Genomic DNA, 115343 nt, shown 5'->3' on the forward strand with positions numbered 1-115343 from the left:
CTTGCGTGGCCGGCGGGATCTCCATTGGCGAAAAGGGCGACGATTCCCGTATGACCTGATCAACAGAGAGACATCCTCATGTCCAAGGACCAACCCGCCTCCGTGCAACCGGCGCGCCGGGCGTTCCTGCGCCAATCCCTGACCCTGATCCCGGTGGCGACCCTCGCCAGCACCGGACTGGGCGGTGCAGTGCTCGCCGACAGCGCCACCCCGACACCCGCTGAACCGGCCCGGCCGGTTACCGCGCGCGCCTACCAGCCGACCTTCTTCACCCAGGAGGAGTGGGCCTTCGTCAGCGCCGCCGTGGCCGTGCTCATCCCCACTGATGCCCTGGGCGCGGGTGCGGCCGATGCCGGCGTGCCCGAGTTCATCGACCGCCAGCTCAACACCCGCTACGGCAGTGGCGGGCTGTGGTACATGCAGGGGCCATTCCACCCCGACGCCCCCAGCGAGCTGGGCTACCAGCTCAAGCTCAACCCCCAGGAAATCTACCGGCTGGGCATCGCCGAGACCGACGCCTGGTGCAAGGCGCAGTTCGGCAAGGCGTTCGCCCAGCTCGATCTTGCGCGCCAGCAGCAGGTACTGGAGGCCCTGGACGGCGGTACGGCGACATTTGCCTCGCTGCCGGCGGCCACCTTCTTCAACATGCTCTGGCTCAACACCCGCGAAGGCTTTTTCAGTGATCCGCTGCACGGCGGCAACCAGGGGTTGGTCGGCTGGAAGCTGGTGGGCTTCCCCGGCGCTCGCGCCGATTTCATGGACTGGGTGGAGCGCGACGAGCGTTATCCGTTCCCGTCGGTCTCCATCAGCGGCGAGCGGGGGTAAGCATGAGCCAGATGAAAAAAGTCGATGTAGTCATCGTCGGGTTCGGCTGGGCCGGGGCGATCATGGCCAAGGAGCTGACAGAGGCCGGCCTGCAGGTGGTTGCCCTGGAGCGAGGCCCGGCCCGGGACACCTACCCGGATGGCGTCTACCCGCAGACCATGGACGAGCTGACCTACAACTCGCGCAAGAAGCTGTTCATGGACATCTCCCGCGAGACCGTGACCCTGCGCCACAGCGTCAACGACGTGGCCGTGCCGTATCGCCAGTTCGGCGCCTTCCTGCCCGGCACCGGCACGGGTGGGGCGGGGCTGCACTGGTCCGGCGTGCATTTTCGCGTCGACCCGGTGGAGCTGCGCCTGCGCAGCCACTACGAGGAGCGCTACGGCAAGGCCTTCATCCCCGAAGGCATGACCATCCAGGACTTCGGCGTGAGCTACGAAGAGCTCGAGCCGTACTTCGATTTCGCCGAGAAGGTGTTCGGCACCTCCGGCACGGCCTGGTCGATCAAGGGCCAGGTGGTGGGCCGCGACAAGGGCGGCAACCCGTTTGCCGCCGACCGCTCCAGCGACTTCCCGCTGGTGGCGCAGAAGAACACCGTGTCGGCGCAACTGTTCGAGAAGGCCGCCCGTGAAGTCGGCTATCACCCCTACAACCTGCCGTCGGCCAACACCTCCGGGCCTTACACCAACCCGTACGGCGCGCAGATGGGACCGTGCAACTTCTGTGGTTACTGCAGCGGCTATGCCTGCTACATGTACTCCAAGGCCTCGCCCAACGTGAACATCCTGCCGGCCCTGCGCCAGGTGCCCAACTTCGAGTTGCGCAACAATGCCCATGTGCTGCGGGTCAACCTGACCGAGGACAAACGCCTGGCCACCGGCGTGACCTATGTCGACAGCCAGGGGCGCGAGGTCGAGCAACCGGCCGACCTGGTGATCCTCGGCGCCTTCCAGTACAACAACGTGCGCCTGATGCTGCTCTCGGGCATCGGCAAGCCTTACGATCCGGTCAGCAACCAAGGCGTGGTGGGGCGCAACTTCGCCTACCAGAACATCTCCACCGTGACCGCGTTCTTCGACCGCGACAGCCACCACACCAACCCCTTCATCGGTGCCGGCGGCAACGGTGTGGCGGTAGACGATTTCAATGCCGATAACTTCGACCATGGCCCCCACGGTTTCGTCGGCGGCTCGCCGTTCTGGGTCAACCAGGCGGGCGCCAAGCCGATCTCCGGCACCAAGGTGCCGCCGGGCACGCCGAAATGGGGCAGTGGCTGGAAGGCCGCGGTGGCCGACAGCTACCGGCACATGCTGTCGATGGACGCCCACGGCGCGCACCAGTCCTACCGCGACAACTACCTCGACCTGGACCCGGTGTACAAGGACGCCTACGGCCAGCCGTTGCTGCGCATGACCTTCGACTGGAAAGACAACGACGTGAAGATGAACCGCTTCATGGTCGAGCGCATGGGCAAGATCGCCGAGGCCATGGGGCCCAAGGCGATCAGCGCGGGCAAAAAGGCCTTCGGCCAGCACTTCGATGCCTCCACCTACCAGACCACTCACCTCAATGGCGGCGCAATCATGGGCACCGACCCGAAGACCAGCGCGCTCAACCGCTACCTGCAATGCTGGGACGTGCACAACGTGTTCGTGCCTGGCGCCTCGGCCTTCCCCCAGGGCCTGGGCTACAACCCCACCGGGCTGGTGGCGGCGTTGACCTACTGGTCGGCGCGGGCGATCCGCGAACGCTATCTTAAGAACCCCGGCCCACTGGTGCAGGCATGAGGAGGCCGGTCATGAAACTCAAGACACTGTTCATCGCCATGCTCGGCCTGGGTGCGAGCACCTTGCTGCACGCCGCCGACGGCGTCGATCCAGCCTTGGTCAAGCAGGGCGAGTACCTGGCCCGTGCCGGCGACTGCGTGGCCTGCCACACCGCCAAGGGCGGCAAGCCGTTCGCCGGCGGGCTGCCGATGGAAACACCCATCGGCACCCTGTACTCGACCAATATCACCCCGCACGCCAGCGGCATCGGCCAGTACCGCTACGAAGACTTCGAGCGCGCCGTGCGCCAGGGCATCGGCAAGGATGGCAGCACGCTGTATCCGGCCATGCCATACCCGTCCTATGCCCGGGTCAGCGATCAGGACATGCAGGCGCTGTATGCCTACTTCATGCACGGCGTGCAGCCGGTGGCGCAGCAGAACAAGGCCAGCGACATCCCTTGGCCATTGAGCATGCGCTGGCCGCTGGCGTTCTGGCGTGGGTTGTTCGCGCCCGAGGTCAAGCCGTTCGAGGCTGCAGGGCGTGATCCGGTGGTGGCGCGAGGTGCCTACCTGGTCGAAGGGCTGGGCCATTGCGGGGCCTGTCATACGCCACGGGCGATCACCATGCAGGAAAAGGCGTTGGATACCACCGACGGCGATGCCTTCCTGGCCGGCAGCGCACCGCTGGAGGGCTGGATCGCCAAGAGCCTGCGCGGCGACCACAAGGACGGCCTGGGCAGTTGGAACGAGGCGCAGATCGTCGCCTTCCTCAAGACCGGCCGCAACGAGCGCACCGCGGTGTTCGGCGGCATGAGCGACGTGGTCGAGCACAGCATGCAGTACATGAGCGATGCCGACCTGACGGCCATTGCCCGCTACCTGAAGACCTTGCCGCCGAGCAACCCGGACGACCAGCCGTTCCAGGCGGACCCCAGCGTGGCCCAGGCGCTGTGGCAAGGCAATGACCGCAAGACGGGCGCGGCGTTGTACGTGGACAACTGCGGGGCTTGCCACCGTACCGACGGCCAGGGCTATGCCCGGGTGTTCCCGGCGCTGGCGGGCAATCCGGTGGTGCAGGGGCAGGATGCCACCTCGCTGATCCACATCGTGCTGGAAGGCGCGACCCTGCCGGCCACGGCGAGCGCGCCGTCGACGTTCAGCATGCCCGGCTTCGGCTGGCGGCTGTCGGACCAGCAGGTGGCCGATGTGGTCAACTTCATTCGCAGCAGCTGGGGCAACCAGGCCGCGGCGGTGACCGCGGGGCAGGTGGCGGCGCTGCGCAAGGCGGCACCGGTGCCGCTCAAGGCGCAGACGCTGATCGGCGATACCACGGGGATTACCGAGCCTTGATCGACAGGCCCGATTGACCGGGAGGTGTTGTGGGAGGGGGCTTGCCCCGCGATGGCCGCTTGGCCAGATCGCGGGGCAAGCCCGCTCCCACCGGTTGCCGATTACGCCGCTGAATACCTCGAAATCACTTCAACATGTTCTAATAAATTACATTTCATATAGCTCATAACCATTTGAATTATATGAATTATTTTTTAGAAACTGCGTGCTGGGTACATTGCTCGTAATACGTCTGCTTGATCGCCGCCGGCTTCAGCCGCGAGCGGCTGTTGTACGTCTGCTCGGTGATCCCGAACGCCGTCATGCGCATCCATGGCTTGGCGAACTTGCGTACCTGCAGCTTCTTGCGCGTGGCGTACAGGGTCACCCCGGAAAGCTTGGCCTGTTGCGCCTCGGCGGCGATCTGCGCGCCCCAGCCGCACACCTGGCGATCGTTCTGGCTCAGGGCCCGGGCCTGGGCGCCGAAGGCGGTCGTGGCCAGCAGGCAGCCAGCCACGGTTGCTAGAATTACGCGCATGTTGCTGTCCTAAGCATCTGAAGGAAAACGAAGTTTGCCCGCGCTTTCGACGCCTGGGGGCCAGCAGTTTGCCGTCAGGCGATGGCCATTTGCAGACCATCGCGGCTGTGCGCGCGCAGCGATTGCAGGGCCAGGGCTGCAACCCACAACACGCTGATGCCGTAGTTGAGGCGCTGGTACAGGCCGAACAGTTCACCGCCTTGCGCGGCCTTGGCCATCAGCACCACGGTGATCATCGCCAGCACCGAGCACAGCAGTGACCACCTTCCCAGCCACGGGGAGCCTGCCACACGTTTGCCCAGCCAGATCCACAACACGCTGGCCAGGGTCAGCGAGAGGAACATCAGCAGGCCGCTGAGGTTGTGCATCTGTTGCGAGAACGACGGCTCCAGCGGCGCGCAGCCCTGGTCGCAGGGGAACCAGCCGGTACCCAGGCTGCCGACAGCGTGCAACAGCACCAGCCCCGCGCTCGACTGAGCCAGCCCCGAGTAGCGCCAGCGCCGCGCCAGGCCCCAGGCGAACAGGCCGAAGAGCAACGCCAGCGGGAAGTTGTTGACCCAGGGCGAGAGGCCATGGGTCGGCGCGCCGACCGCGCCGAGCTGGCTCATGGCCTGCTGCAGATGGTCGTAGCCGGGATAGGCCAGGGCGGTCAGGCCAACGCCCGACAGCAGCCAGAGCGGAATGAGCAGGCCTGTGGCGAGCAGCAGGCGATCGAACGTCTTCATGCGGTTTCCTTCCTTGGAGAGAGCAGGTCGCAGCCTACAGCGCGGGCATGACCGATGGCCAGGCTCAATCGCCAACGAGCAGCATCACCAACAGTACGCAGGCCAGCAGCGCCAGGTAGGCCCGGGCATGCACATGGTCGGGGATGCGCCCCAGCAAGGGCGCGGCCAGGTGCATGCCCAACCAGGCGCCGACCGTCATCACCAGCGCGGCGCGCAGGTCGATCAGCCCGAGCAGGCCGGCGCCAAGGTCAGCCTGACTACTTGGCACCAGGGCATAGACCAGCGTGGCCGCCAGGGCCATGGGCAGCGACAACGGATTGGCCATGGCGGTGGCGGTGCGCATGCTGGCGCCGCGGCGGCGCATCAGTGGCACGGTCATCACGCTGCCACCCACGCCCAGCAGCGCCGCCAGCGCGCCGATGGGCAGGCCGGCCAGGGTCGCGCCGGCACGGCTCATTCCAGCCAGTGCCTGCCCGCCTGTGCGGACGAAGCCCGGGCGCAGCCAGGCATCGAGCAGGCTGAGCAGGAGATAGGCGATGAACAACCCGCGCAGCCAGGCGCTGGTCACGTACAGGGCGGCCCAGGCGCCGAGCAGGGCGCCGACGGCAATGGCCGGCGCCAGGGGGCGTACCAGGTCCCAGCGCAGGCTGCCTGCGCGGTGGTGGCGCCAGGTGGCCAGGGCGCTGCTGAAGATCATCAGCGTGGCCGAGGTGGCCACGGCGATCTGCATGGCATGCTCCGCCACGGCCGTGCCGGCGCCGTGGCTGGTGAGCAGCAGGGCATAGAGCAGCGGCACGGCGAAGAACCCGCCGCCGAAGCCGAACAGCAAGGTGGTGACGCCGGCACACAGGCCGAACAGGCCAAGCAGGGGGTAGAGCATGGGAACAGCCTCAGGGCCAGGACAGGGGCTCTCAGCGTAGGTGCCTGCCCCTTGGCTGGCTTGCGCCAGTTGGCCAATAATCATCGCATCACGGCCAGAGCCTGCTGTCATGCGCAATGTTCCCCTGTCCCAGATCGATGCCACCCCCCGTGCGGTACTGGCCATCGCTACCGATTACCCGCCCGACACCCTGTTGCCCAGGCATGTCCATCGCCGGGCGCAATTTCTTTATGGGATGAGCGGGCTGATGGAGGTGCTGACCGACGATGGCGCCTGGGTCATTCCACCCGGCAGCGGCGTGTGGATTCCTCCCGGCAAGCCGCACCAGGTACGCATGCGCGGCGTGAGTACCCGCAGCCTGTACATCGAGCCGACAGCGCTGCCCCGCTCAGGGCCGCTATGCGAGGCATTGCGCGTCGAACCGCTGCTGCACCAGCTGTTGCTTGCCAGCGCCGAAGTGCCGGCCCTGCATGACGAGGCGGGGCGCGACGGCCTGCTGCTGGGGCTGCTGTTGCACGAGCTGGGCCAGGCCGAGCGCCTGCCGCTGTTCGCGCCGATGCCGAGGGAGCCACGTTTGGCGGCCCTGTGCCAGGCGTTCCTGGCGCAGCCGTTGATCCATGCCCGCGCCGAGGCCTGGGCCCGTCAACTCAACTGCAGCCCGCGCACCTTCAGCCGGCGTTTTCGCGAGCAGACCGGACTGTCGTTTGGCCAATGGCGCCAGCAGGCCTGCCTGATGGCAGCGGTGACCCGCCTGGCGGCGGGCGAGGCGGTGACGGCCATCGCCCTGGACTTGGGCTACGAGAGCCCCAGCGCATTTTCCAGTTTGTACCGCAAGGTCATGGGTCACACGCCCTCGGCGGCGCGCCAGGGCGCATGAAAACCCGCCCGGACGTATGTGATCGTACAACTGCTTGCGCTATCATCGCGCCTGTCTTCCACAACCAGACAGACAGGGCATGACAGAGCAGCAGGTACAGGCACGGGCCCGGCGCAAGCCACGCAGTCTGGCCCAGGAACTGGTCACGGTGCTGACCGAGCGCATTCGCAGCGGCCAGCTCAAGCGCGGCGACAAGCTGCCCACCGAATCGCAGATCATGGCCGAGGAGGGGGTCAGCCGCACCGTGGTGCGTGAGGCCATTTCGCGGCTGCAGGCCGCAGGCCAGGTAGAGACCCGCCACGGTATCGGCACCTTCGTGCTGGACACCCCAAGCACCGGGGGTTTTCGTATCGACCCGGCGACCATCGTCACCCTGCGCGAGGTGCTGGCGGTGCTGGAGTTGCGCATTGCCCTGGAGATCGAGTCGGCGGGCCTGGCGGCCGAGCGTCGCAGCGACGAGCAACTGGCCGGCATGCGCGCCGCGCTGGACGAGCTCAACGAGGGCGCGGCCCATGCCTCGGATGCGGTGTCGGCGGACTTCCAGTTCCACCTGCGCATCGCCCAGGCCAGCGGCAATCACTACTTCGCCGACATCATCAATCACCTGGGCACCAGCATCATCCCGCGTACCCGGCTCAACTCGGCGCGCCTGGCCCATGACGACCAGGCGCATTACATGAGCCGGTTGATGCACGAGCACGAGGCGATCTACGAGGCTATCGCCCGGCGCGACAGCGAAGGCGCCAAGATGGCCATGCGCATGCACCTGAGCAACAGCCGCGAACGCCTGCGCCAGGCCCATGAAGAGGCCGAGGCGCAGCGGGGCTGATCACGTTGGTAGGGGCCGAAAAGCGGCCCCCTATGACGCTTTCAGGGCGCTCAAATCGCCCTGTCGGACCACTGCCCATTAACCAGGCGCCGCACGCCCAGTGGGTTACCGTCGCGCAACGCCTCCGGCAGCAAAGCCTGCGGGTAGTTCTGGTAGCACACCGGCCGCAGGAAGCGATCGATCGCCAGCGTTCCCACCGAAGTGCCACGGGCATCCGAGGTCGCCGGGTAAGGCCCGCCATGGACCATGGCGTCGCACACCTCGACGCCGGTCGGGTAGCCATTGACCAGGATGCGCCCGACCTTCTCTTCGAGCAGCGGCACCAGCCAGGCAAAGGCCTCGAGGTCGTCCGGCTCGCCGATCAGCGTGGCGGTGAGCTGGCCGCGCAGGCCGAGCAGGGCGGCGCGCAACTGCGCCTCGTCGGCGACCTCCACGGCCACCGTGGCCGGGCCGAACACCTCCTCCTGCAGCAGCGGGTCGGCCTCTGCCAGCAGGCGGGCATCGGCCTTGAACAGCTGGGCGCGGGCCTGATCGCCTTGCTGCGGCTGCCCCGCCAGATGCTGGATGCCGGCGTGGGCCTGCAGATGCTCCAGGCCGCCGACATAACTGCGCAGGCCGCCGGCATTGAGCAACGTCTGGCCGGCCTGCTGATCCAGGTGTCGGCCCAACTCGCCCAGCAGTTGGCTGAAACCTGGGGACTGCAAGCCGATCACCATCCCGGGATTGGTGCAGAACTGGCCGGCGCCCAGGCACACCGAGCCTGCCAGTTCGCGGGCGATGGCCTCGCCGCGCTTGGCCAGGGCGCCGGGCAGGACGATCACCGGGTTGATGCTGGACATTTCGGCGAACACCGGAATTGGTTGCGGCCGCTCGGCGGCCATGCGGCACAGCGCGTCGCCGCCCTTCAGCGAGCCGGTGAAACCGACGGCCTGGATGGCCGGGTGCTTGACCAGCCATTCGCCGACACCACCGCCGAACACCATGTTGAACACGCCCTTGGGCATGCCGGTGCGGTCGGCGGCGCGCAGGATGGCGCAGGCCACCAGGTCGGCGGTGGCCATATGGCCGCTGTGGGCCTTGAACACCACCGGGCAGCCGGCGGCCAGGGCCGCGGCGGTGTCGCCACCGGCGGTGGAGAACGCCAGCGGGAAGTTACTGGCACCGAACACCGCCACCGGGCCGACCCCGATGCGCATCTGGCGGATGTCCACCCGTGGCAGCGGCTGGCGCTCGGGCAGCGCCAGGTCGATGCGCGCACCGAGGTAGTCACCGCGACGCAGCACCTGGGCGAACAGGCGCATCTGGCCGCTGGTGCGGCCGCGCTCGCCCTGGATGCGCGCGGCGGGCAGGGCGGTTTCACGGCAGACAATGGCGACGAAGTGGTCGTCGAGTTCGTCCAGTTCGGCGGCGATGGCTTCGAGGAACTCGGCGCGGCGGGCCGGGGGCAGTTGGCGGAACGCGCTGAAGGCGTCGGCGGCGGCGCGGGCGGCGCGGTCGACTTCGCCCTCGGTGGCCTGGGCGAAGCTGTAGGGCAGGGCTTCGCCGCTGGTGGCGTCGAGGCTGTGCAGGCGTTGCGGGCCAAGGGCGCTGCGCTGGCCGGCGATGAAGTTGTGGCCGAGGATTTCGGGCATGGAATGCTCCTGTAGATGAATGGCTGGGTTCAGGGCCTGGGCGAGTGCTACGCACTCGTTTCGCCGGCAAGCCGGCTCCCACAGGGGGCGTGTTGTCGGCGAAGGGCCCAGGCACGCTTCGTCAGGTGATGGGGGCCGGATTGAACAGGGTGATGTCGTTGTGCAGCCGGTGTTGTTCGGCCCAGGTCTGCCTGCGGCCGCTGGCCACGTCCAGGTAGTAATGGAACAGCTCCCAGCCCAGCTCCTCGATGCTCGCCCGGCCGCTGGCGATGCGCCCGGCGTCGATGTCGATGAGGTCCGGCCAGCGCTGGGCCAGCTCGCTGCGGGTGCACACCTTGACCACCGGCGCCATGGCCAGGCCATAGGGCGTGCCGCGACCAGTGGTGAACACATGCAGGTTCATCCCGGCCGCCAGTTGCAAGGTGCCGCAGACGAAGTCGCTGGCCGGGGTGGCGCAGAAGATCAGGCCCTTGCGCGTTACCCGCTCGCCGGGCCCGAGCACGCCCTGGATCGCGCCGCTGCCGGACTTGACGATCGAGCCCAGGGCTTTTTCTACGATGTTGGACAAACCGCCTTTCTTGTTGCCCGGCGTGGTGTTGGCGCTGCGATCGGCGGCGCCCTGCTGCAGGTAGCGGTCGTACCAGTCCATTTCGCGCACCAATGCTTCGGCGACCTCCGGCGTTTCGGCCCGGGAGGTGAGCATGTAGATGGCGTCGCGCACCTCGGTAACTTCCGAGAACAGCACCGTCGCGCCCGCGCGCACCAACAGGTCGGCGGCATAGCCCAGCGCCGGGTTGGCGGTGATGCCGGAGAAGGCGTCGCTGCCGCCGCACTGCATGCCGAGGATCAGTTCGCTGGCCGGCACGCTCTCGCGGCGGCGCTGGTCGAGCTTTTTCAGGCGGGTCTCGGCCAGGGCCATGATCTGCTCGATCATCTCGCCGAAGCCCAGCGTCGCATCCTGCAGGCGGTACAGCCACGGCTCGCTGAGGTCCACGGACGGATCGCCGTCGTGCATCACCTGGCCGGCCTGGAGCTTTTCGCAGCCCAGGCTGATGACCAGCGCCTCCCCGCCTAGGTTGGGGTTGCGCGCCAGGTTGCGTACGGTGCGGATCGGGATGTAGGCGTCGCGGGCGTTGATCGCCACGCCGCAGCCGTAGCTGTGGGTGAGGGCGACCACATCGTCGACATTGGGGTAGCGGGGCAGCAATTCGGCGCGTATACGCTTGACCGCGTGGTCGAGCACGCCGGTCACGCACTGCACGGTGGTGGTGATGCCGAGGATGTTGCGGGTGCCGACGCTGCCGTCGGCGTTGCGGTAGCCCTCGAAGCTGAAGCCGTCGAGTGGCGGCAGGGCGGCGGGCACGGCGTCGCAGCGTGGCAGGCTGGCAAGCTCGGGCGCGGCCGGCATCGCCAGTTGATCTTCCTTGACCCAACTGCCCTGGCGCAGGTCTGCCAGGGCATGGCCGATGACCTGGCCATAGCGGCGCACCGCCTCGCCCTTGCGGATGTCCACGGTGGCGACCTTGTGGCTCTGCGGCACGCCCTCGACCAGGGTCAGGCCATCGGCAAAGCGCGCGCCTTCGCCCAGGCCGCCGTCGTTGACCACCACCACGACGTTGTCGTCGGGGTGCAGGCGCACGTAGCGGGGCGACTCGGAATGTTCGATCAACTGCATGGTCAGGCCCTTCTTGTCTTGTCTCTCAGGCGTGGTGCTGTCGCCGGCGCCGTTGGGCGCCGACGTGTCCGGCTTACTGGCGGGCCAGTTCGGCGTCGGGCGCAGGTTCGCGCTTGGGCGGCTCCTTGAGCTCGATGCGCTTGATCGGGCCGACGATCACCAGGTAGCTGAACACCGCCACCAGGGCGTTGGCGCCCACATATACCAGGGCCCATTTGAACGAACCGGTGGCGCTGATGATGTAGCCGATGACGATCGGCGTGGTGATCGAGGCGATGTTGCCGAAGGTGTTGAACAGCCCGCCCGACAGGCCGGCGATCTGCTTGGGCGAGGTGTCGGCGACCACCGCCCAGCCCAGGGCGCCGATGCCCTTGCCGAAGAACGCCAGGGTCATGAAGCCGACCACCATCCACTCGGCCTCGACGTAGTTGCAGAACACCATGGTGGTCGACAGCAGCAGGCCGCAGACGATTGGCAGCTTGCGCGCGAAGGTCAACGAGTTGCCGCGACGCAGCAGCCAGTCCGACAGCACCCCGCCCAGCACCCCGCCGATGAAGCCGCATACCGCCGGCAGTGAGGCGATGAAGCCGGCCTTGAGGATGGTCATGCCGCGCTCCTGCACCAGGTACACCGGGAACCAGGTGAGGAAGAAGTAGGTGATGGCGTTGATGCAGTACTGGCCGAGGTAGACGCCCAGCAGCATGCGGCTGGTCAGCAGCTGCTTGATGTAGCCCCATTTCGGGCCGTCGCCGCCGCGTTTCTGGTCCATGTCCACCAGGCCGCCGTTCTGCTCGATATGCTCGAGTTCGGCCTGGCCGATGCGTGGGTGCTGGCGCGGGTTGTAGATGGTCTTCAGCCACACCGCCGAGAACACGATACCCAGCGCGCCCATGACCACGAACACATGTTCCCAGCCGAAGGTGAAGACGATCCAGCCCATGATCGGGGCGAACAGCGCGGTGGCGAAGTACTGCGCCGAGTTGAAAATCGCCGAGGCGGTGCCGCGCTCCTGGGTGGGGAACCAGGCCGCGACGATCCGCGCGTTGCCGGGAAACGACGGCGCTTCGGCGAAGCCTACCAGGAAGCGCAGGGTGAACAGCGTGACCACCGCCCAGGCCACCGGCAGCCCGCCGACGAAGCCCTGCAGCAGGGTGAACAGCGACCAGGTGAAGATGCTGAAGGCGTAGACGTTCTTCGAGCCGAAGCGGTCGAGCAGCCAGCCGCCGGGGATCTGCCCGGCCACGTAGGCCCAGCCGAAGGCGGAGAAGATGTAGCCGAGGGTGACCGCGTCGATGCCCAGGTCTTTCTGCAGGCTGGAGCCGGCGATGGCGATGGTGGCGCGGTCGGCGTAGTTGATGGTGGTCACCAGGAACAGCATCAACAGGATCAGGTAGCGTACATGCGTCTTTGGCGTCGCTTGCATGCTGGTTACTCCCACTCGTTATTTTTATACGGGGATTGGTTGTAGGCCGGAGCGGGGCGTCCCTGCTCCGGCGGCGGCTTTGGCAGGCCGCGGGGTGCTCGCTTATTGCGGGCCCATCTTGTCCATCAGCGCGGCGAGCATCTCGTACTCCTGCGCGGTGAGGTCGGTCAGCGGCGTGCGCACGGGGCCCGCGTCATGACCGGCGAGCTTCGCCCCGGCCTTGACGATGCTCACTGCGTAACCAGCCTTGCGGTTGCGGATGTCCAGGTACGGCAGGAAGAAGTCGTCGATCAGCTTGGCCACGGTGGCGTGATCGTCGCGGGCGATGGCGTGGTAGAAGTCCATCGCAGTCTTGGGCACGAAGTTGAACACCGCCGACGAATACACCGGCACTCCGAGCGCCTTGTACGCCGCAGCATACACCTCGGCGGTGGGCAGGCCACCCAGGTAGCTGAAACGATCGCCCAGGCGGCGACGAATCGACACCATCAGCTCGATGTCGCCCAGGCCGTCCTTGTAGCCGATCAGGTTCGGGCAGCGCTCGGCCAGGCGTTCCAGCAGGTCGGCGTTCAGCCGGCAGACGTTGCGGTTGTAGACCACCACGCCGATGTTCACCGCCTTGCACACCGCCTCGACATGGGCGGCGACGCCGTCCTGGCTGGCTTCGGTGAGGTAGTGGGGCAGCAGCAGCAGGCCCTTGGCGCCCAGGCGTTCAGCCTCCTTGGCGTATTCGATGGCCTGGCGGGTCGAGCCGCCGACGCCGGCGAGGATCGGTACCGAAGTGGCGCAGGTGTCGACGGCGGTCTTGATCACCTGGCTGTACTCGCTGGCGGCCAGGGAGAAGAACTCGCCGGTGCCACCGGCGGCGAACAGTGCGCTGGCGCCATACGGGGCGAGCCATTCCAGGCGTTTGACATAGCCTGCGGGGTTGAAGTCGCCGGCCGCGTCGAAGTCGGTGACGGGGAACGACAGCAGGCCGTGGGAGAGGATGGATTGCAGTTCTTGTGGATTCATTGTTGTAGGCATCCTGTGGCGCTTGGAAGGAGGAGGTACCAAGGTGAGAGGTAAGTTATCGTACAACTTGTTCTGTGACTAGCCCTGTCCATGGATTTTCTGCGGGGTAGTGATCAGATCTGGCCTCAGCGCGCGGCCAGCCCGCGCCTATAGTCATGACGTGACAGCTCTGCCGGGCTGCGGGAGCGGGCTTGCGCTGCGATAGGGGCGGCAAGACGACACGAGATCTTATGAGTCATCGTATCTCTATGAGGGGAGAGGAAAAAAGATCGCGGAGACAGGCACAAGCCCGCCGCCCGCTTCCACGGGAGGTGTTCTGGGACCAGCAGAGGGTGACCGTGGGAAACGGGGGCGACCTTGCGCCGCCCCGCGATCAAAGCTAACGAAGCTTCAGAGGGTCAGGCGGCCTGGTTGCGCTTGACCTGGGACTTGCGGACCTGGGCGCGGCAGGCGTCGCCGAAGGCCTGGAACATCTTGATCGAGTCGGGGTTCTTCGCCGCCTGCCACTCCGGGTGCCACTGCACCGCGAACAGGAAGGGCGAGATGCTCGGGGCGTGGATCGCCTCGACCAGGCCATCCTCGGCATGGGCGATCGGCTCGATGCCCGCGCCCAGGTTGCGCAGGCCCTGGCCGTGCAGCGAGTTGACGCGAATTTCGTCGCTGCCGAGGGTGTCGCGCAGCCAGCTGCCCGGCTTGATCTTCACGCCGTGCACCTGGGCGTACTGGACCTCGACCGGATCTTCCGGGTTTTCCCGGTGGTCGTTGAAGCCTGGCTCGGCGTAGACCTTCTGGTAGATGTCGCCACCGAGGGCCACGTTGATTTCCTGCATGCCGCGGCAGATGCCGAAGATCGGCAGGCCACGCTTGATCGCCGCCTTGACCAGCGGGATGTCGAACAGGTCGCGGTTCTGGTCCTGGCCTTTGCCGGGCGTCTGGTTGTCCTGGCCGTAGAGGGCCGGGTCGATGTTGCTGCCGGCACCGGTCAGGTACACGCCGTCGGCCATGTCCAGGTAGGTCTCGAGGTCTTCGACGCCGCAGCAGGTGGGCACCAGGACCGGGACACAACCGGAGAACTCGACCAGCGGGGAGATGTATTTGTGGGTCATGACCTGATAGTCATGGCCTTTGCGCTCTTGGCTGCCCATGGTCATAAGGACGACGGGTTTGCGCAGGGAAGGTTGCTTGTTGCCAATGTTGCTGTTGGACATATGTCACCTTGGGACAGGTCATGCCTGTCGTTGTTGTGCAGGCGCACGGCCGGGGCCTTGAGTGCTGCCTGAAGCCCCGAGCACTGCCGGCTCGCCATGCAGGCGATGTCGGTCGGGGCCTGACTCATAGCTTGCCAGAGCCGTTCGATATGTCAAACGAGTGGCGGGGTGCTAGGGCGGCGGTTTTCGGGGGCTTGGGGCTGGCGGGGCCTTTGCCGGCAAGGGTTTGGCAGGGGATTGGGTCAATAATATTTAACGATGCAGTCGGGTCTTTGCGTCGCTGCAATGATCGTGTCGGCAGAGGTACGGTTGGCCGAACAGCAGCCTTGGAACTGCTTAAACCATCTCCAGAAACGTAGCCACCACCCGCCGCATCCGTTGCTCTCTCAGGCAAACCAGGGTTTCGGTCAAATGCCGCTGGCAATCGACAATCGGCAACGCGCACACCCGCGCATCGGCGCCGAACTCCGCCGCCGAAACCACCCCGACGCCGATCCCCACCACCACCGCCTCACGCGCGGCCTCACGGCCTTCGACCTGGATCGCCGGGCGAATCCGCAACCCCGCTCGCTGCATCTCCTCTTCCAGGGTCTGGCGCGTCACCGACCCCGGCTCGCGCAGCACCAACGGCGTGTCGTCCAGGTCCGCCAGGTTGATTGAACCGCGGCTGGCCCAGGGGTGCTGATGCGAGACGAATGCCACCATCGGGTCACGGCGGATGGGCACGCAGTGCAGCCGTTCATCATCGACATCACGCCCGAGCAACGCCAGGTCGGCCTGGTAGCTGAACAACCGCGCCAGCGATTCATCGGTATTGCCCGTCTCGATCTTCACCTGGATCCCTGGATAACGCTGGCAGAACCGCGCCACCTGCGGCAGCACATGCACCGGCGCGTCCACCGCCAAGGTCAGGCTGCCGGTGTGCAAGGCCCGGGAGTCCTGCAGCAACTCCACAGCCTCGGCCTCGCAGGCGAACAGGCGCTGGGTCACACCCAGCAGGCGCTCGCCCAGGTCGGTCAGTTGCACCGAACGCTTGTTGCGCTGGAACAGCAACACCCCGAAGCGTTCCTCGAGCTTGCGCACCTGGTCGGACACCGCCGGCTGGGTGAGGAACAGCTTTTGTGCCGCACGGGTGAAGCTGCCCTGTTCGGCAACGGCGTGGAAGGCCTTGAGTTGAGCATGGGAAACCGACATCGAACACTCCGCTTACAAGCTGGGCTTATGTGTGAAATACGATAAATCGATTTTATTTATCAGTCAGCAGCTGTTTCCATGTGTTTCAACCCGACGCCTCTGCCACGAGCAGCGGCATGTCGCCCATGGCGGCACCACCGCCATCTGACCAAGTGACGTCCCTCCGTCACGCAGTGCGCAACACAACAACAAGACAGGCGTTTCTTCACATTCTGCCGGCACACTCAAACAAGAGGTCAGAGTCAAATGAATCAATCCCTGGGCGCCATCAAACGCTGGCGCGTGCAGATTTTCGCGATCACCTGGCTGGCCTACGCCGCCTTCTACTTCACTCGCAAGGCCTTTTCGGTGGCCAAGCTTGGCATCGGCGAAGACCCATCGTTCATGCTCGACAAGGCGGCCATGGCCAACCTCGACGCCATCTACCTGGCCGCCTACGCCGTGGGCCAGTTCACCTGGGGCATGCTTGCCGACCGCTTCGGGCCACGGGTGGTGGTGCTGGGCGGGTTGCTGATTTCGGCCGCCGCCGCCGTGGCGATGGGCAGCTACGCGACTTTCCCGATCTTCGCCACCTGCATGCTGATCCAGGGCCTGGCCCAGTCCACCGGCTGGGCCGGGCTGTGCAAGAACATCGGCAGTTTCTTCCCGGCGTCCCAGCGCGGACGGGTGCTGGGGCTGTGGAGCTCGTGCTACGCCTTCGGCGGCCTGGTCGCCTCGCCGTTCGCCGGCTGGTGGGCCTACACCCTGGTCGGCAGCTGGCACGCGGCATTCTTCTCCAGTGCCGTGGTGGTGGCCGCGGTGGCGGTGCTGTTCTTCATCTTCCAGCGCAACAAACCCGAGGACGTCGGCCTGCCGGCGGTGGAGCCCGAACCGCAGAGCATGGCCCCGGGGGCGAACCTGTGCAGCGTCTGGGCACCGCTGCGCGAGATCCTGCGCAACCGCACGGTGCTGACCCTGGGCCTGGCCTACTTCATGCTCAAGCCGGCGCGCTACGCCATTCTGCTATGGGGGCCGGTGATCGTCTTCGAACAGATGCCCTCGGTGGGCAAGGTTGGCGCGGCGATCATCCCCACTGCCTTCGAGCTGGCCGGGCTGCTCGGGCCGATCCTCATCGGCCTGGCCTCGGACAAGCTGTTCGGCGCCCGGCGCATGCCGGCCTGCGTGATCAGCCTGGTATTGCTGACTTTGACCCTGGCCGGTTTCATGGCGGCGATGCACAGCGGCAGCGTGGTGCTGGTAGTGGCCTTGCTGTTCGTCATGGGCCTGACCCTGTACGGCCCGGACTCGATGATCAGCGGCGCCGCCGCCATCGACTTCGGCACGGCCAAGGCCGGCGCCACCGCGGCCGGCTTCGTCAACGGCTGCGGCTCGGTGGGCGCGGTGCTTGGCGGCTTGCTGCCGGGCTACTTCGACAGCGTCACGGTATTCATCGTCTTCGCCGGCACCGCGCTGTTCTCCGCCCTGGTGCTGCTGCCGCACTGGAACAGCCGTCCGGCAACGGCACCCCAGGCCACCGACGTGGCGCCCAATACCGGCATGGCGATCAAGCCACTGCGTACCTAGAGGAAAACGAGCAGATGAGACCCTTCTGGCTGCAACAGGCCCTGGACCAGGAACAGGCGTCCCCATGCCCACCGCTGGTCGGCGACGCCCGCTGCGATGTGTGCATCGTCGGCGGCGGCTACACCGGGCTATGGACGGCCTTGATGCTCAAGGAACAGGCACCGCAGCTGGATGTGTTGTTGATCGAGGCGGATATCTGCGGCGCCGGGGCCAGCGGGCGCAATGGCGGCTGCGCGCTGTCCTGGTCGGCCAAGTACTTCACCCTCGCACGGCTGTTCGGGGAGCAGGAGGCGCTGCGCCTGGTGCGCGAGTCGGAGCAGAGCGTCGCGGCCATTGGCGCGTTCTGCGCCAGCAACGACATTGACTGCGACTACCGCATGGACGGTACCTTGTATACCGCCACCAACCGCGCACAGCTCGGCGCTACCGACGCGGTGATCGCGGCGCTGGAGCAACAGGGGATCAATTCCTTCCAGCGCTTGCCCCTGGAGCAGTTGCAGCGTCGGGCCGGTTCCGCGCGCCATCTCGAAGGCTGGTACTCGCCGGCAGCCGCCACGGTGCAGCCGGGGCGCCTGGTGCGTGGCCTGCGGCGGGTGGCGCTGGAGCGTGGGGTGCGTATTCACGAGGGCACGGCAATGACCGGCCTGGAGCATGGCGTGCCGGTGCAGGTGCGCACCCGCGCCGGCACTGTTCGCGCCGACCGCGTGGTGCTCGGCCTCAATGCCTGGATGGCGCGGGCCTTCCCACAGTTCGAGCGTAGCGTGGCGATCGTCTCCAGCGACATGGTGATCACCGAGCCGTGCCCCGAACTGCTGCGCCAGATCGGCCTGGACAGCGGCGTCAGCGTGCTCGACTCGCGGATCTTCGTGCACTACTACCACAACACCTCCGATGGCCGGCTGATGCTCGGCAAGGGCGGCAATACCTTCGCCTACGGCGGGCGCATGCTGCCGGTGTTCGACCAGCCGTCGCCGTATCAGCCGTTGCTGCGTGACAGCCTGGCGGAGTTCTTCCCGGCGTTGGCCGAGGTACCGCTGGCGGCGAGCTGGAACGGACCGTCGGATCGCTCGGTGACCGGCTTGCCATTCTTTGGCCGGCTCGATGGCCAGGGCAACGTGTTCTACGGCTTCGGCTATTCGGGCAGCGGGGTGGGGCCGTGCCACATGGGCGGGCAGATCCTCGCGTCGCTGGCCTTGGGGCAGTCCAATGCCTGGACCCGCTCGCCGCTGGTCAAGGGCCCGCTGGGGCGTTTCCCGCCGGAGCCGGTGCGCTACCTGGGGTCGCTGATGGTGCGCAACGCCATCCGCCGCAAGGAGCGCGCCGAAGACCGCGGCGTGCGTCCGCGCGGGCTGGATGTGCGCCTGGCGAAGTTCGCGGCGGCGGCGGGGAAGGCCGACAAGGGCTGAAGCTGATGCGATTTCTTGTCGAACCCGGTGCGCAGGGCGTATAAACTCTCCCCACTTTTTGGCCGGTCGCTTCCTGAACCGGCCGCTGAAACAAAGAGAGTCGATATGGGCGCACAGTGGAAAGCCAAGCATAGAGAAACGGCGGCCAACGCCAAGGGCAAGATCATGGGCAAGCTGGCCAAGGAGATCCAGATCGCCGCCAAGTCTGGCGCCGACCCGGACATGAACCCGCGCCTGCGCCTGGCCATTGTCCAGGCCAAGAAAGCCTCGATGACCCGAGAGACCCTGGAGCGCGCCATCAAGAAAGGCGCCGGCCTGGACGGCGAGGCCGTGCAGTACCATGCGGTCAGCTACGAAGGCTTCGCTCCGCACCAGGTGCCGCTGATCGTCGAGTGCCTGACCGATAACGTCAACCGTACCGTGGCGCAGATCCGTGTACTGTTCCGCAAGGGCCAGTTGGGTGCCAGCGGCTCGGTGGCCTGGGACTTCAACCATGTCGGCCTGATCGAGGCCACCCCGGAAGGCGACGCCGACCCGGAAATGGCAGCCATTGAAGCCGGTGCCCAGGACTTCGAGGACGGTGAGGAAGAGGGTTCGACCTTGTTCATCACCGACACCACCGACCTGGACGCCGTGCAGAAAGCCCTGCCGGAGCATGGTTTCACCGTGACTTCGGCGAAGATCGGCTACACCCCGAAGAACCCCGTGAGCGCTGCCAGCCTGAGCGCTGAAGCGCTGGCCGAAGTCGAGGCCTTCCTCGAAGCCATCGACGAGAACGAAGACGTACAGAACGTCTATGTCGGCCTGACTGACTGAGCCGCGCGTTATCCTCGCGGGGCAAGCCCTCTCCCAGCGCGTCTGTGGGAGGGGGCTTGCCCCGCGAACATTTGCGGACCTGCGCCATGCACCCCACCTTCGCCTCCCTCAGCCTTGCCCACCTGCGCTCCCTCGACTGCCTCCTGCAGTTGAAGAACCTCAGCCACGCCGCCGAGCGCCTGGGTTGCAGCCAACCGGCGCTGAGCCGCCAGCTGGCCAGCCTGCGCGATGCCTTCGACGACCCGCTGCTGGTGCGCCAGGGGCGTGGCTACGTGCTCAGCGAACACGCCGAAACGCTGGTCGAGCCATTGCGCCAAGTGCTGGACGAGCTCAACGCCCTGCGCCAGCCTGCGGCGTTCGACCCAGCGCGCTGCGAGCGGCGTTTCTGCCTGGCGGCCTCGGACTACGTGGCCGAACACATGCTGCCGCAGCTGGTGAAAGCGTTGGAGCAGGAAGCGCCGGGGGTGTCGCTGGAGTACCGCACCTGGCAGGCCGGGCAGTACGCCTTGCTCGCCAGCGGCGAGATCGACCTGGCCACCACGCTGTTCGACGAGTCGCCACCCAACCTGCACGGCCGGCTGCTGGGCGAGGACCGGGCGGTGTGCCTGATGCGCCATGACCATCCATTGAGTATTCGCGCCGAACTGAGCCAGGAAGACTACCTGGCCTTCAAGCACGTGCGGGTGTCCGGTGGCGGCGACAAGGACAGCTTCATCGACCGCCATCTGCGCGCCCAGGGGCTGCAGCGCCGCGTCACGCTGGAGGTGCCGTTCTTCAGCGCGATGGTCCAGGTGGTCGGCAACGGCCAGGCATTGGCCACGGTGCCCGAGCATATCGCCCGGCAACTGGCGCGGTTGCATGGCCTGAGCTGGCGGCCGATGGGCTTTGTCGAGCATACCCAGCGCTACTGGGTGGTGTGGCACCAGCGCCTGCAGGCCTCGGCAGAGCATCGTTGGCTGCGCAATCGGGTGTTCGAGGTGTGGCGCCAGTCGCACTTCGGCGTACAGGGCGGGCATGCGCCTTTGCCATAGCAGCTATGCGCGAAGCGGGGTTCTTTAGCCTGTGAGGGGCACCTAGACTGCGAGGCAATTGTGCAGCCAGGAGACCGCCCATGACCCCCGAACAATTCCGCCAATACGGCCACCAACTGATCGACCTGATCGCCGACTACCGCCAGAGCGTCGGCGAGCGCCCGGTCATGGCCCAGGTCGAGCCCGGCTACCTCAAGGCTGCGCTGCCCCAGGGCGCGCCTCGGCAAGGCGAGCCGTTCGAGGCCATCCTCGCCGACGTCGACAAGCTGGTCATGCCCGGCCTATCGCACTGGCAGCACCCGGATTTCTATGGCTACTTCCCCTCCAACGGCACCTTGTCCTCGGTGCTGGGCGACTTCCTCAGCACCGGCCTGGGCGTGCTCGGCCTGTCGTGGCAGTCCAGCCCGGCCCTGAGCGAGCTGGAGGAGACCACCCTCGACTGGCTGCGCCAGTTGCTGGGCCTCAGTGACCAGTGGAGCGGAGTGATTCAGGACACCGCCTCGACCAGCACTCTGGTGGCGCTGATCTGCGCCCGCGAGCGTGCCACCGACCATGCCCAGGTGCGTGGCGGCCTGCAGGGCCAGGCCAAGCCGTTGATCGTCTACGTCAGCGCCCACGCCCACAGCTCGGTGGACAAGGCCGCGCTGCTGGCGGGCTTTGGTCGTGACAACATCCGCCTGATCCCTACCGATGAGCAGTTCGCCATGCGTCCCGAGGCGCTGGAGGCGGCCATCGCCAAGGACCTGGTCGCCGGCAACCAACCCTGCGCGGTGGTCGCCACCACCGGTACCACCACTACCACGGCATTGGACCCGCTGCGCGCGATCGGTGAAATCGCCCAGGCCAACCAGCTGTGGCTGCATGTAGACTCGGCCATGGCCGGCTCGGCGATGATCCTCCCGGAATGCCGCTGGATGTGGGACGGCATCGAGCTGGCCGACTCGGTGGTGGTCAATGCCCATAAATGGCTGGGCGTGGCTTTCGATTGCTCGATCTACTACGTGCGCGATCCACAGCACCTGATCCGGGTGATGAGCACCAACCCCAGCTACCTGCAATCGGCGGTCGACGGCGAGGTGAAGAACCTGCGTGACTGGGGCATCCCGCTGGGGCGTCGGTTCCGAGCGTTGAAACTGTGGTTCATGCTGCGCAGCGAGGGTGTCGAAGCCTTGCAGCAGCGTCTGCGCCGCGACCTGGACAATGCCCGCTGGCTGGCCGAGCAGGTCGCGGCGAGTGGCGACTGGGAGTTGCTGGCGCCGGTGCAGTTGCAGACCTTGTGCGTTCGCCATCGCCCAGCCGGGGTTGAGGGTGAGGCGCTGGATCGTCATACCCGCGCCTGGGCCGAACGCTTGAATGCCTCGGGTGAGGCCTATGTCACCCCTGCAACCTTGAACGGGGGCTGGATGGTGCGGGTGTCGGTCGGGGCGCTGCCGACCGAGCGCGAGCATGTGCAACGGTTGTGGCAGCGCCTGCAAGCTGTGGTGGCTTGAGCGACTGTTCGCCAGCAGGCTGGCTGCCACGGCAAGCCTTGCTGGCGAACAGCACCATAGTGGCTATCGGCCTGGTTGATGATTGTCTGTTCGCCGCCTGGGTGAAAGAGCCAGGCTATCGCTGTGCAACAGCGCCTCTATTAGACCTCTGGGCAGGCTCGACTAGTCTTTGTGCTGGTCCCGCGAAAAGCCGCTGCGCTCAAGCGCCTGGCGCCGCCGGCCAACCCTGATGAGGAGCAGGCTCACGCCTTGGCCGTGGCCGCTCCAAGACCTGGCAGCGCAACGACAACAACGCCCGGAAATCTGGACAGACCCGACCCAAAGGTAGACACAGATGGCCAACGAATCGAAATGCCCATTCCATCAAACCGCCGGTGGCGGCACCAGCAACCGTGACTGGTGGCCTGACCAGCTCAACCTGAAGATCCTTCACCAGCATTCGTCCAAGTCCGACCCCATGGACCCGGACTTCGACTATGCCAAGGCGTTCAAGAGCCTCGACTTCCAGGCCCTGAAGCAAGACCTGACCGCCTTGATGACCGATTCCCAGGACTGGTGGCCCGCCGACTTTGGCCACTACGGCCCTTTGTTCATTCGCATGGCCTGGCACAGTGCCGGCACCTACCGTATCGGCGATGGGCGCGGCGGCGCCGGTTCCGGCCAGCAACGCTTCGCCCCGCTCAACAGCTGGCCCGACAACGTCAGCCTGGACAAGGCCCGGCGCCTGCTGTGGCCGATCAAGCAGAAGTATGGCAACAAGATCTCCTGGGCCGACCTGATCGTGCTCACCGGCAACGTGGCCCTGGAGTCGATGGGCTTCAAGACCTTCGGTTTCTCTGGCGGGCGCTCCGATGTGTGGGAGCCGGACGAGGATGTCTACTGGGGCTCGGAGAAGGTTTGGCTGGGCGGCGATACCCGCTACGGCAAGGCCGAGCCGGCGGGCAAGGGCGACCTGGTGGCCGAGCCTGCCAAGCGCCCCGAGGAGCAGAGCCGCAACTTGGCGGGCGAGCGCAACCTGGAAAATCCCCTGGCCGCAGTGCAGATGGGGCTGATCTACGTCAACCCAGAGGGGCCGGACGGCACGCCGGACCCGGTCGCATCGGGCAAGGACATCCGCGACACCTTTGGCCGCATGGCCATGAACGATGAAGAGACCGTGGCGCTGATCGCCGGCGGCCACGCCTTCGGCAAGACCCATGGCGCAGGCCCTGCCGACAACGTCGGTGCCGAACCGGAGGCCGCGGGGCTGGAGCAGCAGGGGCTGGGCTGGGCCAACAAGTTCGGCACCGGCAAAGGCGGTGACACCATCACCAGCGGCCTGGAAGTAATCTGGACCTCGACGCCCACGCGCTGGAGCAACGAGTACCTGAACAACCTGTTCAACTTCGAATGGGAACTGACCAAGAGCCCGGCGGGTGCCCATCAGTGGCGGCCCAAGGATGGCAAGGGCGCAGGTACGGTGCCGGATGCCCACGATGCGTCGAAACGGCATGCGCCCTCGATGCTCACCTCTGACCTGGCGCTGCGCTTCGACCCGATCTACGAACCCATCGCCCGCCGCTTCAAGGACAACCCCGAGCAGTTGGCCGATGCCTTCGCCCGCGCCTGGTACAAACTGATCCACCGCGACATGGGCCCGCTGGCGCGTTACCTCGGCCCGGAAATGCCCAACGAGGAACTGCTCTGGCAAGACCCACTGCCCAAGGCCGGCGCGCAGCCCAGCGGGGCTGATATCGCCGCGTTGAAAGCCAAGGTCCTGGCCTCGGGCCTGAGCGTGGCCGAGCTGGTTTCCACTGCCTGGGCCTCGGCTTCGACCTTCCGCGGTTCCGACAAGCGCGGCGGGGCCAATGGCGCGCGTCTGCGCCTGGCGCCGCAAAAGGGCTGGGCCGCGAACCAGGGCGTGGACAAGGTACTCACGGCGTTGGAAAAAATCCGCGCCGAGGGTGGCAACAAGATATCGCTGGCCGACCTGATCGTCCTGGCCGGTAGCGCGGCGGTGGAAAAAGCCGCCAAGGACGCCGGGCATGACCTTAGCGTGCCGTTCCGCCCGGGGCGGGTGGATGCTTCGCAGGCGCAAACCGACGTCGAGTCGTTCGCCGTGCTCGAACCCCTGGCTGACGGTTTCCGTAATTTCAGCAAGGCGCGCTACAGCGTCAAGGCCGAAAAACTGCTGCTGGACAAAGCCCAGTTGCTGACCCTGACCGCGCCTGAGCTGGCGGTGTTGGTTGGCGGCCTGCGGGTGCTGGGCGCCAACCATGGCGCCAGCAAGGAGGGCGTGTTCACCGACAAGGTCGGGGTGCTCAGCAACGATTTCTTCCGCAACCTGTTGGACATGGGCGTGGAGTGGAAGCCGACCACGGCGGACAACGAAACCTTCGAGGGCCGCGAGCGCAAGACCGGGCAAGTGAAGTGGATTGCCAGCCGGGTCGATCTGGTGTTCGGCTCCCACGCCCAGTTGCGGGCCATCAGCGAGGTCTACGGCAGCGGTGACGGCGGGCAGAAATTTGCCAAGGACTTTATCGCCGCCTGGGTGAAAGTCATGGAACTGGATAGGTTCGATCTGTAGCCGGTTCCACGCACCGCGTTGCCTGCTTCGCCAGCAAGGCTGGCTCCTACAGGACGTAGGAGCCGGCTTGCCGGCGAACACCGGCGCAGCCGGTGCCATCCACCGCGGGCTGAAATGCCTAGTGAACCGCTTCGCTCGCCACCTCACCTTGCGCTGTATCGCCGGGCTCGTCATGCAGCGATATCCGCGACGTCTCCGGCAACGCCAACCCCCCTAGCAATGCCAGCAAGGCGATTGCCACCAGGTAGAACGCCGGCGCCAGGCGGCTGCCGCTTTGCTCGATCAACCAGGTCGCCAGCAACGGTGCAGTGCCGCCGAACAGGGTGTAGGCCAGGTTGTAGGTGATCGCCGAGGCGGTATAACGGCTGCGGGTCGGGAAGCACTCCGACAGCAGGGCCGCCGTGACCACACCACTCATCAGCGCGCCAACGGCCAGCAGGATCACCCCCAGCAAGGCCCCGGCCAGCGAACCGGAGCTGGCCAGCCAGTAGGCAGGCAATACCGCGAACATCACCCACAGGCAGGTAAAGCCAATGGTCCGTCGACGCCCGACCCGGTCGGAGAATGCCCCGGCCAGCGGGCAGCCAACGGCGGCGAACAGTAGCGCCGCGGTGGACACCAGCAAGGCTTGGGCCCGGCTGAGCTGGCCGACGGTTTGCAGGTAGGTGGCGAAGTAGGTGGTGAACATGTAGAACGACAGCGCCGTCAGCGAGATGAACGCGCCCAGGTTGCGGATCGTGCGGCCATGGTGACGCAGGGTGTCGCCCAGCGGCGAGTGCGCATGGCGCTTGCCCTCGGCCATGGCCTGGCGGAAGGCCGGGGTTTCCTCCATACGCCAGCGCAGATACAAGCCGACCAGTCCCAGGGGCGCGGCGATCAGGAACGGGATGCGCCAGCCCCAGGCGCTCATCGCCTCGGGCGTCAGGCTCGCCTCCAGGGCGTAGGCGATCACTGCCGCGCAGGCGAAGGCGCTGAAGGTCGAGACCGGCACGAAGCTGCCATAGAACGCACGCCGCTGTTGCGGCGCATGTTCCATCAGGTAGGCGCAGGCCCCGGCGTACTCGCCGCCGGCGCTGAACCCCTGCAGGCAGCGAGCCAGGGTCAGCAGCAGCGGGGCCAGCACCCCGATGCTGGCGTAGGTGGGCAGCAGGCCGATCAAGGTGGTGGAGCCGGCCATCAGCAGGATGGTCAACGACAGAATACGCTTGCGCCCAAGGCGGTCGCCCAGGGCGCCGAACACGATGCCGCCCAAGGGGCGCAGGGCGAAGGCCACGGCGAACACGGCGAAGGTCTTGAGCAGGGCGACGCTGGCGTTTTCACCGGTGAAGAACTGGCTGGCGATCAGCGTGGCGAGGAAACCGTAGACGGCGAAGTCGAACCATTCGACGAAGTTGCCGATGGCCGAGGCGGCGATCACCCGTCGCAGGGTCGCGGGCGGAACCTCATGGGGGATGGACATGGACGTGCTCTCCGGTGGTCTGGCAGCCTGGACGAACGCACCGCGCTCATGGCGCGCCGTCGTTGTTGTCAAGGCAGTAGACAGGCCAGCGGCAGAGGGTGTTGTGTCGAGGGCGACACCGGGATGCCTATTAGGGCCTGGAGGGGCAGGGCACAAGCCCGTGCCCATGCATCATTCCCGATCACACCCCGCCGTTACCGGCCAGGTATGCATCGGCCGCAAGTCCTTGACCAGGTCGGGCACATCGATCGGCGCCTCGCCCGCCCCAAGCAGCGCCTCTATCTCATGCACGCTGCGCAGGTATGGGTCCAGGTTGGTGCCCAGCCCAGCCTCGTGGGGAATCCACCAGCCGATGACCTGGGGCTGGCCCTGGTCATCCTCGGTCAGCAGCACTTTCCAGAATGCCTCCGGGGTCGCGATGCCGTGGGAAGCGACGAAGTGATCGTTATCCGGCGCCTGGCCCGAGTGCCCGAACACCACGCCGCCGATCACCGTCACCGGGTGCCGGTCGCGGTAGCACTCGGTCAGCAGCTCGGTCTGGTACCAGGTGCGGCTGTTGTGCGCGGCCAACTGCGGGACGATGTTGCTCATCAGGTTGGAGGCGTCCATCGCCGCGCGATCGTCGTCGAAATGGTTGTTCGCCGCCAGGTGACCACGGTGATAACCCTTGGGCGATGAATAGGCCTTGGCTGAGTGTTGGCCCTTGCAGCCCGCGGGCAGGCCGCGGTCGATGCGGAAGTTGTCGATACGCGGCAGATGGCCTTCGTCCCGGCCCAGGGTAAAGGCGAAGCGGTGCGGCTCGCCGCGCTGGCAGTCGTACCAGAGCTGGAAGCGACCCTGGTCGAGCAGGGTGAGCGCTGTGAAGGCGGGCGTTGGCGCCGGAGGCGATGGCAGGCGCGGTGCGCAGGATGTGAGGCTGAGCAGGAACAGCAGGAACAGCAAACGCATGCCGCGTCATCCATGAGAAAAGCGGCGAATCCTACAGCATGGCCGGGGCGATCTGTAGCCTGGGGCGCGACCAGGCCTAGGCCGCCCGTTCAAGCACATCCAGCAGCTCGACGAACTCCCGCGTCAAGCGATGCCGGGGAGCCAGGTGCACCAGGGGCACCGCCGCCTCGTGGGACTCGCGCATCTTGATCGAGCTGCTCAGGTATATCGGCAGTACCGGCAGGCCCTCGCCGCGCAATTGTTCGACCAGGGTCTGGTGCATCGCCGTGCGCCCGGCGAACTGGTTGACCACCACGCCCTCGACCGCCAGCCCGGCATTGTGCGCCTGGCGCAGTTCCTCGACCTCGGCCATCACCTTGTGCAGGGCCTGGCGCGAAAAACTGTCGCAATCGTAGGGGATCAGCAACCGTTCGGCCGCGATCAGGGCACTGAAGGTATAGAAGTTGAGCGCAGGCGGGGTGTCGATGTAAATGCGTTCATAGTCGCCCGACAGCGCCACCAGCAACTTGCGCAGCTTGTTGATCTTGAACTTGCTTTGCAGCTTGCCTTGCAGGTCGGCCAGGTCGGGGCTGGCGGTGACCAGGTGCAGGTTGGCGTAGCGGGTTTCGGTAATGGCCACCCGATGGCGCTTGCCGCTGGCCGGGTTGGGCGCCAGGGTCTGGCGGAAGAAGTCGGTGATGCCCGCCGGGATCGCGCCGGCACTGAGACCGGTGAGGTAATAGGTAGCATTGGCTTGCGGGTCAAGGTCCACCAGCAAGGTCCGGTAGCCTTCTGCGGCGCTGGCAGCGGCCAGGTTGCAGGCGATGCTGGACTTGCCGACCCCACCTTTCTGGTTGAACACGACACGACGCATGGCAGTCATCCTTGAATGGAAAATGTCAGAGCGCGGTCAATCCTATGACTGTAACGTGACAGTTTTAAGACAGTGCTTGTTACATTGCCCCCCGAGTATCAGGATGGCGGCTCACATCAGCGCCAGGAGGCAACCATGGGCATGCGCGGCAACGACCGGCAGATCGACAACATCGAGTTCAACGTGGCCGATATCGCCCGCAGCAAGGCGTTCTATGGCCAGGTGTTCGGCTGGACCTTCACCGACTTCGGGCCAAGCTACACCGAGTTCAGCGATGGCCGCTTGACAGGCGGTTTCACTACCGGGGAGCCGGTACGCCCCGGCGGGCCGCTGGTGATTCTTTATGCCGATGACCTGGCCGAGGCACAGCGCCGCGTCGAGGCGGCGCAAGGGCGGATCAGCCGGGCGGTGTTCGCCTTTCCAGGTGGGCGGCGCTTTCACTTCATCGACCCGGATGGCTACGAACTGGCGGTGTGGTCGAGCAGTTGAGCTTTACTCGCCGGATGCTTCGGGGCCTGCACTGCCGACTTGATTGCGACCGTTCTGCTTGGCCATGTAGAGGGCATCGTCCGCACGCTTGAGCACGGCTGATGGCACTTCATGTTCGGTGGCGAGCCAATGGGCCACGCCCAGGGATATGGTCAAGCGTCCGACTGGTGCGAAAAACGTTTGCTCCACTGACAGGCGAAGACGTTCGGCCACGTTGCCGGCTGCTGTCAGGCTGGCGCCGGGCAACAGCATCAGAAACTCCTCGCCGCCGGTGCGGCACAGCACATCGCCTTCCCGGCAGGCGCCGCGCATCAGCTCGGCCAGGCGTCGCAGCACGGCGTCGCCAACATCGTGCCCGTGGGTGTCATTGACCTGTTTGAAATGGTCCACGTCCAGCACGATGGCGGCGAACGGCTGCGCCTCGGCTTGCCAGTGGCTCAAGGTGGTGGCCAGCCCGCGGCGGTTGACCAGCCCGGTCAGCGGATCGGTCTGGGCGTCGCGGTTCAGGCGGCCGATGCGCTCCTGCAGCAGGTTCAGGCCGAACAGCAGGGCGCGCTTGAGCTCGGCGGCTTCGAAGTACCAGGCGCGGACCCGGTGGATGCGCTCGGCGGTGCTGGCGCGGTCCAGGCTGCGTGCGGCCGCGGCCAACTGCCACAGCGGGCGGACGATGATCAGCGCCAGCCACCACAACAGCAGACAGCCGAGCAGCGCCAGCGGCGCGGAAATACCGATCACGTTGAGAATCAGGTGGTGCATCGGTGCGACGGTCGCCGCCAGCGGCTGCTGCGCCACCACGCTCCAGCCGCTACTCGGCACGCTGGCGAAGCCGGCCAGCATCTCCACGCCCTGGCTGTTGATCACCCGCCGGGTGCCACTGCCCAGGGTGGCCAGTTCATCCACCAGGCTGTTACCGGCCACCAGCGTGCCGACACGGTCGCTGTCGGGGTGGTACAACAGGCGGTGGTTGCGGTCGACCACGTAGAGGTATGAGCCGTCCTGGTAGAAGTGCTCACCCAACAAGCCCTTGAGGATATTGCGCTCACGCAGGTACAGGCTGCCGCCGACATAGCCCAGGTAGTGCCCTTGGGCGTCATAGATTGGTTGCGACAGGGCCACCACCAGGTTGTTGGCCGCTGAAAGGTACGCCGGGGACACCAGCGTGCGCTGTTCGCGCAGGGCTTGCAGGGCGCCGGGGGAGGTGGAAGGGGTACCGATGAGGTGGCGCAACGAGGCGGGTGAAATTGCCCGCAGGGTGCCCCGGGCATCGACCATGAAGGTGGAGTTGAAGGCGCTGCTTTGGCGCAGCACGCGTTCGGTCTCGGCCTGCAAGGCCGCGTCGTCGTTCAGTTGGCGGCCTTGTACCTCGGCGCTGAACGCAAGCTGTTGCAAGGCATTGCCCAGGGACGTCTCGGTGATGGCGGCCAGCTTGGCGGCATACACGCGGTTGGCCTCCAGCGCGTGATCGATCAGCAACTGGCGCTGCACCCGGTAGCTGGCGAAATAGCTGCTCAGCAGCATCACCACGGCGGTCAGCGCGCAGAGAACGAGGATAAGCGTGCGCAGGTCCAGGCGCAGGCCATGCTTGGCGTGTGGCAATCCAGGTCTCACCGACGGTAAAAGGGGATCAACCTTACTCGTTTACCTCTTGGGGAACCATGGGCGACCCGCGCTTTTTCTGCAGGAAAACGCCTCAGCCCAAGCTGCGCTCTATAGCGCCTTGTACCAGGCTTTGCATCAGGCTCAACCCTTCGACCTCGCTCAGGGCCCGTGCGCGCAGCATGCCCGGCAGCTGGTTGAGCAAGGTCGCCAGCACATGCCCGGTGGCCGCCAGCGCTTCACCGCTGCGGCGCGCTTGCGGTGCGACCAGGCGTAGCAGGCCAGCCTCGTAGCGTTCGCGCAAGGCGCCCAGGCGTGCCTGTTGCTCGATGCTCAGGCAGCAGAAGTCGCGTTCGGCCAGGCGGAACTGCATCGGTCGTTCGGCCTGCAACTGCCAGTGTGCGCCGATCAGGCAGGGCAGTACCGGACTGCCCTGGGCCCGGGCCCGGCGGCCTTGCTCCAGGGTGGCCTGCAGTTCCTCGTAGAGCTCCTCGATCAGGTCGTAGAGCAGGTCCTGCTTGCTGGGGAAGTGGTGATACAGCGAGCCCGCGGTCAGGCCCACGTGCGCTGCCAGCTCACGCATGCTGACCTGGCCGAAACCCTTCTCGGCGAACAGGGCCATGGCCCGGTCGCGCCGTTCCTCGAAATTGGCGCAGCGCAGCGCCGCGTTGACCGGGGGCATGGCCTGCGCTCCTCAGTAGCTGAAGAAGCCGCGGCCGCTCTTGCGCCCGAGGTAGCCGGCGGCGACCATCTCCTTGAGCAGCGGGGCGGGGCGGTACTTGCTGTCGTTGAAGCCCTCATGGAAGGCCTCCATGATCGCCAGCAGGGTGTCCAGGCCCACCAGGTCGGCCAGGGCCAGCGGGCCGATCGGCTGGTTGCAGCCCAGGCGCATGCCGGTGTCGATGTCCTCGGCGCTGGCCAGGCCTTCCTGGCGCACGAAGATCGCCTCGTTGATCATCGGCACCAGGATGCGGTTGACCACAAAGCCTGGGCGGTTGCCGGCGGTGATCGGCGTCTTGCCGAGCTTTTCGGTCACCAGCAGCGCCTGGGCGTAGGTGCTGTCGCTGGTCTGCAGGCCGCGGATGATCTCGACCAGGGCCATCATCGGCACTGGGTTGAAGAAGTGCACGCCGATGAAGCGCTGCGGGTTGTCGATGCTGGCGGCCAGTTGGGTCACAGACAGCGACGAGGTGTTGGTGGCGATCAGACAGTCGGCGCTCACGTTGGCCGCCACCTGCTGGAGAATGCGTTGCTTGAGGGCCAGGTTCTCGGTGGCCGCCTCGATCACCAGTTGTGCATCGGCCAGCTTCGCGTAATCGGTGCTGGTGCGGATACGCGCCTTGGCCGCATCGGCCTTGTCGGCCTCGACGGTGCCTTTGCTGACCTGGCGCTCGAGGTTCTTGCCCAGGGTGGCCAGGCCCCGCTCCAGGGCCGCCTCGGCCACGTCCACCAGCAAAACCTGGTAACCGGCCAGGGCGCAGACCTGGGCGATACCGTTGCCCATGGTGCCGGCGCCAATCACGGCGATCTGTTCGATAGTCATCCTGCTGGCTCCTTAAACGCGTTCGAAGACGATGGCGATGCCCTGGCCGCCGCCGATGCACATGGTCGCCAGGGCGTAGCGGCCTTGGGTGCGGTGCAGTTCGTGAATGGCCTTGGTGGCGATGATTGCGCCCGTGGCGCCGACCGGGTGGCCGAGGGAGATGCCCGAGCCGTTGGGGTTGACCTTTTCCGGGTCGAAGCCCAGCGTGCGGGCCACGGCGCAGGCCTGGGAGGCGAAGGCCTCGTTGGACTCGATCACGTCCAGGTCGGCCACCTTCAGGCCAGCTTTTTCCAGCACCTTCTGGGTCGCTGGAATCGGCCCCAGGCCCATCAGCGCCGGCTCGACACCGGCATGGGCGTAGGCCACCAGGCGCGCCAGTGGTTTAAGGCCCAGGCGCTGCACCGCATCGCCCGTGGCCAGCACCAGGGCGGCGGCGCCGTCGTTGATGCTGCTGGCGTTGCCGGCGGTGACGGTGCCGTCCTTCTTGAACACCGCCTTCATGGCGGCGAGTTGTTCGGCGCTGGCGTCGGCGCGCACGTTCTCGTCCACGGCGAACTGCACGGTGCCTTTGCGGGTTTTCAGCTCGATGGGCACGATCTGGCTGTCGAAGCGGCCTTCGGCGATGGCGCGGGCGGCCCGACGCTGGCTGGTCAGGGCCAGTTCATCCTGCATTTCGCGGGTGATGCCATGGGCCGCGGCGACGTTCTCGGCGGTGATGCCCATGTGGAAGTGTTCGAACGGGTCGTGGAGGATGCCGACCATGTAGTCGATGCCTTGCAGGTCGCCCATGCGTGCGCCCCAGCGGGCTTGCGGCAGCAGGTACGGGCCGCGGCTCATGGATTCGGCGCCGGCGGCCAGGGCGATGTCGCTGTCGCCCAGCAGCAGGCCCTGGGCGGCCGAAACGATCGCCTGCAGGCCCGAGCCGCACAGGCGGTTGACACTGAACGCCGGGGTTTCCTTGGGGATGCCGGCGTTCATCGCCGCCACCCGGCCCAGGTAGGCGTCGCGCGGTTCGGTGGGGATCACGTTGCCCATCACCACATGGCCGATCTGCTCGGCGGGCACGCCTGAGCGTTCGATGGCGGCACGGCTCACCTGGGTGGCCAGGTCGGCCAGGGGCAGGTCCTTGAGCGAACCGCCGAAGCTGCCGATGGCCGAGCGTACCGCGCTGACGACGTAGATTTCTGTGCTGCTCATGAAGGGCTCCGTGTGCGAAGGCATGGCGAGGTGGGGCGAGGCTCTGCGACAATGCGCGCCAGCTTCTTGCAACCCCGTGGGTGGGTCGAGTCTAGGCAATGGCCCGCCAGTGGCCTATGCCGGATCTGCTCAGCCAGCCTGGCATTTTTTGCCACTCAGTCCAGACAGCGAGCTACTTGGCGATGCGCGATAGCGATACGGTCGCGGTGTACTTTCTCAATGCCATGCTGCATGCCCTGCGCGAGCGCCCGGCGGCGCGCGACGCGCACCTGCGCGCGGTGGGTATCGACCCGGCGGTGCTGGCCCAGCCCCAGGCGCGGGTGCCGGCCAAGGCTTTCGCCCAGCTGTGGCTGGCGCTGATCGACCAATTACACGACGAGTTCTTCCACCTCGACCGCCACGGCATGCCGCTGGGCAGTTTCGCCCTGATTTGCCGCGGGCTGATCCAGGAGCCGGACCTGGGCAAGGCCTTGCGCCAGTGTCTGGGCAACTTCGGCCTGTTCCTGCGCGACCTGCGTGGCAGTGTCAGCGTGCGCGGCGCCCGGGCGGTGATCAGCGTGACCTCGAGCATCGACGATCCCTTGACCCGGGTGTATGCCGAGGAAACCTACCTGGTGCTGGTGGTTGGCCTGCTGTGCTGGCTGGCCGGGCGGCGTATCGCCATCGACCGTACTGAACTTGCGTTGGCGCGCCCGGCCCAGGAGGACGACGCCCTGCTCTGGGGGCCGGACCTGCGCCTGGGCAGCGGGCGTACCGAGGTGGAGTTCGACAGCGCCTGGTTGCGCCTGCCGGTGGTACAGGACCTGGCAGCGCTGAAGACCTTCTTGCGCAGCGCGCCGCAGGGGCTGGTGATCCGCTTTCGCAACCAGAACGGCCTGGTGGCGGAGGTCTACCGGCACCTGCGCGCCCGCCACTACGGGCAGTGGCCGACCCTCAACGCCATGGCCGAGCGCCAGCGGCTCAGCGCCAGCAGCTTTCGCCGGCAACTGGAGCGCGAAGGGCGCTCGTACCAGCAGATCAAGGACGAGGTGCGCCGGGCCATGGCCTTCGAGCTGCTTCGCGAAGGGCGCCTGAGTATTGCCGAGATCGCCGGGCAGACTGGCTTCCAGGAGCCGAGCGCGTTTCACCGGGCGTTCAAGAAGTGGACCGGGCAGAGCCCAGGCAGCTACCGGGCACGGGTGTCAGCCGGCGGCCAGACGCCTTGACGGCTGGCCGTGTCAGGCCGGCACCATGGCAAAGCCCACGCCGAAGCGGTTCCAGGCATTGATGGTGGCGATGGCCAGGGTCAGGTTGGCGATTTCAGTGGCATCGAAGTGCTCCAGCAACGCCGAGTACTCCGCCTGCGGCGCGCCGCGTTCGGGCAGGCGGGTCAGGCTTTCGACCCAGGCCAGGGCGGCCCGTTCACGCGGGCTGAAATAGCGGGTTTCGCGCCAGACGCTCAAGGTCTGCAGGCGCGCCTCGGTTTCGCCGGCCTTGCGCGCATCGTTGGCATGCATGTTCACGCAGTAGGCGCAGCCGTTGATCTGCGAGGCGCGCAGGCGCACCAGCTCCAGCAGCGAGTGCTCCAGGCCCGAGCTGACCAGCGCTTGCTCGAGGCCGACCATGGCCTTGTAGGCCAGCGGCGAGTGTTTGGCCCATTCGATTCGGTCGTGCATGTCCAGGCTCCAGTGATTGAGGGTAAGTGGCGTTACCTTAGCGCCAGCGCGGGCGACGCCGAATAGCCAATGCAGCGCTTTATCGGGAGGCCAATGCCGCCATTCAGGTGGCCACTGACAGGCATCCAATCTCTTCATTTCTGCCCGGGCGGTGGAGCCGGGATAATGGCCAGGTCTTCACTGGAGTAACGCTGTATGCCCACCGAACACTTCATGCGCGAAGCCATCGACCTGGCCCGCGCCAATATCCAGGCCGGCGGCCGCCCATTCGGCGCGGTGCTGGTGTACCAGGGCCAGGTCGTCGCCCGGGCCGTCAACGAAATCCACAGCACCCAGGACCCGACCAGCCACGCCGAAATGCAGGCCATTCGCAAGGCCGCCCAGGCCCTGGGCCGCGCGCGCCTGGGCGGCGCCGAAATCTATGCCAGCGGCCATCCGTGCCCAATGTGCCTGGCAGCCATGCACCTGTGCGGCATCGAGCGCGCCTGGTTCGCCTACGACAACGACGAGGGCGAGCCCTATGGCTTGTCCACCGCCGCGGTGTACGCGCAGATGGCCAGGCCTGCGCAACAGCAAAGCCTGGCGTTGCGCCCACTCAAGCCTGTCGGCGAAGCGGGCCTGTACGCCGAATGGCAGCAGGCCCGCCAGGCATGAGAAACGCACTGAACCTGCTGTTGGTCATACTGCTGGCACTGAACCTGCGGCCGATGCTCACCAGCATCGGACCGTTGCTCGAACCCATGCGCCAGAGCACCGGGTTGGGCTACCAGCAAGCGGCGTTGCTGACCGCGCTGCCGGTGCTGTGCATGGGCCTGGTGCCATTGCTGCAGCCCTGGCTGCGGCGCTGGTTGAGCGAACATGGCGGCATGCTCGCGGGCCTTGCGGCCATCGCCGCGGCCTGCCTGTGGCGGTTGCAGCTGGACAGCGCCTGGGCGCTGATCGCCAGCGCGGTGATCGCCGGCTTGGGCGTGGCGCTGGTGCAGGGCATGATGCCGGGGCTGGTCAACCGCTGGTTCCCGACCCGCCTGGCTGCGACCATGGGCCTGTATTCGGCGGCGTTGATGAGCGGTGGTGGCCTGGCAGCGGTCTTGGGACCATCGATCACCGCCTACAGCGGCCAGTGGCAGGTGGGGCTGGGGGTATGGGCGTTGCCCGCGCTGCTGGCCCTGCTGGCCTGGCTTACCCTGCGCCCGCGACATGACCTGCCGACGTTGGGCGGCACCACTGGCGGCCACTGGTTCGGCAACCGCCGCGCCTGGCTGCTGGCGCTGTACTTCGGCTTGATCAACGGCGGTTATACCAGCATGGTCGCCTGGCTGCCGGCTTATCACCTGGAGCACGGCGGCACGGCCCAAGGCGGCGGCGAGCTGGTCGGGCTGATGACCCTGTTCCAGGTTAGCGGTGCCCTGGGGCTGCCCTTGCTGTTGCGCCGCCTGGCCGATCGCCGCCCGGGGTTGTGGCTGGCGCTGGCGATCCAGCTGGGTGGTTTCCTCGGCCTGTTGCTGGCGCCGGCCATGGCCATGGGGCTGTGGGTGGCGATGATCGGCCTGGGCCTGGGGGCCTGCTTCAGCCTCAGCCTGACCTTGACCCTGGAGCACCTGCGCACGCCGGCCGAGGCCGGCAGCCTGGCGGGGTTCGTGCAGGGGGTGGGCTTCATCATCACCGGGACCGTGCCCTACATCACTGGCTGGCTGCGTGATGTCAGCGGCGACTTCCAGGCCTCGTGGACAGTGCTGACCTGCACCGTGCTGGCCATGTTGCTGGTGACCCTGCGTTTCGCCCCGCGCGGCTACGCCAAGGCCATCGCCCGGCCCGGCCCGGCCGGCGCGCCAGCGGCGCTCAACTGAGGCGCTGCAGGGTATCGCAAACCCGATCCAGGGCCGGGTCGATATCCAGCAGCTCGATGGCGCCGAAGCCCAGTAGCAGCCCTGGCCTGACCGGGGCCTCGCTGAAGAACGGCGCCAGCGAGTACAACCCCACCTCGACCTTGCGCGCCAGGGTGATCAGCAGCTCCACATCCACCCCCGGTTTGGCCAGCGCGCTCAGGTGAAACCCGGCACTGGCCGGTACCGCGTCGAACCAGGGCGCCAGGTCGCCGTTCAGGCGCGCCAGGATGCGTGCGCGACGGGCGCTGTACACCTCATGGCTGCGGCGGATGTGCTTGTTCAGGTGGCCTTCGCCGATGAACCTTGCCAGTGCCCATTGCTGCAGGGTCGGGCTGTGCCAGTCGCTCAGGTGCTTGGCCACGCAGGCTGCCTGCAACACGGCCGGCGGCAGCACCGCGTATCCCAGGCGCAACTCCGGCAACAGGGTCTTGGAGAAGGTGCCGACATAGGCCACCAGCCCGTGGCGGTCCAGGCGTTGCAGGGCCTCGGCGGCGGGGCCCTGGTAGCGAAACTCGCAGTCGTAGTCATCCTCGATGACCAGCGCGCCCAGCTCGGCGGCCCGGGCCAGCAGCGCCTGGCGTCGTGCGTCGGCCATGGGCATGCCCAGCGGGAACTGGTGTGACGGGGTGACGTAGATCAGCCGGGTGCCATCCTCGATCTGCGCCACGCACAGCCCTTGCTCATCCACCGGCACCGCTTGCAAGCGGGCGCCCAGGGCCAGGAACAATTGCCGAGCCGGTGGGTAGCCGGGGTCTTCCATGGCCACCTTGCAACCTGGCTCGATCAACACCCGGGCGATCAGGTCCAAGGCCTGCTGGGCACCGTTGCACACCAGCACCTCGGCAGGGCTGCATTGCACGCCGCGGGCGAAGGCGATGTGATGGGCGATGGCCTCGCGCAGTTCGGGCAGGCCCTGGGCCGGGAATTGCCGTTCGTTGTGGCGCTGGCTACGGCGCAGGGCATGGTTCAGGCAACTGCGCCACTGGTCGTAGGGGAACTGCGCCTTGTTCGAGGCACCGCCGACGAAGTCGTAGCGCGAGGGCGCATCCAGTGCCCGTTGGCCGAGGATCGTCGCCCGTTGGCGCCAGCGCTCCAGGGTGGCAGCAGCTGCCAGTGGCGCGGCATCGGCGTTATCGGCGCGCAATGGCAGGCGCGGGGTGATGAAGGTGCCACGGCCGACCACGCCGCTGAGCAGGTTGTCGTAGGTCAACCGTGAATAGGCCTCGGCCACGGTCTTGCGCGACACGCCCAGTTGCTCGGCGAGCAAGCGGGTAGGCGGCAGTTGGGTGCCGGCGGCCAGGTGACCGCTGTCGATACCGGCGCGCAGTTGCTGGTAGAGCTGGTCGGCGAGGCCTTTGCGGCCATCGAGGCGGATGTGCAGTTCCATGGGGGTGTGTCCGAAGCGCGGGGATGGTCAAGCTTCGGGGGTTGCGCGGGAAGGTGCAAGAGGGGCAGGTTTATTGGCGGGCCGGGTAGGGCTTGCAGGTGTTCATCGCAAGGCCATCGGCGAATCCCCTCAAAGCCGCGCCGCACTGATGGTGATATACCCCTTGTCAGGCAGCGCGATGCGTATCACCGTTTCGTCCTCGGCCACCTTGCGCTTTTGCTTGATGCACACGCCATCGATGGCGGCATCGCGCATGCGCGCCACGATAGCGCGCCCATTGGCATCGAAGAACGCCTCGCTGGCGAGCAGCTCGACCTGCTCGATCAACTGCCGGGTATGTTCGTCGGTCGCACAGAAGAACCGCACGCCCGACAGGTGCGGGTTGTCATCGGGGTTGCTGACCTCATGGGCCAGCAGCTGGCGCAAGGTATGGCGCAGTTCACGGGTAGGGTGGTTGTCGTTGGGCATGGCATGGCCTCGTCTGGCAGGGCTGCCGCGGTGGGCGGTGGTGGCGTCTCCAGGCCGGATGATGGTTTGCCGAAGGTGGGGCAACAATCACGAAGCGTCCGTACTTGTGGTAGGAGGTTTCCGAAAATAAAGGTAGCGGCCTGAACTGTGCCTTGATCCCCGTCAGCCACGCGCCAGGTACGCCGCACTTTTTCGCTCAGGCTGGCGTGCAAGGCCGGTGCCTACAGGGCGGCTTCGACAATCTCGATCCAGTGCCGCACCGGGGTGCGCCCAGCGCCGCCGAGGTGCAGTTGGCAGCCGATGTTGGCGGTGGCGATAAGGTTCGGGCTGCCACTCTCCAGCGCGGCAAGACGGTTGTCGCGCAATTGCCGCGACAGGACCGGCTGGGTCAGCGAGTAGGTGCCGGCCGAACCGCAGCACAGGTGGCCGTCGGGCACATCGGTGAGGTGAAAGCCCAAGCGCGTCAGCAGGCGTTCGACCGCGCCGCCGAGCTTGAGCGCGTGTTGCAAGGTACAGGGGCAGTGCACGGCCAGGCGTTGCTCGGCGCACAAGCCTAGCTGTTCAACCGGCTCGGCTTCGAGCACCTGCACCAGGTCACGCGACAGCGCACTGACACGGGCGGCCTTGGCGGCATAGCCGGGGTCGTGCGCCAGCAGGTGAGCATAGTCGCGCACGAACGCGCCACAGCCGCTGGCCGTTTGCACGATGGCCTCGGCGCCGCCCTCGATGGCCGGCCACCAGGCGTCGATATTGCGCCGTGCCCGCGCCAGCCCCTGGGCCTGGGCGTCCAGGTGGTAGTCTACGGCGCCACAGCAGCCGGCCTCGGTAATCGGCTCGACACTGATGCCCAGGCGATCGAGCAAACGGCTGGCGGCGGCATTGGTGCTGGGCGCCAGCACCTGTTGCACGCAGCCTTCAAGCAATAGGACGCGCCGGGGGTGACGGGGCGCGGGGCGTCGCCCGCCAGCGTTGGCCGGTAGCTTGGCCTTGAGGCTGCTAGGCAGCAGCGGCCTCAGCGCTTGGCCGGCGCGGACCAGTGCCTTGAACAGCGCCGGCCGCGGCACCACGGCGCGCAGGCTGTGGCGCAGCAGGCGCTGGGCCAGTGGTCGGGCAACCTGCTGGTCGACCACGGCGCGGCCTATGTCCAGCAGGTTGTGGTACTCCACCCCCGACGGGCAGGTGGTCTCGCAGCTGCGACAACTCAGGCAGCGGTCCAGGTGACGTTGGCTGCTGGCCGTGACCGTCGCGCCTTCGAGCGCCTGCTTGATCAGGTAGATGCGCCCGCGCGGCCCATCCAGCTCGTCGCCGAGCAGTTGGTAGGTGGGGCAGGTGGCGGTGCAAAAACCGCAGTGCACGCATGTGCGCAGGATGCGCTCGGCTTCCTCGGCGCGGGGCAGTTGGCGGGCGGCGTCGCTCATGTGGGTTTGCATGGTGGGGCCTCACAGGTCGGCATACAGGCGGCCCGGGTTGAACAGGCCCTGGGGGTCCAGTCGCGCCTTGAGTGCCTGGTGATAGCGCAGCAGGGCCGGGGCCAGTGGCGCGCTGCTGTGGTCGCCTGGGGTATAGGCGGTGGCATGGCCACCGACCTTGGCTAGCCGCTGGCGGATCAGCGCGGCCGGCGCGGCGGACTTGAGCCAGCGCTGGGCGCCGGCCCAATCGAGCAGTTGTTGTCCGGGCAGGTCCAGCAGCCCGGTACCTATCGGCAGCGACAGGCGCCACAGGGGGGCCGGGTCGTCGAAAAACGCCAGGCGCTGTTCGCGCAAGTGTTGCCAGAAGTTATTATCGATCACTTCACCGCCCAGCCGCTCATGGGCCGAGCGGACCGACCCCGGCCCGCCTTCGAGGCGCAGGTGCAACGCCTCGCCGGCATGGCAGGCGGCGCTGATCGGCAGTGGCTGCTGGCCCCACTGCGCCAACGCGGCCAAGGCCTGCTGCGCCGGCATCGGTAGGCGCAGGCTCAGGCACCGGCGTGGCTTGGGCAGTACCTTGAACGAGACTTCGGTCAGCAGCCCCAGGCAGCCGAAGCTGCCGGCCATCAGCCGCGAGACGTCGTAGCCGGCAACGTTCTTCATCACTTCGCCGCCCACACGCAGCAACTTGCCGTGGCCACTGATCAAGCGTATACCCAGCACCAGGTCGCGGACCGCGCCGGCCCAGGGCCGACGCGGCCCCGACAGCCCGGCGGCGACCATGCCACCGAGGGTGGCGTGCGGTCCAAGATGCGGTGGCTCGCAGCTCAGCATCTGCCCGGCCTGCTCCAGCGCCGCCTCGATTTCCCGCAGCGGCGTGCCCGCGCGGGCGGTCAGCACCAGTTCGCTCGGATGGTAGCTGAGGATACCGCGATGGTCGCGCAAGTCGACGATTTCGCCGGCCACCGGTCGGCCCAGCATGGCCTTGCTGTTGCCGCCCTGGATGCGCAGTGGCGTGCTCAGGTTCAGCGCCTGGTTGACTTGCTCCAGCAGGTGTCTGCTGTGGTCGGCATCCATTAGAAACGCTCCAGGTCAGGGAAGGGCAATTGCCCCTGATGCACGTGCAGGGCGCCGAATTCGGCGCAACGCTGCAGGGTCGGGATGTGCTTGCCGGGGTTGAGCAGCCCCTTGGGGTCGAAGGCGGCTTTTACCGCGTGGAACAGGCTGATCTCGTCGTGGTTGAACTGGACGCACATCTGGTTGATCTTCTCGCGGCCCACGCCGTGTTCGCCGGTGATGCTGCCGCCCACTGCCACGCACAACTCGAGAATCTTGCCGCCGATGGCCTCGGCGCGCGCCAGCTCGCCCGGCTGGTTGGCGTCGAACAGGATCAGTGGGTGCATGTTGCCGTCGCCGGCGTGGAACACATTGGCCACCCGCAGCCGATACTGCTCGGCCAGCGCGGCGATGCCGCGCAGTACCCTTGGCAGTTCCCGGCGCGGGATGGTGCCGTCCATGCAGTAGTAATCCGGCGAGATCCGCCCGACGGCCGGGAAGGCATTCTTGCGCCCGGCCCAGAAGCGCGCGCGCTCGCTTTCGTCGCAGGCCAGCCGTACTTCGCGGGCGCCTGCCCGGCGCAGCACGGCATCGACCCGCGTGCAATCGTCGTGCACATCGGTCTCGACGCCGTCCAGCTCGCACAGCAGGATCGCCGCGGCGTCCAGCGGGTAGCCGGCCTGGATGAACGCCTCGGCGGCACGGATCGCCAGGTTGTCCATCATCTCCAGCCCTGCGGGGATGATGCCGGCGGCGATGATCTCGGCCACCGCGCGGCCGGCGTCCTCGACACTGGCGAAACTGGCCAGCAGCACCCGCGCCAGCGGTGGACGGGGCAGCAGCTTGACGGTCACTTCGGTGACGATGCCAAGCAGGCCCTCGGAACCGGTGAACAGCGCCAGCAGGTCGAAGCCGGGGCTGTCCAGGGCGTCGCTGCCCAGCTCCAGGCGTTCGCCCTCGATGGTGAGGATCTGCACTTTGAGCAGGTTGTGCACGGTCAGGCCGTATTTCAGGCAATGCACGCCACCGGCGTTCTCGGCGACATTGCCGCCGATCGAGCAGGCGATCTGCGACGAGGGGTCCGGCGCGTAGTACAGCCCATGGGGCGCCGCTGCCTGGGAGATCGCCAGGTTGCGCACCCCAGGCTGGACCCGGGCGAAGCGCCCTTGTGGGTTGATTTCGAGGATGCGGTTGAAGCGTGCCATCACCAGCAGGATGCCCTGGCTCAGGGGCAGCGCGCCGCCGGACAGGCCAGTGCCGGCGCCGCGGGCAACCACCGGCACGCCGCGCTGGTGGCACAGTTGCAGCAGCGCTTGCACCTGCTCCAGGCGTTCGGGCAGCACCACCAGCAGCGGTAGCGTGCGGTAGGCTGAGAGACCGTCGCATTCATAGGGCTTGAGCTCCTCGTCGCGGTGGAGGATTTCCAGGTCGGGCAGGGCCGCGCGCAGGGCCGCCAGCAACGCGGGCTTGTCGACCACCGGCAGCGCGCCGTCGATGCGCTGGTCGTGGAGGATGCTCATGCTGTTGGCGTGGCTCACTGCCCCAGCGCCCGAATCAGTGCCACGCTCAAGTACAAGCGCGGCGCCACGCTGTCGACTTCGATGTACTCGTCGTCGCCGTGCAGCCCGGCCCCTACCACGCCCAGGGTTTCCAGCACCGCCGGCTTGTCGCTGCCCGGCACGTAGGCGTAGCCGGCATCGGTGCCGAAGCGCATGGCGATGGGCTCGAGGCTGCGGTCGATCTTGCGGTAGAGCTGGTGCGCCGTGGCTGCCAATTGTGTCGACGCTGGGTTCTGCGCCAGCGGCGGCCGGCCTTTTTCCAGCACCAGGCTGACCTGGGTGTCGGCAATCCGCCGTTGCCCGATGATCCGTTGGGCATCGGCTTGCACCCGCGCGGTCTCGGCCAGGTCGGTGTAGCGCATGTCCGCTTCGGCGCTGGCCAGGGCCGGGATGATGTTGGCTTTTTCACCGGCCTTGGCCAGGGTCCAGTTGACCGTGGTGCCCTTGGCCTGGTCGCCCAGCGCATCGAGTTGCAGCAGCTGGTTCGCCAGTTCCAGCAGCGCATTGCGCCCCTCTTCGGGGGCTGAACCGGCATGTGAGGCGCGCCCCTTGACCTCGAGTTTCAGACGGTTGATGCCGTTGGTGGCCACGGTCACGGCGTCCTTGTCGGGTGGCTCGTAGGAAAAGACGAAATCATGCTGGCGCGCCAGTTCGCCGATCAGTGCCTTCGAGCCCGCCGAGCCCATTTCCTCGTCGGGGTTGAACAGCACGGTCAGGGTGCGGTAGCCCTTGAACTGTTGGGTCTGCAACAGATTCAGCGCATGCAGGATCATCGCCACGCCCCCCTTGGCGTCGGCCACGCCGGGGCCATAGGCGCGCGCGCCGTCCAGGCGCAACGGGCGCTTGGCCGCAGTGCCGGGGGCGAACACCGTGTCGTAGTGGACCATCAGCAGAAAGTCCTTGCTGCCGCTGCCCTTGAAGGTGCCGACGATGTTGTCGCCCACCGAGGGCGTGGCCGCTGTGGCTTTCACCTCGGCGCCCAGGGCCTCGAGGCGTTTGGCCAATTCGGCGCCGACCTGCTTGAGGCCGGCTTCGGTACCGGTGCCGGTGTCTACCGCGACCAGGTTCTTGAGGGTTTCCAGGTAGTGGGATTGTTCGGCCTGGGCCTGCTTGAACAGGTCTTGTGGCGTGATGTCGGCGGCCTGGGCGCTGGCCAGGGCAAGGCTGAGGGTGGTGGCTAGCAAACGCATGGGCAAGGCCTCGGTCCATGATGAATGGCGTGGTCATGAACCGTTCAGCGTAGACCCTGAACGCCCGGTGGGGGCCAGTTTGCAGGCGAGTCAGTGGCCGCAACGGCTACGAGGGCGTCCAGGGCAATACCGAAAAAGCCGGGCCAGCAAGCTCGGCGGGACGCATCAATCCTGCGAGAGCAGGGCGCGGGCCAGGTCTTCGTCGCTGATCTGCATGCCCGGGTGCGCCTGGCGCGCCTGATCCAGCGCCGACTCCAGGTAGGCCCCACGAATGGCACCGCCGCTGGCGACGAAGGCCGCTAGCTCGTCGCGGGCGGGGATGATGCGTTTGTCGTCCTTGAAGGTCGAGTACAACGAGGCGGAGACCCCGGCCGAGGTGGCGACGTCACCGGCATCGACGCGGGCCAGCGCGGCGCCGGCAGGGAGCAGCAACAGCGAAGCAACGAGCAGTAAACGGCGCATGGTGAGTCCTCCAGCAGGGTGAAGCCCAAGGGAATTACTGCATGTTGTTAAGAACCTTAGCCTTGCCCGGGAGTTCCCGGGCCCCTCGCGGGGCGCCCCACCTAGTATTTTTACCAGTAGGTTTGCCGCGCTCCAGGCACTAATTTGTACCCAAAGCATTTGGATGCCTGCCCTGTGTAGGCCTGTGCACATTGGTGGAGGCACGGTGGTGGAAAAAGCTGACAACAATCGCAAGGAATCGGTGGTGGGGCGTGTGCTGAATACGCTGCCTGGCCTGCCGGACACGTTGGATAGCCAGGTCCTCGTCCAGGACTCGATGTTCAATTGGCAGCGGGCAGACCTGAGATACTTGATGGCTCGCCTGCCAGGGCTCGACGCCAAGCAGGCCAAGCAACTGAGCGAGCGCTTGAATGTGACGTTCTTCGCCCTGATGCGCAGGTTCAGGGAGGCGCGCCTGAGCGCAGGCAGCGGCCAGGCAGGGGACCAGCGCAAAGGTCTCTTGGCGCAGCCAGGCGCGCCGGTCCTGGAACAGTTGCTTGGCTACGGGTGGAACGGTCAGGTCAAGCCTAGTGCTATGGAAAGTACCGATTCGCCGACGGCCTGGCTGGTCGATCTGCAGTTGCTCATGCGTGAGCTCGAGAAGCGCGCCAACCCGCGCACCGCTGTGACGTTCGCCCAGCGTCGGCCTGATGTGCTCAGCCTGGTGCTCGATGAGCGCGCAGTCAATCGTGTGGTCACCCAGGTCGAGGTGGTCATCAACATGCTCAAGTATGCCATCGCCGGCAACTCGGATACCGGCACCTACGACCCCATCGCGGTACAGGACAAACTGCTCGCGGTGCGCCACCCCTACCAGCGGTTTCCCTATGAGTTCTATACCGAACAGGTCAAAACCGTACTGGCGCACAACCAGTTGCATATCAGCGACCTGGAGGCAGTGGGGGACATCGACTTCCCTTATTTCATTCACTCCGGCGTGCATGCGCGGTGGTCGGATACGGCGTTGCAGCAATATTCGGGCCTGGGGCCGATCCTGCGAGGCATGCTGCTTGACGATCCGTACTTCGGTGAAGGTGTGGCGCTTCATGAAGATCAGGCGCAGGCGCAGGCCGATGGCAGATTTTTCAAGGAAAATTTTGGCATCCAGAGCTATGCGGACCTTCAGACAACGCAGGGCTTCTGCCAAGTGCTGAACATGGACGAAGACCAGATGAACGCCGTGTTCGCGCTGGCCGAGCATACGCCCATAGTCTCTGGCAATCTGCGGCCGCCGCCCACGGTGAAGGCCTCGATGCAGTTTGGCGCACGCTTCATCAACAGCGATGGTGCAGATCCTGTCGCGGTGGCACGCCCCATCAAGAAGGAGGAGGACAGCAATGACAACGACAACCACTTCCTCGGCTTGACCCCAGCACGTTGCGATCGTCTCAACCGCCTGATACGGGTGGCCAATGCCATGCAGCTGTCACCCGCGCAGGCGGACCAGGTGCTCTGCGCGGTCATCGATGCGCAACGACGTGGCGAACCCACGAGGCGCCGAGCCCGGGTCGAGGCCACGCCGTTGCGCATTGGCACCGCTAGCCTTCGTGCCTTGGGGCTGTTCCAGTACCTGCGGGAACAGTTCGCTTGCACGGCAGAGGACTTCGCCACCTTGCTTGGCGATATCGCGGTGTACGGCCCAGGCGAAACACCCAGCCATTTCGATCGGGTCTTCAATTTCGACGACAGCGTACCGCTGGTGCTGGACGACGAGCCGTTCAGCCTGGCGGGCAGCGACGACGACAGCATGCGGACTGTGCAGCAATTGTGCCGGGGCCTGCGCTTGAACATGGAGGCGTTCCGCTACCTGGCGCGGGCGATCATGCAGTTCCATGAGGGATCGGTGTTGAAACGCTCCGTGCAAACGGTGAGCACCTTCTACCGGGTGACCTTGCTGGCCCGCTTGCTCGGTATCAGCGTGATCGAGCTGCTGGCCTTGCTAGAAGTGCTTAGCCCTGATGGTCGGGTCCTCAAGCAGTTGACCGGCCAGGTGCATAACACCCCGTACCAGTCTTCCTCGCACACCGACACGGTCAGTGTCATTCATGCAGTCAGCCAATGCGTGCTGTGGTGTCGCGAGGAAGGGTTGCAGGTTAGCTGGCTGGTGCAGCAGCTCATGCCGCTGGAAACATTGGATGTCATTCCGGTTGAGGTCAGCGAGTTGCTCATCGAGTTGGCCAACCAGGTGTCGCCGTTCACGGATATTGACAAGCTGTTGTTGGAGGCTGGCGTTCCAGCACTGGAGGGCAAGCGTTGGCAAGCCCAGCTGGAAAGGGTCGTCGATGCCCTCGGCCTGGTTATCAGAAGCGGTCCTGGGACGCAGGATTTCGACCCGGTCCTGTACGAGAACTTTGCCAAGCGGGAAATCCAGGTGGTGGTCGAGCTCGAGCTGGGTGACGAAGATAGCGAGCGGGTCGTCGAGCTGATCCTGGGCGTTGTGTTGCGTGTTCGCACGCAGCAGTGGGGTTTGGTACAGCAGAGTGTTTCCCAGTTGCTTGGCGTTGACCCGACCTTGGCGGTGCCGATCCTGTATTGGGCCGCTGGTACGGTGCATGAGCTGTTGGCCTTTGCGGTCGAATTCGTCCCCACGCGCCGCATTTCCGAGACGATGAAGGACATTTTACCGTTGGTGCGACGGATGCAACGGCTGGCACAGGTCGTTGTGCAGTTCGACTTGAGTCCGGCAATGCTCACCAGCCTGCTGACACGCCAACAGCGTACGCACTTCAGCCTTCTCTCCCTCGACCTGACCCTGCACACCCTGTACTTCCTGTCACGCTATACCCGCTGTGTGCGTCAGGCACGCAAAAGCGAAGACGCTGTGCTGGACTACTTCAGGTTGATCGAGGAGCTGGGCCCGCTGAGTGGAAACGAACTGCGCTTGGTGCGCGAGGCTGCCGCCGAGGAAGTGGCTGCCTTGCTGGGCTGGGGTATCAACGAAGTGTTCGACGTTGCCAAGCAGGCCAGCGACGATGGCATCGTGCGCAATGTGGCGCAGTTGTGGATGGTGGCGCGTATCCAGCAGTTTTGCGCAAAGACCGGCCTGAGCGCCGCGTCGGTGATGAAACTGAGCCGGCTCGGCATGCATGACAACCACCAGTTTTACCGTGAGGCTGCGCAAGAAATGCTGGTGAGCCTGGAACGCCCGGTCAGCGCAGCGGTTAACGACGCAGAGTTGCGTCAAAGCCAATTGCCGTCCTGCAAGCCCTGGCAAGATTATCTCATCGCCAACCCTAAGGTGACTGCCGCCACGCAAATCACTTTCAGCTTGCTCGACAGGGATGGGGTTCCGGTCTCGGGTGTTCGTGTGAACTGGGCTACCAACCTGGGGATCTTGAAGGACGACTTCAGCTACACCGACAGCGATGGCGTAGCCAAAGTCCTGTTTGAGGCCGGTAGCAGGATGGGTGTAGCCACCATCACCGCGACGTACCTGCTGGGTCGGCAGGTGAGCACTGCGGTGACCGTTGGCTACGATGCTGACAACCTGGTGCTGGATGATCTTGAGAGTCGTCCCCGTGAGCCCTGGCCACTGGCAGGCAACCGGGGCACTCACTTGCTGCGTGTAAGAGTGATGGACATACACGCAAACCCGGCGGCTGACCAGGAAGTCATCTGGACCACGCAAAGGGATGACTGGACGTTCCGCGATAGCACCGGGCGCACGCTTACGGATCATGAGGGCTTCAGTACGGTCAGGGTGAGGGGCCTTGGCAAAGGGACAGGGGGCGTTCTCTACCATTGCCCGGCTATCGAAAACTCATTGCAGGAAGTCACCGTGGGTTTTGCCGACCAGCCGTATGTAAGCGTGTTCAAGCTGAACACCCATGCCGTTGTTGGCGAAGACATAATGGTTCGGGCCATGCTCTCTAGCCTGGATGGTGAACCGGCCGTGGGAATAGTCGTCTCCTGGGATGTGCCGGCGGGTATGACTATCAAAGACGCGCGCAGTGAAAGCGATGCCTCGGGATGGGTTAGCGCAACGCTGGTCGCCAGCGTTGCCAGTACATTGACGGTCACCGTAAAACCTGAAGGGGGCCACGCGGATTCGGAGGGCAGTCTGGCGATAGACGTCTTGAAAGACGTCGCGCAGATCGATTGGGTTGATCCGACAACATGGCCGGTACGCGAAGGCGATGATGTTGTCAGGTATGCCGTGAAGGTGTTCAGCTCTGATGGCCGGCCAGTGGTCAATTTCCCCGTGATCTTTTCTACTCGTGGCGTAGGTGCTGTCAATGCCGTGGTTGGCCCCGATGGTTATGCCCACGCACAGTTCATTGCACGTCGAGAACCGGAATTAACGCAGGAGATGGGTGGACACCTGCGTGAGTGGGGTTCGAGGCCCGATTATAGTTTCCCGTCAATTCCGATCGTGCCTGCCCTGGATGATCAGATCGAATGGTTCAAAGGAGAAGAGCCGGCCGGCGAAGGCCCGTCGTTCACCCTCCATGAGCCGGAAGGGGGCATCCAAACCTACTACCTGGACTTTATCATGCCCCATAGGCATCGGTTGCTGGAGCTCGGGGAGCGCGTGCGCCTTGCATCCGGAGAAGGCCCCTCCGCCGGGTCGTTGGGTCTGGAATTCGACAAGGGCTTTGGCGAATGGCTTGAGCTCGAGAAGGGCAAGCCCGGGCTACGCTGGAAAATCGAAAGCAAAAACGTGGATTTGGAATTCACCACCACGACGCGCTTCGCCATCCGCTTCGAACATGCCCAGAAGAGCATCCCGTGCCAGATCACGGTGATACCCGCTGCCGAGGCGCCTGCAACGGCGCGCCCCCGCTAAGCCAACGTTGCAGCATCTTGCGAGGTCACAAATGGACACAGCACTGCGCAATCTACTGAACGAGCAAGAGCGGGATGCCTTGTGCGATCTGTTTATGCACCATTACATGCCGGACATTCTGGGCGTATCGGGGTTGAATATGATCACGCCCGATCATCTGGACCGTTATTTCAAGACCGACACCCAAGCCACGTCGGCGGTCACCACCAGTTTCGTGGCCGAGGCACAGGCCTGCACGGTCAGCCATATCCACTCGATCTTCGACAATATCGAGCCCGGTTACGACGCGGACTTCCCTGCGGAACTGAAAGTGTTCTGGGAACAGGCCATGTCGAATTACTCGATGTGGGCGGCGTATCAGAAACTGGAAGATTACCCAGAAAACTACATTCGCTACGACCTGCGTCTGGATGCCACGGAGTTGTTCAAGCAGTTGACGGTCGATCTAGGCCAGGGACGCCTCAAGGACGAGACGATCTACACTGCCGTGCGCACCTACCTTAAAGGGTATGAACAGCAAAACAGTATCCGTGCCCAGTCCGGTTTCATCGACTATCGGGGGGGCTACCAGGATGGCGACCACTATACCGGCTATACCTTTGCCAACTCGGACTATTACTTGCTGGGCAGCGACAACGCCAGCCCGCCTCGTTACTACTGGCGCAAGGTCAAGGTACGCTTGGATCGGAGCTCCACGCATATCCTGCCGGATGCCTGGAGCGAATGGCAGGAGATCAAGGTGGCCACGGGTGGCACGCTGCTCGAGGCACGGCTGCTGTGGTTTGCTGGACGGTTGCAGTTGGTTTGGCTACAGCATGATGCGCGTGTCGAGGTGCCGGTGGAGCCGCCTGAAGATCCGCCAAAGGATCCGCCAAAGGATCCGGACAAGCTCTGGCGTTACCCGCTGAAGCTGCAGCTTATCTATGTGGGCCTGGACAAGCAGTGGTCCGCGCCGGAGGTGCTGTGGGCGCGTGATGAGTTTGTGACGGTAAAGCAGAAGGACGGCGAAGAGCTGGCGCCCACGTTCGTCACGCAACTCGTGGCCACGGCGGTGGAGCGCGTTCGTGGCAGTGATGACCAGATGTTCGTTGCCCTCAAGTTCGGTGTTAACGTCGAGATGGCTAACGCCACGGAAGTGTTCAGCCTTCAGCGTGATGTGCTCAAGCGTGTCATATCAGGCGACGCGTTCGGGGTTGGTGCCAGGAACAAGTTGTTTGACTACTTCTTTCCCTCGAGTAAAACGCACGCCGGCAAGCGCTACCTGCAGCGTCGTTTTGCGGACGCCGACTATGAGCTTACGTCCCTCAAGCGCGATCCTCCAATTGATCCATTGAAACCTAGAAACCCCTACCTGAGCCTGGAGGCTTACCTCGAACAGCGCGGCGCGAAGCACTGGCTGTCCTTGCGTGGCCGCAGCAGTGAAGTACGGACAGTTCAGCAGCCGGCATGGGTGTACCTGTCTCACGTCACAACCCTTGAGGACGGCAATCAGGTGCGCGTTGAAGTCAGCACCGGTCCGAACAATGAGCTGCGGTTCAGTTGCGCCCTTGCCAAGGAAACAGAGGGGTTGGCGGTGGTGCTCAAGCACGCCGAGTTGGCAACCGAGCTGATCCTGGACGAATTCAATGGCACCGCTTATGGCTGGTCGCAGTCCCAGAAGCCGGTCAAGCTGAAGAACCCGCGTCAGCTTGCCACCTATACCTTGCAGCAAATCAAAGACGGTGCGGGTTTCACGTTCAAGGTCGGCGGCGGCGACTGGACACCGCTGGTCAACGGCAACAACTTCATCACGGTGCACCCGCAAAACGATTCATCCGAAAAAATGAAGCTGAGCATAGGCTCCAGGCAGTGGGAAAATGAGCTGAAGCTCAACGGTGCCGCGGCCACGGACTGGTTGGAATATGAAGTCTCGCAATTCGGGTCACTCAATGTCACCTGGAGGCCCAGCGCAGACAACAGCCCGGATAACGACTTCAGCGTGACCGTGGCCGTCTATACAGACCCCACAGGCGCCTGGGTGCCCTATCTCGAATCGCAGGGCAGCGGCGTTGATTTCCTGGTCTTCGACAATCTAGGCAGTTCGGCAAACAAACTGACCGTTCGCCTCAACTCGCAGCAAGTCACGGACTTGATCAATCGAGCCGAAGTCTCGCCCCAGGCAGTGTTTGCCTGGGAAGCGCAACACCTGCGTGAGCCTGTCTACAAGCCAACGCTCCGGGGGGATACCTACTTGGGCTGGCAGCGTAGCGACGAGGATCCTGCCCTGGGTTATTTCGATGCCTACGGTCTTTACCTGCGCGAGCTGTTTTTCTATGTCCCCCATGCCATCGCCTCGCGTTTGCAGGAAGAACAGCGCTTCGCCGAGGCCCGTGACTGGCTGGGGCTGATCTTCAATCCGCAGCGCCGGCAGCCACCAACCGAAGTGGTGGGCGTCGACTACTGGGGGTGTGCCTGGTTGTTGCACGACGATACCGACGCCCCCGGCCTCGAGCATCAGCTGGTCGATCCCCACGTCATTGCCTTGCACGCGCCCTCTCATTACCGCAAGGCAGTATTCATCCAGTACGTGCAGTTGCTGATCGATGAAGCGGACCTGGAATACCGTCAGCAGACGCGCGCCAGCCTGGCCAGGGCCTGGGACCTGTATCGCCGAGCCTCGGACTTGATGGGCGAGACCCCTGATGCCCGAACGATCAGCACCTGGGAACCGCAAACGCTCGCGCAACTGCTCAAGGCCGGGCTCGATGAGCACGCGCTGTTGCGCCACGAACAGGCGGTGCAGCCCGCGGACCTGCCCAAGCGCCTGGACACCTTCCTTTGGGTTGGCGCAGCGGCGCATCCTGCGTTTCGGCTACCCATCAACCAGCAATTGCTGGATGTATGGCAAGTGCTCGACCATCGTCAATACAACCTGCGGCATTTCCTCAGTATCGACGGCAACCTGATGCAACTGCCGTTGTACGACCCGGTGGCCAATCCCTTCGACCTGTTGTTGGCGCGCATGGGTGGTGCTGGTGGCCCCTCGCACCTGCAAGGTCATCGCATGCTGGTGCCGCCGTACCGCTTCCGCGTGGTGGTTGCCAAAGCCCAGGAGACCGTGACGGCGCTGATGCAGTTCGGCGAGCAACTGCGCGGTTTCATGGAGATGGAGGAGCGCACCCAGCTCGAAGCCTTGCAGTTCGAGCATGCTGCGCAGATCGCCGGTTATGTCATCGGTATTCAGGAGCAGCTCTACGAACAGCAAGCGAAAACCCTGGAGGCCCTGGAAGCACAGCGCAGTGTTGTTACAGTGCAACGCGATCATTACCAGGCCCTGCTCGAAAAAGGCTTGAGTGCCCAGGAAATCGCGGCGATGGTCCTGACTGGCCACGCCCGGTGGACGTCTACGGGTGCTGGTGTGTTGCAGTCGGCCGGGCAAATGCTGACCATGGCGCCCAATGTATTCGGGCTGGCCAATGGCGGGATGAATTTCGGCGCCGCCTTGATGGCCTTGGGTTATGGCGGGCAGATCTTGGCGGGCGCCGCGGACGTTGCGGCGGGCATACTGCGCGAAACGGCAGGCTACCAGCGTCGTGAGCAGGATTGGCGCTTGCAACTGCGCCTGGCGGAAAAGAACCTGCAGGCCATCGACAAGCAACTGCAGGTGCAGAAACACGCCGCCTTGGCTGCCAACCGCGCGCTGTTGCATAGCCGTCAGTTACTGGCACAGGCCCAGCAGCTTCACGAGTTCTATCAGAACAAGTCGACCAGCGCGTCGCTTTACAGTTGGCTACGGGCGCAGGCCTCTGGTTGGTATGCGACCTGTTTCGATGTGGCCGTCAGCCTGTGCAATGCCGCCGAGGCCTGTTGGCAATTCGAAACCGGTCGCTATGACACGCGGATCCTGCGTCCGGTGGTGTGGCGCGCCGACCGCTACGGCCTGAATGCCTTCGGCGACCTGAAGATGGACCTGGAGCGCTTGCTGCAAGAGTGGTTGATGCGTAATGAGCGGCAACTGGAGATCCGCAAGGACGTGTCGCTGCAAGCATTGCTCCAGGAGGGCTTGGTGTGCGATGAGAACGGTACGGCGTATGACCCGGCAAAGGACACCGTGCAATCGATCCTCACCGGCAAAGGCGAGTTGTGGTTCACGCTGTCCGAAGACCTCTACAACCAAGACTACCCCGGTCATTACCAACGCCGATTGCACAGTGTGGCCTTGAGCATGCCGGCATTGCTGGGCCCCTACGAGAATGTACGCGTCGAGTTGCGCCAAAGCCAAAGTCGGTTGTTGATCGAGGCGGATATCGACGGCGTGAAGCACCTTTCGGCAAAAACTCCAGACCCGGGTGACGATCGCTACGTGAGGCTGAGCCTGCGTCCGGGGCAGCGTACCTGTCACTCCATGGCAGACCGTGACACCGGAATGTTCAACTTCGACCCGTCCGATGAACGCTACCTACCGTACGAGGGCTGCGGGGCAGTGTCGACATGGCATCTGCACTTGCCGCTGCATGACCGTCAAGGCGGCATGCTCGCGAGTCTGAGCGACGTCATCGTCCATGTCGCCTATTACGCTTTGCGTGGAGATAGACAATTTGAACAGGACGTTAAACAGTTGCTCGAGACCGTGTCGCCGAGGGTAGCGAGTGATTCTGCGGCTTATTGAAAAGTACCAGGTTCGGCGCTCCAGTTGGCGCGAACAAACCGGCGATGACGGATTGGGAACAAGGGAACGGACATGTCCAACATTAATGAACTGCAAGGCGCCAACAACGTCGATGATGCTGCGAAAACACCGGGTCACAATATTGTCCTGGCGCCTAACTTCCCACCGGACAGCATTGACTGGCTGGGCGCATGGTTCATGCGCGTGTTGCGCTTACTCCTGGACTTGGGGTCGTTCCGCTCACAACGGCAAACGGCCGCGAACAAACCCTGGTTATGCAAGAGCTCGAGTTTCTCGACCGGGCCAGCCGACGATCCCTACATCAGAATTGGCGCGGATACCTGGGTTCGACAGGATATCGATCTGCCCATTGCCTATGAGCCCGGGGCCCAGGCTCAACCTGTGTACTACTTTGGCTGCAAGTACGATGTCGAGCGTTTCGACACCTGCTACGTGACCGTCTGGGCGCTAAGGGGCGATGCAGTCGGCGAGCAATTGTTGCGTCAGCCCTTGCAAGGCCTTGGCACGGCAGGAGAGCGGGAACAGGCACGTGATTGGCAAAGGCTGACGCCATCAGCCTTGGATACGAGCAAGGTAACGGAAAAGCTAGAACGTGTCCGGGTACAGTTCGAAACACCCCGTCAAAACGGTGCGCCTTATCTGTACCTCACCGATGTGCAATTGCATGCGCACCTTGGCGAGCTCCGCCTGGAGAAACTGACGCTGCGCACCGATGACCCTGACGCGGCCGTGCCTGATCAGACCAAGGCACCTTATCTGCTGTGTCATGGTACCTCGTCGATCTTGAGCGTACAGGTTGCCAAGGATGATGCCTGGGAAGAACAGGGCTGCAGTTTGCAATGGCTGGGTGAGAGCAGCTTGCCACCTGAGCGCTATGGCGTGACGACGAGCCCATTACTCAATGTCAACGACGCCGATAAGCTCGACTCCTACCAGCCGTTGTCCGCTGGCGCGGATACAGATTGGCAACTCGAGCTGAGCGACGGATCTTGGCTGCAGTCCGGTGCGACCACCCTTGGCTTTGGCAGTTATTGGGTGGCCCCCAAGCATTCGTTTGCGGTGCAGATCGGCCACTTCCGACATGCCATCGGCAAGCTGGATGCCAGCAATGCCGCGCTGGTAATCGACCAGGGCGATAAAGCACAAGTGACCGCTAGGGTGAAGTCGCCATTTTCCGACGCTGGCCTGGCAGGTATCGAGGTGCACTGGAAAATCAATGGCAGTGACTACACAACGATCGTCACAGACGACAAGGGACAGTCGCTATTTGAGTACCCGCCGACCCGCGAGGATATCGATAGCAACGGCCAGATGGTGATCGAAGCCGAGTGTACCGATGTCTTCGGCCTGCCAAGCAGAGCCACTCATGTATTCAATGTTTTCGAGACCAGTCCATGGCCTGCGCAAATGGAGTTCCTGCTCGATGGCGAGCGGATCGAAGCGTTCGAATGGGGGAAATTGCAGTTGATCTGCGGGGAGCAATACACGCTGACGCTGCGCCCCAAAGATAAAGAAAAGGACTTCCTTGGGAAGAAGGTGTGGCTGGACTGGGCGGAGGGTGAGAACCTGGGGATCGACCTGGGCTCCAATGAGCCACGGGAGATGCTTACGACCGGGTTGGAGTGGACGATTACGGCTGGCTCGACTGAGCGTGGCATCTTTACGCTGCAAGCGCTGGTTGAAGATCTGAAAGTAGGCTTCGGGCTCAAGGGCGTGCAGATGCGTCCGTTGGCGGAGGAGCTCGAAGCTTTCGCCGCGCCGGTCTGTCGCAGAGGTGTTGCTTATACCCTGACGTTGCATGCCTTGGCTGATAGCCCGTTGACCCAGTTGCCACTCGAGGCGCGCCTGGTGTTCGAAAAGGATGGTGCGTTGGATGCCGGGGATATCAAGCCCGATTCCGCATTTACCACGTGGGCTCCGTTCGTGGCTGGGACTGCCGAGTGGGCGCTTACCGGCGAACCGAAAAGCGGTTGGTTCAAGTTGCACATCGAGACCATGGGCCTAGGTTCGGTCACCTTGCCGCGTTGCGCGATGATCTCGCCGCGTCTGGAGGATGAGTTCGTGATCACGCTGGGCGAATCGTCCGCCACGAAACCGTTCATCCTCTGGTATGGCGACACGGCAAGTGCGCAGACCTTGAGCATTACGGCCAGGAGCGACAGCCCGGTGGCAGGGCTGGGTTTCGATTACCACCTGCAATTCGACGAACAAACCGATACGACGCGCAAAGAACATGTCGAAGCGATCCCCAGCTATGAAGTACCGCAAAGGTTGACGGAGGATGCCGAGCAATGGCGCGCGCAATGGCAATTGACGGGTAAACGGGGAGCTGGAGTACTGCCGAGCGGTAAGTATAACTTAATCCTGGGCAGTGACGGGTTTGTGCAGCCCTGTGTGGTGCGCGATGCGATCCTGATGTCTGAAGATCTGGCGGACGAGGCCGGCTTGACATCGGCTGGTGACAACATCAATGGCATCGATATTTACTGGAGCAAGGAAGCCAGTGTGCTGACATTGAAGGCCCGTCCTGAAAGCCCATTGGCTGTGGCGGGGTTGGAGGTGGCGCTCGAGTTTGTCAAGAGCGGCGACCTTGTTGCGGCAGACGTGAGCGCGGATCCTGATTATACCATTGGTAGAACGCTAGGCAACGACGAGCTGGCCTGGAAAATTACCGGGAAAGAAAAGGGCGGAAAGTTTGGGCTGTCGGTCACGATACCGCAGTTTAAAAAACCACTGCTGTGGGAAAAATGTGCGGTGGTGGCCAAAAACCTGGGGGAGGAAGGTCAGCTGCTGGTGACCGGCTTTGAGGCCTTGGCAGGCGGATGTTTCTGGCTGGAAGAAATGGGCGAGATTAAGTATATCCCCCGCAAAGGTAGTGCGCTTTATGAGTTGGGCCTCAAAGCGAAACTACATTTTGTCAGCGTAGCGAATGGTGGGGTGCGCAGCGGCGATATAAAGCCCACGCCAGGCTATGGCAGCGACAATGCGATTGAATTAAATGGCGTGACATGGAAAATGCAACCCATGACACAAACGGGTGGAATTTTTAACTTGGAACTCGAACTGGAGAAGTTTTCGCAGCGGCTCAGGTTACCCGTGGCGGTATTGATGTCGAATGACTTGGCGAAAGAAATAGAATGGGTGCCTGATTATGAACCTCTTATCAGCCATCTGCCTCGCGATCTGCTCGTCAAGCATAAGAAGAATTCGCCTTTGGCAGCGCTTAAGTTGAGCCTGGTGCTGACAATCAAAGATGACAAGTACCCGACGAGTTGGAAGGCGGTGCCAGAGCTTGGCGGGAACAATGCAGTGGATGCGACAAAGGATTCTACCCTGTGGCGTGTGACTGGCACGGCACATGGCGGGAAGGGGGAGTTGAGCTTTAGTTGTTCACTGTTCAAAACACCGATCAAGGCTGGGACTCTTCATGTGCTTTGAGGCGCGATTGTATCTCCTTGGCGCATGCCTGCGCTAAACGCTGTTCATTACCTTGCCTGTGCTGGAGTCGAACATGCTGGAACCAGTGAGCGCCGTAGCCCCTGTCGCGGATGAGCGTGGATTTTCAGGTTCATCCACACTTGCCTTGCCCAAAGGCGGCGGCACCGTCTCCATCGGTGGCGGCATGTTGTCCGCCGGTGGCCCCGACGGTGCCGTCAGCTGGCAATTGCCGCTGCCATCGCCCAAGGGGCGGGCCTTGTCCGCCGAGCTGACGCTGCAGTATTCCTCCGGGGGCGGCAATGGGGCCTTCGGTGCGGGTTGGAACTGCCCGTTGCCCGCGGTCCTGCACATGACCCGCTTCGGTTTCCCGAAGTACGACGGCAACGATCGAATGTTCGGGCCCAATGGCGAGGAGATCCTGCGCGCAGGTGACGGCAAAACGAGGCAGTTACCGTTCTGGCCGGACTCACCGGACTTCACTGTCACCCCTTGGCGGGCGCGTACCGGCGGCCCAGCACAGTGCTTGGAGCATTGGGTGGCGAAAGACGTGGCTCAGGATCCGGGCTTCTGGTTGCAAAGATCGCCGGACGGCAGCCTGTCGCTGTATGGCTGGTCGGACACCGCGCGCCTGCGTGACCCGCAGGCGGCTGCACGTGTGGCCGGCTGGTACCTGGAGGAGGCCGTCTCGGCTGTCGGCGAGCACGTGGTGTATCGCTACCGCCTGGAGGACGAAGAGGGCTGCGACGCCGACGAGCGTGCCGCCCATCCACAGGTTCGCCATGTCTACCTCGATGCAGTGTATGCCAAGCCAATTTCCCCGTCGGACGCCTTGTTGCTGCCACAGAACGCCTTCGACCCAGGTCAGTTCAAGGAATTCACGCTGTTCGATTACGGCGAGCGCGGCGCCGATACCAGTGCGCCACCCTTGCTGGAAACCGACCAGAAGTGGCCGGTGCGCCAGGACCTGCATTCGTTCTGGCGCTATGGCTTCGAGGTGCGGATCCGCCGCCTGTGCCGCGACGTGCTGTTGTGGCGGCGCATGGGCACGACGCCGTATGAGGAAGGGAACACCCCGGTACTGGTTGAACGGCTGCACCTGAAATACGCCGAAGGCAGTGTGACCAGCTTGCTGGAATCTGCGCAGCAGGTCACCTACGACGCCCATACCCGGATGCCGCCGATGGAGTTCCAGATGATCCTCCCAGGCCGGGGGGCGCCTCGCTGGGAGGCCATGCCGGCCCTGGAGGGGTTCTGGGAGCAGGCCTGGCAACTGGTGGACTTGTTTGGTGACGGTGTACCGGGTCTGCTGTACAAAGGCAGCGGTGCCTGGATGTATCGTCGGCCGCAACGCCTGAGCACGCCAATCTGGCGTGGATTGACACCCGTGCGCGACGTTCCGTGGCGCTATGCGACCTTTCAGCGTTTGGAGGCGCGTGCGTTTGCTCGGTGGTTGGCCTCCAAGCCTGGCAGGGTGGAGCCCAAGGACGCGATCACTTGGGGCCCACCACAGCTGTTGCCGCTGCACCCCAGCATGAACGGCACCTTGACCGATCTGGATGGCGATGGTCGGCCGGAGTGGCTGGTCACCGGTAGCGTCCGTGGCAGCATCACCTTCAATCCGGACGGGCAGTGGAGCGCGCTGACCTCGCTGAAGGTGCCCGCGGAACTCGGCCACCCCCAGGCGCGGCTGGCCGACCTGACCGGCAACGGCCTGCAAGATGTCGTGCTGCTGCCGTTAGGCCCCCGGACGGTGCGGGTTTACCCCGCCAATGGCAAGGCTGGCTGGTCTGCCGCAGTCACCCAGCAGTACCAGGGCAAACAGCGCTTGCCGTCGCTGGCCGCATCCGAACTGCAACTGGTGGCGTTCGCCGACCCGTGCGGCAGCGGCCAGCAGCATTTGCTGCGGATCACCGGCGAGGGGGTGACCCTGTGGCCGTCGCTGGGCCACGGCAAGTTCGCCGAAGCCGTGGCGATTCCTGGTTTCGCCGTGGCCAAGTTCAATGCCTCGCGGGTATGGCTGGCTGACACCGACGGCGCCGGTACCACGGATATCCTGTATCTGGAGCCAGACCGCATCCGGGTGTTCGTCAGCCAATGTGGCAACCGCTATATCGAAGGTAACAGTATCCCGGCCCCGGCCGGGGTGAGGTTCGATGCGACGTGCCAGTTGCAAGTTGCCGATATCCGCGGGCAGGGCACCGCCGACCTGCTGCTGACCGTGCCCCATGGCGGACCTGGCCTGCGGCCACGCAGCTGGTTGTTCCGCTTCAACGACCGGCGACCCTGGCTGCTCGAGCAGGTCGTGGACAATGCCGGTTCGCGCACCTTGCTCGAGTACCGCAGCTCGGCACAGGCCTGGCTGGACGAAAAGGCAGCGGCCGGCACGGGCACGCCTGCGGTCAGCTACCTGCCGTTCCCTGTTCACACCGTCCGCCGCGTGACCACGGTCAACGACATCACCGGGCTGTGCCTGGGCAGCGAGACCACCTACCTGGGCGGTGTCTGGGATGCCGAGGAGCGCGAGTTCGCCGGCTTCAGCCGGCTGGTGCAGGTCGACAGTCATGACCGGGCAAGCACCACTGCCGCCGAGCTGTCGCCGCCGATGCGCACCTGCACCTGGTTCTACACCGGCCTGGAGGCGCACGACGGCAGCGCACAGGGGGCTTTCACCGACATGGAGAAAGACTTCGCCCCTGACACCGTGCGTTTCACAAGCTGGACCCTGGAGGGCGAGCAGGATGATGTACCTGTCCCGAATTCGGCCTTGCGGGCCTGGCTGTACCGGGCCGTGCGCGGCCAGGTGATGCGCACCGAGGTGTATGGGCAAGATGGCGCTGAACGCGCCGACCGGCCCTACAGTGTCACCCGCCAGCGCCTGCAGATCCGCGCCTACGCGATGCCCGACACGCAACGTCCTGCGGCGCTGGTCAGCACCGTGCAAGCGCTGTCGTTCGCCTGTGAGCGTATCACCGAGGATCCGCAGATTACCCAAACCCTCACGCTGAAGGCGGATGAATACGGCAACCCGCTGCAGAGTGTCGTCATTCATTACCCACGGCGGTTGACCGAGAAGGACCTGGCAGACGAGGAGCGTGACCGCAAGATCTATCCGAAAGACCTACCGCAAGGGCTGATCGTCGACAGCATCGATCCCCAGCAATACATCTGTTGGCTCAACATGACCCGGGCCACGGTGCACAATCTGGTGTCGAGCGACGACTTCGTCATCGGCCTGCCGGGGGCGACGCGTCGAGATGTGGTTCGACTGGAAGTGGCTGAGGTGCCCAAGGCAGGCTTCACCGTGGAAGGGTTGGCTGATTTCAAGTGGGATGATCCCAGTCGCACCAGCTTCGCCGGTTATGAAAAGGTCATCTGGCGCAAGGCCGATGGCACGGGCGTGAGCAGTACGCCATCGCGCCAGGCGCTCAAGGCCTACACCCGTACCGCGATGCTCGACAAGGCCGCGCTCGACGTGCTGCGGCCCACCTTTACCCAGACCTTGCGACAACTGGTCAAGGATGGGCTGGACAGGTCGGACACTGCCATGGACATGCTCGAGCGGATGCGCCTGCGTGTGCCCCGCCCACAGCCTGATGTGTTGTACGCGCTGGTGGCCGCCTATGCGCCAGTAGGGGCGCAGGATGAAGCGGCTTGTCGGGCGCTGCGCGGCGCACTGAAATCAGCCATTTCAGTGCAATCCTTGCAGCAACTGTTGCTCGAGACCGAAGCGCAAGAGCTGCCACAAGGGCTACAAGCGCGCCTGCGCGGGACTAGTCGCGTGCCGGATGATGCGCTATGGGCAGTAGTGACCTGGTACCTCGACCAGGAAGCTGGTGTGCGAGCGGGAATCGAAGCCCACCTCGATCTATTGGCTGGCGAACCGGACGAGGCAGAGCACCTGCAAACGTTGCGCGCCACGCTGTCCAATCGGCTGGCGCAGAGTTACGCCAGCCAAGAAGGTTTTCTTGCTCAATTGGACAACGCGCTCCAAGCGCCAGAGGTATTCTGGCCGATCGTGCTCTGGGTGTCGGAACGGGCGGATGCCGACCTGCAAGCGCAGGCCAGAAGCTGGCTGGACGACGTTGCGCAGGTGCTGGATAGCCGAGTGCAGGAGGAGTCGCTGGAGGCGTTGCTCAAGCGTGGCGGCTATGTCGCCATGAACCGCCCGCCCGAGGATGGGGAACTGGAAGATCCCCATGACCCAGACGATCGCGGCGCACCGGGCATCCCCTGGGGGCCTGCGATCGAGGAGGCTTATTGCGGCCATCACGATATTACCGGATACCTGCCTGCTGAGCGCTTCTGGTTGCCAGCGCGCACCCAGGGCAGCACCCAGGTCGGCCCCAGCGAGTTGCGCTACAGCACCCACGATATAGCCGTGCAGGCAGTGATCGATGCGGCAGGCCTGACGACCAGCGTCGAGGCGTACGACTGGCGCTTCGTCGCCCCGGTGCGGATCAAGGATCCCAACGACAATACCCATGAGGTTGAGCTGGACGCATTGGGTCGGGTCATGTCGACACGGTTCTACGGCACTGAAACCCCAGCGGGTAGTGATAAGCCTGTCGAGGTAGGTTACAGCAAAGATGTTGTGTTCCTGGCGCCGCTCACCGTCGACGCCGCGGTCGCGTTGAACGACAGCAAGCAGGTCCCGGTGGCCGAGGCGTTTACCTATGTCGCCGATACCTGGATGCCATGGGCGCTACGCGCAGATGGCAGTATCGACCGTGAGCGGCGCTATGGTGCACTGGCCTGGCAACGCGATGCACAGCGCCTGCGCAAGGATCGCATCGTGCCACAGATGAGCGGGCAAGCACCGCCTCATGTGATCCATGTCCAGACCGATCGCTACGACCCCGACCCCGAGCAACAGGTGCGTGTGGCGGTGCTGCTCAATGGTGGCGGGCAATTGTTGCAGACCGCTCGGCTCAACCCACCCGGCGAGGCCTATGTGCGCACCGAGACAGGCGGCCTGCAACAGGATGCTCAGGGCCGCGCGGTGCTGGCGAATACGCCTGTGCGTTGGGCCGTCAGCGGCAAGACCGAGTACGACAACAAGGGCCAGGCGGTGCGCCAGTGGCTGCCGTTTTACCTGGATGACTGGCGTTGGCTGCGTGATGACAGCGCGCGTGAGGGGATCTACGCCGACACCCATGTGTATGACGCCCTGGGGCGCGAGACCAGGGTCGTGCGCGCCAACGGCGAACAGGTTGGCGAAACCTGGGTGAACTACGAGTACCGCACGCGGCTGTATCCCTGGTTCACCGTGGTGTACGACGAAAACGACACCTGGGCCGAGGTCATCGAGCGAGCGGGAAACATATGATCACCGCCAAGGGCCGGTAACAACGGTCGAGTACCTGGTGGCCGGGAGCTGGGCACCTTGGACGTTGCGTGGCGCATGCTGGGCAAGGGTTCCCTCTGCTCAGAAGGTTTGCGCGGTAATGCAATGCAAGCTCCCTTTGACGGAGATTTGCAAATGTACCCGTACCAACGCCTTACCCCATGGGCACGGGGCCTGCTTGGCCTGACGTGGGTGTGCATAAGCGCCGTTTCCCAGGCTGGCGCTCTATCAGCAGCGGATCCTTTTGACCAGGCGCTGCAGGCGCGCATGGACCAATGTCAGCAACGCTTGGCCATCCTCGAGCGATCGATGATCGAGTTCCTCGAGGATATCGAGCAGCGCTTTGGCGCCGAACTACGCCGCAAGGCGCAGTTGCAACATTTGGAACGTGACATGCTGGAAAAAATCAAAGCGGCGAAGGCCCTGTATGGAAATCCACCCAACCGACCCGAGCATCGTCTGTATATTCAAGGCCTTGAAAGCGAGCACAGTCAGATCCAACGTAGCTTGCGCGCGGCGCTGGATGCCGAGAAACGGGTGGCGGCAGTCAAGCCCTGGCAAAGCTTGGCGCGGGTGCGCAGCCATGGCAATGGTACGGTACTGGACGATTGGGGCTTCGCCGTCCAGCAATGCGCCCGTCAGCCGAGCAATCAAGCGCGCTGCCGCGTCCAGGAAGTCCAGCCGTTGCAACAGCAGCTCAGCCGTGCATTGAGCGAAAGTTACCAGCTGCTCTATGACGCCGAACCGCCGCTGCGCCGCGTGGCTTTCCAGTTCTCCTCGAGCTGGCCCAACGATTGCGGTGCCGTCACGCCTTGAGCTCAGCGCCCGCCGTGGATCCTGCGGCGGGCCCTCCTATCGCCGCACAGTCTTTCCCGCTGGCCGGGGCACCGGTTATTTGAGGGCCGCCTGCTGATACCGCAGCTTGGGGCCTGATGTCGTTTCGTCTGTGTTTTTCGCCGCCTTCCTACGCCATGCGATCGGCACCACCTACGCTTGATGGGATTCATTCCCGCTTAATCAAAAGGTTAGCCAGCGCGCACAGTGGCGCTGCCAAGGGGCAGTCAGCAAACACGAACTGCATAGCCTGGCAAGCTGGCCGATGCTTGGGCTATCGCCTGAAGCACGCTCGATACCCTACTTAAAAGGAATGATCTTATGTCCGAAATTGTCTCTTACGCCAACCGCAACATCCTGCTGGAAAGCCAGATTGATGAGCAGGTCGAGGCCCTCGCCCGCGCCAAGCCACTGCAGTTGCCAGCGGCCAACGCACCGTTGGTTGCTACCTTCAAGAAAAAGCTGGAGGGCAACTACGAGATTGCCCGTGCCAAGACCGATACCGATCACGCAATCGAACTGCTGTATATCGCTTATAACACCACTCCTCAGGAACAAGGCGCCATCCGTGTCAGAATCGCGAGGATCATGAATGAGCTGATCCGCGCACAGCAGGACAGCGAGCGCACCATCAAGGGCGCCGCACGCATCGCCGCACGCATCGGTCGATTGCTCAACGATCAGTTGCCGGACTGGCTGGATGTGCGCGAAGAGGCTGACGCGGCAGAAATCCGTGCCTTTGTCAGCGGCGATCTGCTCGAGCTGGCCAAGGGGATCGTCGATGATGCGGCGACCGTGCAGTCCAGCCTGGGTACCATTGTCGACCGCTACGAGCAAATTCTGCGTGATGTAGAGGCGGTGATGGCCGATAGCGAGCTGGCCCTGAGCGAGACCATCGAAGCCAACCAGCGGATCAAGAAGGAGATCGTCGAATCGACGGCCAAGCGTGAACAACTGGACAAGCTGGTCAGCGAGCTCAAACAGCAGGTCGACAGATTCGAAAAGCTGGCCAGCCAATATGGCGCGCAAGCCGACAGCGCCGAGAAGAAAGCATTCTGGGCCTCGCTGCTGAAAAACCTGACCCAGGTATTGGCTGCCGTGGTACCGCTGGCTGCCATTGGCGCCTCGGGCGGAGCGGGCGCGCTGATGGGGGCCGCCACGGTCGGCTCGTTGGGCCGTCAGTCCAATGGCAGTGTCGACCCCGGCAAACTGGTGGAAAAGGCCAGGCTGGAAGGCCTGCGTGATAGTCAGGCTGATATCGTCGAGGCGTTGTCGCGTAAAGTCGACGAGCTGAATGCGCAGCGCGAGGCAGCCACCAGCGAGTTGGAGAGGGAAACGTTGGACAAGAGCCTGGCGCAAGCACGTGCCGAGCTGGAGGCGGCCAAGAAGAAACTGGGTGGCCTCGAGCAGCAAGTGGCCGGACTGTTGCGTGAGCTGTCGGACGCCGCCGCCGATTTTGGCGAGCAGATGAAAGAGCAGGCCATGACACTGCGTGAGCTGGAGCGGCAAATGCTCGACAACGTGGAGAAATACGAAAACGCGAGGCGCGAGCAGGCCGCCGAGCTGGTTCGTATCACCATTCTGCTCAATGGCCAGCGCGACGAGCAGCAGAGCATCGAGTTGGCGGTGAAGTCGCTGAACCTCAGTGTTGCGGCGCTCAAGCGCAGCAAGGAAATCGTCGAGGAAATCGCCTTCTTCTTCAAATCCTTCGCGGACTTCATGCAACTGATCATCGATGACGCGCAGGAGCGTGTGGACGATTATGATCGGGCGGGCAGCAGTGAATCGCTGCGTCGCAACCGCCTCAATCAGCTGATTGCCACCACCGATCGTTTCTTCGTCACCCAGGCAGGCCAATGGCATGCGGTCGGCGCCGTGTCTGCCGAGTTCGCGCAAATCTTCAACGACGGCTGGAGCAAGTTGAACAAGCTGTCGGGCAGTTACATCACGGGCGACGAACTGAAGGCTTATCTGGTTCAGGCCTCTCACCAGCTCAAGGTGATTGCCGAGGATCGAGAGGCGGCCAGCAACCAACGTATCGCCTCGCTCAACGACTACCGTGCTGAGTTGGAACGCAGGGCTTCCCAGGGTTGAGGGCCTGTGGGTCATCGAGAAACCGCCTTCGAGGCGGTTTCTGTTTTTTCACGTCGGGCTTGCGCAGGCCTGTTTCAATAACGCAGTTCCACGCCTACATACGCCCCGATCCCATCCCCGGGCCAGAACGATGCAGTGTCTTGCCCCTGGGCGTTGTACACCGGCGTCACCGCCGTGACGTAGGCCTTGTTCGCCAGGTTCTTCAGGTCCAGCGAGACTTTCCAATTGCCCTTGGGCGCTTCATAGCCCAGGTTCGCCCCCCAGATTGTGTAGGACGGCGCATACAGGCTGTTGGCATAGTCCACCGCCGTGCGTGACGCCGACTGCACATTGATGCCGGTGTACCAGCCGCTGTGGTCCTGGTACTGCAACTCGCCCTGGTAGATGTGCTTGGGCACGCCAGGCAACTGGTTGTCGCCGAAGGTGGTGTCGTGCCGGTAGTAGAAGTCGTTGTAGGTGTAGGCCTGGCGCCAGCGCAGCAGGTCGCCCTGGTCGTTTTCCCACAGTCGTGTGTTGAGCCCGGCCTCGATGCCCTGGTGAATGGTCGGCGAGGCGTTGAACGCGCCGGTGACCGCGGCCGAGGTGGCGCTGGCGGGGATGATCTGCACGTTCAGCAGTTCGTCGTGGATCCACGAACGGTACAGCGCCAGGCTGCCGTCGAAGATGCCATGAGAGCCCTTGATGCCGACCTCGAAGGTGTTGGCCTTCTGCTCCACCAGCGGGCGCACGTAGGGCAGGGTCGGGCCGGAGCCGGAGTACTCCCAGGTGGCGGGCGGATCGATGCTGCGGCTGAAGTTGCTGAACACCTGCAGGTTCGGCGCGAATTCGTAGCGCAGGCCGATGCGCGGGGCGACGCTCCAGTTGTCGTAGTCGACGTGCTGCGGGAAGTCGGTGCGGTTGGCGTTCACCGCGTAGTCGATGTCGATCTTGCGCCGCACATTGATGAACGACACGCCGCTGGTCAGCCACAGGCCGTCGACCAGGTTGAGGTCGTTGCCCAGGGCGATGACCCGGTCGAACGAGTCGGTGTAGTCGACTTTCTTCAGCGGCACTTTGTCGCCGGTGGCCGAGTTGACCCCGCCGCGCAGGTGCTGGGTGGAGGTGAAGGCGATATTGCTGCGGCTTTCATGGCCGAACAGGTAGTCGGTGCGGTCGTAGCCCAGCAGCAGGCCGAGGTCGTGCCAGTCCCAGTAGCTGGGGTTGCTCGGGCTGCGCGGGCTGTTGGCGTGGCGGTAGTCGTGGTAGGACAGGCCGACGGTCAGGCGGGCGTCGTCGTCGAAGGTGTAGGTGGTCTTGCTGCCCAGCCAGATGCTGCCGGGGCGGCGGGCGCCGTTGCCGCTGCTTTCGGCGGTGGCGCTGGCACGGCGCGGGTGATGCAGGGCGGCATCCAGGGTGGTGGCGCTGGGGTCGTTGTGCACTTCGTCGCGATAGCGCAGCAGCACGCGGGTCTCGAGTTTCGGGCTGAAGCGGTAGCCGGCGTTGGCGACGATGCCAGAGCTTTGCGACAGGCTGTAGTCGCGGTAGCCGTCGTTGCGGTAGTTGTCGGCCTGCAGGTAATAGTCGAGGTCGCCCTCGACGCCGCCGTAGCTGATGCTCTGCTTCTGGTAGCGGTAGCTGCCGGCCTCGGCGCGCAGGCGCAGGCCGGGGGCGGTGTAGCCGCTGTGGTTGACGAAGTTGACCGCGCCGCCGAGGGTCAGGGCGCCGTACTGGAAGGCGTTGGCGCCGCGCAGGATTTCGGTGTAGTTGACGCCGCTGGCGTTGAGGAACTCATAGGGGGTGCCGCCGGGGCCGGTCAGCGGCAGGCCATCGAAGAGGAACTTGAGCCCTTCGCGAAAGTAGCCCGGGGAGGTGTTGGCGCCCGAGCCGCGCACCGAGATCTTCGCCGCGTCGTTGCCGCCGGTGGATTGCACGAACACACCGGGCTGGTAGGCGAGGGTGTCCTGCAGGGTGGCGGTACGGCCTTTGCCCACTTCTTCGCTGTCGGCCACGCTGGTACCGCCGGGTACCTCGGCCAGGACGCTGCTGGCTTTTTGTACTTCAGTCTGCTTGGCGCCTTGCACCGTCACCGTGCCGAGGGTCGGGTCGGCGGCCAGCACCGGGAGCGGTGCCAGCAGCGCGGTGGTGGCCAGGGCGGCGCGGCGGATCGCCAGGCGCAAGGGGAGGGGATGGATCGCACGCATCGTTGTATTCCTTGTAAAACATCGTAGGTCCTCGGCGTTCTATGGGAATAGTCAGGCCAGTCGGAGAAGGTACAGAGCAGTTTCTGTGCCAGATGAGTGGCTGCCCTGAAGTTATGGGCAGTCACCCTGTTGTCGAACAATAAGCCTGAACAGTCAGCGACGAATTGTTGAACGAATGTTGTTTGGCGAACAGCCGCGGTTATATATAAATGCCCAAATCGTTCGCGGTCTTTTTTTGCCATTTCTGGTTTTCTGTCGTGCCATGAAAGTATTGCCATAGAGCGGTCTGTGCGGGTGATTTGGATGTTGGCCAGGCAACACCGACTGAACAGTTTGTCGTGTTTAAAGATGGTGTGCGCATCGCCTGATCAATAAATAAGGCTTTTTAACCCTGGCACGACTAGTGCAATACCCCAGCTGTCGATCAGCGAAAGTGTGGGTATTACATGAGGCACTTTATTCATCGAGCCACATTGGCCAGTCTGTTCTGCCTGGCCACTTGCTCCCCCGCCACGCCAGCGGACACCGCCGGCGGCCTGAAGGGCGAGGCGGTCAGCGAGGCGAGCGGCGTGCTGCGCTATCCCGCCAGCGACTTCGTCGAACAGCGCCCCGGTGTGCGTGGCGGCACCTTGCGCGTTTCCGCCGCCAGTGATGCCGGCAGCTTCGATATCCATGCCTTGTCCAACGGTAATATCCAGTGGCTGGGCCGCATCCTGTTCGACTGCCTGGTATACCAGGCCGAGGACGGCAGCCTCACGCCGTGGCTGGCGAAAAGCTGGGACATCAGCGCCGATGGCCTGACCTACACCTTCCAACTGCGCGACGACGTCACCTTCAGCGACGGCGAGCGCTTCAATGCCGAGGCGGTGCGGGTCAACCTCGAGCACATGCGCGACCCACGCACCAAATCGCCCCTGACCGCCGCCTACATCGCGCCCTACCTGAGCGGCCGGGTGATCGATGAATACACCTTCGAAGCGACCTTGCGCGCGCCTTATGCGCCGTTCCTCGATGTGCTGGCCCAGGCCTGGCTGGGGATGATCTCGCCGCGGCAGATCCTCGAGGCGCCAAAGACCATCGCCAGCCAGCCGATCGGCACCGGGCCGTTCGTGCTCGGCGCCTGGACCCGCGACCAGGGTGCGCGCTTCGAGCGGCGTGAGGGTTATCGCTGGGCGCCCGCGGCGATCAACCACCCTGGCGAGGCTTACCTGGACCGCATCGAGCTGAGCTACGTGCCCGAAGCGATGATCCGCTATACCGCGCTGGAGGCCGCCGACAGCGACATGGCCCTGGACGCCCCGGCACAGAACGCCGCCGCGATACGCGCCAACCCGGCGCTGACCCTGCGCAACCGTATCCGCAAGGGCAATCCGTCGCGCAGCATCACCTTCAACGTCGAGCGACCACCGTTCGACGATGTACGGGTACGCCAGGCGGTGGCCAAGGCCATCGACCGCGACGGGCTGGCGTGGATCTCGGGCTTTGGCGAATACCTGGCCAAGGGCGACTTCCTCGCCGTCAACACCCCGGGCTACGACCCGGTGGCCCGCGATGCGCTGGCCTACGATCCGCTGGCCGCCGGCCGCCTGCTTGATGCCGCAGGCTGGACCGGACGTGACCGTGAGGGCTTTCGTACCCGTGACGGCCAACGCTTGCGCGCCACCTTGCTGACCTATGACAACCCGGCGTTCCCGGCCAATGTCCCGGTCGCCGCCCAGGCTGATTTGCGCAAGATCGGCTTTGACCTGCAAATCGAGCTCCTGCCCATCTCCAAGGTCATGGAACTGCGCTATGCAGGCCAGTTCGACGCCTTTGGCGGCGGCTACTGGCATACCAACACTGCCGATGGGCTGTTCATTCTCTACCACAGCGATTCGATTCCCTCGGCACGGATGCTGGGCCAGAACGTCGGCCATTTCCGCGACGCCAGCCTCGACCGCCTGCTCGGCGAGGCTCGTCGCAGCACCGATCCGGCGCAACGTCGCGCGCTGTATCGCCAGGCCCAGCAGCGCCTGGGCGAGACCGTGCCGGCGGTGCCCTCGGTGGAAAGCCAGATGCTGGTGGCCTACCGCAACGCGGTGGGTGGCGTGCTGTTCGACGGTTCGCACAACGTTCCCCTGTTCACCAGCGTGTGGCTGGCCAAGGAGCAACCATGAACGTGCTGATGATGTTGCTACGCCGCCTGCGCGACGGCGTGATCGTGCTGTGGGCGGCGGCCAGCCTGACCTTCCTCGGCGTGCAGCACAGTGGTGGCGACACCGCGCTGGCCATCCTCGGCGGCCCGGATGCCATGCCCACCCCAGAAATGCTCGCCCAGGTGCGCGCCGAGTACGGCCTCGACCAACCGCTGTGGGTGCAATACGGCCGCTACGTGGCGCGCCTGGCCCAGGGCGATCTGGGCGAGTCGTACCGCTTGCGGGTACCGGTGGGCCAGGCCATCGGCGAGCAGGTCGGCGCGACCCTGGCCCTGGCCAGCAGCGCGGCATTGCTCGCGGTCTTGCTGGCGCTGTGCTCGGCGCTGCTCACCGCCAACCGCGGGCGACGTCTGCGCGCGCTGGTCTCGGGTATCGAGCTGGTGCTGTCGTCGGCGCCCAACTTCGTCATCGGCACGCTGCTGTTGCTGGCGTTTGCCTTCCACTTCCACCTGTTGCCGCCGTCCGGCTCGCGCGGTTGGCGCTCGCTGGTGCTACCCAGCGTGGCCCTGGCGCTGCCGATCGCGGCGGTGCTGGCCCAGGTGCTGCGCCAGTCCCTGGAACAGGTGCTCGAGCAGCCCTTCATCACCCAGGCCCGCGCCCGTGGCATGGGCGACACCGCCGTGCGCCTGCGCCATGCCCTGCGCCACGCCCTGGTGCCGCTGGTGACCTTGGCCGGTTTCGTCTTCGCCAGCCTGCTCGGCGGCGCGGTGGTGCTGGAGCTGCTGTTCGGCCGGCAGGGCATTGGTCGGCTGATGCTCGACGCCACCACCAACAAGGACGTGCCACTGGTGCTTGGCGTGACCCTGCTGGCGGCGACCCTCTACGTGCTGGTCAACCTGCTGGTGGACTTGGCGACCCAGGCCATCGACCCGCGCACCGCGCGCCACTGATTTCAGACAAAGGAACCCCCATGAGCCAACTTGCCATTACCGACGTCGAGCTGGATGCCCGCTTCGCGCCGATCTACCAACGTATCGCCGAGGGCGCGGTGGCCCGCGAGCAGCAACGCAGCCTGGCCCACGAACCCGTGGCCTGGCTGCGCCAAGCCGGTCTCGGCGCGATCCGCGTGCCGCGCAGCCACGGCGGCCTGGGCGCGAGCCTGCCCCAACTGCTGCGCCAACTGGTGCGCCTGGGCCAGGCCGATTCCAACCTGCCACAGATCTTCCGCGCCCATTTCGGCTTCGTCGAAGGGCGTCTGGCCGCCAACGACGCCGCCTCCCAGGACTACTGGTTCGCCCGGGTGGTGGCCGGCGAGCTGTGGGGCGCGGCGATGGCCGAGCGTACCGACAGCACCGGCAATAGCGTGCAACTGAGTGATGACGGTGACGGCTACCGGCTCGATGGCGAGAAGTTCTACTGCACTGGCACGCTGTATGCCGACTGGGTGGCGGCGGTGGCCAACCACGGCGATGAGTTGGTCAGCCTGGCGGTGTCGACCCGGGCGCCCGGGGTGGAGGTGCTCGACGACTGGGACGGCTTCGGCCAACGCCTGACCGGCAGCGGCACGACGCGCTTCAAGCAGGTCCGCGTGCCGCGCGAGCATGTGCTGCGGCGCTTCGCCAAGGGCGAGCTGCGTGCCGAGTCTTACCTCACCGCCTTCTACCAGGCCGTGCACCTGGCCACCCTGGCGGGCATTGCCCGGGCCGTGCTGGCCGATGCCGTGGCCTTTGTCCAGGGCCGCAGCCGTGCCTTCGGCGTGCCGGGCCAGTCGCGACCGGCCGCCGATCCCCTGGTGCAAGCCGTGGTCGGCAACCTGTCGAGCCTGGCCTTCGCCGCCGAGGCCCAGGTTGCGGCCGTGGGCCAGGGCCTGCAAGTGGTGTACGAGGCCGGGCAGCAGGGCGCGGTGCCCGAACAGTTGTATACCGATGCTGAAATCCAGGCGTTCCAGGCGCAGCAGATCGTCCTGCCGCAAGTGCTCGAAGCCAGCACTTTGCTGTTCGAAGTGGGCGGCGCCTCGGCCATCAGCAACAGCCGTCGCCTCGATCGCCACTGGCGCAACGCCCGCACCCTGGCCTCGCACAACCCGACGATCTACCGCGAACAGGCGCTGGGCGACTATTACCTCAACGGCATCAGCCCGGCCCAGGCCTGGCGTGCCCGGCATGCCGCGGCCAGCGAAGGGCAGGGCGCGGGCGACGAAGCCAGCGCGGTCTGAACAGGAGAATCTGAATGTCTGACCAACAGATGAGCCTGGGCATGAACATCCTTGGCTTCGGTGCTCACTCCGGTGCCTGGCGCCAGGGCGAGGCAGCCTTGGATGCCTATATCGATGTCGGCTATTACCGCGATATCGCCCGGTTTTCCGAACGTGGTTGCCTGGACGCGATCTTCCTCGCCGATGGCCCGGCGCTGCCACCGGACGTCGCCAGCCAGCCGGGCGGGCGCCTGGAACCGACCGTGTTGCTGACCGCGGTGGCCGCGGCCACCGAGCGCATCGGCGTGATCGCCACCTGCTCGAGCACCTACAACGAACCCTTCAACCTGGCGCGGCGCATCGCCTCGCTGGACCATGTCAGCGGCGGGCGCGCGGCCTGGAACGTGGTCACCAATGCCGGCGACGCGGCGGCGCAGAACTTTGGCCTGAGCGGCGCGCCGTTGCATGTGGATCGCTATGGCCGCGCCGAGGAATTCGTCGATGTGACCCTCAAGCTGTGGGACAGCTGGGAGGACGACGCGATCATCGGCGATCGCGCCGCTGGCCGCTTCGCCGACCCGCGCAAGATCCACACCCTGGACTTCCAGGGCAAGCACTTTCAGGTCAAGGGACCGCTGAACCTGCCGCGCTCGCCCCAGGGGCGGCCAGTGCTGGTGCAGGCCGGTTCGTCCGAAGGTGGCAAGGCGCTGGGCTCGCGCTACGCCGATGCGATCTTCACCACCCAGACCACCCTGGCCGATGGCCTGGCGTTCTACCGCGAGATGAAAGCCCGGGCCAAGGCCTGGGGGCGCGACCCCCAGCACCTGAAGATCATGCCGGGCCTGTCGACCGTGATCGGCAGCAGCGAGGCTGAGGCCCACGCGCGTTTCGACGCGCTCAATGCCTGGCATGGCGAGCATGGCTTGCTGCAGCAGGTGGCCGGGCGCATCGGTATCGACGCCAGCGAGCTGGACCCGGACGCGCCGTTGCCCTGGGCGCGGATTGGCGCGGTGGCGGAGTTCGAGCGGGGCTCGCATGGCTTTCTCGAGGCGCAGCTGAACCTGGCGCGCCGCGAGAACCTGAGCATTCGCCAGCTGTCGCGGCGCATCCTGGTCGGTCATCGCCTGGCCGTGGGCACCCCGGAGCAGGTCGCCGACACCTTGGCCGAGTGGTTCCTGGCTGGCGCCGGGGATGGCTTCAACATCATGCCCGACATGTTTCCCTCCGGGGCGCGGGTGTTCGTCGAGGAGGTGGTGCCGTTGTTGCAGAAGCGCGGGCTGTTCCGCACCGAATACACCGGCACCACCCTGCGTGAGCACCTGGGATTGCCCAAGGCGCAGAACCAGTTCGCTGCCCAGCAGGCGCCGCTGCGCGAGCCCTTGTAGGAGCGGCCTGGTGCCGCGAAAGGGCTGCGCAGCAGCCCCAGGGCCTCAAGCCCAACCCCCATTCATCAGGAGGCCTCCATGCACTACCGCTCACTCGGCCACACCAACCTCCAGGTCAGCCTGCTCAGCCTGGGCAGCATGACCTGGGGCCACCAGAACACCGAGCAGGATGCCCACCAGCAACTGGATGCCGCCCTCGATGCCGGCATCAACCTGATCGACACCGCTGAGATGTACCCCACGCCCACCCGCGCCGACACCTGGACCACCACCGAGCGCTACATCGGCACTTGGCTGGCCAGTCGTGGCCGGCGTGACAGGCTGGTCCTGGCCAGCAAGATCGCCGGCCCGTCCCGCGAGCCCGGGGCCCAGGCACATATTCGCGATGGCCTGTCGCACCACGACCGCAAGAACATCGTCGCGGCCCTGGACGGCAGCCTGCGCAGGCTGCGCACCGACTATCTGGACCTCTACCAGTTGCACTGGCCCGACCGCAGCAGCAACTTCTTCGGCATCCGCGAATACCCCTATGTCGATGACCACCCGCAAACCGCCGCCATTGAAGAAACCCTGGCGGTGCTGGATGAGCAGGTCAAGGCCGGCAAGGTGCGCCATATCGGTGTGTCCAACGAGACGCCCTGGGGCGTGGCGCAGTTTCTGCGGCACAGCGAAGAGAGGCACCTGGCGCGTATCGCCAGCATCCAGAACCCGTACAGCCTGCTCAACCGCCTGTACGAAAACGGCCTGTCGGAGTTCAGCCATCGCGAGGGGGTCAGCCTGCTGGCCTATTCGCCACTGGCCTTCGGCGCGTTGACCGGCAAGTACCTCGATGGGGCCAGGCCGGAGGGTTCACGGTTGTCATCGGTGTACCGCACGTTCAACCGCTATGGCAGCGACGAGGCCAACAGCGCCATTAGCGGCTATGTGCAGATTGCCCGCGCGCATGGGCTGACCCCGGCGCAACTGGCGCTGGCCTTCGTCATTCGCCAGCCGTTCGTGGCCAGCGCGATTACCGGGCAGACCAGCTTGGCGCAGTTGCAGGAAAACATCAGTGCACTGGATGTGCAGCTCAGTGACGAGGTGCTGGCCGAGATCCAGGCCGTGCACCAGCGCATTCCAAACCCGGCTCCGTAGCCCGCTGCCACAGGGATCTCACCGGCTCCGGGCTGGTGGTGATCCTGTGGGAGCGGGTTTGCCCGCGAAGAGGCCGGAACAGACAACCCAGAAGGACCGTCATGAACGCGATCATATCGACACCCAGCACCTTGTTCAGCAGGCAGGGTTTGCAATTGCGCCCGGGCCTGTTATTGGCCTGGACCACTCTGGGCCTACTGCTGCTGGCAGTAGCCTTCCCCAACTGGCTATCGCCCGTCGACCCCCTGGCCGCCGACGCGCGCCTGGCCTACCAGCCCCCAAGCCCGGCGTTTTGGCTGGGCACCGATGAAAATGGCCGCGATGTCCTCAGCCGCCTGATCCATGGCGCCCGGCCATCGCTGTTCATCGGCCTGGCCGCCACCCTGGTCGGCCTGGGCGCAGGCACGTTGCTGGGGTTGCTTGCCGGTCTCGCGCCGGCCTGGCTGGACAACCTGCTGATGCGCGCCGTCGATGTGCTGCTGGCGTTCCCCGACCTGCTGCTGGCGCTGGTGATCATCACCCTGTTCGGCCAGGGCACCAGCAACCTGATCCTGGCCGTGGGCATCGCCTCGGTGCCGCGCTATGCCCGGCTGGTCCGCGCCCAGACCCTGAGCATCCGTCACGCCGGCTTCGTCGAGGCCGCGGTGACCCTGGGCCGGCGGCCACTGGCGGTGGTTGCCTGGCATGTGCTGCCCAATGCCGTGCAACCGGTGCTGATCCTCGCTTGCCTGGGCCTGGGTGGCGCGATCACCGCCGCCGCGGTGCTCAGTTTCCTTGGTTTCGGCGCGCCGCCACCGGCGCCGGAATGGGGCGCGATGATGGCCGTGGCACGCAACTTCATGGCCAACGCGCCCTGGCTGATGGCCTGGCCTGCGTTGGCGATCACCCTGACCGTCATTGCCATCAGCGTCATTGGCCGTGACTGGCTGCGCCGTAGCGAGGGCAGAAGCCTATGAGCATCTTCGAGAACATCCCGGCACCGCTGGTGGATATCCAGGACCTGCGGGTGAGTTTCCACGGCGTGCCGGTGGTGCATGGCGTCGACCTGCAAGTGCAGGCCGGCCAATGCCTGGCCCTGGTCGGTGAGTCGGGTTCGGGCAAGAGCGTGACCGCCCGGACCCTGGTGGGGCTGACCGGGGCCGGCGCCCAGGTTCGGGCCCGCCACCTGGCGTTTGCCGGCCAGGATTTGCAGGGGCTGTCCGAAGCCGCCTGGCAGCGGCTCAGGGGGGGGCGTATCGGCTTCGTCATGCAGGACGCCCTCGGCTCGCTCGACCCGTTGCGCCGAGTCGGCGCCGAAGTCGAGGAGCCCCTGCGGCTGCATACTCCGCTGGGGGCCGAACAGCGGCACCAGCGGGTCCTGGCGCTGTTGCGCGAGGTGGGGGTGCCCGAGCCCGAGGTTCGCGCGCGACAGTATCCGTGGCAGTTGTCTGGTGGCCTGCGCCAGCGCGCGCTGATCGCCTCGGCGATCGCCTGCCAGCCGCGCCTGCTGATCGCCGACGAGCCGACCACCGCGCTCGACGCCACGGTGCAGGCGCAGATTCTCGACCTGCTGGAGCAGCTGCGCGAGCGCGACAACAGCCTGTTGATGGTCAGCCATGACCTGGCGGTGGTCGCGCGCCTGGCCGACCGGGTGCTGGTGATGCGCCATGGCCGAGTGGTGGAGCAGGGCAGTGCCGAACAGATCCTGCTGGACCCGCAGGACCCCTATACCCAACGCCTGCTGAGCGCGGCGCGGGTGGTGCATTTCCAGCGCCCGGCGGCGCCTGTGCTGGCGCTGGTGGAGGACGCTGTGGAGGAACGACCGGTGGTGCTGGAAGCGCAAGGCCTGAACAAGGCGTTTGTCGGGCCCGATGGCCAACCGCGACCTGTGCTGCAGGATGTGTCGCTGCAGCTGCGGGCCGGGCAGACCCTGGGCGTGGTGGGCGAATCCGGGTCCGGCAAGAGCACCCTGGGCCGCATCCTGCTCGGCCTTGAGCGTCCAGAGCAAGGCCAGGTGCGCTTGGCCGGGCAAGACTGGCTGGCGCTCTCGGCGGCGCAGCGCCGGCAGGCTCGGCAAGGTATCCAGGTAGTGTTCCAGGATCCACTGGCCTCGTTCGACCCGCGTTACACCGTGCTCAGGGTGCTGGCCGAGGCCCTGGCCCAGGTCGGCGTGCCTCGCGGGTTGCGGCGGACCGAGGCGGCCGCGCTGCTGGAACGGGTGCAGTTGCCGGTGGCCTTGCTCGACCGCCGGCCGCTGGAGTTGTCCGGTGGCCAGCGGCAACGCATTGCCATTGCCCGCGCCTTGGCCATGAAGCCCAAGGTACTGGTGCTGGACGAGCCAGTGTCGGCGCTGGATGTGTCGGTGCAGGCGCGGATCCTGGCGTTGCTCGCCGAACTCAAGGCCGAACTGAACCTGGCCTGCCTGTTCATTTCCCATGACCTTGGCGTGGTCGAGCAGGTCAGTGACCAGGTGCTGGTGATGCAGGGCGGACGGGTGGTGGAGCAGGGCGCGGCGCGCCAGGTGCTGAGCCAGCCGCGGCATGCCTATACCCGCGCGCTGCTGGAGGCGGTGCCGCACCTGCCCGCGGCGCGACCGGCCTGGGCCAGCAGGATCGCGGTATGACCACCAAGCGCGATCCCTGTGGGAGATTGCCCAGCCCTTTGGGCTGCGTTGGCGCACAGGGAGCAGTCCCGCTGTAGGAGCGGCCTTGCGTCGCGAAAGGGCTGCGCAGCAGCCCCCTGCAATTTCGAGGGTGGCTCGGAATCTGGGGCCGCTGGGCGCCTCTTTCCGACCGGCCCGCCCTCCCTACCAGCCTCAGCGCTTTCACCAACTCCAGCCAATGGACAGAACATGACCACCTTCCAACGTTTCCCCAGCCAACCGCCAGCCCCCGACATCAATGCGCTCAAGGCGCGCATCGTGGCATTGCTGCCCGACATCGGCGCGGGCGCCGCCCAGCGCGAACGTGAACGCCAGCTGCCTCACGAAGCCATCGCCCGACTCGCCGCCGCCGGGCTTTACACCGTGCGCATTCCCAAGCGGTACGGCGGCCCTGGCGGCAGTGTCAGCGATGTGATCGAGCTGCTGCTGCAGATTGCCGCGGTCGATTCCAACATCGCCCAGGCCCTGCGCCCGGGTTTCGCTTTCGTCGAAGGGCTGCTGGTGGCGCAGGACGAGGGCGCCGAACAGGAACGCGAGCGCTGGTTCGCGCGTTACCTCGACGGCGTGGTGATCGGCAACGCCGGCTGGGAGCTGGGCGGTGCCAACGGTGTCATCGCTGCGCGCCTGGTGCGCGAAGGCCGGCACTATCGCGCCAACGGCAGCAAGTTCTACAGTACCGGCGCGCTGTTTGCCGACTATGTCAGTGCCGTGGCCCTGGACGAGGACGAGCAGCCGGTGTCGTTCGTGCTGCCGCGTGATCGCGAAGGCCTGGAGCTGGTCGACGACTTCGATGCCATGGGCCAGCGCCTTACCGCCAGTGGCACCACCCACTTGCGTGATGTGCGGGTCGAGGCCAGCGAGATTCGCACGCGCACCGTGGAGGAGGGCAAGCGCACCCTTGTCACGCCATTCCTGCAACTGTTCCTCGCCACCGTGCTGGCCGGTATCGCCCGCAATGCGCTGGACGACGCCACGCGATTCGCCCGCGAACATGCCCGGCCCATCAAGCACAGCACGGCCAGTCGCTCGGTGGATGACCCGTACGTGGCGCTGGCGGTGGGCGATATTGCCGCCCGTGCCTATGGCGCCGAGGCGCTGGTGCTCAAGGCCGCGGCCAGTATCGACCGGGCCTGGGCCGCGCAATTGGCCGAACCTGCGGTGGAGCAGGCCGCCATCGAAGTGGCCCAGGCGCAGTACCTGGTCGCCGAGTTGGCGCTCAAGGCCGCCGAGACCTTGTTCGAGGTCGGTGGCGCCTCCACCACCGGCCGCCAGCACAACCTCGATCGCCATTGGCGCAACGCCCGCACCGTGGCCAATCACAACCCGCGCCAGTGGAAGGCGGCGGTAGTCGGTGCCTGGCAACTCAAGGGCATCCGACCACCTGTCTCGGGGCTGTTTTGACCGCCCAGCCGGCGCCCTTCGCCGGCCAGGCGCAAAGCCCCAAGGTGCCGGTGATCGTCGGCGCGGCATTGTTCATGGAGCTGGTCGACGGCACGGCGGTATTGACCGCCTTGCCGCAGATGGCCCGCGATTTCGGCGAGCCCGGGCTGCGCATGAACCTGGTAGTGTCGCTGTACATGCTCGCCCTGGCGTTGTGCGTGCCGCTCAGTGGCTGGGCCGCCGAGCGTTTTCGGCCACGTCGGGTGATGCTCGTGGCCATGGCACTGTTCACCCTGGCGTCGCTGGCCTGCGCCCTGGCCGGATCGCTCTGGCAACTGTGCCTGGGGCGCATGCTGCAAGGGGCGGCGGGGGCGCTGATGACCCCGGTGGGCCAGGTGATCATCCTGCGCTGGTCGAGCCGACAGCAACTGCTGCAGGCCATGTCCTGGCTGGCCTTGCCGGCGCTGCTCGGGCCCTTGGTCGGGCCCTTGCTGGGCGGGCTGCTGGTGACGGTGTTGTCATGGCACTGGATCTTCCTGATCAACCTGCCGATCTGCCTGCTGGGCAGCTGGCTGATCCTGCGCCATGTGCCGGACTACCCGGCACGCCCAGTACCGCCATTGGACCTGCGTGGCCTGTTGCTCAGCGGCGGCGCCCTGGCGCTGCTGGTGTTCGGCCTGGAATCGTTGGGCCTGGGCCAACTGCCTTGGCCCTGGGCGCTGGCGCTGGTGGCCGGCGGCGTGGCCTGTGCGCTGGGCTACCTGCTGCATGCCCGCGGCCATCCCGCGCCGTTGCTCGACCTGACGCTGTTGCGCCTGCGCAGCTTTGGCGTGGCCCAGGCCGGTGGCGGGTTGTTTCGCCTGGGGTCCGCCGCGCAGCCCTTCCTGCTGGTGCTGTTGCTGCAGAATTGCCTGGGCATGAGCCCGCTGGCGGCCGGCTGGCTGGTGGTCAGCGGCGGTGTCGGCGCGTTGCTGATGAAACTGTTGGCGGTGCCACTGGTGCGCCGTTACGGCTATCGCCGGGTGCTGAGCTGCAACGCGCTGTTGAGCGGCCTGGGGATCGCCGCCTGCGCGGCCTTCGACCAGGACACCGCGCCCTGGCTGATGGCGCTGGTGCTGTTCGGCGCGGGGCTGGTGCGCTCGTTGCAGTTTTCCACCTTGGGCGCTGCCAGCTACCAGGACGTGCCCGGCGAGCGCTCGGCGGCGGCCAGTTCGTTGTCGGCCATGTCGGTGCAGTTGACCATGGCCATGGCGGTAAGCCTGGCGGGGGTGCTGCTCAGTGTCCTCGCCGGCCTGGACGGGCGCGGTGAAACCTCGGTGGGCGACATCACCACGGTGATGCTGCTGTGTGCGTTGCTGTGCGGGGCCTCGGGGCTGGTGTTTCGGCGCCTGGCGGGCTGATTACCGCCGGGCTGCGCAGGCACGGATTCAAATCGACAAGCGCACCACCCGGCTATCGAGGGCGGGTGGTACTTCTGCCCGGCGCTTGTTCACCACCAGCTCGCCAATGGCGATCAGCCGGGTGCGCGTGACATTGCGTGACAGCCCGAGCAGCTGCGCGGTGTGCACCTGGTTGTAATGGCAGAACTGATACGCTGAACGCAGCAGCGCCTGCTCGACCTTTTCGTATAGATCGCCCGGTTGTTCCTCGTACAGCCGGCTGAAAGCTTGTTGCAGCAGGTCTTCGACGGTGTTGCCGGTACCGGCGGGAGTGTGCTGGCGTTCCAGGCGCAGGTTGGACAGGCGCAGGTCCTGGGCGTGGATCACGCCAGCGGCGCAGGTCAGCAGGCTGTGGTGGATCACGTTCTCCAGTTCGCGGATATTGCCCGGCCAAGCGTAGTCGACCAGCTTGGCCTGGGCGCCGGCGCTGAGCTCCACGGCCCCATAGCCCAGGCGCTCGCTGTAGCTGCGAATGAAATGCCGGGCCAGTGGCAGGATGTCGCCGGGGCGATCGCGCAGCGGGTGCAGGCGCAGGCTCACCACATTCAGCCGGTAGTAGAGGTCCTCGCGGAAGTGCCCGGCGTTGATGGCTTTCTCCAGTTGCACGTTGGTCGCCGCCAGCACCCGCACATTGATCGGCAGGCTTTTGCGCGAGCCCAGGCGTACCACCTCGCGCTCTTGCAGTACGCGCAGCAGCTTGACCTGGATGGGCAGTGGCAGGTCGCCGATCTCGTCGAGGAACAGCGTGCCGCCGTTGGCCTCCTCGAACCAGCCGGCCTTGGCCGCCAGGGCGCCGGTGAAGGCGCCTTTCTCATGGCCGAACAGCTCGGCCTCGACCAGCGACTCGGAGAACGCGCCGCAATTGACCGCGACGAACGGGCCGTTACGCCGACCGCTGAGGTTGTGGATGTGGCGCGCGACCAGCTCCTTGCCCGTGCCGGTTTCGCCGATGATCAGCACGCTGGCCTCGCTGGGCGCGACCTGCTGCAGGTGGGCGAGCAGTGCCTGCGACCTGGGGTCTTCGAAGACCTGCGCGGTGGCCCTGATCGAGGTGGCCAATGACGGCGACGGGGGGAGGGTCAGCAGTTGCATGGGCAGTCCTTAGGAATAGAAAGAGGGGACGGGGCGCTTGCCGCCGAGGGCCCATTCACCGAGCTCGTGGATGCGGTAGTCCACCGGGTCGTGCAGGGTTTGCGTCCTCAGGTTGCGCCAGTGGCGATCGAAGCGCAGCGAAGCATGGGTGGCGCGGGCGCCGGTCACCTCGAACAGGCGGTTGCAGATATCCAGGCCGTGACGGGTGGCCGCGACCTTGGCGGCGCCGATGGCCAGGGCCAGGTCGCCGCGGGCCTCGGCACCCAGGGCATGCTCATGGGCCCAGGCGGCGTCCAGTTGCTCGAGGGCGCGCTCGAGCAACAGGCGCACGCTCTCCAGGCCGACCCAGAACTCGCCATAGTGGCGCAGCACATAAGGGTCCTCGGCGCTGCTGGCGGCGTTGGAGCGGAACCACGGCCGGCTTTCCTTGAGCGTGTATTGGCGGGCTTCGTCGAAGGCGCCCTCGGCGATGCCGAGGAACAGGTTGGCGAAGTGCAACTGGGCGATCAGCGGGCGCAGGGCGGCGAATGGCGTGCTCAGCGGGCCAGGGTCGAGCAGCAACTCGTCGTGTTCGACCCGGACCCGTTCGAAGCTGGCGCTGCCGCTGTCGGTCTGGCGCTGGCCGATGTTGCGCCAGTCGTCGTGCAGGGTGATGCCGGTGCGTCCGCTGGGGATGGCGGCGATCAGCAGCTTGCCGCCGGCGCGCTCGTCCACCGCCGAGGCGATCAGCATTTCCGAATCGCTGGCGCCGGAGCAGAAGCTTTTCTTGCCGGAGAACTCGCACCAGCCGTCGAAATGCTTGACCAGGGTGCGGGTGTCCAGCGGGTTGAGGGCGTTGCCCCAGAACCATTGCTTGCGGGCAGTCTGCTCGAACCAGGGTTGCCACTGTTCGGGGCGGGAGAACAGGCGCACGGTGGCCAGCATCAGGTGGTGAAAGCCGAACACATGGGCGATGGAGCTGTCGACGCGGGCGAAGGTACGCACCACTTCGAAGGTGTCGCGCCAGCTGGCGCCCTGGCCACCCTGGGCCTGGGGAATGGCCAACGACAGCAGGCCGCTGGCGCGCAAGGCGTCGCGCTCGGCCTTGGGGGTGCCGCCGCGTTCGTCGCGTTCCACGGCGCTGGCGGCGAACTGCCCGGCCAGTTCACGGGCAACGACCAGTGGCGGGCGTCGGGTTGCGGTCACAGGTGCGTTCATGATCGCTCCTCAGGCGCTCTTGCGCAGCGCATGGTGGGCGGCGAAAAACGGCACGGCGCGTTCGGCGGCCAGGCGCAGTTGCTGCTCCACGGTATCGGGCAGCTCGCCACGCCACAGCGCGGCACCCAGCGCTCGGGCGATATCGCCCAGTTCGATCAGCTGCGGCTTGATGTGCAGGTGCTGGCCCAACTCGGCGAGGAAAGCTTCGGTGTGGGCCAGGGTGCGCGAGGGGCGGGCAGTGCCGCCGGACAGGGCGACGACGTTCAACGGGGTGCTCATGGGGCAGGTCTCCGGTTCTTGGTGAGCGGGGGACTTTGCTTGAGCAATCGTCGTGCCGGGTTGTTATTGCTTTATGGATCAAAAGGTTGCGGTCTTCGGCTGGCGACCGCTGTAGCCGGGTGGGCGTTGCCTGTTGAACAAGTGTTGCGCTGCGAACAGTTGACCGGGTGTTGGCGGCTGTACAGTTACAGACGTTATAGAGGGTTTGTTGATCGATAAAAAAGAATAAGAATTTATATTCTTATATGTTTTGATTTAGGTGTGCGGCACGGCATGGGCCTGCGCCGCACCGGCATACTGCGCTTTCAGGCGCCCTTGCTCATCCAGCAGGTAGGCATCCATCACCTCGCGCACCACCGGCCCGGCCACCCGGCCACCGGCCTCGCCGTTCTCGATCATCACCGCCACCACCAGCGCCGGATGCTCGGCCGGGGCGAAGCCGACGAACAGGGCGTTGTCGCGATGCCGCTCGAGGGTCTTGTCGCGGTTGTAGCGTTCACCCTGCTTGATGGCCACCACCTGCGCCGTGCCGCTCTTGCCGGCGATGCGGTACTGGGCGCCGGCGGCGGCGGCGCGGGCAATGCCGCGCGGGTCGTGCATGACCATCTGCATGCCCTGGCTGACCTGGTCCCAGGCGTGCCTGTCGTGCAGCACGATGTCCGGCATCGGGTTGGGGTCGACCGGCTTGGCGCCGCCGACGGTCATGGCCAGGTGCGGACGGTGCCAGGCGCCCTTGCTGGCCAGCAGGCTGGTGGCTTGGGCCAGTTGCAGCGGGGTGACCTGCATGTAGCCCTGGCCGATGCCGAGGATCAGCGTCTCGCCGGGGAACCAGGCTTGGCGCCGGGTGGCGCGCTTCCAGGCCTGGGACGGCATCAACCCGGGGGCTTCCTCGAACATGTCCAACGACACTTTCTGGCCCAGGCCGAACTCGGCCATGTAGTCGTGCAGGCGGTCGATGCCCAGCTTGTGCGCCAGGTCGTAGAAGTAGGTGTCGTTGGAGCGCATGATCGCGCTGTACAGGTCGACCCAGCCATCGCCGCTGCGGTTCCAGTTGCGGTACTTGTGGTCGTAGTTGGGCAGCTCGTAGTAGCCGGGGTCGAACACCCGGCTGCCGGGGGTGATCACGCCGCTGTCCAGGCCGGCGATGGCCACCTCCGGCTTGACCGTCGAACCCGGCGCGTACAGGCCGCGCAGCACGCGGTTGAACAGCGGTCGGTCGATGGAGTCGCGCAACGCCGCGTATTGTTTGTAGCTGATGCCCTTGACGAACAGGTTGGGGTCGAAGCTGGGGTTGCTGACCATCGCCAGTACGTCGCCGTTAGCCGGGTCGAGCACCACCACCGCGCCACGGCGCTCGCCCAGGGCCTTTTCGGCGGCCTGTTGCAAGTGGGCGTCGAGGCTCAGCACGATATCCTTGCCCGGCACTGGGGCGTGATGGCGCAGCACGCGCATCACCCGGCCCTGGGCGTTGGTCTCGACCTCCTCGTAGCCCACCTGGCCATGCAACTGTTGTTCGTAGAAACGTTCGATGCCGGTCTTGCCGACCGACTGGGTGCCCCGATATTCAGTGCTGTCGAGGGTCTTGGCTTCTTTCTCGTTGATGCGCCCAACGTAACCCACCGAGTGGGCGAAATGCTCGGCCAGCGGGTATTCACGGATGAACTGCGGCTCGACCTCCAACCCAGGCAGGCGGAACTGGTTGACCGCGATCAGGGCGATCTGCTCCTCGCTCAGGCCCACCAGCAGGGTGACTGGTTCGAAGGGCTTGCGGCCTCGGCGCAAGTCTTTGTCGAACTGCTGACGATCGTCCTCGGACAAGCCGAGAACCTGTCTCAGACTGTCCAGCACCTTGGCCGAGTCGCCGGCGCGTTCGCGGGTCATGGTGAGGTTGAAACTGGGCTTGTTGTCGGCCAGCACCACGCCGTTGCGGTCGTAGATCAGCCCGCGTTCGGGCGGGATAGGCAGCACGTGCACGCGGTTGTTTTCCGACACCGCGCTCTGCTGGTCGTGTTGCAGCACCTGCAGCACATAGAGACGCCCCACCAGCACCGCGCACAGGGAGATCACCAGGATGGCGCAGGCCAGTAGCCGGCGGTTGACCAGGTGCTTTTCCGTTTCGTGGTCCTTGAGGGGGATGGGTTGGGGCATGGGGGCTCGTGAGGTCGCGCCTGCCCGCTCCAGAAGAGGCACGGGCGTTGTTCGGGGCGGCGATGCTACGCAAGCCGGTGCGCCGGCTCAAGGCAAGCCGCCCTGGGGGACGGTGGCTTGCCCTGCTTGCGCCCCGGCTGACCGGGGGCTTTGGCCAACATGAAAGTTCCTTCACCTTCCCGGCGGTCATTATTCTTGCGGTTCTGCCGGCAGGTCCCGCGCCACTTCGTCATGCTTGCCGAACCAGACCTCGATCACGCCTTTGGAACCTTTGAAGGCGCTGGAAAGTGGCTCCAGGCGCCAGCTGACGCCTGACTCCTGGTTCACCCGCTTGACGATGGCGTCCGCGCAGGCGGCCCCTTGCGAATCGTGGTAACGCACGGTCGTGGTCTGGACCTGCGCCGGTGCGGGCCGCGCGGCACGGTAGGCCGTGGCGGTCACGTCCTCGATGGGGGGCACACTGGCTTTCCACTTGCCATGCCACCATGGCCTGAATGCGCGTACCTCATCGCGCATTTCAGGTCCGTAGATCTGCATGTAGATGGTCGTGTCCTTGCAGATGTCGCTGGCCTCGATCTGATAGCGAGGCGCAGGCGCAGGCGCAGGCGCAGGCGCAGGCGCAGGTGCAGGTGCAGATGCAGGTGCCGCCGGTTCGGCTTCGCTGCTGCTTGCCATGGTGATGGTGCCAGGTAGGGTAGCATCGTCGGATCTTTCTCTTTCCGGATCACGGCATCCCGCCTGTAGCTCAGCCAACTCCTTCGCTGAATGCGAGTCATCTGCCACGATCCAGTAGGTTTCGCTGAAGCTCTGGTTACGTTCTACCATCTCATTGCGCCGAAATGCGCAGGGGTGCAACCTTTCCCAAAGGCCCTGCACGCTGTAATCGTGCCCCCAGTACACCGCAGGTGAACGCGGTGGCGCCTGGACCAGGCAAGCTCCCGCATCCAACGATTCCAGCCCCGCTCGGGCCTCGACCAGTGCCTGACAGGCGCGTCCCATGTTCTGCTTCAGTGCCGAGCAGGTCGCGACCACATCCTGGATTACCCGCTTGCCCAACTCGGACTGGATGAGCCAGCCAGCCTCGCCCTTCATGCAATACGCGTCCGCGTTGCGCAGCAGCTCGACGGCAAGCCGGTTGGCCGTGCTGGCGCTGTCCGCATGCTGTTCACCGCGAGGCAGTTGGCCCCAAAGTCGCGAGATTTCCTGCAGCGCCTGGCGCTCGCCGGCGAGACGTGCGTTCAGCGATGCGCGGTAACCGTCATAGGCTTGCCAGCCAGCGACTGCCAGCGACAGCACGACACCGGCGCCGACGGTCGCGCCGACAGTGCCGACCTGACGTCCCCAGATGCTTCGGGAGGCTTGGTCGGCCAGTGACTTGCCGGGTACGCTTGGATGCGAGGTGATCTTGCTGGGGTCCAGGTCGAACAGCAATTTCAGGTGCAGCTTGAGCAGTGTGAACAGTTCGCTCGAGAGGTGCTTGCCCAGGTCGCTTCCCAAGGCGAAATAGGACTCCCACTGGCTTTCGCTGAAGAACTGGTCGCCCGTGGTTTCTTGCGGGAACACCGGGTTCTGGCGCTTGTAGTTGGCCACATCCATTGGCACGGAGCGGCAGATGTTCGGTTTGACCAGGATGAGAATGGCCGGCCGGGGGGAGGTATCGTCCGGGTAGTCGATGGTGGCCAGCGCCAGGCAGGTTTCGTTGTCGTCCTTGGCCAGATCCTGCAGCGTGCCGAAGTACTTCCTGCACTCGCGCCATTTATCCATGAGTTCACGGGGAATGCTCGAACCCCAGAACGCGGCGTCATGGGGACGGCGGAACGTGATGCTGACACCCATGTCGATGCGTGCCTTGCGTACCAGGTTCTCGACGTCCTCGAACGAGAAACCTGGATCAGCGCCGCAATCGGCGAGAACGATGACACGTGCCCGTTCGAGCAACAGCGGGTAGACCCCGGTATTTTCGAAGTGCCCGCCATCGGTGATGAACCAGTTGTCCTTGGGGCCCGCGTCGAACGTTGCGGACAACTCCGACAGCAGCGCGTTGGACTTTGCGAACCTTCGGCCAATGATGCTACCCGCGATCTCGGCGCCGCCCCGTTCATGTTGCGTCAGCCAATAGCCTAGCCGCACACCTGCGAAAGTGAGCAGCGCCGCCAGGCCGCGTTGAGTGCGATAACCAAGCCCAGGCGCCGCCGCCGCGCCCGAGATCGCCATCCAGGCACCCAGGCTGAGCCGGCCGATACCGGTGAATTCCTGGCGCCAGCCTTCCTGGCTCAAGCGCGAGCCTCCGCCGGCACGCACGCTCAGCAGCAGCCCCTTGCGGTCGCGATTGAACAACCGGCCTTTCGGGTCCGCGGTCTGGTTCACGCAGGTGTTGATGATGTGGACCGGCCCGCCGGCTTCATGCGGCGCGTAATCCGCAAGGGCGACATCGTCGTTGGGGGCTACCCGGCCGACATTGCGTATCTTGCTGGTGGTCTGATCGTGCGGGTCGATGGGGTCGAGGGCCGAGACGCTGCGCTCCTCGCTGAAACGCCAGTCGTTGGCCGCGCCGAGGTAGCTGCGCACCAGTCGCGCCTTGTAGAAGGTATGCAGGGACGAAAGGTTGAGAAACCCCAGGTTGGTTCCGGTCGCGGCCACGTAGAGTGCTGGAGGCATGCACAGGTACAGCAGCGCCAACCAGCCTGCGGCAAACTGCGGCGCAATGAGGTCCGGCGACGAGCCGTCGGATCTGATCAGTTCCGGAAAGACCGGGGTGAAGATGATTTTCAGGACCAGCGACAGCCACCAGACGAGCAACGCGGCGGTGAGCAGGTAGCCCACCAGCTGTAGCACGAGCGGCAGCAGGCGACTGGGTGCCTTGCCGTCTTGCTGCTGTCCTTTGGCCGTCCTGAGGTTGAGCATCAGCGCCTGGGCGACGGCCGATACGACCGCCAATGTGATCCCCAGGTCGACTGTCTCGAAGCTCCGGGTCTGGAAAGCCAGCAGCCAGGCCAGGCGTTCGGCGATGCCCAGTACCAGGACCAGCAGACTGAACCTCAGGCAGTACATCAAGTACAAGGTCAAACGGTTGCGCAGCTCGGCCATCGCATCCATTTCCGGTTTGCCGCTGCCAAGCCGTTGTTCATTCTTTTCGAGCAAGGCCTTCAAGGCCAGGCAGCAGTGCGACAACGAGGTGAAGGACAGTACGACGACTACCCCGGCAAGCGTGGGCAGCAAGATGTCCAGGCCTTCGGTGCCAGGGCCTGGGTCGAAGTGCCGCAATGTCTGGCCGAGTTGCCAGGCTGCGGCCAGCAGTACCCCGGCGCCTGCGACTTTCGCGGCGCAATAGCAGCCAAGTCGCCGCTGTATCCACTGTGAGTCCCAGTAGGTGAACACCAGGTGCAGTGCCACTGGAATCACCAGTACCAGTATCAGCCAGGCGGTCGGGAGCCAGGGTCGCAGGAGGCTCAATCCGTCGAACAGGGCGGGGGTGGCCGCCCGAGTGCCCAATTCGCTGAGGGACCCCCACACAAGCAGGTCGAATGCTGCCAGCACGCCACCGAGCAGGACGGCCAGCAGACCGAACTCGAAGTGCAACGCCAACAGGTTGCGCAGGTAGAGCGTGATGGCAAACAGTCGGTCGACGAACCCTGCTGGCGCAAGGTAGCGGCCGTTGGTGCGCATCCACCAGCCGAACCAGCGACGATCGGCCTGCGCCACAGCTTCCTGCACCCGGTCGGCGGCCGCCGTGCCGCTGTGCTGGGACGGTTGTTGGCGGGTGCGGTCGTAGAGGCGTCCCAGCATGCTGCCCACGTAGCTCCCGCCCGAGACCGTCGAGAGCACGTCGAAGCGATTGAGTAGCTTGCGTTTGGCAAGCCCGCGCAACAAACCCAGGCTGAACGTCGCGCTGCGAATGCCGCCGCCGGACAACGCCAGTCCCCAGACGTCCGCCCCATTACCCCGTAGTTTGTCGGCGATGCAGGCACCGTCCTGATCCAGCTTCGTGCGCCGAATCTTGATCAGGTCGGCGCAGTGATTGGGCGGCGACGGGTTGGCAGGGGGCGTCGGGTTTGCAGGTGGAGGGACGCTGTCATTCATGGCTGACTCCTTCGCCAGTGTGCCGGGAACGCCAGTCGGGTCTGCTCGAATGCCATGGCAGCTACCGGTCGGCGGGGAGGGTTAGCGGTGCAGGCAGGGCCATGCGCGTGAACGGGCTGGGTAGATACACCGTGGCCGGTGGTGTCTGCTGGCGTGCAAGGTCTTCGACGGTGGCTTGCATCTCGGCGACTTCCTGCCCTTTCATCGGCTCAGGGGCGTCGGGGTCGTTGCCTAGGAAGTTTTCCCAGTGACCGAGCAGCACCATCCGTGGCCGGGTCGCGGCCAGTACCCGTTGCGGGTAGAGCCTGGCATGGCGCCAGGAGCCCACGCCTAGCACCAGCACATCGACCGGCGTGGCGTCCGGCGGCGTTGGCAGAATGCCGCATGGGGCAGAGGCGGCACTGTCCTGGTATTGAATACGGTAGGCCGGCTTGCCGTCCTCATTGAGCAGGTCGATCAACCAGGCCATGGATTGGCCTTGCTTCCAGCCGAACACGCTGCTGGGCGGCGTGCGCAAGTCGGCGTGGTAGTCGCCCTGGGCGAAGGTATGACGCAGTAGGTGCGGAGCGTGCATGCTCTCGATCGGCATGACGCGGATATGCCCGCCCCTGGAGGTGATCCAGTAACCGGGTCGGGCAGGCGGTTTACGGCCCGCGCAGCCGGGCACGGTTGCCATGTAGCCGCGGGCGCTCCTGACCCGGGCAGGGTCGAGCCAATTGTGTTGGCCGACTTGGCGGGGGTCCTTGAACGCACGCAGCATATGGACCACGGTATCCGAGCCGTAGACTTCGGCGTTGCGCGCGTACCAGTGCATCACCCAAGGCACGTCGAGCAGGTGGTCGTAATGACCGTGGCCGACCAGCAGCAGGGTGACGTCGTCCGCGGGGGCGCGGCGCATGTAGGTATTGATGCGCTGCTTGTCGGCCTTGACCCACAGCGGCGGCACACCCTCGAACAGCGTTGCCGGGTTGCTGAAGGAGGGGGCGAGCATCACGCCTTCACCGCGCCAGTGCATGAGCCAGCCACCCACGCCCAGGTACTGGATGCTCGGTTCGCTGGCGCTGGTGGCCGACCAGACCTGCGGCGGAGCCTCCCGCGCAGCGGCGACGCAGCAAGCACAGAGAAAAAGCAGGGCAAACCCTTTGCCTGCGTGCATGGACGCTACCCCGCAGAGGCGTTTTCAGGTACGGCTAAAGCTCCAGCGTAGGGCAGGCAGGGGCGGGTGGCAAAATGATAGCCGGGGTGGCTGACCGTTTCCGATATATGGTTGTCGGCAAGGTGCTGGAGTGAATTGTGGCGCTATGCCATTATCCGGCGTGGCCTGGCTGCCGACGACGCATTTCGGCCAGCACGATCGCATTGGCTGATTACACTGTTGAAACCGCCACACAGAGAGTACCTGGGATGGGTTGCGTGTTTATTGATCGTGCAGCCTGGCTGGCACCTCGGTGCGCCGTGCTGCAGGCGTGGGGCGAACAGCCATGAACAACCGAGGGCGCAGCATCTCGCTGCAACTGTTGGTGGCATTGGCGATCATGCTGGGCATGCTGGTGCTCGGCGCGGCTCTGGCCTGGCAAGGCTATCTGGGCGTGCGCCAGACCTTGGTGGCAGCTGCGGGCGACGCTGCCCAGCAGGTCGGCAAGACCATCGAGGAGCGCGCTCGCCGCCTGGTCGATCCGGCGCAGAGCAGCCTGCGCCTGCTGGCCGTCGATCCGGTTGCCGGCAACCTTGCGCAACGCCTGGAGCAGTTGCCGCAGCTGGTCGAATGCCTTAACGCCAACCGCATGCTCAGCGCTACCTATGTGGGCTACCCCAACGGTGACTTCCTGCTGGTGCGGCGCTTGCGCGACCCGCAGTTGCTGCAGCGTCTCGAAGCACCGCCGGACACGGCCTTCCTCGTGCAAAGTGTCAGCCACGACGCCGCCGGCGCTCCGCTTGGCGAGTGGCGCTTCTATGACCGAGCCCAGGTCTTGCTCAAGACCCAGGTCAAGCCGGACTACCGCTACGATCCGCGCTTGCGCCCGTGGTTCGTCGAGGCCTCGCGGCAAGCGAGCACCGTGCTTACCCGTCCCTACGTGTTTTTCACCACCCGTGAGATCGGCCTGACCATGGCCCTGCGTAGTGCCGATGGCGCGGCGGTGATCGGCATGGATGTCTCGGTCAACGACCTGGCCAGTGAAAGTCGCGACCTGCGTATCACCCCCGGCACCGAGATCGCCGTGGTCGATGACCAGGGTAGCGTGGTGGCGTATCCGGACCTGCAACGGGTGGTGGTGCGCGAGGGCGAGGCGGTGCGCCTGACGCATATCGCCGAGCTTGGGGTGCCGAGCCTGCAGCAGATCCAGGCCGTGCTGCCTGCGGGCGGGCGACCCCAGCCGTACCAGGTGGATGGGCAGACCTGGTACGGCATGCGGGTGCCGCTGGCCTTGGCCGGGCAGAACCTGCAGGTGTTGATTGCGGTGCCGGCCCGCGAGCTGCTGGCCGGTGCGCGCAAGGTACTGTTCGACCAGTTGCTGTGGACAGCGGCGCTGATGGCGCTGCTGTTGTTGCTTGGCGGGCTGCTCGGGCAACGCATCGGTCGCCCGCTGCGGATGCTGGCTGAACAGGTGCGAGGCCTGGCCGATTTCGATTTCAGCCGCGAGGTGGGCGTGACCTCGCGGGTCAGCGAGGTACGCGAACTGAGCCGCGTGCTCAGCCGCATGTCCGGCACGATCCGCAGCTTCCAGGCGATCACTCTCACGCTCAGCCGCGAGACCCAGCTCGAGCGCATGCTCGACGGTGTGCTGCGTCACCTGGTGGACGCCGCCGGCGTCAGTGCGGGGGCGGTGTACCTGTTCGATGCCGAGCGGGGTGACTTGCACCTGGCCGCAGGTTGTCGAGGCGAAGCCTACCCCAGGCAACTGCGGGTCGAGGCCAACGAGGACCTGGCGGCCAGCGTGACCCAGGCCCTGGCCTTGCAAGGGCAGAGCCTGGCCGTGGTGCTCAACGACCGCAGCGAGCAGTTGCTCGGCATTCTGGCCTTGCAGCTTGAAAACACCCAGGGTGATCCAGGTGAGTTGAGCCAGCCGTTCCGCCGTTTCGTCGAGGAGCTGTCCGGTGCCGCTGCGGTGGCTATCGAGACCCGCCAACTGGTGGAGGCGCAGCAGCGCCTGCTGGACGGCATGATCAAGTTGCTGGCCGACGCCATTGACGCCAAGAGCCCTTACACCGGTGGCCATTGCGAGCGCGTGCCGCAATTGGCGCAGATGCTGCTGGACAAGGCGGTGGAGGCCGAGCGTGGCCCCTATGCCGACTTCACCATGAGCGAGGCCGAGCGCTACGAGTTCCGCGTGGCGGCCTGGTTGCATGACTGCGGCAAGGTCACCAGCCCCGAGTACGTGGTGGACAAGGCCACCAAGCTTGAGACCCTGTACAACCGTATCCATGAAGTGCGCATGCGCTTCGAGGTGCTCTGGCGCGACGCCGAGATCGCCTACTGGCAAGGGCTGGCCAATGGCGAGGCGCAGCCTGCGCTGCAGCAGACGCTGGCGCAATGCCGCGCCGAGCTGCACGAGGAATTCGCCTTCGTCGCCAAGGCCAATATCGGTGGCGAGTTCATGGCCGACGACGATGTCGCCCGCTTGCAGCGTATTGGTCAGCGCCGTTGGTGGCGGCACTTCGATAACCGCCTGGGGATCTCCCGTGACGAGGAAAGCCGCTTTGCTGGCCAGGCAAGCGCGCCGCTGCCTGTCGAGGAGCACCTGCTCGCGGACCGCCCTGAGCACCTCGTGCCCTGGGGTGAGCGCAAGCCGCCGGTGGCCAGGGACGACCCGCGCAACACCTGGGGCTTCGACATGCGCCTGCCGGCCAATGCCAGCAACCATGGCGAGCTGTACAACCTGGCGATTCGCCGGGGCACCCTCAATGACGAGGAGCGCTTCAAGGTCAACGAACACATCGTACAGACCATCATCATGCTCACCTCGCTGCCGTTTCCGCGGCAGTTGCGTCGAGTGCCAGCGATCGCTGGCAACCACCACGAGAAGATGGATGGCAACGGCTATCCGCGGCGGCTGGGCGAGGCGCAGTTGGGTATTGCCGAACGGGTGATGGCGATTGCCGATATCTTCGAGGCACTGACTGCAGCGGACCGGCCCTACAAAGCACCGAAGACCTTGTCCGAATCGGTGAAGATCCTGGTGTTCATGGCCCGCGACAATCATATCGACGCCCAGCTACTGCGGCTGTTCCTCAGCAGTGGCGTGTACCGCGAGTATGCCGAGCGGTTCCTGCGACCCGAGCAGATCGATGAGGTGGATGTGGGCTACTGGCTGGGGCAGATCTAGCCAGTAGCGCCAGGTTCGTCCTGGCCGTTCAGGACGGTTCGGCCACCAGGCGATTGCTGACATTGCGCCCCAGCACCAGCACCGTGACCAGGCCACAGCCCACCAGGGCGGTGGCCAGGCTGAACAGCACCGCGCTGCCCAGTTGGTCGACGATCTGCCCGCCGAAGAACGAGCCCAGGGCGATGATCACCTGGAACATGGCGACGAACAGCGGCATGCCGCGTTCGACATCCTTGGGCGCGACGACGAACATCCAGATGCTGGCGCAGGCCGGGAAGGCGCCGAAGGCGAAGCCCCACAACGCGATCAGCATGGCGGCGCCGGTGAGGCTGGTGGCGAAGTAGGGGAACAGCGCGGTGCCGACGCCGATCATCAGCGCCACCAGCATCAGGGTGTGGCGCACGCTCTGGTTGGCGGCGAAGCCGGCGAACAGGTTGCCGATCACCCCTGCCACGCCATACAGCAACAGCAGCGAGCCAATGGTCGGCCCATCGAAGCTGGCGTTGTGCTTGAAGAAGGGCGCGACATAGGTATACGCGGCAAAGTGGGCCAAGCCGATCAGCAACACGGCGATCAGGCCGACCCGGGCCAGGGGGTTGACGAACAGCGCCGGCAGGTCCCTGACCTGGATGGCCTTGTCCGGGGTCAGCCGTGGCAGCAACAGGACCTGGGCCAGCAGCACCGGTATACCCAGCAGTGCGGTGACCAGGAAGGTCATGCGCCAGCCCATCAGGCCGCTGAGCCAGGTGCCCACGGGCACACCCAGCACGGTGGCCAGGGTGACACCGACCATGATGATCGAGGTGGCCTGGGCCACCCCCACGCCCCTGGGCGCGAGGCGGCCGCTCAAGGCAATGGCGGTGGCCCAGAAACCGCCGATGCTGATGCCCAGCAGCACGCGGCCGAGCAGCAGCAGGTTGAAGTCGGTGGCGTAGGCTACCACCGAGTTGGCGATGATCATGATCAGCGTCAGGGCGCTGAGCAGGTAGCGCCGGTCCAGGGTGCCGATGCCTACCGACAGCAAGGGCGCGGCGAGGGCGGCCATGACCCCGGGCAGGGTCACCATCAGGCCGGCGTGGCCGGCGCTGATGCCCAGGTCGCCGGCGACGTCGTTGAGCACGCCCACCGGCAGGAATTCACTGGTCACCAGGGCGAAGGCGCCCACGGCGACCGAGAGGATCGCCAGCCACTGTTGTTTGAGGCTTTGTTGGCTGTGTTCAAGAGGGGGATGGCTGGGCATGGCTCTGGCTTCCAGGAGAGAACGTCGCCTAAAGCAGGCGAGAGGGAGGGAAAGGGCAGGATTATAGGAGTCGGTTTTCCCGGCCCGCTAAATAGGTCGCTCGATAGTAATCATCAGCGTTGTTGATAGAAGAGCGTCCTCGCCGCTGAGATAGAACCCCTCATGCTACGTGGCATCAACGCTTTGCGGTCGTTAACTATCTAAAATTTCGGTCACGAGAAGCACCTCCTCTTCAGAGAGGTCGAAGATCTCTGAATAGCCATCGAGCATGTCGCTCGTCACCTCTGGATCGCGCTTGTCGTGCAGTAGCTCAATAATGCTCTGTTCAAGGTTGAAGCAATCAAGTAACGTGCCTTTTACAACTTTCAGCTGGCGATAGTCGTGGGCCTCCTGCCTGAGTCGTAGTGCCACCGTTTGCGTAGTGATCCCTATCTTGAAACGCGCCTTGCCGTTAAGCATCATCTCCACGAAATAAAGTGATGCGTCCTTGTTGGCAAGGTTGCTGTCGCGCTGAAGGATTGTCAGGTTGTACCTTCCACTGTTGATGATTCTTTGCCCTGCACGAATAGCCTCTTGCAACGTCAAGCCTGATTGGAGGCGTGAGCGCAACGCCGCCGCAGAGATATTGTTGTTTTCCGCCAGGTCGACCAGCGAGTTATAAGTTACACCTTGGAAACTGATAGTCCTTGAGGTCGGCTTCGATGTGATGCCCAATGCTTGTTCCATCGTGAAACCGTTGGCCAGGCGGCTCAGGAGTACAGCAGGGGAAATGTTGTAGGCTTGCGCCAAAGCGGCCTTGCTGGGGTATTTTTTGCCCTCGACTAGCAACGGCTGGCTCTTGCCTGCTGCTTTGACGGCTGCCTCTGCCGTGTAGCCGTAATCCACGATGCGCTGGCGAACCACGTGAGCCGGCAGCGCGTAGGCGTGGGCAAGAGACTTGTAACTGGCGTAGCACTTACCGTCGACAACCAGTTGAATCGGTTGCCTGCGTTTTCGTTCCAGCGCCCTTGCTGATTGAATGGCACCTTTGGGTATCGCCACCAAGCCCACCGCCTGTTTGACAGTCGCCCCCCTTTGCAAACGATCTCTTACCGTGGATTCAGAAATATTGAAATGCTCGGCCAATGCCTTCACGGTATAGTACTTGCCCTGAATTTCAAATTGCTTGCCACGCAAGTTTCGACCGTCGGGGGTAGGTTCGATTCCCAGGGCTTGTTCGATTGAGTAGCCCTTGCTCAGCTTCATCTGGTACGTCACATATTTGACATTTAGCTTGGCGCAGGCATCCGCCGCACTGTGGTAGCTGACACCTCCAGCATGGAAACGAAACGAGGCTGTCGAGATGGGCGGCGTGTAGGACTTCTTTTTTTTGGCCGGCACAAGGTCGTCGCCTCTACAGCCTCTGGAGTACCGCTTGTAAACGGTGTTTAAGGACAGCCCGTATTCAAGTGCGATCGCAGGCAAGTTTTCATAGGTGGTGCCTTCGACCCGGTGTGCGCCGAGTTTGGTAATCAAGGTTTTTTGCTTTACCAGCAAGAGGGCGTCTTCCAGGGGCCAGCCCCTTTTTAGTCGAGCGTGGACGGCGGCGAGGCTAACCACAACCTGGTCTTTATTATCCAAGTAACAAGCCCGAAGCGTCGCATAGCTTTTATTTTGGAAGATATATTTCATCACGTTTTTCGGCGTTTGCTCTATCGTTGTCATGGGCAAGGGGATGGGGCGCGACCATTAACTTATGAAAATGATTTTCGACACCAGCTCCGCGCTGTTCTTGGCCTGTAGCTTCTTCATCAACCGCGCCCGATGCACCTCCACCGTGCGATGGGAAATCCCCAGTTCCCGCGCCACTTCCTTGCAGGTCAAGCCATTGACGATATGCAACGAAATCTCCCGCTCTCGCGGCGTCAATCGCACCGCTGGCGCCGGTTGCCGATCGAGCCGCTCGAAATGCCACACCATCAGCTTGAACGGGTCGTCCAGGGTCAAGGTGAAACCATGGGCGCGCGCCCAGAACACCTCGCCATTGCGATGCTGCATGAAGCGCTCATCGGTATAGAAGGCCCCCGGGCCGGTCTTCAACCAGTGCTCGCTGCGTTCGCCGATACTCTGGTAATCCGCATGGGAGGGGTACAGCAGCAAGGTCAGGTTGCCGCGCAGTGCCTCCCGCTCATAACCGAACAACCGCACGAAGGCCTGGTTGCAATCGAGCATGCGCCGATGGGCGGTGACCATCTGTGGGGCCGGAGAGGCCTGGAACGCCATGCGCTCGAGGTCCTGCAGGGGAAGGGTGTCGACAGTCATCGGGCGTCCTGCCTCGGTGCTTGGGGTCATGCCGGATAGCGCCCACTACTTACTCACGTACGTAGTTGCCCCAACTAGCCTGGGGTTCGGCGCTGGCCCATTGTAGGGAATACTCGCTTCAAGGACAGAAGAATATCATCATGTTTCATGATTCAGTCTCCATCGTCGCGGCTGCGCACAGCCAATTCGGTCGCCTGGAAGGGCAAAGCCTCGAAGACCTGATTGTCCAGGTCACCCGCGACGCCCTCGCGGACGGCGCAATCGACGCCGATGAGATCGACGCGCTGTTTCTCGGCCACTTCAATTCGGGCCTGGTAGCCGACGGTTTCCCGGCGTCGCTGATGCTGCAAGCCGACCCGCGACTGCGCTTCAAACCCGCCAGCCGCTGTGAAAACGCCTGCGCCTCTGGTGCGGCGGCAATCCAGGCGGGCATCAATGCCATCCGCAGCGGCGCCGCCGAACTGGTACTGGTGGTCGGCGCGGAGAAAATGACCAGCAACAGCACCGCTGAAGTCACTCAGGCCCTGGCCGGGGCTGGCTACCAGCACGGCCTGGATGAAACCGGGCTGAGCTTCCCCCATTTGTTCGGCCAGGTGGCGCAGCAATATACCGAACGCTATCACAGCCCGCTGGCGTCGATGGCGGCGATTGCGGTGAAGAACCACGCCAATGCCATGGCCAACCCGCTGGCGCAGATGCACCGGGTGATGGATTTCGAACACTGCAACAACGTGTCGCCGAGCAATCCGCTGATCGCGCCGCCGTTGCGCCTGACCGATTGCTCGCTGATCAGCGACGGCGCGGCGGCGATCATTCTCGCTTCGCCCAAGCGGGCTCGCATCATGCGTCGGCAGGTGGCGATCCGCGCGATGAACCACGTGAATGATTTCCTGCCGCTGGCGCGACGCGACGTGCTGGCCTTCGAGGGACCGCAGCGGGCGATCCATGGTGCTCTGCGCGAGGCGGGCGTGACCCTGAACGACCTGAGCTTCGCCGAGGTGCACGACTGCTTCACCATCGCCGAGCTGCTGATCTACGAGGCCATGGGCCTGGCGCCGCGTGGCGAGGGGCACCGCGCGCTGGACGACGGCATCGTGCGCCAGGGCGGGCGCTTGCCGGTGAACCTGTCGGGTGGGCTCAAGGCCAAGGGCCATCCCGTGGGCGCCACCGGGGTGTCGATGCATGCCCTGGGCTTCGCCCAACTGACGGGCCGGCCTATCGGCCTGGGCGTGCCGGCGGCGGAATTCGGCTTGCTGTTCAACATGGGCGGCATGGCCGTGGCCAACTATGCCAGCGTGTTGCAGGCGGTGCGGGTATAGACCATGAATATCGCCCATTGGCTGCTTGACGCGGCGCAACGTTGGCCCGCTCGCCCGGCGCTGTTCGAAGGCACCCGCCAGGTCGCCGACTACCAGGGGTTCGCCGCCCGGGTCAGGGCTCGGGCCCTGGAGCTGCGCCAGGTTCACGGCATCGCGCCGGGCCAGCGGGTGGCGCTGCTGATGAAGAACAGCTGCGGCTACCTCGAACTGCTCTACGCCATTTGGTGGAGCGGAGCGGTGGCGGTGCCGATCAACAGTAAGTTGCACGCCCTGGAGGCTGCCTGGATTGCCGGCAATGCCGGGGCGCGTCTGATCTACACCGACGACGGCGCCGTCTTCGATGCCCTTCCTGACGACTGCCGTGAGCTGGCGGCGCCTACCCAGGACGCGGCAGTGGCGGGTGACCAGCTGTTGGCGCCGCACCCGTGCCTGGATGCCGACCTGGCCTGGCTGTTCTACACCTCTGGCACCACCGGGCGCTCCAAGGGGGTGATGCTGTCCCATGGCAACCTGGTGGCAATGTCACTGTGCTATCCGCTGGACGTCGACCCGGTGGCGGCCGACGATGCCGTGGTCTATGCCGCGCCGATGTCCCACGGTGCTGGCCTGTACAACTTCATCCATGTGCGCTGCGGCGCCCGGCACGTGGTGCCCGAGTCGCGCGGTTTCCAGGCCGAGGAGCTGTTCGAGCTGGCCCAGGCGCTGGGCCAGGTGAGCCTGTTCGCGGCGCCGACCATGGTCAAGCGCATGGTCGAACAAGCCCGCCGCCAGGGCTATACCGGCGAAGGCATCAAGACCATTGTCTACGGTGGCGGCCCGATGTACCTGGCTGACCTGGCCCAGGCCCTCGACACCTTTGGCCCACGGCTGGTGCAGATCTACGGCCAGGGCGAGTGCCCGATGACCATCACTGCCTTGTCCCGCGCGCGCATTGCCGACCGCAGCCAAGCGGATTGGTCGACCGTCGCCGCCTCGGTGGGCCGCGCCCAGTCTTGCGTTGAGGTGCGCGTGCTCGATGCTGCCGGCGAACCCCTGGCGCCCGGCCAGGCCGGTGAGATTGCCGTGCGCGGCGCGGCGGTGATGCAGGGCTATTGGGCCAACCCGCAGGCCAGCGCGGCCACCCTGGTGGATGGCTGGCTGCGCACCGGCGATATCGGTTGCCTGGATGCCCAGGGCTACCTCACACTCACCGACCGCAGCAAGGACGTGATCATCTCTGGCGGCAGCAACATCTATCCTCGAGAAGTCGAGGAGGTGTTGATGCAGCACCCCGAGGTGTTCGAAGCCTGCGTGGTGGGCGAGCCCGACGCCGAGTGGGGCGAATCGGTGGTGGCCTTCGTGGTCTCACGTTCACCCGCCAGCCTCGATGCCCAGATGCTGAACCAGTGGTTCCTGGCGCGCATGGCTTCGTTCAAGAAACCGAAGAAGTACCTGTTCTGTGCCGAGCTGCCGAAGAACAGCTACGGCAAGATCTTGAAAACCCGCCTGCGCCAGTGGTTGCAGGACCCGACCAAGCCCTTGGCGTAGTGCGGTGTTTCACCCATACAACCCCACACCAACGCTGAACCGCTGCATTTTCATGGACAGTTTCACGACAGGAGTTCCCGTGATGGGCATGTCACCTTCCAATACCCTGCGCCAGCGGCGCCGGGCGTTTCTCGGCGCCACCTCGGGCCACTTGATCGAGTGGTACGACTACGGCGTCTATGGCTTCCTGGCCTTGTACATCGGCAAGGCCTTCTTCGTCTCCGACGACCCCACCAGCAGCTTGCTGGCGAGCTTCGCGGCCTTTGCCCTGAGCTTCTTCATCCGCCCTCTGGGTGGGTTGTTCTTCGGCCCGCTGGCCGACAAGATCGGCCGGCGCAAGACACTGGTCACGGTGCTGGTGATGATGGCCGGCTCGACCTTCCTGCTTGGGCTGCTGCCGACCTACGCCAGCATCGGTATCGCCGCGCCGATCATCCTGGTGCTGATCCGCTGCGTGCAGGGCTTCTCCGCCGGGGGTGAAATCGGCACCATCACCAGTTTCATCTCCGAGTACGCCGGCCCCGGGCGGCGGGGCTTCGCCACCTGCTGGCTGATGGTGACCGCGGTGCTGGGCCTGGTGCTGGGCGGGGTGGTGGCCAACGGCATGACCTGGATGCTCGGCGCCGAGCTGATGCAGGACTGGGGCTGGCGCATTCCGTTCCTGGTGGCCGGGCCGCTGGGCTTCATCTCGCTGTATATCCGCCTCAAGCTCGAAGACAGCCCGGAGTTCGTCGCCCTGGTCGAGGCCGGCCAGACCTCCAAGGCGCCGCTGCGCGAGGTGTGGCAGTGGAAGCGGGCGATTGCCCTGGTGTTCTTCATCATCACCTTGCACAGCTCCATCTTCTACCTGGTGCTGACCTTCGCCTCGACCTACATGTCCAACACCCTCAAGTTCGACAGCGGCACCACCTTGCTCTACGTGTTCGTCGCCAGCCTGTCGGCGGCGCTGGTGATGCCGTTCGGTGGCGCCTTCACCGACCGTTACGGGCGCAAGCCGTTCCTGATGGTGATCGGCGTGCTGGCGACCCTGGCCATGTACTGGTTCTTCAAGGCCGCGCCCAGTGCCACGCCGGCCACGCTGTTCTGGCCGCTGATGGCGGTGGCGATCCTGTTCGGGCTGTATGCATCGTCCACCTATGCGCTGATGAGCGAGCTGCTGCCCACGCGCATCCGCTCCACCGGCATTGCCGTGGCCTACAACATCCCGGTGGCCGCCTTCGGTGGCAGCGCGCCGTTGATCTCCACCTGGCTGATCAAGGTCACCGGTGATATCTCCGCGCCTTGGTACTTCTACGTGGCTACTGGGGTCGCCTCGCTGCTGGCGCTGTTGCTGCTGCGCAAGGAAGATTTCGTGGCCACCACCCATCGGGCCCAGGCGAGCGAACCGGCAGCGCAGTTGCTGGCCGAGCCCCAGGCTTGAGTTCAGGCGTAGCCGCCCGAGCGGGCCAGGCCAAGCCTGACCGCCGGGCGCTGGGCGATCTGCTCGAGCCAGTCGCGTACCTCGGGGAATGGCTGCAGGTCCAGGCCCAGTTCCTCGTGGCTGCGTAGCCAGGTGAACAGGGCGATGTCGGCGATGCTGTAGCGTTCGCCGGCAATGAATGGCCGCTCGGCCAACTGCTGCTCGACCACGCCATACAAGCGCAACGCCTCGCGGGTGTAGCGCTGCAGCGCCTCGCGGTTGTCGCTGGTCGAGCCGTGGCGGAACCACCAGAGCTGCCCGAGCATGGGGCCGACGCTGGCGATCTGGAAACACAACCATTGCTGCACGACGCGCTGTTCATCGGCGCTGTCGCCTGCCAGCGCGCCTTGCCGTTCGGCGAGGTAGGTAAGGATCACGGCACTCTCGAACAGCACCAGGTCGCGGGTCTGGTCGACCAGCACCGGGATCTTGCCGTTCGGGTTCAGCCGCAGGAACTGCGGGGTCTTCTGCTCTCCCTTGTTCAGGTCGATGAAGGTCTGCCCATAGACCAGGCCCAGCTCTTCCAGGGCAATCGAGATCTTCTGGCCGTTGGGGGTGTCGGCGGTGTACAGGTGCAGTGGCGCGGAGGTCTTCATCGGTGTTACCTTTTTGATTGCAATTGCAATCAGATTGCCTCATCCACCACGCCCGTGCAAGGGCGGTATCGGGAGGGACGCCCCATGGACACCCTGCATCTGCAACGCACGCAACACACCCGCCAGGCGGCAGCGGCCTGCCTGCGCAGCCTTGAACATACGGCCCTCGAGCCCGGTTCGCCACGCCGGGCGGCCCTCGGGCTGGTCGAGACACTGCGGCGCGATCGGCATAGCCACGGCCAGTTCTGGCTGATCGACGACCGCGCCGACCCCGAGCAACCGGGCCTGGCCATCAGTGCCTGGCCGTTGTGGTTCAGCGACAGCGCGCGCAACGATGAGCGGCCACTGTTCTACTTCACCCGCTCGGCCACCTCGGCCCACCTGGAGATGTTGACCGCGCAGACCGCCGATCGCGGCATCATCCTCAACGACATCGAGGCACTGCCTTCGCGCTGGGCCAAGGGCGCGCACCCCTGGTTACCCCTGTGGCTGGCTGCCAACTGGCACTGCTTGCCGTTCGATCCGGCCTGCGGGGCCGAGGCGCAGGCGATCATGGCCGGGGCGCTGCGCGAGTTCTACCTGGAGGGGCGCCCGGGTTTTTGCTACCTGACGTTGCACGATGCGCCGGATGAAACCCTCGATTGCGACCGCCGCGATGCCTACCGCGGCATGTACCGGCTGTGCGGCAGTGCTGCCCCGCAGGTGCGCTTGCTGGGGGCGGGGCAGATACTCCAGGAGGTTCGCGCCGCTGCCCGCCAGCTTGCCCAGGATTGGGGCGTGGCCTGCGAGGTGTGGAGCTGCCCCAGCTACACGCGCGTGGCCCGCGAGGCGGCGGCGGTACTGCGCTGGAACCGCAATCACCGGCAACACGCCGCGCGGCGTTCGCACCTGGAGGCGTGCCTGGGCAGCACAGGGGTGCCAGTGGTGGCGGTGACCGGCTACGACGCATTCGTGGTGAACCAGCTGGCCGCGCATGTCGATGCGCCGTTCACCGCGCTGGGGGCAGATACCTTGGCTTCTGGCCAGGGCCTGGGGCGCGACTGGATCACCTTCGTCGCCCTGCAGGCCCTGGCGCGTGAGGGTGTGGTTGGCACCCGCGACCTGCGCCGGGCGCTGCGCCAGTATGGCTTGGGCTGAAGGGGATGATTGCACCGCGCTACCGTGGCGCCTGGTTCGCCAGCAAGCTGGCTCCTACAAGGGGTGCCGGTCGCAGACGGCGTAGGAGCCGGCTTGCCGGCGAACACCGGCACAGCCGGTGCCATGCACCGCGTCGCCTGGTTCGCCAGGCCGCTACAGCGGTTGTGCCTTGCCTAGCCCAGATTCTGCATATTGGCCTGTTGCGGCAGGGCCGTGACCTTGATCGCCCGTACCGGCACGGCGAACTTGGCGCCAATCCGCGAGAAGCGCTCCAGCAGGCGGAAGTTGATGGCCTGCTGGATGTCCATGTACAGGTTGTAGCCGGGGTCCTTGACGATGTACACGCACTCGAACTCCAGCGCTTCCTTGCCAAAGCCGCGCAAGTGGGCGCGGTCGAAGCGCACCTGGTCCTGGGCCTTGATCGCCTCCTCGACGATGCCCGGGGCTTTTTTCACCGCCTCGGTGGGGGTGTCGTAGGACAGGCCGAACTCGAAGACGATCCGCCGTTCCTGCAGGCGCTTGTAGTTCTGGATAGTGCTGCCGATCATGCTGGCATTAGCCATGACGATCTGCTCGCCGCCCAGGCTGCGGATGCGCGTGGTCTTCAGGCCAACGTGTTCGACGCTGCCGGCCAGTGGACCGATGACGATGAAGTCGCCGACTTCGAAGGGCTTGTCCACGGCAATCGACAACGAGGCGAACAGATCGCCGAGGATATTCTGCACCGCCAGCGCCACGGCGATGCCGCCCACGCCGAGGCTGGCGACGAAGGCGGTGATGTTCACCCCCAGGTTCGACAGCATCGCCAGCAGCACCACCGACCACAGCAGCACCCGTGCGCCCCAGGCCGACAGGGTGGCCAGGGCGCTGCCCTGGTTCAAGCCGGCGCTGCGCTGGCGGCTGAAGTAGCGGCTCAGGCCCAGGCCGATGGCGCGGTTGGCCCACAGCCCAATCTGCAGCGCGGCGACCACGAACCACAGGCTGCCGACCCGGTTCAGCCAGCGCTCGGGCAGGTCGAGCATGCCCAGACCCACCAGCAGCGAGGCGAGCAGCAGCAAGCCGTTGCTGGTGCCGGCCAGGACCTTGGCCAGCACCTGGCTCATGGCGCCGTCATGCTCCGACCAGCGTTGCACCCGCCGCAGCAGCAAACCAATGGCCGCGCGGGCGATGACGAAGGTCAGCAGGGCGGCGCCCAGCGCCAGTAGCAGGTTGAGGATGGAGATACCGAGTAGCGTGGTGTCGGTGAAAAAGCGGGTGATGCGATCGTTCATGTGGCGTGCCTCCTGGTTGCCGGTAATGATTGCGCAAGGTGCGGTTGCTGGGCGTCACGCGCAGGTCTCGGGTCGAACGGATTTCACCTCCCACGCATGCAGCACAATGAATCAACCGTCGGATTGCTCCTCAGGCGGGACCTGGCCCTCGGGCCAGTCGGGGGCTGGCAGCTCGGGTTCAGGCTTGGGCACCGGCTCGCCGGGGGAGTGGGGGCTTCATCGACGTAGGGATCGGGTTGCTGGGGGCATGGCGCGCTCCTTCGAGGTGGCTGACCTGCGTTAGGCCTTGGGCCGGGCGCGCCTGTTCAATCCGATTTTCCCAGAGGATGCGTGGATCGGCCGCGACATCGGCAGGTATCCCCTCGGCATGTAGGACTTTCGCTTCAGCGCGAGTCAGTGAATGCTATCAATACTGTATAAATATCCAGTATTTGCTGGCGATGCGCGCATCAGGGGGCTGGCGGCCCCAAAAGCACCCCGTGGACAGAAAAACCAGCTCGGTTAGGGTGAAGGCCTCTCCTTTGGAAAGGGAGAGTTCTCAAACTCAATGGAGCAATACCCATGAACAAACCACAAACCCAAGGCCCACTGCGTCACGGTCGTGTCACCACCCCAGCCTCCCGCGGCATGGTCGCCATCGATCTCGGTGTACTGAGCGGTTGGCAGGTCGATGAAATGGAAGGCGGCAAGAATTTCCCGGCCCTGGCCGCCGGTCCGTTCCCCGCGCCATTCCAAACCGACAACCCCAGCGTCGCGCCACCGGCCGATGGCTACATCCTCAGCGGCGGCAAGGCCGACGCCCGCGACTGCGTCAACTTCACCGACGAGGAAATGAGCAAGAAGCTCAACCGTGCCTTCACCTGGCCGCTGATCAATGTCGACGCCGGGCAAGTGTTCAAGGTGACCTGGAAGTACACCGCGCCGCACACCACCCGCGGCTATCGCTGGCTGATCACCAAGGATGGCTGGGACCCGAAACAGCGCATCAGCCGCGCGCAGCTCGACGCGCAACCCTTCGCCGAGGACTTCTACCCGCACGTGCCGTACTACAGCCATGCCGGCGAGTTGAAGGCCAAGGTCGACCACGAAGTGAAGCTGCCGGCCAACAAGAAAGGTCGTCACGTCATCGTGCTGATGTGGATCGTCGCCAACACCGGCAACGCCTTCTACCAGGCCTTCGACGTCGACTTCCAGTAAGTCGACCCATCATCCATACGTTCTAAAGGATTGGAACATGGCAACTATTGACTTCACCCAGCACGCCTCGCGGCTGGACGATGCCGCCTCGCGCATGCCGAGCCTGGATGGCAAGAAGATCCTCATGGGTTATTGGCACAACTGGCCGGCCGGCCCTGCCGATGGCTACCAACGCGGGCAGTTCGCCAACATGAGCCTGGAGGAGGTACCGCGCGACTACAACGTGGTGGCGGTGGCTTTCATGAAAGGCAGCGGCATTCCGACCTTCAAGCCGTACAACCTGTCCGACGCCGAGTTCCGCCGCCAGGTGGGCGTGCTCAACAGCCAGGGCCGGGCGGTGCTGATGTCCCTGGGCGGCGCCGATGCGCATATCGCCTTGAGCAAAGGACATGAGCAGCCATTGGCCAACGAAATCATCCGCTTGGTGGAAACCTACGGTTTCGACGGGCTGGACATCGATCTTGAACAGAGCGCGATTGATTTCGCCAGTAACAAGACCGTGTTGCCTGCCGCGCTGAAGCTGGTCAAGGACCACTACAAGGCCCAGGGCAAGCATTTCATCATCAGCATGGCGCCGGAGTTCCCCTACCTGACCAGCGCCGGGCGCTACGTCGACTACCTCAAGGCACTGGAGGGGTACTACGACTTCATTGCCCCGCAGTTCTACAACCAGGGTGGCGATGGGCTGTGGGTCGAGGAGGCCAACAATGGCCGCGGCGCCTGGATTGCCCAGAACAACGAGGCGCTGAAAGAGGACTTTCTCTTCTATCTCAGCGAAAGCCTGGCCACTGGCACCCGCGGCTTCACCCGGATTCCGGCCGACAAGCTGGTGATTGGCCTGCCGGCCAACGTTGACGCCGCAGCCACCGGCTATGTGAGCAACCCGACTGCGCTGACCAATGCGTTCAAGCGCCTGTATGCCAAAGGCGTGCAGATCAAGGGGCTGATGACCTGGTCGGTCAATTGGGACAGTGGGGTCAACAAGGACCACGTGCCTTACAACCAGGAGTTCAGCCGGCGCTATGGGCCGTTGATCAACGGCGCCAAGGCCGCCCAAGAGGCGGTGTCGGCCAGCGCCCGCTAGCCGTTGGCCGCAGCGGTGCCCGGCAGACGTGCCGGGTGCCCGTTGCGCAACTGGCCTGCCATGACAATCCGCTGCCGCGAGGCAGCGGATTGTTTCACGTTGGGCACAGCGGCGGCGCTGCGCTCATGGCTCGAACAGCAGTTCGGCAAAGTGATCGGCCATGCTCGCCCGGGACTGCGCCGGCCAGATGGCGCTGAGCTCGAAGTGCGGCAGGTCGGCGCCGTCGCGGATCTGGCTGTAGCGAGTGCCTTCGAAATGCAGGGCTTGCACCGTGGCCGGCAGCAGCGAGACACCACGCCCGGCGGCGACATAGGCCACCACTGTCAGGGTGCGGTTGGCTTCCTGGATGATCTCGATGGGGTGGCCTTGGCGGCGGAAGGTGCTGAGGATCGCGTTGCGGATCAGCGGCAACTGCTGTTCGGGGAACCACACCAGGCCAGTGGCCGCGAGCTGCGCCAGGCCGACCTTGCCATCCTCGCCCACAGGATAGTCGCTGGGCAGCACCGCGATCAGGGGGTCCTGGTTGATGCGTTGTTCGCGCATGTTGCCCTGGATCGACACCGGGGTATGCAGCAGGCCGATGTCGATTTCGCCGCGTTGCAGGGCCAGGGCCTGTTCAGCGTTGCTCATTTCGCGCAACACCATGTCGACGCCGGGGTGGCGTGCCTGCATACGGTCGAGGGCACGGGGCAGGGTGCCGAATAGTGCCGTGGACACGAAGCCGATGATCAGGCGCCCGGCGCGCTTGGCCCCGATGGCGCGGGCGCGCTGCGTGGCGGCGTCGATTCTGGCCAGGCTGGCGCGCAGGTCATCGATGATGGCGCTGGCCGCGGGGGTCAACACTGCGCCGCGGCGTGAGCGCTCGAACAGCTTGACCCCAAGCTCCTTTTCCATGCGGACCAGGGCCTGGCTCAGGGCAGGCTGGGCGATATCCAGTTGTTCGGCGGCGCGGGTGATGCTGCCGCTGTCGGCAATCGCCAGGAAATAACGCAGATGTCGGGTTTCCATACGCTCACGTTATGTTTTTTGATCGTTCGCATAATAGATATCAATCCATGGTTTTCATAGGATGGCGCCATGGATTGGATCCAATGCCTTGGGCAGCAAGGAGCGTGTAATGGACAGGGACGTCGAGGTCACGAGCAGATCGCCGCTCGAAGCGGCAGGCGCCGATGGCGACGGCTTCGCCGATCGCTGGCATGCCGGCACGGACGTGTCGGTGAGCGCCATCGATGGTCATGCCCATGTCTTCGTGCAGGGCCTGCCTATGTTGCGCGAACGGCGTCATACACCCGACTACAGCGCCACGGTGGATGACTATGCGCGGCAACTGGCAGCGCAGCGAATTTCCCATGGAGTGCTGGTGCAGCCCAGTTTTCTCGGTACCGACAATGCCTTCCTGCTGGGCATGCTGGCGCGTTACCCCAAGCGTTTTCGTGGAGTGGTGGTGGTTGAACCGGAAATCGCCGAGGCCCGGCTCGAGGCCTTGGCCAGCTGCGGTGTCGTCGGTGTGCGCCTGAACCTGCTGGGCACCGCGTTGCCAGACCTGGCGCAGCCGTCCTGGCAGCGCTTCATGGCACGGATCAAGGCGCTGGACTGGCATATCGAAGTGCAGCGTCAGGCTGCGGACCTGCCCTATCTGCTCAACGCCATGCTGCGCAGTGGCTGCAAGGTGGTGGTCGATCACTTCGGCCGTCCAGAGCCCCGGCAGGGCACCGCCGACCCAGGTTTCCAATACCTGTTGGGCCAGGGCGACAGCGGCCAGGTGTGGGTCAAGTTGTCTGGGGCCTATCGCTGCGCAGCAACGCATGCCGACCCTGCCGGGCAGGCGTTCGGCGAGCGCGCCAGCGGCTTGTTACTGCAGGCCTTCTCCAGCTCGCGGCTGCTCTGGGGCAGCGACTGGCCACATACCCAGCACCGCCAGTTGGTCGATTTCGCCGCCGCGAAAGCGTCCCTGGCGCAGTGGGTGCCGGACCCGCTGGCGCGCCTGAATGTGTTGCGCCACACCGCCCAGGACCTTTTCAAGTTCTCTCAATGAGGTGTTTCCATGACTGTTTCAAGCATGCAGCGCAGAGCCGCGTTCCGCCGTCAGGTCGAAGCACGCCAGGGGCTGCTGGTAGCCGGCGTGTTCAATGCCCTGAGCGCTCGGATTGCCAGTGATGTCGGCTTCCAGGCCTTGTACCTGAGCGGTGCCGGCGTCACCAACATGTCGCTGGGCCTGCCCGACCTGGGGTTCGTTGGTCTGGACGAGATGGCGGCTCATGCGGCTCGGGTGCGTGACAGCGTCGCGTTGCCCTTGATCGTCGATGCCGATACCGGCTTCGGCAATGCCCTGAACGTGCGTCATGCGGTGCGGGTCCTGGAGCGCAGCGGCGCGGACGCTATCCAGTTCGAAGATCAGGTACTGCCGAAGAAATGCGGGCATTTCGACGACAAGGCAGTGATCAGTTGCGAAGAGATGGTCGGTAAGCTAAAGGCCGCGGTTTATGCTCGCGAAGACCCGAACCTGATGATCATCGCGCGGACCGATGCTGGCGCCGTGGAAGGCATGACTTGCGCAGTCGAGCGTGCCCATCGCTATGCGCAGGCTGGAGCTGACATCCTGTTCATCGAAGCCACCGAGCGCCTGGAGGATGTCCATCGCCTGCCAGGGCTGTTCCGCACGCCGAGTTTGATCAACATCGTCATTGGCGGCAAGACGCCGGTGTTGGGCCGTGCCGAGCTCGCCACACTGGGTTACGGTATGGTGCTGTACGCCAATGCTGGCCTGCAGGGGGCCGTGCTGGGCCTGCAACGTGCATTGACGGGCTTGTTCGAGCAAGGGCGCCTGGACGAGGACCCTGCCCTGGTGGTGTCGTTCGCCGAGCGCCAGCGGTTGTTGGACAAGTCCCGCTTCGACCGGCTTGAGCGCGCGTATGCCGTGCATGCCCAATAGCAGGCACGCCCTGGGTAGCGGGGATGGTACATCCAGGACGATGCCCCAGGCTCTCAGTGATACCCGTCGCCCACCTTCACCTTGCCCCTGAACACGTAGTAGCTCCAGGCGGTGTACACGAGGATGAACGGCAGAATGAACAGCGCGCCGATCAAGGCGAACAACTGGCTGGCGAGCGGTGACGCCGCCTGCCAGATGGACACCGTCGGCGGGATGATATTGGGCCAGATGCTGATGCCCAGGCCGCTGTAGCCTAGGAAGATGATCAGCAGGGTCAACAGGAATGGTGAAGCGGTGGCCCGGTGCGCCAGGGTGGTGAGGGTGCTGATGAAGCAGAACAGCAGCAGCAGTGGCACCGGTAGGAAGTAGAACAGGTTGGGCAGGCTGAACCAGCGCTGGGCGATCTCTGGGTGGGCCAGCGGTGTCCACAGACTGATCACCGCGATGGCGCCCAGCAGGCCCCAGATGAAATACGACGAATAGCGGTACATCTCCTCCTGCAGGCGGCCTTCGGTCTTCATGATCAGCCAGGTACTGCCCAGCTGCGCGTAGGCCAGCAGCAGGGCGAAGCCGCAGAACAGCGGGAATGGCCGCAGCCAGTCGAGCGAGCCACCGGCGTACAGGTTGTTGGCCACCGGGATGCCGTCGAGGAAGGCACCCAACGCCACGCCCTGGCTGAAAGTGGCGACGATCGAGCCGCCGATGAAGGCTTTGTCCCACCAGTGACGGTTGCGCTCGCTGGCCTTGAAGCGGAACTCGAAGGCTACTCCACGGAAGATCAGCCCCAGCAGCATCAGTACCAGGGGCAGGTACAGGGCGCTGAGAATCACCGAATAGGCCAGCGGAAACGCCCCGAACAGGCCGGCACCGCCCAGCACCAGCCAGGTCTCGTTGCCGTCCCACACCGGAGCCACGGTGTTCATCATCACGTCGCGCTCGTCCTTGTCCTTGATCGCCAGGAAAAGTATGCCGATCCCCAGGTCGAAGCCATCCATGATGACGTACATCATCACGCCAAAGATGATGATCAGTGCCCAGATCAAGGTGATATCGACGCCCATGGCTTTCGCTCCTCAGGTTGCAGTCGCCTGCGACAGGGTCAGTGATCGTCCGCCGCGGACAGGGGCCGGGCTGGGGTTTTCGCCTGGCCCGCGCCCCCGTCGACGGCGTGTTCGCCGGCATGTGGCTGCGGCCCCTTGTGCACCAGCTTGAGCATGTAGGCGATGCCGGTGCCGAACAGCACGAAATACACCAGCACGAACAGCGCCAGGCTGATGCTCATTTCGGCGGTGGTCAGCGGCGACACGGCATCCTTGGTACGCATCAGTCCATAGACCACCCACGGTTGTCGGCCCATTTCGGTGGTGACCCAACCGGCGATCAGGGCGATCAGGCCCGAGGGGCCCATCACCAGCATGAAGCGCAGGAACAGCGGCGAGCGGTGCAGCCTGTCGCCGCGGCGCAACCACAGGCTCCACAGCCCGGCGAGGATCATCAGCAGGCCCATGCTCACCATCAGCCGGAAGGTCCAGAAGATCACCGTGGAATTGGGCCGATCCTCGGGTGGGAACGACTTGAGCGCGGGGATCTGCCGATCGAGGCTGTGGGTCAAGATCAGGCTGCCCAGGTACGGCACCTCGATGGCGAAGTGGGTCTTCTCGGCCTGCATGTCCGGCCAGCCGGCGAGGATCAGCGGCGACGGTTCGCCCGGGACGTTTTCCCAGTGGCCCTCGATGGCGGCGATCTTCGCCGGTTGGTGCTCCAGGGTGTTCAAACCATGGGCATCGCCCACCAGGGCCTGGATCGGCGCTACCACCAGGGCCATCCAGCAGGCCATCGACAGCATGGTTCGCGCAGGCTCCAGGTGCTTGCCGCGCAACAAGTGCCAGGCACCGGAGGCACCGACGAAAAACGCCGTGGCGAGGAACGCGGCAATGGCCATGTGCGCCAGGCGGAACGGGAACGAAGGGTTGAAGATCACCGCCAGCCAGTCCACCGGCACCGCGCGGCCATCGATGATCGCGTGGCCCTGTGGCGTCTGCATCCAGCTGTTGGAGGAGAGGATCCAGAACGTCGAGATCAACGTGCCCAGCGCCACCATGGCGGTGGCGAACATGTGCAGGCCACGGCCCACCCGTTCCCAGCCAAACAGCATCACCCCGAGAAACCCGGCTTCGAGGAAGAACGCGGTCAACACCTCGTAGGTGAGCAACGGCCCGGTGATGCCACCGGCAAAGTAAGAGAACTGCGCCCAGTTGGTGCCGAACTGGTAAGCCATGACCAGCCCGGAAACCACGCCCATGCCGAAGTTCAGGGCGAAGATCTTTATCCAGAACATGTAAAGTTCACGGTAGACATCGCGCCCGGTCTTCAGCCAGAGCGCCTCGAGTACCGTGAGGTAACTGGCAAGGCCGATGGTAATGGCCGGGAAGATGATGTGCACCGCCACCGTGAAGGCGAACTGGATACGGGCCAGATCAAGCGCTGTGGAGCTGAATGTGTCCATGTGGTCTGTGCCTCACAGGGCGTTTTGCTACGCCGAGTTGTGATGGAGGCGCAACGAAAGATGAGCGGGCATCGATCCGTTGCCTTGACATGTCGAGGGGGTGTGGCTTGATTCTAGATCATGATTTTTGTAGCGGCGCAAACTTATAAAAGTTACGCCGCCCGGCTGTCGGCGGAAACTTTCCGGCGTTGTGTTTATCACGACAGGTTGTACGCTTGGCAATGGCTATTGCAACTTGTGATGCCCTAGATCCCGCTAGAACAGCGGCTTATTACGCAACCAACTATTTATAGCCGATGCCTATAAATAGTTTAGGCGCTGTACGCAAAGCCTTGAGACGAAGGTCAGCCAAGGCTTTGCGTACAGCGCCCGAGGAGCGACCATGGCGACGCGACGCAAGGTACCCGGAGTACGCAACTACGATGGTCCGGCCGGTGGCTGGGGGGCTTTGAAGGCGACCGCGACGGCGGTGCGCGAGCAGATGGACACGCTCAAGGCGCCGTTGACCCTGATGCGCACCAACCAGCCGGACGGTTTCGACTGCCCAGGGTGCGCCTGGCCGGACAAGGAGCACAAGTCGACCTTCCAGTTTTGCGAGAACGGCGCCAAGGCGGTGACCTGGGAGGCGACCAACAAGCGCGTCACTCCCGAGTTCTTCGCCAACCACCCAGTGGCGACGTTGCTGCACCGCACCGATTACGAGCTGGAGGACCTTGGCCGGCTGACTCACCCGTTGGTCTACGACCACGCCAGCGACACCTACAAACCAGTGGAATGGGAGCAGGCCTTCGCCCGCATCGGCGAGATTCTCCGCGGGCTGGCGCCGAACCAGGTCGAGTTCTACACCTCCGGGCGCGCCTCCAACGAGGCAGCCTATCTGTACCAACTGTTCGCCCGGGCGCTGGGCACCAACAATTTCCCCGACTGCTCGAACATGTGCCATGAGCCGACCAGTGTCGGCCTGCCACGCTCCATCGGCATGGGCAAGGGTTCAGTGTCGCTGGACGATTTCGACGCGTGCGAGTTGGTTATCTCCATCGGCCACAACCCCGGCACCAACCACCCGAGGATGATGGGCACGCTGCACGAAGTGTCGCGGCGCAAGGTGCCGATCATGGTTCTCAACCCATTGCGCGAGCGGGCCCTGGAGCGCTTCGCCGATCCGCAGGACATGATCGAGATGGCCACCTATGGCTCCACCCGGATCGCCTCGACCTACCTGCAGGTCAAGGCTGGAGGCGACGCGGCGGCGATCAAGGGGGTGATGAAGGCGTTGCTGGAGATGGAGGACTCGGTCGGTCAGGTGCTCGATTTCGAATTCATCGCCCAGCACACCAACGGCTTCGAGGCGCTCAAGGCCGACCTGCTGGCAACCGCGTGGCCCGATATCGAACACGCCAGCGGCCTGGGCAAGGCCGAGATGGAGAAAGTGGCCGCGGCCTACGCCAAGTCCAACGCCACCATCGTCACCTACGGCATGGGTATCACCCAGCACAACGAAGGCACCGCCAACGTGCGGCTGATCTGCGACCTGCTGATGCTGCGCGGTAATATCGGCAAACCTGGTGCTGGCATCTGCCCGTTGCGCGGCCACTCCAATGTGCAGGGCAATCGCACGGTGGGCATCACGGAGAAGCCTGCGGCCGAATTTCTCGAGAAGATCGAGCAGGTGTTGGGTTTCAAACCGCCTGTCGAGCACGGACACGATTCGGTACAGGCCATGCAGGCAATGATTGCCGGCACGTCCAAGGCTCTGATCTGCCTGGGAGGCAACTTTGCCGTGGCCTTGCCCGACCCGGGCCAATGCTTCCCGGCGATGGGCAAGCTCGACCTGAGCGTCCACATTGGAACCAAGCTCAACCGTACGCACCTGCTGGTGGGCAAGGAAACCTACTTGTTCCCGTGCTTGGGGCGCACCGAACTGGATATGCAGAACGGCGAGCGCCAGGCGATTACCGTCGAGGACTCGATGTCGATGGTGCACGCCTCTGCCGGCAAACTGACCCCCGCGTCCGAGTTCCTGCGCTCGGAGCCGGCGATCATCGCCGGCATGGCCAACGCGACCTTGCCGGACAGTCTCGTGCCCTGGCTGGAGCTGGGCGCCGACTACGACAAGATCCGCGACCTGATCGAGAAAACCCTGCCAGGCTTCGACGACTACAACGCGCGCATCCGCGTGCCGGGCGGTTTCCGCATGCCGCTGCCGGCCACCGAGCGGATCTGGATGACGCCGTCGGGCAAGGCCGAGTTCTTCGTCTTCCCAGGCTTGCATGAGGACAAGGAGGTCGAGGGCGACGATGTGCTGCGCCTGATCACCTTGCGTAGCCATGACCAGTACAACACCACCATCTATGCCCTGGACGACCGCTATCGCGGCGTGTTCGGCCGCCGCGACGTGCTGTTCATGCACCCGGCGGACTTGGCGGCGCGTGGCCTGGCCCATGGCGACCTGGTGGACATCGAGACGGTCACCCACGGGCGTAAGATGCGCTACGAGCGGATCACCGCCATCGAGTACAAGATCTCGCCGGGATCGGTCGGTGCCTACTATCCCGAGGCCAACCAGCTGGTGCCGCTGGACTACATTGATGCGGACAGCGGCACGCCGTCGTACAAGTCGGTGCCGGTGCGGGTACTGCGCTCGGAGCTTAACTGAGAGGAGGGCGGTTGCAGCGGTTAGGGCAAGGCTGCAACCGCCAGGGCGGCGCCTGCGGGGAGACGTGCGGGGTGGCCAGTTGCACAAATCACGCCGCCTATTGGCGGCGCTTCTTGCGCTCATGCTACGTTGTCGCTCCTCGCCGTAGCTGGGCTAGTCTGGTCAAGACGCCTTGCTTAAGCACAAAAAGCACGCGCGCCTTGTTGGAGGTATTTGCAAAACATCCCCTTAAAGGCCTGGCTTGGCACGCATAAAGACCCAGATCCCCGTCGCGATCACCGCCAGGCAGATCAGCACGTTTTCACGGCGCAGCAGGTGCCAGGGCAAACGCCTGAGTGGGCGCATGATGGCAGCTCGTAGCCGGTCCCACAGCGGCACCCTGCCGCCGCTGAGGGCCAGGTGGGTGAAGTACAGCGTGCCCACGAACATCAACAGCGGGCTGCTCCACTGCAGCCAGGGCACCTCCTTGCACCATACGAACGCCAGGGCGGCCGGCGCGGCGCTGGGCAGTACATGGCGCAGCACCAGCAGCCCGGCACTTTGCCGATACCAGGTCGGTGGCAGCATCCAGCGGCTCAGCGGCACATCGAGCGGCGCCAAGAGCACCGCCAGGAAGGTCCAGATCCGGTAAACCTTCATGCCCACGAACACCACGGCGGCGACGAACAGCGGCGACAGCAGCAGGGCGCTGCTTCCCAGCCTGTTGGGGTGGGTAACCAGCGTTGCCAGCAACAGCAGCGACAGGCTGAACCACAGGAACGCGTATACCCCGAAATAGCTGGTCGCCGGCAGCCACTGCCGCCAGTTGTCGAGCGGCTGCAGGCCCAGGCGCGCGGGCAGCTCGGGGTGCTGGTATTCGAGGGTTTGGGCGAGCTCGCTAAAACGTTGCCAATCGTAGTCGTGGAACAGGTCGGCCAGGCTGCGGCGTTGGCGGTCGCTCATGGGTTTGAGCAGCAGGGCGGTTTCCCGGTACAGCTCGGGGTCGGCGTCGAACCGGTCCAGGTTCTGCCGCACGGCGACTTCCAGGGCGTGCTGTTCGCATCGCTGGATCAGGCCGCTCCAGCGCCAGTATGCGCAGGGCAGCGCGCCCTGGGTTGCGTCCCAGCCCATGGCCTGGCACACCCGTTCGAAGAAAGCCGGGGACCACTGGGGCGCCGACTCGAGCCACGCCAGCAGGTCCTGCTCGAACTGTTCACGGCGTTCGAGCGCAACCAGCCACTCGCTGGCCAGCCACAGGTGTAGCGCGTCGATGACCTGGCGCTCCTGGCCGTCGGCCAGCCATTGCTGCATCTGCGCCAGGGACGGTTGCGGCGGGCTGGTGGCGAGTGTGGGGGCGATCTGTTCCAGAGGCAGCGCT

General features: G+C 65.0%; 79 protein-coding genes and 1 pseudogene (1 of these 80 running past the window's edge). 40 read left to right on the forward strand and 40 right to left on the reverse strand.

Translation table 11 applies throughout. From position 1 onward, the window contains the following. Window positions 1–78: 78 nt before the first annotated feature. From ACODS5_RS12275 to ACODS5_RS12285, 3 genes are read left to right on the forward strand one after another with little or no spacing between them, the layout of a single operon-like run. Window positions 79–825 carry a gluconate 2-dehydrogenase subunit 3 family protein gene (locus tag ACODS5_RS12275; RefSeq protein ID WP_489108786.1) on the forward strand — a complete coding sequence of 249 codons (747 nt, stop codon included), beginning with the start codon at window positions 79–81 and terminating at the stop codon, window positions 823–825. Between the two features lie 11 nt (window positions 826–836). Further along, entirely contained in the window at window positions 837–2612 is a 1776-nt protein-coding gene (locus tag ACODS5_RS12280) for a GMC family oxidoreductase (protein WP_430944926.1), read from the forward strand. Window positions 2613–2623: 11 nt separating this feature from the next. Continuing rightward, complete coding sequence (locus tag ACODS5_RS12285) at window positions 2624–3943, forward strand: cytochrome c (RefSeq protein WP_134692086.1); 1320 nt, start codon at window positions 2624–2626, stop codon at window positions 3941–3943. 187 nt (window positions 3944–4130) lie between these two features. Here the strand turns inward: ACODS5_RS12285 and ACODS5_RS12290 are convergent, their stop codons facing one another. The 3 genes from ACODS5_RS12290 to ACODS5_RS12300 all read right to left on the reverse strand — a co-directional run bounded on the left by ACODS5_RS12290 (window position 4131) and on the right by ACODS5_RS12300 (window position 6065). Further along, window positions 4131–4460, reverse strand: coding sequence for a hypothetical protein (locus ACODS5_RS12290; protein WP_489108787.1), 330 nt, complete (start codon window positions 4458–4460; stop codon window positions 4131–4133). Between the two features lie 74 nt (window positions 4461–4534). After that, on the reverse strand, window positions 4535–5185 hold the full coding sequence (locus ACODS5_RS12295; RefSeq protein ID WP_489108788.1) for a DUF998 domain-containing protein: 651 nt from the start codon (window positions 5183–5185) through the stop codon (window positions 4535–4537). Between the two features lie 64 nt (window positions 5186–5249). Continuing rightward, window positions 5250–6065: a sulfite exporter TauE/SafE family protein gene (locus ACODS5_RS12300; protein ID WP_489108789.1), complete on the reverse strand. Its 816-nt coding sequence runs from the start codon at window positions 6063–6065 to the stop codon at window positions 5250–5252. Window positions 6066–6174: 109 nt separating this feature from the next. Between ACODS5_RS12300 and ACODS5_RS12305 the strand changes: the two genes are divergently transcribed. Beyond that, window positions 6175–6942 (forward strand): AraC family transcriptional regulator, encoded by a 768-nt coding sequence (locus tag ACODS5_RS12305; RefSeq protein ID WP_134692090.1) that lies wholly within the window; start codon window positions 6175–6177, stop codon window positions 6940–6942. Between the two features lie 79 nt (window positions 6943–7021). Continuing rightward, a complete protein-coding gene (locus ACODS5_RS12310) occupies window positions 7022–7771 on the forward strand; it encodes a FadR/GntR family transcriptional regulator (RefSeq protein ID WP_134692092.1) in 750 nt (249 codons plus the stop codon). Window positions 7772–7821: 50 nt separating this feature from the next. On the opposite strand, the gene ACODS5_RS12315 is transcribed toward ACODS5_RS12310, so the two are convergent. The 6 genes from ACODS5_RS12315 to ACODS5_RS12340 form a co-directional block, all read right to left on the reverse strand. Continuing rightward, complete coding sequence (locus ACODS5_RS12315) at window positions 7822–9402, reverse strand: aldehyde dehydrogenase (NADP(+)) (RefSeq protein WP_489108790.1); 1581 nt, start codon at window positions 9400–9402, stop codon at window positions 7822–7824. 121 nt (window positions 9403–9523) lie between these two features. Continuing rightward, window positions 9524–11077, reverse strand: coding sequence for a galactarate dehydratase (garD, locus tag ACODS5_RS12320; protein ID WP_489108791.1), 1554 nt, complete (start codon window positions 11075–11077; stop codon window positions 9524–9526). Between the two features lie 73 nt (window positions 11078–11150). Then, entirely contained in the window at window positions 11151–12500 is a 1350-nt protein-coding gene (locus tag ACODS5_RS12325) for an MFS transporter (protein ID WP_489108792.1), read from the reverse strand. A 102-nt stretch (window positions 12501–12602) separates the two neighbouring features. Then, window positions 12603–13514, reverse strand: coding sequence for a 5-dehydro-4-deoxyglucarate dehydratase (gene kdgD, locus ACODS5_RS12330; protein WP_038706239.1), 912 nt, complete (start codon window positions 13512–13514; stop codon window positions 12603–12605). Window positions 13515–13912: 398 nt separating this feature from the next. Beyond that, complete coding sequence (locus ACODS5_RS12335) at window positions 13913–14722, reverse strand: gamma-glutamyl-gamma-aminobutyrate hydrolase family protein (protein WP_489108793.1); 810 nt, start codon at window positions 14720–14722, stop codon at window positions 13913–13915. Window positions 14723–15058: 336 nt separating this feature from the next. Beyond that, a complete protein-coding gene (locus ACODS5_RS12340) occupies window positions 15059–15916 on the reverse strand; it encodes a LysR substrate-binding domain-containing protein (RefSeq protein WP_134692692.1) in 858 nt (285 codons plus the stop codon). A 246-nt stretch (window positions 15917–16162) separates the two neighbouring features. Here ACODS5_RS12340 and ACODS5_RS12345 point away from each other — a divergent pair, with 246 nt between their 5' ends. The 6 genes from ACODS5_RS12345 to katG all read left to right on the forward strand — a co-directional run bounded on the left by ACODS5_RS12345 (window position 16163) and on the right by katG (window position 24788). After that, entirely contained in the window at window positions 16163–17479 is a 1317-nt protein-coding gene (locus ACODS5_RS12345; protein ID WP_489108794.1) for an MFS transporter, read from the forward strand. Between the two features lie 14 nt (window positions 17480–17493). Further along, on the forward strand, window positions 17494–18885 hold the full coding sequence (locus ACODS5_RS12350) for an FAD-dependent oxidoreductase (protein WP_489108795.1): 1392 nt from the start codon (window positions 17494–17496) through the stop codon (window positions 18883–18885). Window positions 18886–18990: 105 nt separating this feature from the next. Continuing rightward, window positions 18991–19701: a YebC/PmpR family DNA-binding transcriptional regulator gene (locus ACODS5_RS12355; RefSeq protein WP_023631852.1), complete on the forward strand. Its 711-nt coding sequence runs from the start codon at window positions 18991–18993 to the stop codon at window positions 19699–19701. Between the two features lie 86 nt (window positions 19702–19787). Next, window positions 19788–20732, forward strand: a complete 945-nt coding sequence (locus ACODS5_RS12360) for a LysR family transcriptional regulator (protein ID WP_489108796.1) — start codon at window positions 19788–19790, stop codon at window positions 20730–20732. Window positions 20733–20812: 80 nt separating this feature from the next. Beyond that, window positions 20813–22222 carry a DOPA decarboxylase gene (locus ACODS5_RS12365; RefSeq protein ID WP_134692688.1) on the forward strand — a complete coding sequence of 470 codons (1410 nt, stop codon included), beginning with the start codon at window positions 20813–20815 and terminating at the stop codon, window positions 22220–22222. Between the two features lie 334 nt (window positions 22223–22556). After that, complete coding sequence (katG, locus tag ACODS5_RS12370; protein WP_489108797.1) at window positions 22557–24788, forward strand: catalase/peroxidase HPI; 2232 nt, start codon at window positions 22557–22559, stop codon at window positions 24786–24788. A 118-nt stretch (window positions 24789–24906) separates the two neighbouring features. On the opposite strand, the gene ACODS5_RS12375 is transcribed toward katG, so the two are convergent. The 3 genes from ACODS5_RS12375 to ACODS5_RS12385 all read right to left on the reverse strand — a co-directional run bounded on the left by ACODS5_RS12375 (window position 24907) and on the right by ACODS5_RS12385 (window position 28048). Then, entirely contained in the window at window positions 24907–26247 is a 1341-nt protein-coding gene (locus tag ACODS5_RS12375; RefSeq protein ID WP_489108798.1) for an MFS transporter, read from the reverse strand. Between the two features lie 171 nt (window positions 26248–26418). Beyond that, a complete protein-coding gene (locus ACODS5_RS12380) occupies window positions 26419–27195 on the reverse strand; it encodes a DNA/RNA non-specific endonuclease (protein WP_134692685.1) in 777 nt (258 codons plus the stop codon). Window positions 27196–27271: 76 nt separating this feature from the next. Further along, window positions 27272–28048 (reverse strand): ParA family protein, encoded by a 777-nt coding sequence (locus ACODS5_RS12385; RefSeq protein ID WP_134692684.1) that lies wholly within the window; start codon window positions 28046–28048, stop codon window positions 27272–27274. A 135-nt stretch (window positions 28049–28183) separates the two neighbouring features. Here ACODS5_RS12385 and ACODS5_RS12390 point away from each other — a divergent pair, with 135 nt between their 5' ends. After that, complete coding sequence (locus ACODS5_RS12390) at window positions 28184–28537, forward strand: VOC family protein (RefSeq protein WP_134692683.1); 354 nt, start codon at window positions 28184–28186, stop codon at window positions 28535–28537. 3 nt (window positions 28538–28540) lie between these two features. Here ACODS5_RS12390 and ACODS5_RS12395 read toward each other — a convergent pair whose 3' ends face one another. From ACODS5_RS12395 to ACODS5_RS12410, 4 genes are all read right to left on the reverse strand, one after another. Next, complete coding sequence (locus ACODS5_RS12395; RefSeq protein ID WP_134692682.1) at window positions 28541–30133, reverse strand: sensor domain-containing diguanylate cyclase; 1593 nt, start codon at window positions 30131–30133, stop codon at window positions 28541–28543. Window positions 30134–30227: 94 nt separating this feature from the next. Then, window positions 30228–30815 carry a TetR/AcrR family transcriptional regulator gene (locus ACODS5_RS12400; protein WP_134692681.1) on the reverse strand — a complete coding sequence of 196 codons (588 nt, stop codon included), beginning with the start codon at window positions 30813–30815 and terminating at the stop codon, window positions 30228–30230. A gap of 12 nt (window positions 30816–30827) precedes the next feature. Next, the gene (locus ACODS5_RS12405) at window positions 30828–31676 is read right to left on the reverse strand and encodes a 3-hydroxybutyryl-CoA dehydrogenase (RefSeq protein WP_134692680.1); all 849 of its coding nucleotides are present in this window, start codon (window positions 31674–31676) and stop codon (window positions 30828–30830) included. A gap of 12 nt (window positions 31677–31688) precedes the next feature. Next, window positions 31689–32873, reverse strand: coding sequence for an acetyl-CoA C-acyltransferase family protein (locus tag ACODS5_RS12410; protein WP_489108799.1), 1185 nt, complete (start codon window positions 32871–32873; stop codon window positions 31689–31691). 182 nt (window positions 32874–33055) lie between these two features. On the opposite strand from ACODS5_RS12410, the gene ACODS5_RS12415 reads away from it, so the two are divergent. Further along, on the forward strand, window positions 33056–34078 hold the full coding sequence (locus ACODS5_RS12415) for an AraC family transcriptional regulator (protein WP_134692678.1): 1023 nt from the start codon (window positions 33056–33058) through the stop codon (window positions 34076–34078). Window positions 34079–34090: 12 nt separating this feature from the next. Here ACODS5_RS12415 and ACODS5_RS12420 read toward each other — a convergent pair whose 3' ends face one another. Continuing rightward, on the reverse strand, window positions 34091–34528 hold the full coding sequence (locus ACODS5_RS12420) for a carboxymuconolactone decarboxylase family protein (protein ID WP_134692677.1): 438 nt from the start codon (window positions 34526–34528) through the stop codon (window positions 34091–34093). Between the two features lie 195 nt (window positions 34529–34723). Between ACODS5_RS12420 and ACODS5_RS12425 the strand changes: the two genes are divergently transcribed. Both ACODS5_RS12425 and ACODS5_RS12430 read left to right on the forward strand, forming a co-directional pair. Beyond that, a complete protein-coding gene (locus tag ACODS5_RS12425) occupies window positions 34724–35182 on the forward strand; it encodes a nucleoside deaminase (RefSeq protein ID WP_489108800.1) in 459 nt (152 codons plus the stop codon). After that, the gene (locus ACODS5_RS12430; protein ID WP_489108801.1) at window positions 35179–36375 is read left to right on the forward strand and encodes a cyanate transporter; all 1197 of its coding nucleotides are present in this window, start codon (window positions 35179–35181) and stop codon (window positions 36373–36375) included. The genes ACODS5_RS12425 and ACODS5_RS12430 overlap by 4 nt, the downstream gene beginning before the upstream one ends. Here ACODS5_RS12430 and pdxR read toward each other — a convergent pair. The 7 genes from pdxR to ACODS5_RS12465 all read right to left on the reverse strand — a co-directional run bounded on the left by pdxR (window position 36368) and on the right by ACODS5_RS12465 (window position 43945). Next, window positions 36368–37801 (reverse strand): MocR-like pyridoxine biosynthesis transcription factor PdxR, encoded by a 1434-nt coding sequence (gene pdxR / locus ACODS5_RS12435; protein ID WP_489108802.1) that lies wholly within the window; start codon window positions 37799–37801, stop codon window positions 36368–36370. The two genes, ACODS5_RS12430 and pdxR, sit on opposite strands and share 8 nt — an antisense overlap. A gap of 129 nt (window positions 37802–37930) precedes the next feature. Further along, window positions 37931–38269 (reverse strand): hypothetical protein, encoded by a 339-nt coding sequence (locus ACODS5_RS12440; RefSeq protein WP_489108803.1) that lies wholly within the window; start codon window positions 38267–38269, stop codon window positions 37931–37933. A gap of 221 nt (window positions 38270–38490) precedes the next feature. Beyond that, on the reverse strand, window positions 38491–39699 hold the full coding sequence (glcF, locus tag ACODS5_RS12445) for a glycolate oxidase subunit GlcF (RefSeq protein ID WP_134692672.1): 1209 nt from the start codon (window positions 39697–39699) through the stop codon (window positions 38491–38493). Window positions 39700–39708: 9 nt separating this feature from the next. Then, on the reverse strand, window positions 39709–40755 hold the full coding sequence (gene glcE, locus ACODS5_RS12450; RefSeq protein WP_489108804.1) for a glycolate oxidase subunit GlcE: 1047 nt from the start codon (window positions 40753–40755) through the stop codon (window positions 39709–39711). Beyond that, window positions 40755–42254 (reverse strand): glycolate oxidase subunit GlcD, encoded by a 1500-nt coding sequence (glcD, locus tag ACODS5_RS12455; protein ID WP_489108843.1) that lies wholly within the window; start codon window positions 42252–42254, stop codon window positions 40755–40757. Before glcD ends, glcE begins: the two co-directional genes overlap by 1 nt. Window positions 42255–42268: 14 nt before the next feature. Next, complete coding sequence (locus ACODS5_RS12460) at window positions 42269–43483, reverse strand: M20/M25/M40 family metallo-hydrolase (RefSeq protein WP_134692670.1); 1215 nt, start codon at window positions 43481–43483, stop codon at window positions 42269–42271. A gap of 165 nt (window positions 43484–43648) precedes the next feature. Further along, on the reverse strand, window positions 43649–43945 hold the full coding sequence (locus ACODS5_RS12465) for a DUF2388 domain-containing protein (protein ID WP_489108805.1): 297 nt from the start codon (window positions 43943–43945) through the stop codon (window positions 43649–43651). A 208-nt stretch (window positions 43946–44153) separates the two neighbouring features. Here ACODS5_RS12465 and ACODS5_RS12470 point away from each other — a divergent pair, with 208 nt between their 5' ends. The 6 genes from ACODS5_RS12470 to ACODS5_RS12495 all read left to right on the forward strand — a co-directional run bounded on the left by ACODS5_RS12470 (window position 44154) and on the right by ACODS5_RS12495 (window position 65149). Beyond that, window positions 44154–48770, forward strand: a complete 4617-nt coding sequence (locus ACODS5_RS12470) for a Tc toxin subunit A (protein WP_489108806.1) — start codon at window positions 44154–44156, stop codon at window positions 48768–48770. Between the two features lie 31 nt (window positions 48771–48801). Next, window positions 48802–53418, forward strand: a complete 4617-nt coding sequence (locus ACODS5_RS12475) for a Tc toxin subunit A-related protein (RefSeq protein WP_489108807.1) — start codon at window positions 48802–48804, stop codon at window positions 53416–53418. 72 nt (window positions 53419–53490) lie between these two features. Beyond that, window positions 53491–56877 carry a hypothetical protein gene (locus tag ACODS5_RS12480; protein WP_489108808.1) on the forward strand — a complete coding sequence of 1129 codons (3387 nt, stop codon included), beginning with the start codon at window positions 53491–53493 and terminating at the stop codon, window positions 56875–56877. A 73-nt stretch (window positions 56878–56950) separates the two neighbouring features. Then, window positions 56951–62203, forward strand: a complete 5253-nt coding sequence (locus ACODS5_RS12485) for a SpvB/TcaC N-terminal domain-containing protein (protein WP_489108809.1) — start codon at window positions 56951–56953, stop codon at window positions 62201–62203. A gap of 57 nt (window positions 62204–62260) precedes the next feature. Next, the gene (locus ACODS5_RS12490; protein ID WP_489108810.1) at window positions 62261–63037 is read left to right on the forward strand and encodes a hypothetical protein; all 777 of its coding nucleotides are present in this window, start codon (window positions 62261–62263) and stop codon (window positions 63035–63037) included. Window positions 63038–63376: 339 nt separating this feature from the next. After that, complete coding sequence (locus ACODS5_RS12495; RefSeq protein ID WP_489108811.1) at window positions 63377–65149, forward strand: coiled-coil domain-containing protein; 1773 nt, start codon at window positions 63377–63379, stop codon at window positions 65147–65149. A 74-nt stretch (window positions 65150–65223) separates the two neighbouring features. Here ACODS5_RS12495 and ACODS5_RS12500 read toward each other — a convergent pair whose 3' ends face one another. Further along, the gene (locus tag ACODS5_RS12500) at window positions 65224–67329 is read right to left on the reverse strand and encodes a TonB-dependent receptor family protein (RefSeq protein WP_134692662.1); all 2106 of its coding nucleotides are present in this window, start codon (window positions 67327–67329) and stop codon (window positions 65224–65226) included. 473 nt (window positions 67330–67802) lie between these two features. Here ACODS5_RS12500 and ACODS5_RS12505 point away from each other — a divergent pair, with 473 nt between their 5' ends. The 9 genes from ACODS5_RS12505 (at window position 67803) to ACODS5_RS12545 (ending at window position 79598) form a co-directional block, all read left to right on the forward strand. Further along, complete coding sequence (locus tag ACODS5_RS12505; RefSeq protein WP_489108812.1) at window positions 67803–69485, forward strand: ABC transporter substrate-binding protein; 1683 nt, start codon at window positions 67803–67805, stop codon at window positions 69483–69485. Then, the gene (locus tag ACODS5_RS12510; protein ID WP_489108813.1) at window positions 69482–70414 is read left to right on the forward strand and encodes an ABC transporter permease; all 933 of its coding nucleotides are present in this window, start codon (window positions 69482–69484) and stop codon (window positions 70412–70414) included. The genes ACODS5_RS12505 and ACODS5_RS12510 overlap by 4 nt, the downstream gene beginning before the upstream one ends. Window positions 70415–70434: 20 nt before the next feature. Continuing rightward, window positions 70435–71679 carry an acyl-CoA dehydrogenase family protein gene (locus tag ACODS5_RS12515; RefSeq protein WP_489108814.1) on the forward strand — a complete coding sequence of 415 codons (1245 nt, stop codon included), beginning with the start codon at window positions 70435–70437 and terminating at the stop codon, window positions 71677–71679. A gap of 14 nt (window positions 71680–71693) precedes the next feature. Continuing rightward, window positions 71694–73043: an LLM class flavin-dependent oxidoreductase gene (locus tag ACODS5_RS12520; RefSeq protein WP_489108815.1), complete on the forward strand. Its 1350-nt coding sequence runs from the start codon at window positions 71694–71696 to the stop codon at window positions 73041–73043. Between the two features lie 78 nt (window positions 73044–73121). Next, window positions 73122–74177, forward strand: a complete 1056-nt coding sequence (locus ACODS5_RS12525) for an NADP(H)-dependent aldo-keto reductase (RefSeq protein WP_489108816.1) — start codon at window positions 73122–73124, stop codon at window positions 74175–74177. A 101-nt stretch (window positions 74178–74278) separates the two neighbouring features. Beyond that, complete coding sequence (locus tag ACODS5_RS12530; RefSeq protein WP_489108817.1) at window positions 74279–75133, forward strand: ABC transporter permease; 855 nt, start codon at window positions 74279–74281, stop codon at window positions 75131–75133. Next, window positions 75130–76779 carry a dipeptide ABC transporter ATP-binding protein gene (locus tag ACODS5_RS12535; RefSeq protein WP_489108818.1) on the forward strand — a complete coding sequence of 550 codons (1650 nt, stop codon included), beginning with the start codon at window positions 75130–75132 and terminating at the stop codon, window positions 76777–76779. The genes ACODS5_RS12530 and ACODS5_RS12535 overlap by 4 nt, the downstream gene beginning before the upstream one ends. 228 nt (window positions 76780–77007) lie before the next feature. Then, on the forward strand, window positions 77008–78219 hold the full coding sequence (locus tag ACODS5_RS12540) for an acyl-CoA dehydrogenase family protein (RefSeq protein WP_489108819.1): 1212 nt from the start codon (window positions 77008–77010) through the stop codon (window positions 78217–78219). Beyond that, on the forward strand, window positions 78216–79598 hold the full coding sequence (locus ACODS5_RS12545) for an MFS transporter (RefSeq protein ID WP_489108820.1): 1383 nt from the start codon (window positions 78216–78218) through the stop codon (window positions 79596–79598). The genes ACODS5_RS12540 and ACODS5_RS12545 overlap by 4 nt, the downstream gene beginning before the upstream one ends. Window positions 79599–79625: 27 nt before the next feature. Here the strand turns inward: ACODS5_RS12545 and ACODS5_RS12550 are convergent, their stop codons facing one another. The 6 genes and pseudogenes from ACODS5_RS12550 to ACODS5_RS12575 all read right to left on the reverse strand — a co-directional run bounded on the left by ACODS5_RS12550 (window position 79626) and on the right by ACODS5_RS12575 (window position 89589). Continuing rightward, window positions 79626–80729 (reverse strand): sigma-54 interaction domain-containing protein, encoded by a 1104-nt coding sequence (locus ACODS5_RS12550; protein ID WP_489108821.1) that lies wholly within the window; start codon window positions 80727–80729, stop codon window positions 79626–79628. A 9-nt stretch (window positions 80730–80738) separates the two neighbouring features. Next, entirely contained in the window at window positions 80739–81926 is a 1188-nt protein-coding gene (locus ACODS5_RS12555; protein WP_134692651.1) for an acyl-CoA dehydrogenase family protein, read from the reverse strand. A gap of 54 nt (window positions 81927–81980) precedes the next feature. After that, a pseudogene (locus tag ACODS5_RS12560) lies at window positions 81981–82205 on the reverse strand (FMN reductase); the annotation flags it as partial. Window positions 82206–82460: 255 nt separating this feature from the next. Beyond that, complete coding sequence (gene mrdA / locus ACODS5_RS12565) at window positions 82461–84353, reverse strand: penicillin-binding protein 2 (RefSeq protein WP_134692650.1); 1893 nt, start codon at window positions 84351–84353, stop codon at window positions 82461–82463. A gap of 189 nt (window positions 84354–84542) precedes the next feature. Continuing rightward, window positions 84543–88433: a patatin-like phospholipase family protein gene (locus tag ACODS5_RS12570; protein ID WP_489108822.1), complete on the reverse strand. Its 3891-nt coding sequence runs from the start codon at window positions 88431–88433 to the stop codon at window positions 84543–84545. A 61-nt stretch (window positions 88434–88494) separates the two neighbouring features. Then, entirely contained in the window at window positions 88495–89589 is a 1095-nt protein-coding gene (locus tag ACODS5_RS12575; protein WP_489108823.1) for an MBL fold metallo-hydrolase, read from the reverse strand. 325 nt (window positions 89590–89914) lie between these two features. On the opposite strand from ACODS5_RS12575, the gene ACODS5_RS12580 reads away from it, so the two are divergent. Next, window positions 89915–92758 carry an HD domain-containing phosphohydrolase gene (locus tag ACODS5_RS12580; protein WP_489108824.1) on the forward strand — a complete coding sequence of 948 codons (2844 nt, stop codon included), beginning with the start codon at window positions 89915–89917 and terminating at the stop codon, window positions 92756–92758. Between the two features lie 28 nt (window positions 92759–92786). On the opposite strand, the gene ACODS5_RS12585 is transcribed toward ACODS5_RS12580, so the two are convergent. The 3 genes from ACODS5_RS12585 to ACODS5_RS12595 form a co-directional block, all read right to left on the reverse strand. Then, complete coding sequence (locus ACODS5_RS12585) at window positions 92787–93998, reverse strand: MFS transporter (RefSeq protein WP_489108825.1); 1212 nt, start codon at window positions 93996–93998, stop codon at window positions 92787–92789. A gap of 192 nt (window positions 93999–94190) precedes the next feature. After that, window positions 94191–95669 carry a hypothetical protein gene (locus ACODS5_RS12590; protein ID WP_489108826.1) on the reverse strand — a complete coding sequence of 493 codons (1479 nt, stop codon included), beginning with the start codon at window positions 95667–95669 and terminating at the stop codon, window positions 94191–94193. 57 nt (window positions 95670–95726) lie between these two features. After that, the gene (locus tag ACODS5_RS12595; RefSeq protein ID WP_134693477.1) at window positions 95727–96299 is read right to left on the reverse strand and encodes a LuxR C-terminal-related transcriptional regulator; all 573 of its coding nucleotides are present in this window, start codon (window positions 96297–96299) and stop codon (window positions 95727–95729) included. A 140-nt stretch (window positions 96300–96439) separates the two neighbouring features. Between ACODS5_RS12595 and ACODS5_RS12600 the strand changes: the two genes are divergently transcribed. The 3 genes from ACODS5_RS12600 to ACODS5_RS12610 all read left to right on the forward strand — a co-directional run bounded on the left by ACODS5_RS12600 (window position 96440) and on the right by ACODS5_RS12610 (window position 100565). Continuing rightward, window positions 96440–97618, forward strand: coding sequence for an acetyl-CoA acetyltransferase (locus tag ACODS5_RS12600; RefSeq protein ID WP_489108827.1), 1179 nt, complete (start codon window positions 96440–96442; stop codon window positions 97616–97618). A gap of 3 nt (window positions 97619–97621) precedes the next feature. Continuing rightward, on the forward strand, window positions 97622–99145 hold the full coding sequence (locus tag ACODS5_RS12605; RefSeq protein WP_489108828.1) for a class I adenylate-forming enzyme family protein: 1524 nt from the start codon (window positions 97622–97624) through the stop codon (window positions 99143–99145). A gap of 82 nt (window positions 99146–99227) precedes the next feature. Further along, window positions 99228–100565: an MFS transporter gene (locus ACODS5_RS12610; RefSeq protein ID WP_134693480.1), complete on the forward strand. Its 1338-nt coding sequence runs from the start codon at window positions 99228–99230 to the stop codon at window positions 100563–100565. A gap of 2 nt (window positions 100566–100567) precedes the next feature. Here the strand turns inward: ACODS5_RS12610 and ACODS5_RS12615 are convergent, their stop codons facing one another. Next, on the reverse strand, window positions 100568–101200 hold the full coding sequence (locus tag ACODS5_RS12615; protein WP_489108829.1) for a glutathione S-transferase family protein: 633 nt from the start codon (window positions 101198–101200) through the stop codon (window positions 100568–100570). Window positions 101201–101284: 84 nt separating this feature from the next. Between ACODS5_RS12615 and ACODS5_RS12620 the strand changes: the two genes are divergently transcribed. Further along, window positions 101285–102337 carry a transketolase-like TK C-terminal-containing protein gene (locus ACODS5_RS12620; RefSeq protein WP_489108830.1) on the forward strand — a complete coding sequence of 351 codons (1053 nt, stop codon included), beginning with the start codon at window positions 101285–101287 and terminating at the stop codon, window positions 102335–102337. Between the two features lie 173 nt (window positions 102338–102510). Here ACODS5_RS12620 and ACODS5_RS12625 read toward each other — a convergent pair whose 3' ends face one another. Next, window positions 102511–103608, reverse strand: coding sequence for a mechanosensitive ion channel family protein (locus ACODS5_RS12625; RefSeq protein WP_489108831.1), 1098 nt, complete (start codon window positions 103606–103608; stop codon window positions 102511–102513). Window positions 103609–104169: 561 nt separating this feature from the next. Between ACODS5_RS12625 and ACODS5_RS12630 the strand changes: the two genes are divergently transcribed. Together ACODS5_RS12630 and ACODS5_RS12635 are read left to right on the forward strand one after the other, a co-directional pair. Continuing rightward, window positions 104170–104805 carry a lytic polysaccharide monooxygenase auxiliary activity family 9 protein gene (locus ACODS5_RS12630; protein WP_489108832.1) on the forward strand — a complete coding sequence of 212 codons (636 nt, stop codon included), beginning with the start codon at window positions 104170–104172 and terminating at the stop codon, window positions 104803–104805. A gap of 37 nt (window positions 104806–104842) precedes the next feature. Then, window positions 104843–105889, forward strand: a complete 1047-nt coding sequence (locus ACODS5_RS12635; protein ID WP_489108833.1) for a chitinase — start codon at window positions 104843–104845, stop codon at window positions 105887–105889. 123 nt (window positions 105890–106012) lie between these two features. Here the strand turns inward: ACODS5_RS12635 and ACODS5_RS12640 are convergent, their stop codons facing one another. After that, complete coding sequence (locus ACODS5_RS12640; RefSeq protein WP_489108834.1) at window positions 106013–106897, reverse strand: LysR family transcriptional regulator; 885 nt, start codon at window positions 106895–106897, stop codon at window positions 106013–106015. Between the two features lie 109 nt (window positions 106898–107006). On the opposite strand from ACODS5_RS12640, the gene ACODS5_RS12645 reads away from it, so the two are divergent. Further along, window positions 107007–107927, forward strand: coding sequence for an amidohydrolase family protein (locus ACODS5_RS12645; RefSeq protein ID WP_489108835.1), 921 nt, complete (start codon window positions 107007–107009; stop codon window positions 107925–107927). A 24-nt stretch (window positions 107928–107951) separates the two neighbouring features. Continuing rightward, window positions 107952–108824, forward strand: coding sequence for an isocitrate lyase/PEP mutase family protein (locus tag ACODS5_RS12650; protein WP_489108836.1), 873 nt, complete (start codon window positions 107952–107954; stop codon window positions 108822–108824). A 53-nt stretch (window positions 108825–108877) separates the two neighbouring features. On the opposite strand, the gene cydB is transcribed toward ACODS5_RS12650, so the two are convergent. Together cydB and ACODS5_RS12660 are read right to left on the reverse strand one after the other, a co-directional pair. Then, on the reverse strand, window positions 108878–109885 hold the full coding sequence (cydB, locus tag ACODS5_RS12655; protein ID WP_134693489.1) for a cytochrome d ubiquinol oxidase subunit II: 1008 nt from the start codon (window positions 109883–109885) through the stop codon (window positions 108878–108880). 38 nt (window positions 109886–109923) lie between these two features. Further along, complete coding sequence (locus ACODS5_RS12660; RefSeq protein WP_134693490.1) at window positions 109924–111330, reverse strand: cytochrome ubiquinol oxidase subunit I; 1407 nt, start codon at window positions 111328–111330, stop codon at window positions 109924–109926. A 382-nt stretch (window positions 111331–111712) separates the two neighbouring features. Here ACODS5_RS12660 and ACODS5_RS12665 point away from each other — a divergent pair, with 382 nt between their 5' ends. Continuing rightward, on the forward strand, window positions 111713–113986 hold the full coding sequence (locus tag ACODS5_RS12665) for an FdhF/YdeP family oxidoreductase (protein WP_134693491.1): 2274 nt from the start codon (window positions 111713–111715) through the stop codon (window positions 113984–113986). Between the two features lie 228 nt (window positions 113987–114214). Here ACODS5_RS12665 and ACODS5_RS12670 read toward each other — a convergent pair whose 3' ends face one another. Beyond that, window positions 114215–115343, reverse strand: the 3' portion of a protein-coding gene (locus ACODS5_RS12670; RefSeq protein ID WP_489108837.1) for a J domain-containing protein. The gene runs 236 nt beyond the window's last position; 1129 of the gene's 1365 nt are visible here — the last part of the coding sequence; its start codon lies beyond the right edge, outside the window; it ends in the stop codon at window positions 114215–114217.

The organism is Pseudomonas sp. FG47, from assembly GCF_057809115.1.

Bases quoted from the DNA above. Each gene is read 5' to 3' on its own strand.
- ACODS5_RS12510 (WP_489108813.1), top strand. From the start codon at position 69,482: ATGAACGTGCTGATGATGTTGCTACGCCGCCTGCGCGACGGCGTGATC.
- ACODS5_RS12400 (WP_134692681.1), bottom strand. From the start codon at position 30,815: ATGCCCCCGGTCAACGCGGCGCTGCGCTGCGCCAATTTCGAGGAACGG.
- ACODS5_RS12305 (WP_134692090.1), top strand. From the start codon at position 6,175: ATGCGCAATGTTCCCCTGTCCCAGATCGATGCCACCCCCCGTGCGGTA.
- ACODS5_RS12430 (WP_489108801.1), top strand. From the start codon at position 35,179: ATGAGAAACGCACTGAACCTGCTGTTGGTCATACTGCTGGCACTGAAC.
- ACODS5_RS12665 (WP_134693491.1), top strand. From the start codon at position 111,713: ATGGCGACGCGACGCAAGGTACCCGGAGTACGCAACTACGATGGTCCG.
- ACODS5_RS12415 (WP_134692678.1), top strand. From the start codon at position 33,056: ATGCGCGATAGCGATACGGTCGCGGTGTACTTTCTCAATGCCATGCTG.
- ACODS5_RS12645 (WP_489108835.1), top strand. From the start codon at position 107,007: ATGGACAGGGACGTCGAGGTCACGAGCAGATCGCCGCTCGAAGCGGCA.
- mrdA (WP_134692650.1), bottom strand. From the start codon at position 84,353: ATGCCCCAACCCATCCCCCTCAAGGACCACGAAACGGAAAAGCACCTG.
- ACODS5_RS12600 (WP_489108827.1), top strand. From the start codon at position 96,440: ATGTTTCATGATTCAGTCTCCATCGTCGCGGCTGCGCACAGCCAATTC.
- ACODS5_RS12380 (WP_134692685.1), bottom strand. From the start codon at position 27,195: ATGCGTTTGCTGTTCCTGCTGTTCCTGCTCAGCCTCACATCCTGCGCA.
- ACODS5_RS12355 (WP_023631852.1), top strand. From the start codon at position 18,991: ATGGGCGCACAGTGGAAAGCCAAGCATAGAGAAACGGCGGCCAACGCC.
- ACODS5_RS12570 (WP_489108822.1), bottom strand. From the start codon at position 88,433: ATGAATGACAGCGTCCCTCCACCTGCAAACCCGACGCCCCCTGCCAAC.
- ACODS5_RS12530 (WP_489108817.1), top strand. From the start codon at position 74,279: ATGAACGCGATCATATCGACACCCAGCACCTTGTTCAGCAGGCAGGGT.
- ACODS5_RS12625 (WP_489108831.1), bottom strand. From the start codon at position 103,608: ATGAACGATCGCATCACCCGCTTTTTCACCGACACCACGCTACTCGGT.
- cydB (WP_134693489.1), bottom strand. From the start codon at position 109,885: ATGGGCGTCGATATCACCTTGATCTGGGCACTGATCATCATCTTTGGC.
- ACODS5_RS12310 (WP_134692092.1), top strand. From the start codon at position 7,022: ATGACAGAGCAGCAGGTACAGGCACGGGCCCGGCGCAAGCCACGCAGT.
- ACODS5_RS12525 (WP_489108816.1), top strand. From the start codon at position 73,122: ATGCACTACCGCTCACTCGGCCACACCAACCTCCAGGTCAGCCTGCTC.
- ACODS5_RS12360 (WP_489108796.1), top strand. From the start codon at position 19,788: ATGCACCCCACCTTCGCCTCCCTCAGCCTTGCCCACCTGCGCTCCCTC.
- ACODS5_RS12610 (WP_134693480.1), top strand. From the start codon at position 99,228: ATGGGCATGTCACCTTCCAATACCCTGCGCCAGCGGCGCCGGGCGTTT.
- ACODS5_RS12340 (WP_134692692.1), bottom strand. From the start codon at position 15,916: ATGTCGGTTTCCCATGCTCAACTCAAGGCCTTCCACGCCGTTGCCGAA.
- ACODS5_RS12520 (WP_489108815.1), top strand. From the start codon at position 71,694: ATGTCTGACCAACAGATGAGCCTGGGCATGAACATCCTTGGCTTCGGT.
- ACODS5_RS12275 (WP_489108786.1), top strand. From the start codon at position 79: ATGTCCAAGGACCAACCCGCCTCCGTGCAACCGGCGCGCCGGGCGTTC.
- ACODS5_RS12605 (WP_489108828.1), top strand. From the start codon at position 97,622: ATGAATATCGCCCATTGGCTGCTTGACGCGGCGCAACGTTGGCCCGCT.
- ACODS5_RS12385 (WP_134692684.1), bottom strand. From the start codon at position 28,048: ATGCGTCGTGTCGTGTTCAACCAGAAAGGTGGGGTCGGCAAGTCCAGC.
- ACODS5_RS12515 (WP_489108814.1), top strand. From the start codon at position 70,435: ATGAGCCAACTTGCCATTACCGACGTCGAGCTGGATGCCCGCTTCGCG.
- ACODS5_RS12650 (WP_489108836.1), top strand. From the start codon at position 107,952: ATGCAGCGCAGAGCCGCGTTCCGCCGTCAGGTCGAAGCACGCCAGGGG.
- ACODS5_RS12290 (WP_489108787.1), bottom strand. From the start codon at position 4,460: ATGCGCGTAATTCTAGCAACCGTGGCTGGCTGCCTGCTGGCCACGACC.
- ACODS5_RS12660 (WP_134693490.1), bottom strand. From the start codon at position 111,330: ATGGACACATTCAGCTCCACAGCGCTTGATCTGGCCCGTATCCAGTTC.
- ACODS5_RS12350 (WP_489108795.1), top strand. From the start codon at position 17,494: ATGAGACCCTTCTGGCTGCAACAGGCCCTGGACCAGGAACAGGCGTCC.
- ACODS5_RS12280 (WP_430944926.1), top strand. From the start codon at position 837: ATGAAAAAAGTCGATGTAGTCATCGTCGGGTTCGGCTGGGCCGGGGCG.
- ACODS5_RS12285 (WP_134692086.1), top strand. From the start codon at position 2,624: ATGAAACTCAAGACACTGTTCATCGCCATGCTCGGCCTGGGTGCGAGC.
- ACODS5_RS12420 (WP_134692677.1), bottom strand. From the start codon at position 34,528: ATGCACGACCGAATCGAATGGGCCAAACACTCGCCGCTGGCCTACAAG.
- ACODS5_RS12410 (WP_489108799.1), bottom strand. From the start codon at position 32,873: ATGAGCAGCACAGAAATCTACGTCGTCAGCGCGGTACGCTCGGCCATC.
- ACODS5_RS12575 (WP_489108823.1), bottom strand. From the start codon at position 89,589: ATGCACGCAGGCAAAGGGTTTGCCCTGCTTTTTCTCTGTGCTTGCTGC.
- garD (WP_489108791.1), bottom strand. From the start codon at position 11,077: ATGCAGTTGATCGAACATTCCGAGTCGCCCCGCTACGTGCGCCTGCAC.
- ACODS5_RS12580 (WP_489108824.1), top strand. From the start codon at position 89,915: ATGAACAACCGAGGGCGCAGCATCTCGCTGCAACTGTTGGTGGCATTG.
- ACODS5_RS12550 (WP_489108821.1), bottom strand. From the start codon at position 80,729: ATGCAACTGCTGACCCTCCCCCCGTCGCCGTCATTGGCCACCTCGATC.
- ACODS5_RS12335 (WP_489108793.1), bottom strand. From the start codon at position 14,722: ATGTCCAACAGCAACATTGGCAACAAGCAACCTTCCCTGCGCAAACCC.
- ACODS5_RS12485 (WP_489108809.1), top strand. From the start codon at position 56,951: ATGCTGGAACCAGTGAGCGCCGTAGCCCCTGTCGCGGATGAGCGTGGA.
- ACODS5_RS12585 (WP_489108825.1), bottom strand. From the start codon at position 93,998: ATGCCCAGCCATCCCCCTCTTGAACACAGCCAACAAAGCCTCAAACAA.
- ACODS5_RS12365 (WP_134692688.1), top strand. From the start codon at position 20,813: ATGACCCCCGAACAATTCCGCCAATACGGCCACCAACTGATCGACCTG.
- ACODS5_RS12630 (WP_489108832.1), top strand. From the start codon at position 104,170: ATGAACAAACCACAAACCCAAGGCCCACTGCGTCACGGTCGTGTCACC.
- glcE (WP_489108804.1), bottom strand. From the start codon at position 40,755: ATGGATGCCGACCACAGCAGACACCTGCTGGAGCAAGTCAACCAGGCG.
- ACODS5_RS12640 (WP_489108834.1), bottom strand. From the start codon at position 106,897: ATGGAAACCCGACATCTGCGTTATTTCCTGGCGATTGCCGACAGCGGC.
- ACODS5_RS12345 (WP_489108794.1), top strand. From the start codon at position 16,163: ATGAATCAATCCCTGGGCGCCATCAAACGCTGGCGCGTGCAGATTTTC.
- ACODS5_RS12495 (WP_489108811.1), top strand. From the start codon at position 63,377: ATGTCCGAAATTGTCTCTTACGCCAACCGCAACATCCTGCTGGAAAGC.
- glcD (WP_489108843.1), bottom strand. From the start codon at position 42,254: ATGAGCATCCTCCACGACCAGCGCATCGACGGCGCGCTGCCGGTGGTC.
- ACODS5_RS12620 (WP_489108830.1), top strand. From the start codon at position 101,285: ATGGACACCCTGCATCTGCAACGCACGCAACACACCCGCCAGGCGGCA.
- katG (WP_489108797.1), top strand. From the start codon at position 22,557: ATGGCCAACGAATCGAAATGCCCATTCCATCAAACCGCCGGTGGCGGC.
- ACODS5_RS12535 (WP_489108818.1), top strand. From the start codon at position 75,130: ATGAGCATCTTCGAGAACATCCCGGCACCGCTGGTGGATATCCAGGAC.
- glcF (WP_134692672.1), bottom strand. From the start codon at position 39,699: ATGCAAACCCACATGAGCGACGCCGCCCGCCAACTGCCCCGCGCCGAG.
- pdxR (WP_489108802.1), bottom strand. From the start codon at position 37,801: ATGGAACTGCACATCCGCCTCGATGGCCGCAAAGGCCTCGCCGACCAG.
- ACODS5_RS12390 (WP_134692683.1), top strand. From the start codon at position 28,184: ATGGGCATGCGCGGCAACGACCGGCAGATCGACAACATCGAGTTCAAC.
- ACODS5_RS12555 (WP_134692651.1), bottom strand. From the start codon at position 81,926: ATGAACGCACCTGTGACCGCAACCCGACGCCCGCCACTGGTCGTTGCC.
- ACODS5_RS12500 (WP_134692662.1), bottom strand. From the start codon at position 67,329: ATGCGTGCGATCCATCCCCTCCCCTTGCGCCTGGCGATCCGCCGCGCC.
- ACODS5_RS12440 (WP_489108803.1), bottom strand. From the start codon at position 38,269: ATGCCCAACGACAACCACCCTACCCGTGAACTGCGCCATACCTTGCGC.
- ACODS5_RS12590 (WP_489108826.1), bottom strand. From the start codon at position 95,669: ATGAAATATATCTTCCAAAATAAAAGCTATGCGACGCTTCGGGCTTGT.
- ACODS5_RS12405 (WP_134692680.1), bottom strand. From the start codon at position 31,676: ATGACTATCGAACAGATCGCCGTGATTGGCGCCGGCACCATGGGCAAC.
- ACODS5_RS12375 (WP_489108798.1), bottom strand. From the start codon at position 26,247: ATGTCCATCCCCCATGAGGTTCCGCCCGCGACCCTGCGACGGGTGATC.
- ACODS5_RS12425 (WP_489108800.1), top strand. From the start codon at position 34,724: ATGCCCACCGAACACTTCATGCGCGAAGCCATCGACCTGGCCCGCGCC.
- ACODS5_RS12325 (WP_489108792.1), bottom strand. From the start codon at position 12,500: ATGCAAGCGACGCCAAAGACGCATGTACGCTACCTGATCCTGTTGATG.
- ACODS5_RS12635 (WP_489108833.1), top strand. From the start codon at position 104,843: ATGGCAACTATTGACTTCACCCAGCACGCCTCGCGGCTGGACGATGCC.
- ACODS5_RS12460 (WP_134692670.1), bottom strand. From the start codon at position 43,483: ATGCGTTTGCTAGCCACCACCCTCAGCCTTGCCCTGGCCAGCGCCCAG.
- ACODS5_RS12300 (WP_489108789.1), bottom strand. From the start codon at position 6,065: ATGCTCTACCCCCTGCTTGGCCTGTTCGGCCTGTGTGCCGGCGTCACC.
- ACODS5_RS12540 (WP_489108819.1), top strand. From the start codon at position 77,008: ATGACCACCTTCCAACGTTTCCCCAGCCAACCGCCAGCCCCCGACATC.
- ACODS5_RS12595 (WP_134693477.1), bottom strand. From the start codon at position 96,299: ATGACTGTCGACACCCTTCCCCTGCAGGACCTCGAGCGCATGGCGTTC.
- ACODS5_RS12480 (WP_489108808.1), top strand. From the start codon at position 53,491: ATGTCCAACATTAATGAACTGCAAGGCGCCAACAACGTCGATGATGCT.
- ACODS5_RS12475 (WP_489108807.1), top strand. From the start codon at position 48,802: ATGGACACAGCACTGCGCAATCTACTGAACGAGCAAGAGCGGGATGCC.
- ACODS5_RS12315 (WP_489108790.1), bottom strand. From the start codon at position 9,402: ATGCCCGAAATCCTCGGCCACAACTTCATCGCCGGCCAGCGCAGCGCC.
- kdgD (WP_038706239.1), bottom strand. From the start codon at position 13,514: ATGAATCCACAAGAACTGCAATCCATCCTCTCCCACGGCCTGCTGTCG.
- ACODS5_RS12295 (WP_489108788.1), bottom strand. From the start codon at position 5,185: ATGAAGACGTTCGATCGCCTGCTGCTCGCCACAGGCCTGCTCATTCCG.
- ACODS5_RS12465 (WP_489108805.1), bottom strand. From the start codon at position 43,945: ATGCGCCGTTTACTGCTCGTTGCTTCGCTGTTGCTGCTCCCTGCCGGC.
- ACODS5_RS12615 (WP_489108829.1), bottom strand. From the start codon at position 101,200: ATGAAGACCTCCGCGCCACTGCACCTGTACACCGCCGACACCCCCAAC.